Source organism: Caulobacter sp. (assembly GCF_965279145.1).
Taxonomy (GTDB): Bacteria; Pseudomonadota; Alphaproteobacteria; order Caulobacterales; family Caulobacteraceae; genus Caulobacter.
On record NZ_OZ257139.1, the window covers coordinates 2,281,148 to 2,388,026 of the forward strand.

Annotated in this window: 124 protein-coding genes and 2 pseudogenes (2 of these 126 cut by a window edge); 68 read left to right on the forward strand and 58 right to left on the reverse strand. The window is 68.1% G+C overall.

From position 1 onward, the window contains the following. The 4 genes from ACQY9P_RS10680 to ACQY9P_RS10695 form a co-directional block, all read right to left on the reverse strand. Positions 1-697 carry the 5' portion of a UxaA family hydrolase gene (locus ACQY9P_RS10680; protein ID WP_421739282.1) on the reverse strand. It extends 503 nt beyond the left edge of the window, so the window shows 697 of its 1,200 coding nt (coding positions 1-697); the start codon lies at positions 695-697; its stop codon lies beyond the left edge, outside the window. Between the two features lie 3 nt (positions 698-700). Then, positions 701-1,000, reverse strand: a complete 300-nt coding sequence (locus ACQY9P_RS10685; RefSeq protein WP_421739281.1) for a UxaA family hydrolase — start codon at positions 998-1,000, stop codon at positions 701-703. Then, positions 997-2,034 (reverse strand): aldo/keto reductase, encoded by a 1,038-nt coding sequence (locus ACQY9P_RS10690; protein ID WP_421739280.1) that lies wholly within the window; start codon positions 2,032-2,034, stop codon positions 997-999. Before ACQY9P_RS10690 ends, ACQY9P_RS10685 begins: the two co-directional genes overlap by 4 nt. 106 nt (positions 2,035-2,140) lie before the next feature. After that, the gene (locus ACQY9P_RS10695; protein WP_421739279.1) at positions 2,141-3,340 is read right to left on the reverse strand and encodes a winged helix-turn-helix domain-containing protein; all 1,200 of its coding nucleotides are present in this window, start codon (positions 3,338-3,340) and stop codon (positions 2,141-2,143) included. A 106-nt stretch (positions 3,341-3,446) separates the two neighbouring features. Between ACQY9P_RS10695 and ACQY9P_RS10700 the strand changes: the two genes are divergently transcribed. Further along, on the forward strand, positions 3,447-4,295 hold the full coding sequence (locus ACQY9P_RS10700; RefSeq protein WP_421739278.1) for an aldose 1-epimerase: 849 nt from the start codon (positions 3,447-3,449) through the stop codon (positions 4,293-4,295). A 54-nt stretch (positions 4,296-4,349) separates the two neighbouring features. Here the strand turns inward: ACQY9P_RS10700 and ACQY9P_RS10705 are convergent, their stop codons facing one another. From ACQY9P_RS10705 to purE, 5 genes are all read right to left on the reverse strand, one after another. Then, positions 4,350-4,802 (reverse strand): MaoC family dehydratase, encoded by a 453-nt coding sequence (locus ACQY9P_RS10705; RefSeq protein WP_421739277.1) that lies wholly within the window; start codon positions 4,800-4,802, stop codon positions 4,350-4,352. Between the two features lie 79 nt (positions 4,803-4,881). Then, entirely contained in the window at positions 4,882-5,280 is a 399-nt protein-coding gene (locus tag ACQY9P_RS10710) for a hypothetical protein (RefSeq protein WP_421739276.1), read from the reverse strand. 40 nt (positions 5,281-5,320) lie between these two features. Continuing rightward, positions 5,321-6,025: an aspartate/glutamate racemase family protein gene (locus ACQY9P_RS10715; RefSeq protein ID WP_421739275.1), complete on the reverse strand. Its 705-nt coding sequence runs from the start codon at positions 6,023-6,025 to the stop codon at positions 5,321-5,323. Positions 6,026-6,032: 7 nt separating this feature from the next. Beyond that, positions 6,033-7,124, reverse strand: coding sequence for a 5-(carboxyamino)imidazole ribonucleotide synthase (locus tag ACQY9P_RS10720; protein WP_421740117.1), 1,092 nt, complete (start codon positions 7,122-7,124; stop codon positions 6,033-6,035). 20 nt (positions 7,125-7,144) lie between these two features. Beyond that, positions 7,145-7,639 (reverse strand): 5-(carboxyamino)imidazole ribonucleotide mutase, encoded by a 495-nt coding sequence (purE, locus tag ACQY9P_RS10725; RefSeq protein ID WP_421739274.1) that lies wholly within the window; start codon positions 7,637-7,639, stop codon positions 7,145-7,147. Between the two features lie 214 nt (positions 7,640-7,853). On the opposite strand from purE, the gene ACQY9P_RS10730 reads away from it, so the two are divergent. From ACQY9P_RS10730 to ACQY9P_RS10740, 3 genes are all read left to right on the forward strand, one after another. Beyond that, on the forward strand, positions 7,854-8,567 hold the full coding sequence (locus tag ACQY9P_RS10730; protein ID WP_421739273.1) for a GGDEF domain-containing protein: 714 nt from the start codon (positions 7,854-7,856) through the stop codon (positions 8,565-8,567). Between the two features lie 138 nt (positions 8,568-8,705). After that, positions 8,706-9,068 (forward strand): response regulator, encoded by a 363-nt coding sequence (locus tag ACQY9P_RS10735; RefSeq protein WP_421739272.1) that lies wholly within the window; start codon positions 8,706-8,708, stop codon positions 9,066-9,068. A gap of 82 nt (positions 9,069-9,150) precedes the next feature. Beyond that, entirely contained in the window at positions 9,151-9,771 is a 621-nt protein-coding gene (locus tag ACQY9P_RS10740) for a methyltransferase domain-containing protein (protein WP_421739271.1), read from the forward strand. Here the strand turns inward: ACQY9P_RS10740 and ACQY9P_RS10745 are convergent. The 3 genes from ACQY9P_RS10745 to ACQY9P_RS10755 all read right to left on the reverse strand — a co-directional run bounded on the left by ACQY9P_RS10745 (position 9,768) and on the right by ACQY9P_RS10755 (position 11,167). Continuing rightward, positions 9,768-10,007, reverse strand: coding sequence for a YdcH family protein (locus tag ACQY9P_RS10745; protein ID WP_421739270.1), 240 nt, complete (start codon positions 10,005-10,007; stop codon positions 9,768-9,770). The two genes, ACQY9P_RS10740 and ACQY9P_RS10745, sit on opposite strands and share 4 nt — an antisense overlap. 76 nt (positions 10,008-10,083) lie before the next feature. Next, the gene (locus tag ACQY9P_RS10750; RefSeq protein ID WP_421739269.1) at positions 10,084-10,533 is read right to left on the reverse strand and encodes a TIGR02444 family protein; all 450 of its coding nucleotides are present in this window, start codon (positions 10,531-10,533) and stop codon (positions 10,084-10,086) included. Between the two features lie 4 nt (positions 10,534-10,537). Beyond that, the gene (locus tag ACQY9P_RS10755) at positions 10,538-11,167 is read right to left on the reverse strand and encodes a UbiX family flavin prenyltransferase (RefSeq protein WP_421739268.1); all 630 of its coding nucleotides are present in this window, start codon (positions 11,165-11,167) and stop codon (positions 10,538-10,540) included. A gap of 129 nt (positions 11,168-11,296) precedes the next feature. Between ACQY9P_RS10755 and ACQY9P_RS10760 the strand changes: the two genes are divergently transcribed. Beyond that, positions 11,297-11,470, forward strand: coding sequence for a YdcH family protein (locus ACQY9P_RS10760; RefSeq protein ID WP_421739267.1), 174 nt, complete (start codon positions 11,297-11,299; stop codon positions 11,468-11,470). Between the two features lie 71 nt (positions 11,471-11,541). Here ACQY9P_RS10760 and ACQY9P_RS10765 read toward each other — a convergent pair whose 3' ends face one another. The 5 genes from ACQY9P_RS10765 to ACQY9P_RS10785 form a co-directional block, all read right to left on the reverse strand. Further along, on the reverse strand, positions 11,542-12,261 hold the full coding sequence (locus tag ACQY9P_RS10765) for a DUF1013 domain-containing protein (protein ID WP_421739266.1): 720 nt from the start codon (positions 12,259-12,261) through the stop codon (positions 11,542-11,544). 132 nt (positions 12,262-12,393) lie between these two features. Then, positions 12,394-12,798 carry a hypothetical protein gene (locus tag ACQY9P_RS10770; protein ID WP_421739265.1) on the reverse strand — a complete coding sequence of 135 codons (405 nt, stop codon included), beginning with the start codon at positions 12,796-12,798 and terminating at the stop codon, positions 12,394-12,396. 28 nt (positions 12,799-12,826) lie between these two features. Beyond that, a complete protein-coding gene (locus ACQY9P_RS10775; RefSeq protein ID WP_421739264.1) occupies positions 12,827-13,273 on the reverse strand; it encodes a hypothetical protein in 447 nt (148 codons plus the stop codon). 276 nt (positions 13,274-13,549) lie between these two features. Next, entirely contained in the window at positions 13,550-14,323 is a 774-nt protein-coding gene (locus ACQY9P_RS10780; protein ID WP_421739263.1) for a helix-turn-helix domain-containing protein, read from the reverse strand. 53 nt (positions 14,324-14,376) lie between these two features. Next, positions 14,377-15,366, reverse strand: a complete 990-nt coding sequence (locus ACQY9P_RS10785; RefSeq protein WP_421739262.1) for an NAD(P)H-quinone oxidoreductase — start codon at positions 15,364-15,366, stop codon at positions 14,377-14,379. 94 nt (positions 15,367-15,460) lie between these two features. Between ACQY9P_RS10785 and ACQY9P_RS10790 the strand changes: the two genes are divergently transcribed. Further along, entirely contained in the window at positions 15,461-15,667 is a 207-nt protein-coding gene (locus ACQY9P_RS10790) for a DUF1192 domain-containing protein (RefSeq protein ID WP_421739261.1), read from the forward strand. Between the two features lie 190 nt (positions 15,668-15,857). Continuing rightward, positions 15,858-16,367 (forward strand): DUF1465 family protein, encoded by a 510-nt coding sequence (locus ACQY9P_RS10795; RefSeq protein ID WP_421739260.1) that lies wholly within the window; start codon positions 15,858-15,860, stop codon positions 16,365-16,367. A 139-nt stretch (positions 16,368-16,506) separates the two neighbouring features. Here the strand turns inward: ACQY9P_RS10795 and rpmE are convergent, their stop codons facing one another. Then, positions 16,507-16,731 carry a 50S ribosomal protein L31 gene (gene rpmE / locus ACQY9P_RS10800; RefSeq protein WP_421739259.1) on the reverse strand — a complete coding sequence of 75 codons (225 nt, stop codon included), beginning with the start codon at positions 16,729-16,731 and terminating at the stop codon, positions 16,507-16,509. 113 nt (positions 16,732-16,844) lie between these two features. Between rpmE and ACQY9P_RS10805 the strand changes: the two genes are divergently transcribed. Together ACQY9P_RS10805 and ACQY9P_RS10810 are read left to right on the forward strand one after the other, a co-directional pair. Continuing rightward, on the forward strand, positions 16,845-18,698 hold the full coding sequence (locus ACQY9P_RS10805; protein ID WP_421739258.1) for an ABC transporter transmembrane domain-containing protein: 1,854 nt from the start codon (positions 16,845-16,847) through the stop codon (positions 18,696-18,698). Positions 18,699-18,770: 72 nt separating this feature from the next. After that, on the forward strand, positions 18,771-19,331 hold the full coding sequence (locus ACQY9P_RS10810; protein WP_421739257.1) for a hypothetical protein: 561 nt from the start codon (positions 18,771-18,773) through the stop codon (positions 19,329-19,331). Here ACQY9P_RS10810 and ACQY9P_RS10815 read toward each other — a convergent pair. The 3 genes from ACQY9P_RS10815 to ACQY9P_RS10825 all read right to left on the reverse strand — a co-directional run bounded on the left by ACQY9P_RS10815 (position 19,324) and on the right by ACQY9P_RS10825 (position 22,105). After that, a complete protein-coding gene (locus ACQY9P_RS10815; protein ID WP_421739256.1) occupies positions 19,324-20,622 on the reverse strand; it encodes a hypothetical protein in 1,299 nt (432 codons plus the stop codon). The two genes, ACQY9P_RS10810 and ACQY9P_RS10815, sit on opposite strands and share 8 nt — an antisense overlap. A 67-nt stretch (positions 20,623-20,689) precedes the next feature. Continuing rightward, positions 20,690-21,760 carry a glycerophosphodiester phosphodiesterase gene (locus ACQY9P_RS10820; RefSeq protein WP_421739255.1) on the reverse strand — a complete coding sequence of 357 codons (1,071 nt, stop codon included), beginning with the start codon at positions 21,758-21,760 and terminating at the stop codon, positions 20,690-20,692. A 186-nt stretch (positions 21,761-21,946) separates the two neighbouring features. After that, positions 21,947-22,105 carry a hypothetical protein gene (locus ACQY9P_RS10825; protein WP_421739254.1) on the reverse strand — a complete coding sequence of 53 codons (159 nt, stop codon included), beginning with the start codon at positions 22,103-22,105 and terminating at the stop codon, positions 21,947-21,949. 568 nt (positions 22,106-22,673) lie between these two features. Here ACQY9P_RS10825 and ACQY9P_RS10830 point away from each other — a divergent pair. Then, positions 22,674-22,757: pseudogene (locus ACQY9P_RS10830) on the forward strand (hypothetical protein); the annotation flags it as partial. Next, positions 22,757-22,972 carry a helix-turn-helix domain-containing protein gene (locus ACQY9P_RS10835; RefSeq protein ID WP_421739253.1) on the forward strand — a complete coding sequence of 72 codons (216 nt, stop codon included), beginning with the start codon at positions 22,757-22,759 and terminating at the stop codon, positions 22,970-22,972. The pseudogene ACQY9P_RS10830 and the gene ACQY9P_RS10835, both read left to right, overlap by 1 nt. Before the next feature lie 113 nt (positions 22,973-23,085). Here the strand turns inward: ACQY9P_RS10835 and ACQY9P_RS10840 are convergent, their stop codons facing one another. The 3 genes from ACQY9P_RS10840 to thiE all read right to left on the reverse strand — a co-directional run bounded on the left by ACQY9P_RS10840 (position 23,086) and on the right by thiE (position 25,260). Continuing rightward, positions 23,086-23,880 (reverse strand): inositol monophosphatase family protein, encoded by a 795-nt coding sequence (locus ACQY9P_RS10840; protein ID WP_421739252.1) that lies wholly within the window; start codon positions 23,878-23,880, stop codon positions 23,086-23,088. Positions 23,881-24,126: 246 nt separating this feature from the next. After that, positions 24,127-24,489: a hypothetical protein gene (locus ACQY9P_RS10845; protein WP_421739251.1), complete on the reverse strand. Its 363-nt coding sequence runs from the start codon at positions 24,487-24,489 to the stop codon at positions 24,127-24,129. A gap of 123 nt (positions 24,490-24,612) precedes the next feature. After that, positions 24,613-25,260, reverse strand: coding sequence for a thiamine phosphate synthase (gene thiE / locus ACQY9P_RS10850; RefSeq protein ID WP_421739250.1), 648 nt, complete (start codon positions 25,258-25,260; stop codon positions 24,613-24,615). Between the two features lie 138 nt (positions 25,261-25,398). On the opposite strand from thiE, the gene ACQY9P_RS10855 reads away from it, so the two are divergent. Beyond that, entirely contained in the window at positions 25,399-25,584 is a 186-nt protein-coding gene (locus tag ACQY9P_RS10855) for a (2Fe-2S)-binding protein (protein ID WP_421739249.1), read from the forward strand. 107 nt (positions 25,585-25,691) lie between these two features. Continuing rightward, entirely contained in the window at positions 25,692-26,174 is a 483-nt protein-coding gene (bfr, locus tag ACQY9P_RS10860; protein WP_421739248.1) for a bacterioferritin, read from the forward strand. A gap of 4 nt (positions 26,175-26,178) precedes the next feature. Here bfr and ACQY9P_RS10865 read toward each other — a convergent pair whose 3' ends face one another. Then, positions 26,179-27,966, reverse strand: coding sequence for a methyl-accepting chemotaxis protein (locus tag ACQY9P_RS10865; RefSeq protein WP_421739247.1), 1,788 nt, complete (start codon positions 27,964-27,966; stop codon positions 26,179-26,181). A 185-nt stretch (positions 27,967-28,151) separates the two neighbouring features. Between ACQY9P_RS10865 and ACQY9P_RS10870 the strand changes: the two genes are divergently transcribed. Continuing rightward, positions 28,152-28,577 carry a hypothetical protein gene (locus ACQY9P_RS10870; protein WP_421739246.1) on the forward strand — a complete coding sequence of 142 codons (426 nt, stop codon included), beginning with the start codon at positions 28,152-28,154 and terminating at the stop codon, positions 28,575-28,577. 188 nt (positions 28,578-28,765) lie between these two features. Further along, entirely contained in the window at positions 28,766-29,344 is a 579-nt protein-coding gene (locus tag ACQY9P_RS10875) for a tryptophan-rich sensory protein (protein ID WP_421739245.1), read from the forward strand. 15 nt (positions 29,345-29,359) lie between these two features. Here the strand turns inward: ACQY9P_RS10875 and ACQY9P_RS10880 are convergent, their stop codons facing one another. The 7 genes from ACQY9P_RS10880 to ACQY9P_RS10910 all read right to left on the reverse strand — a co-directional run bounded on the left by ACQY9P_RS10880 (position 29,360) and on the right by ACQY9P_RS10910 (position 33,208). Continuing rightward, entirely contained in the window at positions 29,360-29,791 is a 432-nt protein-coding gene (locus ACQY9P_RS10880) for a chemotaxis protein CheE (RefSeq protein ID WP_421739244.1), read from the reverse strand. Next, positions 29,788-30,297, reverse strand: coding sequence for a response regulator (locus ACQY9P_RS10885; RefSeq protein ID WP_421739243.1), 510 nt, complete (start codon positions 30,295-30,297; stop codon positions 29,788-29,790). The genes ACQY9P_RS10880 and ACQY9P_RS10885 overlap by 4 nt, the downstream gene beginning before the upstream one ends. Before the next feature lie 124 nt (positions 30,298-30,421). Then, entirely contained in the window at positions 30,422-30,865 is a 444-nt protein-coding gene (locus tag ACQY9P_RS10890) for a DoxX family protein (RefSeq protein ID WP_421739242.1), read from the reverse strand. After that, complete coding sequence (locus ACQY9P_RS10895) at positions 30,865-31,629, reverse strand: HvfC/BufC family peptide modification chaperone (RefSeq protein WP_421739241.1); 765 nt, start codon at positions 31,627-31,629, stop codon at positions 30,865-30,867. The genes ACQY9P_RS10890 and ACQY9P_RS10895 overlap by 1 nt, the downstream gene beginning before the upstream one ends. After that, the gene (locus ACQY9P_RS10900) at positions 31,622-32,452 is read right to left on the reverse strand and encodes a DUF692 domain-containing protein (protein WP_421740116.1); all 831 of its coding nucleotides are present in this window, start codon (positions 32,450-32,452) and stop codon (positions 31,622-31,624) included. The genes ACQY9P_RS10895 and ACQY9P_RS10900 overlap by 8 nt, the downstream gene beginning before the upstream one ends. 74 nt (positions 32,453-32,526) lie before the next feature. After that, positions 32,527-32,814, reverse strand: a complete 288-nt coding sequence (locus ACQY9P_RS10905; RefSeq protein WP_421739240.1) for a DUF2282 domain-containing protein — start codon at positions 32,812-32,814, stop codon at positions 32,527-32,529. 115 nt (positions 32,815-32,929) lie between these two features. Beyond that, entirely contained in the window at positions 32,930-33,208 is a 279-nt protein-coding gene (locus ACQY9P_RS10910; RefSeq protein ID WP_421739239.1) for a DUF2282 domain-containing protein, read from the reverse strand. A gap of 181 nt (positions 33,209-33,389) precedes the next feature. Between ACQY9P_RS10910 and ACQY9P_RS10915 the strand changes: the two genes are divergently transcribed. The 3 genes from ACQY9P_RS10915 (at position 33,390) to ACQY9P_RS10925 (ending at position 35,405) form a co-directional block, all read left to right on the forward strand. Further along, positions 33,390-33,929, forward strand: coding sequence for a sigma-70 family RNA polymerase sigma factor (locus tag ACQY9P_RS10915; protein ID WP_421739238.1), 540 nt, complete (start codon positions 33,390-33,392; stop codon positions 33,927-33,929). Beyond that, positions 33,916-34,557: an NrsF family protein gene (locus tag ACQY9P_RS10920; RefSeq protein ID WP_421739237.1), complete on the forward strand. Its 642-nt coding sequence runs from the start codon at positions 33,916-33,918 to the stop codon at positions 34,555-34,557. The genes ACQY9P_RS10915 and ACQY9P_RS10920 overlap by 14 nt, the downstream gene beginning before the upstream one ends. Positions 34,558-34,721: 164 nt before the next feature. After that, on the forward strand, positions 34,722-35,405 hold the full coding sequence (locus tag ACQY9P_RS10925) for an NrsF family protein (protein WP_421739236.1): 684 nt from the start codon (positions 34,722-34,724) through the stop codon (positions 35,403-35,405). 54 nt (positions 35,406-35,459) lie between these two features. Here ACQY9P_RS10925 and fba read toward each other — a convergent pair whose 3' ends face one another. The 3 genes from fba to gap form a co-directional block, all read right to left on the reverse strand. Further along, complete coding sequence (gene fba, locus ACQY9P_RS10930; RefSeq protein ID WP_421739235.1) at positions 35,460-36,551, reverse strand: class II fructose-bisphosphate aldolase; 1,092 nt, start codon at positions 36,549-36,551, stop codon at positions 35,460-35,462. Positions 36,552-36,678: 127 nt separating this feature from the next. Further along, positions 36,679-37,869, reverse strand: coding sequence for a phosphoglycerate kinase (locus ACQY9P_RS10935; protein ID WP_421739234.1), 1,191 nt, complete (start codon positions 37,867-37,869; stop codon positions 36,679-36,681). Between the two features lie 179 nt (positions 37,870-38,048). Continuing rightward, positions 38,049-39,056: a type I glyceraldehyde-3-phosphate dehydrogenase gene (gene gap / locus ACQY9P_RS10940; protein WP_421739233.1), complete on the reverse strand. Its 1,008-nt coding sequence runs from the start codon at positions 39,054-39,056 to the stop codon at positions 38,049-38,051. 216 nt (positions 39,057-39,272) lie between these two features. Here gap and ACQY9P_RS10945 point away from each other — a divergent pair, with 216 nt between their 5' ends. Next, positions 39,273-39,629, forward strand: coding sequence for a DUF4164 family protein (locus ACQY9P_RS10945; protein WP_421739232.1), 357 nt, complete (start codon positions 39,273-39,275; stop codon positions 39,627-39,629). A 2-nt stretch (positions 39,630-39,631) separates the two neighbouring features. Beyond that, the gene (locus ACQY9P_RS10950) at positions 39,632-39,970 is read left to right on the forward strand and encodes a cell division protein ZapA (protein WP_421739231.1); all 339 of its coding nucleotides are present in this window, start codon (positions 39,632-39,634) and stop codon (positions 39,968-39,970) included. A gap of 2 nt (positions 39,971-39,972) precedes the next feature. Here ACQY9P_RS10950 and ACQY9P_RS10955 read toward each other — a convergent pair whose 3' ends face one another. Beyond that, positions 39,973-40,275: a type II toxin-antitoxin system RelE/ParE family toxin gene (locus ACQY9P_RS10955; RefSeq protein ID WP_421739230.1), complete on the reverse strand. Its 303-nt coding sequence runs from the start codon at positions 40,273-40,275 to the stop codon at positions 39,973-39,975. Then, positions 40,272-40,556 (reverse strand): type II toxin-antitoxin system ParD family antitoxin, encoded by a 285-nt coding sequence (locus tag ACQY9P_RS10960; protein ID WP_421739229.1) that lies wholly within the window; start codon positions 40,554-40,556, stop codon positions 40,272-40,274. Before ACQY9P_RS10960 ends, ACQY9P_RS10955 begins: the two co-directional genes overlap by 4 nt. Before the next feature lie 312 nt (positions 40,557-40,868). On the opposite strand from ACQY9P_RS10960, the gene ACQY9P_RS10965 reads away from it, so the two are divergent. From ACQY9P_RS10965 to ACQY9P_RS10975, 3 genes are all read left to right on the forward strand, one after another. Then, positions 40,869-41,078 (forward strand): hypothetical protein, encoded by a 210-nt coding sequence (locus tag ACQY9P_RS10965; protein ID WP_421739228.1) that lies wholly within the window; start codon positions 40,869-40,871, stop codon positions 41,076-41,078. Beyond that, a complete protein-coding gene (locus ACQY9P_RS10970; RefSeq protein WP_421739227.1) occupies positions 41,075-41,671 on the forward strand; it encodes a 5-formyltetrahydrofolate cyclo-ligase in 597 nt (198 codons plus the stop codon). The genes ACQY9P_RS10965 and ACQY9P_RS10970 overlap by 4 nt, the downstream gene beginning before the upstream one ends. Positions 41,672-41,792: 121 nt before the next feature. After that, positions 41,793-42,614, forward strand: a complete 822-nt coding sequence (locus ACQY9P_RS10975) for a TIGR00282 family metallophosphoesterase (protein ID WP_421739226.1) — start codon at positions 41,793-41,795, stop codon at positions 42,612-42,614. Positions 42,615-42,695: 81 nt separating this feature from the next. Here ACQY9P_RS10975 and ACQY9P_RS10980 read toward each other — a convergent pair whose 3' ends face one another. Both ACQY9P_RS10980 and ACQY9P_RS10985 read right to left on the reverse strand, forming a co-directional pair. Next, positions 42,696-43,130 carry a BA14K family protein gene (locus tag ACQY9P_RS10980; RefSeq protein ID WP_421739225.1) on the reverse strand — a complete coding sequence of 145 codons (435 nt, stop codon included), beginning with the start codon at positions 43,128-43,130 and terminating at the stop codon, positions 42,696-42,698. Positions 43,131-43,273: 143 nt separating this feature from the next. Next, positions 43,274-43,930, reverse strand: a complete 657-nt coding sequence (locus ACQY9P_RS10985) for a glutathione S-transferase family protein (RefSeq protein ID WP_421739224.1) — start codon at positions 43,928-43,930, stop codon at positions 43,274-43,276. A gap of 156 nt (positions 43,931-44,086) precedes the next feature. On the opposite strand from ACQY9P_RS10985, the gene ACQY9P_RS10990 reads away from it, so the two are divergent. Then, the gene (locus tag ACQY9P_RS10990; RefSeq protein WP_421739223.1) at positions 44,087-44,842 is read left to right on the forward strand and encodes a YebC/PmpR family DNA-binding transcriptional regulator; all 756 of its coding nucleotides are present in this window, start codon (positions 44,087-44,089) and stop codon (positions 44,840-44,842) included. Here ACQY9P_RS10990 and ACQY9P_RS10995 read toward each other — a convergent pair. After that, entirely contained in the window at positions 44,839-45,303 is a 465-nt protein-coding gene (locus ACQY9P_RS10995) for a hypothetical protein (RefSeq protein WP_421739222.1), read from the reverse strand. The genes ACQY9P_RS10990 and ACQY9P_RS10995 overlap by 4 nt on opposite strands. A gap of 101 nt (positions 45,304-45,404) precedes the next feature. Here ACQY9P_RS10995 and ACQY9P_RS11000 point away from each other — a divergent pair, with 101 nt between their 5' ends. Then, on the forward strand, positions 45,405-46,337 hold the full coding sequence (locus ACQY9P_RS11000; RefSeq protein WP_421739221.1) for a nucleoside hydrolase: 933 nt from the start codon (positions 45,405-45,407) through the stop codon (positions 46,335-46,337). A gap of 150 nt (positions 46,338-46,487) precedes the next feature. On the opposite strand, the gene ACQY9P_RS11005 is transcribed toward ACQY9P_RS11000, so the two are convergent. Further along, a complete protein-coding gene (locus ACQY9P_RS11005; RefSeq protein WP_421739220.1) occupies positions 46,488-47,912 on the reverse strand; it encodes a M20/M25/M40 family metallo-hydrolase in 1,425 nt (474 codons plus the stop codon). A 120-nt stretch (positions 47,913-48,032) separates the two neighbouring features. Here ACQY9P_RS11005 and ruvC point away from each other — a divergent pair, with 120 nt between their 5' ends. The 15 genes from ruvC to ACQY9P_RS11080 all read left to right on the forward strand — a co-directional run bounded on the left by ruvC (position 48,033) and on the right by ACQY9P_RS11080 (position 62,653). Further along, positions 48,033-48,554, forward strand: a complete 522-nt coding sequence (gene ruvC / locus ACQY9P_RS11010) for a crossover junction endodeoxyribonuclease RuvC (protein ID WP_421740115.1) — start codon at positions 48,033-48,035, stop codon at positions 48,552-48,554. Next, complete coding sequence (gene ruvA / locus ACQY9P_RS11015) at positions 48,551-49,168, forward strand: Holliday junction branch migration protein RuvA (RefSeq protein ID WP_421739219.1); 618 nt, start codon at positions 48,551-48,553, stop codon at positions 49,166-49,168. The genes ruvC and ruvA overlap by 4 nt, the downstream gene beginning before the upstream one ends. A 148-nt stretch (positions 49,169-49,316) precedes the next feature. Then, positions 49,317-50,357, forward strand: coding sequence for a Holliday junction branch migration DNA helicase RuvB (gene ruvB / locus ACQY9P_RS11020; RefSeq protein WP_421739218.1), 1,041 nt, complete (start codon positions 49,317-49,319; stop codon positions 50,355-50,357). Positions 50,358-50,494: 137 nt separating this feature from the next. Then, positions 50,495-50,953, forward strand: a complete 459-nt coding sequence (locus tag ACQY9P_RS11025) for a YbgC/FadM family acyl-CoA thioesterase (protein WP_421739217.1) — start codon at positions 50,495-50,497, stop codon at positions 50,951-50,953. A 115-nt stretch (positions 50,954-51,068) separates the two neighbouring features. After that, a complete protein-coding gene (tolQ, locus tag ACQY9P_RS11030) occupies positions 51,069-51,770 on the forward strand; it encodes a protein TolQ (RefSeq protein WP_421739216.1) in 702 nt (233 codons plus the stop codon). 4 nt (positions 51,771-51,774) lie between these two features. Continuing rightward, positions 51,775-52,308 carry an ExbD/TolR family protein gene (locus ACQY9P_RS11035; protein ID WP_421739215.1) on the forward strand — a complete coding sequence of 178 codons (534 nt, stop codon included), beginning with the start codon at positions 51,775-51,777 and terminating at the stop codon, positions 52,306-52,308. Between the two features lie 8 nt (positions 52,309-52,316). After that, the gene (locus tag ACQY9P_RS11040; RefSeq protein WP_421739214.1) at positions 52,317-53,123 is read left to right on the forward strand and encodes an energy transducer TonB; all 807 of its coding nucleotides are present in this window, start codon (positions 52,317-52,319) and stop codon (positions 53,121-53,123) included. Positions 53,124-53,143: 20 nt separating this feature from the next. Next, complete coding sequence (tolB, locus tag ACQY9P_RS11045) at positions 53,144-54,442, forward strand: Tol-Pal system beta propeller repeat protein TolB (protein ID WP_421739213.1); 1,299 nt, start codon at positions 53,144-53,146, stop codon at positions 54,440-54,442. Positions 54,443-54,625: 183 nt separating this feature from the next. Next, positions 54,626-55,189, forward strand: a complete 564-nt coding sequence (pal, locus tag ACQY9P_RS11050; protein ID WP_421739212.1) for a peptidoglycan-associated lipoprotein Pal — start codon at positions 54,626-54,628, stop codon at positions 55,187-55,189. Positions 55,190-55,354: 165 nt separating this feature from the next. Next, a complete protein-coding gene (ybgF, locus tag ACQY9P_RS11055; protein ID WP_421739211.1) occupies positions 55,355-56,200 on the forward strand; it encodes a tol-pal system protein YbgF in 846 nt (281 codons plus the stop codon). Beyond that, complete coding sequence (tilS, locus tag ACQY9P_RS11060) at positions 56,191-57,414, forward strand: tRNA lysidine(34) synthetase TilS (protein ID WP_421739210.1); 1,224 nt, start codon at positions 56,191-56,193, stop codon at positions 57,412-57,414. Before ybgF ends, tilS begins: the two co-directional genes overlap by 10 nt. Positions 57,415-57,490: 76 nt before the next feature. Continuing rightward, on the forward strand, positions 57,491-59,362 hold the full coding sequence (ftsH, locus tag ACQY9P_RS11065) for an ATP-dependent zinc metalloprotease FtsH (protein WP_421739209.1): 1,872 nt from the start codon (positions 57,491-57,493) through the stop codon (positions 59,360-59,362). Positions 59,363-59,471: 109 nt separating this feature from the next. Continuing rightward, a complete protein-coding gene (gene folP / locus ACQY9P_RS11070) occupies positions 59,472-60,302 on the forward strand; it encodes a dihydropteroate synthase (RefSeq protein ID WP_421739208.1) in 831 nt (276 codons plus the stop codon). A gap of 57 nt (positions 60,303-60,359) precedes the next feature. Next, complete coding sequence (locus ACQY9P_RS11075) at positions 60,360-61,106, forward strand: ABC transporter ATP-binding protein (RefSeq protein WP_421739207.1); 747 nt, start codon at positions 60,360-60,362, stop codon at positions 61,104-61,106. Then, positions 61,103-62,653 carry a hypothetical protein gene (locus tag ACQY9P_RS11080; RefSeq protein WP_421739206.1) on the forward strand — a complete coding sequence of 517 codons (1,551 nt, stop codon included), beginning with the start codon at positions 61,103-61,105 and terminating at the stop codon, positions 62,651-62,653. The genes ACQY9P_RS11075 and ACQY9P_RS11080 overlap by 4 nt, the downstream gene beginning before the upstream one ends. On the opposite strand, the gene ACQY9P_RS11085 is transcribed toward ACQY9P_RS11080, so the two are convergent. Together ACQY9P_RS11085 and ACQY9P_RS11090 are read right to left on the reverse strand one after the other, a co-directional pair. Further along, complete coding sequence (locus ACQY9P_RS11085; protein ID WP_421739205.1) at positions 62,650-64,920, reverse strand: PAS domain-containing protein; 2,271 nt, start codon at positions 64,918-64,920, stop codon at positions 62,650-62,652. The two genes, ACQY9P_RS11080 and ACQY9P_RS11085, sit on opposite strands and share 4 nt — an antisense overlap. A 222-nt stretch (positions 64,921-65,142) precedes the next feature. Next, positions 65,143-66,573, reverse strand: coding sequence for a DEAD/DEAH box helicase (locus ACQY9P_RS11090; protein ID WP_421739204.1), 1,431 nt, complete (start codon positions 66,571-66,573; stop codon positions 65,143-65,145). A gap of 293 nt (positions 66,574-66,866) precedes the next feature. On the opposite strand from ACQY9P_RS11090, the gene mutT reads away from it, so the two are divergent. After that, complete coding sequence (mutT, locus tag ACQY9P_RS11095; protein WP_421739203.1) at positions 66,867-67,271, forward strand: 8-oxo-dGTP diphosphatase MutT; 405 nt, start codon at positions 66,867-66,869, stop codon at positions 67,269-67,271. Next, positions 67,250-67,435: a Flp family type IVb pilin gene (locus tag ACQY9P_RS11100; RefSeq protein WP_421739202.1), complete on the forward strand. Its 186-nt coding sequence runs from the start codon at positions 67,250-67,252 to the stop codon at positions 67,433-67,435. Before mutT ends, ACQY9P_RS11100 begins: the two co-directional genes overlap by 22 nt. On the opposite strand, the gene ACQY9P_RS11105 is transcribed toward ACQY9P_RS11100, so the two are convergent. After that, entirely contained in the window at positions 67,432-68,358 is a 927-nt protein-coding gene (locus ACQY9P_RS11105; RefSeq protein WP_421739201.1) for a methyltransferase domain-containing protein, read from the reverse strand. The genes ACQY9P_RS11100 and ACQY9P_RS11105 overlap by 4 nt on opposite strands. Between ACQY9P_RS11105 and ACQY9P_RS11110 the strand changes: the two genes are divergently transcribed. From ACQY9P_RS11110 to ACQY9P_RS11125, 4 genes are read left to right on the forward strand one after another with little or no spacing between them, the layout of a single operon-like run. Further along, positions 68,357-69,139 (forward strand): ComF family protein, encoded by a 783-nt coding sequence (locus ACQY9P_RS11110; RefSeq protein WP_421739200.1) that lies wholly within the window; start codon positions 68,357-68,359, stop codon positions 69,137-69,139. The two genes, ACQY9P_RS11105 and ACQY9P_RS11110, sit on opposite strands and share 2 nt — an antisense overlap. 29 nt (positions 69,140-69,168) lie before the next feature. Then, complete coding sequence (gene grxC / locus ACQY9P_RS11115) at positions 69,169-69,423, forward strand: glutaredoxin 3 (protein ID WP_421739199.1); 255 nt, start codon at positions 69,169-69,171, stop codon at positions 69,421-69,423. Positions 69,424-69,435: 12 nt separating this feature from the next. Next, positions 69,436-70,269: a carbon-nitrogen hydrolase family protein gene (locus ACQY9P_RS11120; RefSeq protein WP_421739198.1), complete on the forward strand. Its 834-nt coding sequence runs from the start codon at positions 69,436-69,438 to the stop codon at positions 70,267-70,269. Positions 70,270-70,280: 11 nt separating this feature from the next. After that, the gene (locus ACQY9P_RS11125) at positions 70,281-70,715 is read left to right on the forward strand and encodes a DUF1178 family protein (protein WP_421739197.1); all 435 of its coding nucleotides are present in this window, start codon (positions 70,281-70,283) and stop codon (positions 70,713-70,715) included. A gap of 51 nt (positions 70,716-70,766) precedes the next feature. Here ACQY9P_RS11125 and ACQY9P_RS11130 read toward each other — a convergent pair whose 3' ends face one another. After that, on the reverse strand, positions 70,767-71,657 hold the full coding sequence (locus tag ACQY9P_RS11130) for a LysR family transcriptional regulator (RefSeq protein ID WP_421739196.1): 891 nt from the start codon (positions 71,655-71,657) through the stop codon (positions 70,767-70,769). Between the two features lie 131 nt (positions 71,658-71,788). Here ACQY9P_RS11130 and ACQY9P_RS11135 point away from each other — a divergent pair, with 131 nt between their 5' ends. Continuing rightward, positions 71,789-72,334: a hypothetical protein gene (locus tag ACQY9P_RS11135; RefSeq protein WP_421739195.1), complete on the forward strand. Its 546-nt coding sequence runs from the start codon at positions 71,789-71,791 to the stop codon at positions 72,332-72,334. Continuing rightward, complete coding sequence (locus tag ACQY9P_RS11140; RefSeq protein ID WP_421739194.1) at positions 72,331-73,722, forward strand: MFS transporter; 1,392 nt, start codon at positions 72,331-72,333, stop codon at positions 73,720-73,722. The genes ACQY9P_RS11135 and ACQY9P_RS11140 overlap by 4 nt, the downstream gene beginning before the upstream one ends. A gap of 199 nt (positions 73,723-73,921) precedes the next feature. On the opposite strand, the gene ACQY9P_RS11145 is transcribed toward ACQY9P_RS11140, so the two are convergent. From ACQY9P_RS11145 to ACQY9P_RS11165, 5 genes are all read right to left on the reverse strand, one after another. Further along, on the reverse strand, positions 73,922-74,227 hold the full coding sequence (locus ACQY9P_RS11145) for a glycine zipper 2TM domain-containing protein (protein ID WP_421739193.1): 306 nt from the start codon (positions 74,225-74,227) through the stop codon (positions 73,922-73,924). A 133-nt stretch (positions 74,228-74,360) separates the two neighbouring features. Beyond that, a complete protein-coding gene (locus ACQY9P_RS11150; RefSeq protein WP_421739192.1) occupies positions 74,361-75,395 on the reverse strand; it encodes a glycine zipper 2TM domain-containing protein in 1,035 nt (344 codons plus the stop codon). 116 nt (positions 75,396-75,511) lie between these two features. After that, entirely contained in the window at positions 75,512-76,273 is a 762-nt protein-coding gene (gene ubiG / locus ACQY9P_RS11155; RefSeq protein ID WP_421739191.1) for a bifunctional 2-polyprenyl-6-hydroxyphenol methylase/3-demethylubiquinol 3-O-methyltransferase UbiG, read from the reverse strand. Between the two features lie 50 nt (positions 76,274-76,323). Beyond that, a complete protein-coding gene (locus ACQY9P_RS11160; protein ID WP_421739190.1) occupies positions 76,324-76,653 on the reverse strand; it encodes a hypothetical protein in 330 nt (109 codons plus the stop codon). 10 nt (positions 76,654-76,663) lie between these two features. Further along, positions 76,664-77,584: a hypothetical protein gene (locus ACQY9P_RS11165; protein WP_421739189.1), complete on the reverse strand. Its 921-nt coding sequence runs from the start codon at positions 77,582-77,584 to the stop codon at positions 76,664-76,666. Between the two features lie 290 nt (positions 77,585-77,874). On the opposite strand from ACQY9P_RS11165, the gene ACQY9P_RS11170 reads away from it, so the two are divergent. The 11 genes from ACQY9P_RS11170 (at position 77,875) to ACQY9P_RS11220 (ending at position 89,011) form a co-directional block, all read left to right on the forward strand. After that, positions 77,875-79,122 (forward strand): aspartate kinase, encoded by a 1,248-nt coding sequence (locus ACQY9P_RS11170; protein ID WP_421739188.1) that lies wholly within the window; start codon positions 77,875-77,877, stop codon positions 79,120-79,122. A 176-nt stretch (positions 79,123-79,298) separates the two neighbouring features. Further along, positions 79,299-79,763, forward strand: a complete 465-nt coding sequence (locus tag ACQY9P_RS11175) for a hypothetical protein (RefSeq protein ID WP_421739187.1) — start codon at positions 79,299-79,301, stop codon at positions 79,761-79,763. A 17-nt stretch (positions 79,764-79,780) separates the two neighbouring features. Continuing rightward, on the forward strand, positions 79,781-79,927 hold the full coding sequence (locus tag ACQY9P_RS11180; protein ID WP_421739186.1) for a hypothetical protein: 147 nt from the start codon (positions 79,781-79,783) through the stop codon (positions 79,925-79,927). Positions 79,928-80,019: 92 nt separating this feature from the next. Further along, on the forward strand, positions 80,020-80,682 hold the full coding sequence (locus ACQY9P_RS11185; protein ID WP_421739185.1) for a DUF6624 domain-containing protein: 663 nt from the start codon (positions 80,020-80,022) through the stop codon (positions 80,680-80,682). Between the two features lie 968 nt (positions 80,683-81,650). Further along, the gene (locus ACQY9P_RS11190) at positions 81,651-82,595 is read left to right on the forward strand and encodes a DMT family transporter (protein ID WP_421739184.1); all 945 of its coding nucleotides are present in this window, start codon (positions 81,651-81,653) and stop codon (positions 82,593-82,595) included. Then, entirely contained in the window at positions 82,564-82,725 is a 162-nt protein-coding gene (locus ACQY9P_RS11195) for a hypothetical protein (protein WP_421740114.1), read from the forward strand. Before ACQY9P_RS11190 ends, ACQY9P_RS11195 begins: the two co-directional genes overlap by 32 nt. Positions 82,726-82,844: 119 nt before the next feature. Further along, the gene (locus ACQY9P_RS11200) at positions 82,845-83,276 is read left to right on the forward strand and encodes a hypothetical protein (protein WP_421739183.1); all 432 of its coding nucleotides are present in this window, start codon (positions 82,845-82,847) and stop codon (positions 83,274-83,276) included. Positions 83,277-83,493: 217 nt separating this feature from the next. Continuing rightward, a complete protein-coding gene (gene ptsP, locus ACQY9P_RS11205; RefSeq protein WP_421739182.1) occupies positions 83,494-85,758 on the forward strand; it encodes a phosphoenolpyruvate--protein phosphotransferase in 2,265 nt (754 codons plus the stop codon). A gap of 156 nt (positions 85,759-85,914) precedes the next feature. Continuing rightward, on the forward strand, positions 85,915-86,949 hold the full coding sequence (locus ACQY9P_RS11210) for a helix-turn-helix domain-containing protein (protein WP_421739181.1): 1,035 nt from the start codon (positions 85,915-85,917) through the stop codon (positions 86,947-86,949). Positions 86,950-87,030: 81 nt separating this feature from the next. Further along, complete coding sequence (ispG, locus tag ACQY9P_RS11215) at positions 87,031-88,170, forward strand: flavodoxin-dependent (E)-4-hydroxy-3-methylbut-2-enyl-diphosphate synthase (RefSeq protein ID WP_421739180.1); 1,140 nt, start codon at positions 87,031-87,033, stop codon at positions 88,168-88,170. A gap of 76 nt (positions 88,171-88,246) precedes the next feature. After that, a complete protein-coding gene (locus ACQY9P_RS11220; protein WP_421739179.1) occupies positions 88,247-89,011 on the forward strand; it encodes a hypothetical protein in 765 nt (254 codons plus the stop codon). Here the strand turns inward: ACQY9P_RS11220 and ACQY9P_RS11225 are convergent. Together ACQY9P_RS11225 and ACQY9P_RS11230 are read right to left on the reverse strand one after the other, a co-directional pair. Continuing rightward, positions 89,008-89,400, reverse strand: a complete 393-nt coding sequence (locus ACQY9P_RS11225) for an OsmC family protein (protein WP_421739178.1) — start codon at positions 89,398-89,400, stop codon at positions 89,008-89,010. The two genes, ACQY9P_RS11220 and ACQY9P_RS11225, sit on opposite strands and share 4 nt — an antisense overlap. A gap of 51 nt (positions 89,401-89,451) precedes the next feature. Further along, complete coding sequence (locus ACQY9P_RS11230; protein WP_421739177.1) at positions 89,452-90,831, reverse strand: PLP-dependent aminotransferase family protein; 1,380 nt, start codon at positions 90,829-90,831, stop codon at positions 89,452-89,454. A gap of 91 nt (positions 90,832-90,922) precedes the next feature. On the opposite strand from ACQY9P_RS11230, the gene ACQY9P_RS11235 reads away from it, so the two are divergent. Genes ACQY9P_RS11235 through ACQY9P_RS11250 form a run of 4 tightly spaced genes read left to right on the forward strand, consistent with a single transcriptional unit; the run spans position 90,923 to position 93,699 of the window. Then, positions 90,923-91,597 (forward strand): LysE family translocator, encoded by a 675-nt coding sequence (locus ACQY9P_RS11235; protein ID WP_421739176.1) that lies wholly within the window; start codon positions 90,923-90,925, stop codon positions 91,595-91,597. A 56-nt stretch (positions 91,598-91,653) separates the two neighbouring features. Further along, complete coding sequence (locus ACQY9P_RS11240; protein ID WP_421739175.1) at positions 91,654-92,139, forward strand: molybdopterin-dependent oxidoreductase; 486 nt, start codon at positions 91,654-91,656, stop codon at positions 92,137-92,139. Positions 92,140-92,171: 32 nt separating this feature from the next. Continuing rightward, the gene (locus tag ACQY9P_RS11245; protein ID WP_421739174.1) at positions 92,172-92,795 is read left to right on the forward strand and encodes a class I SAM-dependent methyltransferase; all 624 of its coding nucleotides are present in this window, start codon (positions 92,172-92,174) and stop codon (positions 92,793-92,795) included. A gap of 55 nt (positions 92,796-92,850) precedes the next feature. Further along, positions 92,851-93,699, forward strand: coding sequence for a class I SAM-dependent methyltransferase (locus ACQY9P_RS11250; RefSeq protein WP_421739173.1), 849 nt, complete (start codon positions 92,851-92,853; stop codon positions 93,697-93,699). A gap of 52 nt (positions 93,700-93,751) precedes the next feature. Here ACQY9P_RS11250 and ACQY9P_RS11255 read toward each other — a convergent pair whose 3' ends face one another. Next, positions 93,752-94,258 carry a DUF1993 domain-containing protein gene (locus ACQY9P_RS11255; protein ID WP_421739172.1) on the reverse strand — a complete coding sequence of 169 codons (507 nt, stop codon included), beginning with the start codon at positions 94,256-94,258 and terminating at the stop codon, positions 93,752-93,754. Positions 94,259-94,429: 171 nt separating this feature from the next. Between ACQY9P_RS11255 and ACQY9P_RS11260 the strand changes: the two genes are divergently transcribed. The 3 genes from ACQY9P_RS11260 to ACQY9P_RS11270 all read left to right on the forward strand — a co-directional run bounded on the left by ACQY9P_RS11260 (position 94,430) and on the right by ACQY9P_RS11270 (position 96,782). After that, positions 94,430-94,870: a DUF2141 domain-containing protein gene (locus ACQY9P_RS11260; protein ID WP_421739171.1), complete on the forward strand. Its 441-nt coding sequence runs from the start codon at positions 94,430-94,432 to the stop codon at positions 94,868-94,870. A gap of 80 nt (positions 94,871-94,950) precedes the next feature. Continuing rightward, complete coding sequence (gene prfA, locus ACQY9P_RS11265) at positions 94,951-96,021, forward strand: peptide chain release factor 1 (protein WP_421739170.1); 1,071 nt, start codon at positions 94,951-94,953, stop codon at positions 96,019-96,021. Beyond that, on the forward strand, positions 96,021-96,782 hold the full coding sequence (locus ACQY9P_RS11270) for a pseudouridine synthase (RefSeq protein ID WP_421739169.1): 762 nt from the start codon (positions 96,021-96,023) through the stop codon (positions 96,780-96,782). The genes prfA and ACQY9P_RS11270 overlap by 1 nt, the downstream gene beginning before the upstream one ends. Positions 96,783-96,818: 36 nt before the next feature. Here the strand turns inward: ACQY9P_RS11270 and ACQY9P_RS11275 are convergent, their stop codons facing one another. The 5 genes and pseudogenes from ACQY9P_RS11275 to flgK form a co-directional block, all read right to left on the reverse strand. Further along, positions 96,819-98,105 (reverse strand): serine hydrolase domain-containing protein, encoded by a 1,287-nt coding sequence (locus tag ACQY9P_RS11275; RefSeq protein ID WP_421739168.1) that lies wholly within the window; start codon positions 98,103-98,105, stop codon positions 96,819-96,821. A gap of 204 nt (positions 98,106-98,309) precedes the next feature. After that, positions 98,310-99,563, reverse strand: coding sequence for a S41 family peptidase (locus tag ACQY9P_RS11280; protein WP_421739167.1), 1,254 nt, complete (start codon positions 99,561-99,563; stop codon positions 98,310-98,312). A 137-nt stretch (positions 99,564-99,700) separates the two neighbouring features. Further along, a pseudogene (mnmA, locus tag ACQY9P_RS11285) lies at positions 99,701-100,920 on the reverse strand (tRNA 2-thiouridine(34) synthase MnmA). A 44-nt stretch (positions 100,921-100,964) separates the two neighbouring features. Then, positions 100,965-101,888 (reverse strand): flagellin, encoded by a 924-nt coding sequence (locus ACQY9P_RS11290; protein ID WP_421739166.1) that lies wholly within the window; start codon positions 101,886-101,888, stop codon positions 100,965-100,967. Positions 101,889-101,891: 3 nt separating this feature from the next. Further along, positions 101,892-104,003 carry a flagellar hook-associated protein FlgK gene (flgK, locus tag ACQY9P_RS11295; protein WP_421739165.1) on the reverse strand — a complete coding sequence of 704 codons (2,112 nt, stop codon included), beginning with the start codon at positions 104,001-104,003 and terminating at the stop codon, positions 101,892-101,894. Positions 104,004-104,407: 404 nt separating this feature from the next. Between flgK and ACQY9P_RS11300 the strand changes: the two genes are divergently transcribed. Together ACQY9P_RS11300 and ACQY9P_RS11305 are read left to right on the forward strand one after the other, a co-directional pair. Continuing rightward, positions 104,408-106,117, forward strand: a complete 1,710-nt coding sequence (locus tag ACQY9P_RS11300) for a flagellar hook-length control protein FliK (RefSeq protein WP_421739164.1) — start codon at positions 104,408-104,410, stop codon at positions 106,115-106,117. Positions 106,118-106,128: 11 nt separating this feature from the next. Next, positions 106,129-106,879, forward strand: the 5' portion of a protein-coding gene (locus ACQY9P_RS11305; protein ID WP_421739163.1) for a flagellar hook assembly protein FlgD. It continues 8 nt past the right edge of the window; only the first 751 of its 759 coding nucleotides appear in the window; it begins with the start codon at positions 106,129-106,131; its stop codon lies beyond the right edge, outside the window.

The window sequence follows — 106,879 nt, forward strand, 5'->3', positions numbered from 1 at the left end:
TGGTCAGCCCGCCCTCGGCATTGCCGGGCGCGAAGCTGCCATAGCCCATGACGGTGTAATAGGCCTCGGCCTTGCGGACGCTGGCCTCCAGTTCGCGACCCAGTTCTGGGGTAATGGCGCGGTCCGCCATGATCGTTTCGCAGCCGACCAGTTCACCGGTTTCCTCGAACAGGCAGGCCGCGCCCGCCGCGCCCAGACGGTCGAAGGCCCGGCCGACGGCGGGGTTGGCGGTGATGCCGCTGGTTCCGTCCGACCCGCCGCAGATCGTGCCGATCACCAGCTCCGAGACCTCCATCGGGACGACGGCGGTCTGGTCGGCGATCGCCTTCAGCCGCGCGACGGAGTCCAGACCCTTCTGGATGGTCGAGGCGGTGCCGCCGCTGTCCTGGATCACCAGGGTCTCGACCGGCCGCCCGCTGGCCCGGACGGCGGCGCTCAGGGCCTCGCGATTGAAGCTTTCGCAGCCCAGCGAGATCAGCAGCACGCCGCCGACATTGGGATGGGTCCCGATCGCCTGCATGACTTTCAGCGCATAGGCGTTGGGATAGCAGCCGGGAAAGCCGATCAGCTGGATGTCGGGATCGTCGCTGCGGGTCACGATGGCCCGGGCCACATGGTGGGCGCACTCCACCAGATAGGCCACCGCGATCACGTTGCGGATGCCCTTGCGACCATCGGCCCGAAGATAGCCGCGCATCCCTCAGGCCTCGCCCGCGCCGGTCGCCCGCCGGGTGTGGCTGGCGATGTAGTCGCTCTTCATGTTGTGCAGGTGGACATGCTCGCCCGCTGCGGCGGACGCGGTCATCGAGCCGATGGGGGCGCCGTATTTGAGCACCTTGTCGCCCGTCTTCAGGGCGCGGCGGGCCAGCTTGTGGCCGACCTCGACACTGGCCGGGGCGATCACCTCAACGCCGTCGAGGATCAGCACGTCGCCGGCGCGGATCGGCGCGGCCAGAACCAGCACATTGTCGTCCGGGTGCAGCAGAAGGGGCCCGCTCATGCCGCCGCCCCCGCGATGGGCGTCGGCGCATCGGGATGCAACAGGCCCTCGGCCCGCAGGTCGTCCCAGAGCGCGGAGGGGATGACCACCTTCATCCAGCCGGCGATCTGCGCGACCTGGGTCGGATTGGCCATGCCGGGGATGACACTGGCGACCTGGGGATGGGCCAGCGGGAACTGCAGCGCCGCCGCCGCCAGGGGCGTGGCGTGCGTCGCGCAGACCGCTTCCAGCCGGCGCACCCGCTCAACGATCTCGACCGGTGCAGGATGGTAATTGTAGTGCGGCGGCCGTCCGCTTCCGACGCCTTCGACCAGAATGCCGGAGTTGAACGGGCCGCCGACGATGATCTTCACGCCGCGCCGGACACACAGCGGCAGAAAGCCCTCCAGCGCCGTCTGCTCCAGCAGGGTGTAGCGGCCGGCCAGCAGGAAGAGGTCGAAGTCGCCGTGCGCCAGCGCCTCCTCGCAGATCGCCTGCTCGTTGACGCCCAGGCCGATGGCCCCGACCGCGCCGCTGTCGCGAAGATCGCGCATCGCCCGATAGCCGCCGTCCAGAAACTCGCGCAGGCGGGCGGGATGGTCGTCGCCATGGGTCTGGCGACCCAGGTCATGCGCCAGCAGGATGTCGATGCGGTCGCGGCCCAGCCGCGCGCGGCTGGCCTCCCAGGATCGCATCACGCCGTCATAGGAGTAGTCGAACGCCGGCTCGAACGGCGCGGCGTCGACGAAGCCGTGTCGTTCGCCAGGGCCCGCGTCGGTGGGAACCAGCAACCGGCCGACCTTGCTGGAGATCACGACCTCGGCGCGACCGGCCAGGATCTGGCCCAGCCGGGTCTCGCTCAGGCCAAAGCCATAGTGGGGCGCGGTGTCGAAATAGCGCACGCCGGCGTCGAGGGCCGCCTGAACGGTCTGCCCGGCCGCGGCATCGCTGATCGCGGCATACAGGTTGCCGATCGCGGCGCCGCCGAAGCCCAGGCGGGGCAGGCGCGACAGGGTGTCGATCCCTGGCTCGTTATCCGATGCCGCCGCGCCCAATCTATCCGCCCTGAATTATTATATGTAAAAAACATATTCCTTATAAAATCGCGCGGTGAGCAGGGCAAGCCTGCCCGATGGCGCGGGTAGTCGGCGGAGTCTGAATTCAGAGCGCCCGGGTCAGGGCCCCGGCCAGATCGCCGCTGGGTTTGACCTCGACATCGCCCAGCCCCAGCCACCCCGCCATCAGACGCAGCTCCGCCGCCAGTTCAGCCGGCGTCTCGTCATTGGCCGCCGGCTGGGCGTGCGCCGCTTGAACCAGCAACCGTCCCGCCTTGCGGTCGGCCTTCAGATCCACGCGCGCGGTCAGGGTCTCACCCTGAAGGAAGGGCAGCACGTAGTAGCCATGGGTGCGCAGGTGGGCGGGGGTGTAGATCTCCAGCCGGATGCGGGCGTCGAAGATCCGCTCGGTGCGCTCACGAAACCAGATCAGGTTGTCGAACGGCGAGAGCAGGGCGCGGGCCGCAATTCGCCGGGGGCGGGCCGCGCCGTCGGCGACATAGGCCGCCTGCTGCCAGCCCTCGACCTCGGCCGGGATCAGCACGCCTTCCTCGACCAGTTCGGCGATGCGGGCGCGGCTCTCGGCCGGGCCCATGCGGAAATAGTCGCGAAGGTCGCGTTCGGTGGCCACGCCCATGGCCCGGGCGGCGCGGGCGATCAGGGCGCGGTGGGCGTCTTCCCGGGCGGGCGTCGGCGCGTTGATCAACTCGGACGGCAAGACCTGCTCCGGGGCGCCGTAGACCCGTTCAAAGCCCGCGCGCCGCGTGGCGGTGGTCAGTTCGCCGGTCCAGAACAGGCACTCCAGCGCCCGCTTGGCCTCGCTCCAGCCCCACCAGCCGCCCGGTCCCTTCTTGGCGCCGATCTCAAGCTCGCCCGCCGAGATCGGGCCGCGCCGGCGGATCTCGTCCAGGGCCTGGGCGATGAAGTCCGGATGGGTGTCGAGGAAGCGAGCCACGCCTTTCCAGACGCCCACGCCGGCCCTGGCGTCGGCCATCCGCCAGCGAAACAGCGGATGCATCTCGCGCGGCATCAGCGAGGCCTCGTGGCCCCAGTATTCGACCAGAGCCGGCGTCTTGCCCCACGCGATGTCTTCCAGCAGCGCGCGCGGATAGTCGCCCAGGCGGGAAAACAGCGGCAGATAGTGCGAGCGCGACACCACATTGACCGAGTCGATCTGCAGCAGGCCCAGGGTCTGGATGGTCGACAGCACATGCCGCCGGCCCGGCGCGGCCGGACGCGCCTTGCCAAACCCCTGCGCCGCCAGCGCCATGCGTCGCGCCGTTCTGGCGGAGAGCTTCTCGGTCATGGGCCGGATTGAGCATCCGCCGGCGGATGGGCGCAAGCGGCGCGCCGCCCGAACCTGTCAGCAATCAGGCTTGGCCGCGTTCGGAAATGGCCGTACCGAGGCGGCCATGATCGTTCTGGAAAGCGGCGCGGCGCGCCTTGAACTCGCACCCGAAGTCGGCGGCGCCGTCGTCCGGTTCACCGTTGATGGCCGCGACGTGATGCGACCCGCAAGGCCCGGCGCGACCGACGCGCTGGACACCACCAACTTCCCACTGGTCCCGTTCTGCAACCGCATCCCCGACGGCCGCTTCGTGTTCGAAGGGCGTGAGGTCGTCCTGCCGCCGAACCTGGGCGATCATCCGCACGCCCTGCACGGCCAGGGTTGGCGGCGCGCCTGGACCGTCGAGACGGCGGCGGCGGCCGAGGCCACGCTCGTCTACGACCACGCCCCCTCCGACTGGCCCTGGGCCTATCGGGCCGAGCAGCGCTTCGAGCTGAGCGAGACGGGCCTGCGGATAACCCTGTCGGTAACCAATGCCGGCGATGCGCCCATGCCCGCCGGCCTCGGCTTGCACCCCTATTTCCCGCGTCGTGCGGGCGAGGTGCTGACGGCCCCGGTCGACGGCGTCTGGATGATTGACGAGAGCGTGCTGCCCACCACCCACCATGTCGGCGTCTGGGGGGCGGACTGGGCGGGCGGCGCGGCCGTCGAGGGCTACCCCGGCCTGATCGACCACTGCTACACCGGCTGGAGCCAGCGCGCCGTGCTGACGGCTCCGGGCCAGCCCGATACGACGATCACCGCCTCGCCGGAGTGCCGCTGGCTGCACGTCTATGTGCCGCCGGGTGAGGATTTCTACTGCGTCGAGCCCTGCGCCAGCCGACCCAATCCGTTCGGCGCCGGCGAGACGGGCATGGTGACGCTGGCGCCGGGACAGAGCCGGTCGATCTGGATGAACATCACGGCGGGCTAGGGAGAAGGATAAAAGGCTTCCCTCGCCCTTTGAGAGGCCTGCGCTCGGGCCGTTTCAGCCCTTGGCCGGCCGGCGGCGACGGGGGACGCGGACGGTGGCTTCGCCGTCCATGATCAGGTCCTCGCCGACAAAGCCTTCGCAGCGCAGGGTGACGCGGGCGCTGGTCTCGTCGATCGACGAGACGGTGACGCGGGAGACCACGACGTCGCCGATGCGCACCGGTTTGTGGAAGGCCAGGGTCTGGCCAAGATAGATGGCCCCGGCGCCGGGCAGGATGGTGCCGACCACGGCCGAGCCGAACGAGGCCGACAGCAGGCCGTGGGCGATCCGGCCGCGATAGGCGGTTCGGGACGCGAAGGCTTCGTCCATGTGCACCGGATTGAAGTCGTCGGAGGCGTCGGCGAACTGCCGGATGCGCTCTTCGGTGACGGTGACGCGCTTTTCGGCGACCATCCCGACGACAAGTTCTTCCAGGATATAGCCGCCTGAGAGATGAGGTTCGATCATACGGGGCGGTTAGCGGTGATGCCGCGTCGTGACCAGCGAAAATACGCGGGAAGCCTTCCGCCTCTCTGGCGTCTGGACGCTAGCGGGCGTCCGAAGGGCTGTCTGTTCGCGCGGGCGTCCATCCCAGCGCCAGGTGGGCGGCCGCCGCCAGCAGACCCACGCCCGCGCCCAGGCCGATCAGGGTGGAGACTTCCAGAATGCCGGGCGCCAGTTGTCTGGCGGTCGGGTGGAACGGCAGGCTCTGGATGGTGCGCGCCATGTGGAAGCTGTTCATCGCCCCGACCAGCAGGCCGAGGGCGGGGCCCAGAATGCGAAGGTCGCAGATCAGACGCCCGCAGGGGCCGGTCTGTCCGCCGGCGCGCGAGGCCATGACGGCGGCCGCCACGATGGCCGGAAGGGACATCGTCAGCACGATGAGCACGGCCCTCTGGGGCGCGGCCGCATTCTCGAAAACCGTGCGCAGAACCTGTTCAACCATCGTCCATCTCCCTGGATGGCAATGAGATTACATATGTAGTTTATGAGATCAAGGCCCGCTCGACCGCCGCCAGGGCGTGCAGGGTGGTGGTGTCGAACACCGGCACGGGGCTGTCGTCCTGGCTGACCAGCAGCATGATCTCGGTGCAGCCCAGGATCACCGCCTGGGCGCCGCGCGCGACTAGCCGGGCGATCACGCCGCGATAGACCTCGCGGGAGGCGTCCAGCACCTGGCCGGCCACCAGTTCGCGATAGATGATGTCGTGCACCGCCGCGCGGTCTTCGGCGTCGGGGACCAGAACCTCCAGCCCGTGCTGGTTCTCCAGCCGGCCGCGATAGAAGTCGTGCTCCATCGTGAAGGCGGTGCCCAGCAGACCCACGCGCGTAAAGCCGGCGGCCTGGATCGCCAGGGCGGTGGGATCGGCGATGTGGAGCAGGGGGATGTGGACCGCCGCCTCGATGGCGTCGGCCTCGCGGTGCATGGTGTTGGTGCAGAGCACCAGGAAGTCGGCCCCGCCGGCCTCCAGCGCCCGCGCGGCGTCGGCCAGACGGCGCGACAGCTCGGGCCAGCGGCCGGCGTGCTGCAGGGTTTCGATCTCGGCGAAGTCGAACGACCACATCAGGGTGCGGGCCGAGGCCACGCCGCCCAGCCGCTCGCGCACGGCCTCGTTGATCAGCCGGTAATACTGGGCCGAGCTTTCCCAGCTCAGGCCGCCGATAAGGCCGATGATCGCCTGGTCGGTCACGGCCAACCTAGTCCTTGAGCGGCCGCAAGCGGTTCACATGGCCCATCTTGCGACCGGGGCGGGCCTCGCCCTTGCCGTAGAGGTGGACGCGGGTTTCGGGCTCGCCGGCCAGCTTTTTCCAGGCCTCGACATCGGCGCCCAAAAGGTTGGTCATTTCGACATGGGCCATCGGCTGGGTGGGACCCAGGGGCCAGCCGGCGACGGCGCGGATGTGCTGTTCGAACTGGTCGACCTCGCAGCCGTCCTGGGTCCAGTGGCCGGTATTGTGGACGCGCGGGGCGAACTCGTTGACCAGCAGCTTGCCGCCGGCCAGCTCGAACAGCTCCACGCCGATCACGCCCACATAGTCCAGCGCGGTCAGGATCTTGATGGCGATGGTCTCGGCCTGGTCGCGGGTGGCGGGCGTCACCTTGGCCGGCGCCGAGGTGCGCTTGAGCACGCCGCCCTCGTGGTGGTTTTCCGACAGGGGATAGCAGGCGATCTCGCCGTCGCGGCCGCGCGCGGCGATCACCGACAGCTCGCGCCCGAAATCGGCGGGAGCCTCGAGGATGGCGGCCTGGCGACCGATCTTCTCGAACGAGGCCTCGGCGTCGGTGGCGCGCTGGATCCAGGCCTGGCCCTTGCCGTCATAGCCTTCGCGGCGGGTTTTCAGCAGGGACGGCGCGCCGATCCGGGTGACGGCGGCGGCCAGGCTGTCGCCGTCATGCACGGCGGCGAAGGCCACGGTGGGCACGCCGATCTCGGCCAGGAAGCTCTTTTCGACGACGCGGTCCTGGGCCGCGGCCAGGGCCTTGGCGCCCGGCGCGACCACGGCGCCCAGGGCGGACAGTTCAGCGACGGTGTCGGCGGGGACGTTCTCGAACTCGTAGGTGACGACGTCGCAGGCCTCGGCCAGACGCTTGAGCGCCCAGCGGTCGTCATAGGCCGCCACGATCTGACGGCCGGCGACGCGGCCGGCGGGGCTGTTTTCCTCCGGATCCAGGATCACCACGTCGAAGCCCAGGCGCGCGGCGGCCAGGGCCAGCATGCGACCCAGCTGTCCGCCGCCCAGGATGCCGATGGTCGAGCCGGGGACGAGGGGGAAGGCTCCCTTGCTCATGTCGGGGTCGGTCATGCGGGTCAGTCCTCGACGCTTTCGGCGACGCTGTCGGTCTGGGCCTGGCGGAAGGCGGCCAGGCGCTGGGCCAGGGCGGGGTCCGACAGGGCCAGGATCTGGGCGGCCAGCAGGCCGGCGTTCTTGGCTCCCGCCTCGCCGATGGCGAGGGTGGCCACGGGAACGCCGCCCGGCATCTGGACGATGGACAGCAGGCTATCCAGGCCGCTCAGGGCCTTGGACTGCACCGGCACGCCCAGCACCGGCAGGTTGGTCATCGAGGCGGCCATGCCTGGCAGGTGGGCCGCGCCGCCGGCCCCGGCGATCACCACCTTGAAGCCCGCGTCCTGCGCGCCCTTGGCGAAGTCGAACAGGCGCTCTGGGGTGCGGTGGGCCGAGATCACCTTGGCTTCATAGGCGACGCCAAGGCTGGTCAGCGCGTCGGCGGCGCCCTTCATCGTCGGCCAGTCGGAGCGGCTGCCCATGATGATGGCGACGTGAGGCGTGGTCGGGCTTGGCATCTTGTCGAGGTTCCCTCGGCGGCGGCGGGCCTGAAAGCCGCCCCGTATGCGCGTCAATCCCGCGAGCGCAAGTGCAAAAAGCCCGCCGCGCATCGGAATCGGGCGCCGGTCGCTCCGCGACAACAAACCCCTGCGGCTAAAACGCCCCACGATTGCGCGAAACGGCGTTCCCGTTAAGGATTGGCCAAGCTGTGCAACGAACGATTCCCCAGTCATGAAGATTTCCGGCGCTCGCACCGAACCTTTCGCCGCCATTCGCAAGCGGGCGCTGGTCCGCGCGGGCGCTCAGGTCGCGGCGCGTGAGCTCGCCGCGACGGACAGCGCCGCCTTTCTGGGGCTGACCGAGGCCGACCTGACGCCCCAGGTGCAGGAGGCGCTCAACACCCTGATGACCGAGATCGACGACCTGCGAAACGAGGTCTCGATCCTGAAGCTGCGTCTGAACGAGGCCCAAAACCAGGCCGACCAGGACGTTCTTACCCCGGTGCTGAATCGCCGCGCCTTCCTGCGCGAGATGAAGCGCGTGTCCGCCTTCGCCCAGCGCTACGGCTCGCCGGCCAGCGTGGTGTTCTTCGACCTGGACGGCTTCAAGAGCGTCAATGACCGCTTCGGCCATGCGGCCGGCGACGCGGCGCTGCAGGCCGTGGCCCGACGACTGCTGGCCAATGTCCGCGAAAGCGACGTGGTCGGCCGCATGGGCGGCGACGAGTTCGCCGTGCTGCTGGCCCAGGCCGACAAGGAAACCGCGCTCTCCAAGGCGGCCAGCCTGGCCGCCGCCGTCACCGACACGCCGGTCGAGTTCGGCGAGTGGTCGGCTCCGCTGCACATCTCGTGGGGCGTGCGCGAGATCGCGCCGGGCGCCGACCCCGAGGAGGCCTTGGCCGAGGCCGACGCCGCGATGTTCGTCCGCAAGCGCAGGCAAGCCTAGGGTTTCACATCCGCCGGGTCTCACCCCTGGGTCTTGCGACGTTTCGCGCGGAGACTTTTGGCGCGCCATCGCGCTACGTGTTAACCCTTGATTAAGCTTAAGCGGCTGGACTCCGTCCGGGCGCGTGGGGCGTAAGGCATGCAGCGTATTCTGGTCGCGGAGGACGATCCCCTTCTGGCGACGATCTACGAGATCACGCTTGGCGAGGCGGGCTTCGAGGTTCTGATGTGCCGCGACGGCGTCGAGGCGCTGGCGTGCCTGGACTCGTTTGCCCCCGATCTGGTGATTACGGATTTCTACATGCCGCGCATGACCGGCGGCGAGCTGATCCGCGCCGTGCGCGAGCGGCGGGGCGGCTTGACCGCCACCCTGCTGGCCTCGGCCATCGATCCCGCTCGCCTGGGTGTCGATGAGCACGCCGACGCCCGCCTTGAAAAGCCCATTACGCCCGCCCGCCTGCTGAGGGGCGTCCGCGCCCTGGAGGCCCGCCGGGCGGCTTGATCTTTCAACGGCGGATCGCCGTTGACCAAATCGCCGACGCATGGCGAGACAATAGGCGCTACAGAAAAGGTCGGAGACAGCCGTGACGCACGAATGCGCCAAGTCGATCGTGCGCCGGATGCACGATCCCAAGTTCGCCAGCCACTATTTCGTCGGCCATGGCCTGGATGTGGGGGGCGCGCCCGATCCGCTGTCGGCCTTTCAGCCGTTCTTTCCGCTGATGACCGGATGCGACACCTGGGACCTGCCCCAGGGCGATGGCCAGTTCCTGGCTTCGGTTGCGGACGAAACCTATGACTTCCTGCATTCCAGCCACTGCCTGGAGCATCTTGTCGATCCGGTGGTCAGCCTGGCCAACTGGCTGCGGGTGCTGAAGCCCGGCGGGCACATGGTGGTCACGGTGCCCGACGAGGACATGTACGAGCAGGGTGTTTTTCCCAGCACGTTCAACGACGACCACAAGTGGACCTTCACCGTGTTCAAAGCGAAGTCGTGGAGCGATCGGTCGCTGAACGTCGTCGATCTGGTGCGGAGTCTGGGCTCGGCGGGCGAGGCGCAGAGGATCGAGAGCCTCAACAGCACCTTCTATCACGGCGCCCAGCGGTTTGATCAGACGCTGCTGCCGCTGCCCGAATGCGCGATCGAGTTCGTGATCCGCAAACGGCCCGCCGTCGAGGTCGCGGCCGGAGGGCGGCTGCCTTAGGCGATGATATCCGGCATCAGCTGGTCTTCCAGCCTGCCGATCTGGTCCTTCAGGGCCAGCTTCTTCTTCTTCAGGCGGGCGATCTGCAGCATGTCGGGCTGCGGGCGCTCCTCCAGCGCCTGGACGGCGGCGTCCAGATCCTGGTGCTCCTCGCGCAGGACGGCGAGGCGGCGTTCGAGGGTGACGTCCGACTCATCCGACGGATCGTCATCGTTCATGGACGTGCCATCGCTCATGGACGGTTTCCCCGGTCGGCGTGAGAGCCTTGGACTTGGCTGATAGATAGCAAAGGCTGACAGCCCGTAAAGGGATTCACGCGAGCGCCCGGGCCAGGCGTTCCAGGGCGCTGTCGCGCGGCGGATCGCCAGACGCCAGGGCGGCCGTCTTGAGGGCGTCCAGAACGTCGCGCGGGGCCTCGGCCGGGCCGCACAGCGCCTCCAGGCTCTCCAGCAGCACCCGCTCGCCCTGCAGCTCCACGCTCTTGAGCGCCTCGCGCAGCGCCTCGCGGGCTGTGTCGTCGATATCGGGTTGAACCGGCTTGAGGGCGCGTCGCACGCCCCGCAGCGGCGCGCCGACCTCGGCGTCCCAGCGACGCATCAGCAGGGCGGCCGTCTTGGGATCGGCGGAGACGCCCTCGCCGGCGGCCCAGGCTGCCCACAGCAGATAGGGCACGTTCTGACCGTGGGCGTCCTGCAGGTTCAGGCAGGCGTCCGCGACATCCTGTCGCGCATAGACCTGCAGGGCCCAGTCCCAGAGCTTCATGGCGTTAACCCTCGCGCGTTTCGGAGCCCGCGCCGGCGATGGGCGCGATGTCCTCGCCCCAGCGTTTTACAGGCTTCCAGGCCAAGTCGAACAGGTCCAGCACGCGCCCTACCGACTGGTCGACCATTTCGGCGATCGAAGCGGGCTTGGCGTAGAAGGCCGGCAGGGGCGGAGCGATCACCGCCCCCATTTCGGAAAGCTTGGTCAGGGTGCGCAGGTGGCCCAGGTGCAGGGGCGTTTCGCGCACCATCAGGGCCAGGGTCTTGCGCTCCTTCAGTACCACGTCGGCGGCCCGCGTCAGCAGCGAAGACGTTACGCCGCTGGCGATCTCGCTCATGGTCCGCACCGAGCAGGGGGCGATGATCATGCCCAGGGTGCGAAACGAGCCGGAAGCGATCGCGGCGCCCACATCCGAGGCGCGATGCACAACATCTGCCTTGGCGTTGACCTCGCTGACGGAAAGATCGGTCTCCTGCGACAGGGTCAGGGCGGCCGATTTGGACAGCACCAGATGGCTCTCGACGCCCAGCTCGCGGCAGGCGTCCAGGGCCCTCAGTCCGTAGATGACGCCCGAAGCGCCAGAGATTCCGACGATCAGCCTGGGTCGATCCGCGGTCTTCAAAAGGTCCGGCATGGTGAATTTTCGTCCGTCACGGGAGGAAGCTGCGGCAAGTCAAGCGCCGCCGCGTGCAACGATATGTGATCTGACAGCCGGGCGCACCGGGTGTTCACTCATCGGGTCAACAGCAAGGAGCCGACAGCCATGGCCATCGAATCCCGTATCCGCGAACTTGGGTCCCGTCACGAGAACCTCGATCGCTCGATCCAGGAAGAGACCAAGCGTCCCGCCAGCGATGCGACCCGACTTAGGGAGCTCAAGCGGCGAAAGCTCAGGCTGAAGGAAGAGATAGAGGGGCTTAGGTCCCAGCTGCACTGACGAAGCAGAATTAGAAAAGGCCCATTCCGGTTTCTCGGAATGGGCCTTTTTCATTCGATCGCCCGAAAGGCTCAGTCTTCGTCGTCGTCCTCGTCGTCGGCCACATAGGTCGACTTGCCAAAGACGTCCTCGGCCTTGGGCTCGGCGCGCGAGGCGCGGTATTCCTTTTCCTCGTCTTCCTCGGGCGTCTCGACGACACCGGTCTCGGACGCGGGGCGCAGGGTCGGATCTTCCGGAAGGATGCCCTTCTTCAGATCGTCCTTGGCCTTCTTTTCGGCGGCCTTCTTGACCAGGGCGTCCAGCTCCAGCTGGCCCACCAGGCCCAACGTCACCGGATCGACCGGCTTGATGTTGGCGGCGTTCCAGTGCGTGCGCTGGCGCACCTGGTCGATGGTCGACTTGGTGGTGCCCAGGATCTTCGAGATCTGGGCGTCGGTCACCTCGGGGTGGTGGCGCAGGAACCAGGCGATCGCGTCCGGGCGATCCTGACGGCGCGACACGGGCGTGTAGCGCGGGGCCTTCTTCTGCGGCTTCAGCAGCTCGGCGTGACGGCTGACCTGGGCCTTCATGCGATAGGCGTCGTTGGCTTGCGCCTTGTCGAGTTCTTCGCGGGTCAGCTGGCCATTGCCGATCGGGTCGGCTCCGCGGATGTCGCGCGCCACTTCGCCGTCGGCGATGCCGCGCACTTCCAGCGGGTGCAGATTACAGAAATCGGCGATCTGCTCGAAGCTCAACGACGTATTGTCCACGAGCCAGACGGCCGTCGCCTTGGGCATCAGGATGTCGGACATGCGGTCCTCCAGAAATGACGGCGCCCGGCCTTTCGGCCGGGCGGGATGTTGGTGAACGCTATAATCCGGTTCAGTTGAAAAGGGAACGGGGGATGACGCGGGGCCGCACGCTCAAGGTCGCCGCCGCGATCCTCATGGCCGGACGGCCGCCACACTGGTCCTGCGCAGCCGCGCCGCCAGATAGCCGGCGGCCACAAGGTCGAAGGCCAGGCAGAACATCGGCCACCAGGCCGGCGCGCCGGGGTTGGTGATCAGATGGGGGTGAAAGACGTCCAGAACGCCGTGTCCCAGCAGGGCCGCGACCACCAGCCACAGGCTGGACCGGAAGCCCGCGACGGAGACGGCCAGGAAGCCGCCCAGGATCACCGCCTCCACGACCATGACGTCGCGCGCGCCGCCCATGATCGCGAACAGCATGTAGTAACTGGCGATCACCGCCAGAACGACGGGGTAGAACGCTTTGTCGCGATCGAACCCGACGACCGTGGCGAACACGCCCACGGCCAGGGCCAGCAGGGCCCCCACAAGATATTCCATCAGAGTCTCCTTGGCGGTGAGGCGGCGCTCACCCCAGCAATTTGTCCGCCGAACCCGTCAGCAGCACCAGGAAGCCGCCGATCTCCCCGAGGATCAGGGCGTGGATGAACAGGCTGATGACCCCGCCATGGACCCTGCCGGAGCCAAGGCGATGGGGGCGGCGCAGTTGATTGTCCGTGTCGCGCAGGACCCCGTGCACGGCGTAGGTCGCGACGGCCGCGGCGAAGAAGATCACCGGCAGGGCGACAGCGGCCAGGTTGACGCCCGGCGGCCACGCGCTGAGGCGCGCGAACTCGGCCAGCACGAGGCAGGCGAAGGCGTACATCAGCGACGCGCGATGGCAGATATCGACATAGGCGGGGGCCAGACCCTCCGCGTCGGTGATCATCGCGCGGTACTTCCACACGCCCGTGGCCAGGCCGGCGAGGAAGAAGCCGCCGCACGACAGTTGCGCCAGTTGAACGGCGTCCGTCATGCGGCGGTCCCCCGACAGGGCCGGCGTCTCGCGGGCGGAGCCCGGTGAGCGGCTCTCATCCTGTCTATTCAGCGCAGTTCGAGGTGGGCGTGCACACGCAGGCGTCGCCACACTGGCACTGAGGGCCGCAGCCGCAGGTCGGATTGCCGCAAGCGCTGTTCGCGGGCGGGGCGCTGGTGTCGGTTTGGGTCTGGTCGTTCATCGGACTGTCCTTCGAGAGGGTTGAGGAAGCCTGATGTCTAGGGCGCGCGCTGCGGGGCGGCTTGAACGCAGCAGCTAGACCAGCGCCAGATTGGCGGGGGCGATGCCGAACATCCGTCGAAACGTTCGGCTGAAATGGGCGGAGTCGGAAAATCCGGCGCCGTGCGCCGCGGCGGTCAGCGTGACGCCCTCGGCCATAAGCATCACGGCCCGGGTCAGGCGGATCCAAAGCAGATAGGTCTTCAGGGAGAGCCCGGTCTGTTCGACGAACAGATGGCTCAGACGGCTCGCCGACAGCTTCGCGATCCTGGCCGCCGCGTCGAGGGTGACCCGCTGGTCGGCGTCCTGAGCCACCCAGGCGACCACTGCCTCGATGCGCGGATCGAGGGGAGCGTGAAGCTCGTCGCCCGCGAGCGCCTCGATCATCTGTCCGCCGATCACGGCGAGGTCCGCGATCGGGGGCGCGGGCGCGTGGCCCAGGCGTTCCAACTGGGGCGCCAGATCCCTGAACCGTGACGCCGGCAATTCGCGCAGATCGCCGTCGCGGAACGTCGCCTTGACGATGGCGCGACCCGCCCGACTTTCCGGCTCCACGAACAGGATGGCGTAGGCGCCCTGGGCGTCGAACCTGTGCGGCGCGTCGGGCGCGACGGCGGCATAGGGGCCCTGGGCCTCGGCATCGGCCAGCCAAAGTCGAAACTGGCCGCCGAGGCTCACAACGATCTGGACCGCGTGATGGGCGTGGAAGTCAGTCCGCGGCGCCGGGCCGACGCCTGCCGGCGCCGTGTTCAGAAGCCAAAGACTGCCGCCCTGCCATGAGGCGATACGGGCTCGCGCCAGCTGTTCCATGAGGTCAAGCTTTAGAGCCTTCGCGGGGCCGGCGAAACCTCGGGTCCGCGCCCTCAGACGGTCAGCACCACCTTCCCCACATGCTCGCCCGCCTCCAGGTGCGCGTGAGCGCGGGCGGCCTGTTCCAGCGGGAAGGTCGCGTCGACGATCGGCTTGAGCTTGCCGGCCGCGATCCACGGCCAGACCACCCGCTCGATCTCGCCGGCCAGGCGGGCCTTCTCGTCGGCCGAGCGGGGGCGCAGGGTCGAGCCGGTGATCACCGCGCGCTTCTGCATGATCGCCATCACCGGCACATCCAGCACCGGGCCGGCCAGGGCAGCGATATAGACGATGCGGCCGCCCACGTTCAGGGCGTTGAGGTTCTTGTCGAAATAGGTGGCTCCGACCATGTCTAGCACCACGTCGACGCCGCCGGCCGCCTTGGCGATCTCGGCGAAGTCCTCGGTCTTGGTGTCGACGGCGATGTCGGCGCCCAGTTCCAGGGCCTTGGCCTTCTTGTCGGCCCCCCGGCCGGTGGCGATGACCTTGGCCCCGGCCGCCTTGGCCATGGCGATCGCCGTTGTTCCGATTCCGGACGTTGCGCCGTGGATCAGCAGGGTCTCGCCGGCCTTCAGCGCCCCATGCTCGAACACATTCGCGTACACGGTGAAAACCGTCTCGGGCAGGGCGGCGGCGTGGACCATGTCGAAGCCGTCGGGGACGGGCAGGGCGTGGCGGACGTCGACGACGGCGTATTGCGCATAGCCGCCGCCGCCGAGCAGGGCGCAGACCTTGTCGCCGACCTTCCAGCGGCCCGCCGCCGCCCCCTCTCCCAAGGCGGCGACCTCGCCGGCGACTTCCAGGCCCAGGGTCACCGGCGCGCCGGGCGGAGGCGGATAGAAGCCCATGCGCTGCAGCAGGTCGGGTCGGTTGACCCCGGCGGCGGCCACCTTGATCAGGATCTGGCCGGGCCCCGGAACGGGACGCTCAAGCTGGGCGGGAACCAGGGCGTCGGCCGGGCCCTTGCCGTCCTGGACGGCGATCGCGGTCATCATGTCCGACATGGTGTCTGGTTCCTCAAGCTTGCCTTGGACACTAGGTAGGCGTCAGATGAAGGATCGAAAAGGTCGTTCATCAAGTCCAACGGAGACCCCGCCGATGTTCGAAGAGCCCGTCGAGCCGCGCGCGTTCAATCGCGGCGCGCTGAACGAGACCACTCACGAGGATCTCGAGGTCTATGGGGTGTCCGAGCTGGAAGAGCGGATCGAGGCCCTGCAGGCCGAGATCGCCCGCACCCGGGCCTTTCTCGACAAGAAGCGGGCGGGGCGCGATGCGGCCAATGCGCTGTTTGGTCGCCTCGACTAGGAATTCATTTACCCTAATCACTGTTTAAGGGCGGCGTGCCGCCTTTGTTCCAGCCCGTCTTTTTCGCCGGGCGCGTCGGGTTTCGAAGGGGGCGGGTCGCGAAACGGGACGGCATCGGTTGGCACGAGGGTTGCAGCCTCGACGCTGGGCGAGACGTTCTCGCGGCCTTTCGAAGGGGCATTGAGTACCTATGACCGATTTGAACGCATCCGCGGCGGCGCCTTGGCGCGCGGGGGTCATCCAGGACTTCGCGAAATCGGAGCTGTTCGACCGGACGTTCGAGGAAGGCATGATGCTGGTCGAAGAGACCGCCGGCTATCTCGACGGGGCCGGTCGTCATGACAGCAAGATCCTGTCGCGCAATGCCGCCCTGGCCTACGCCACCGAAAGCATGCGCCTGACCACCCGTCTGATGCAGGTGGCCTCGTGGTTGCTGGTGCAGCGCGCCGTCAAGGAAGGCGAGATGGCCGCCGAGGCCGCCTGCGCCGAAAGCTACCGCCTGGCCGAGGAAACCGCCGTCGTCGGCGCCGCGGTCGAGGAACTGCCCTACGGTCTGGTCAATCTGCTGCAACGCTCCGAGCGCCTGTACGAGCGCGTCCGCCACCTGGACAAGCGCATGTATGTCGAGATCGCGCTCGAGGAGGCGCCCCGCCCTGTTCAGGCTCACTTCGACCGTCTTACGGCGGCGTTTGGGGGGTAAGCCCCGCGGCCAGCGTCAACAAAAAGCCCGCCATCTCAAGCGAGATGGCGGGCTTTTTTGCACCAGAAGCAACCACGAACAGAAAAAGCCGGCCCGCGAACGCGGAGCCGGCTTTTCGTCGCCCTTGCGGCGAGAGTGCCTACTTCTTGGTGAAGCCAGCGAACTTGGCGTTGAAGCGCGAGACGCGGCCGCCGCGGTCCAGCATGTGGGCGTTGCCGCCGGTCCATGCGGGGTGAACGCGCGGGTCGATGTCGAGCGCCAGCACCGCGCCTTCTTTCCCGTAGGTCGAACGGGTCGGATAGCTCGTACCATCGGTCATGGTGACGGTGATGAAGTGATAGTCGGGGTGAATGTCTTGTTTCATCGGGCGATCCAACCGACTTGAGGCGGCGTGAAAGTTTGTGAGCGGACTCCCTTACGGGTGGCCCTCGAAGAGGCGCGGCTATAAAGAACCAGCGCGAATTTGGCAAGGGACAGTTGATGACCGACGTAAACGGCGGGGACAATTCAGTCGACGGGCGCCCCGGCGCCGGCGCTGAATTGGTCCAGGGCATGGCCGAAGCGGCCAACCGCAGGCCCCGCCGCAAGGACATCCGTCCCCTGGCTCATCTGCTGCCGTTCGTGCGCGCCCATGTGGCCGACGCCCTGGCCGCCGGCTTCTTCCTGCTGTTCTCGGTCGGCGCCACCCTGGGCCTGACCGCGGCCGTGCGCGGCGTTGTGGACAAGGGATTCGACAAGGGGCACGAGGCGGCGATCAACAGCGCCTTCATCGGCCTTGGGGCCGTGGCCCTGGTGTTGGCCATCGCCACCGCGCTGCGCTTTTTCTTCGTCACCCGGCTGGGCGAGCGGGTCGTGGCCGACCTGCGCCAGAAGCTTTACGGCCACACCCTGACGCTGGATCCGTCCTATTTCCTGAAAACCCGCACCGGCGAGGTTTTGTCGCGGCTGACCACCGACGTGACCATCATCGAGCAACTGGTCGGCTCGTCGGCCTCGATCGCCCTGCGCAACATTCTGAGCCTGCTGGGCGGCCTGGGCTACATGACGGTGGTCAGTCCGCGCCTGGCCGGCTTCATCGTGCTGATGGTGCCCATCGTCCTGGCTCCGATGTTCATCATCGGCCGTCGGGTGCGCAAGCTGTCGGTCACCGCCCAGGACCGCTTCGCCGACGCCGTCGGCTATGCCGGCGAGAGCCTCGACGCCCTGGACACCGTCCAGGCCTTCGGACGCGAGAAGGCCTCGGCGGCCCGCTTCGACCTGTCGGTCGAGACGGCCTACAAGGCTTCGGTCAAGCGCATCACCGCCCGCGCGGCGATGACGGCGGTGGTCATCGTGCTGGCCTTCGGCGGCATCACCCTGCTGCTGTGGAACGGCGCGCACCTGGTGTTGTCGGGCCAGATGACCGCCGGCACCCTGGTGCAGTTCGCCTTCCTGGCCATCATGGCCGCCGGCTCGATCGGCGCGCTGGGCGAGGTCTGGGGCGACGTCCAGAAGGCCGCCGGGGCCATGGAGCGCATCTCCGAACTGCTGGGCGCCCGGCCCGGCATCGCGGCGCCCGAGAAGCCTTCCGCGCTGCCCAAGCCCGCTACCGGCGCCATCGCCTTCGACAATGTGACCTTCGCCTATCCGGGCCGTCCCGACCTGCCGGCGCTGAACGGCTTTGATTTGACCGTCAGGCCCGGTGAGACCGTCGCCCTGGTCGGACCCTCGGGCGCGGGCAAGAGCACTGTCCTGCGCCTGCTCCTGCGCTTCTACGACCCACAGGAGGGCGTCATCCGCCTCGACGGCGTGGATCTGCGCGACGCCGACCCCGTGGAGGTGCGCGAGCGCATGGCCCTGGTGGCCCAGGATTCGCCGCTGTTCTCGGGTTCCGCCCTCGACAACATCCGCTTTGGCCGCGAGAGCGCCACCGAGCAGGAGATCCGCGACGCCGCCGAGGCGGCCCAGGCCACCGGCTTCCTCGAGGCCCTGCCGCAGGGCTTCGACACCCCGGTTGGCGAGCGCGCCAAGACGCTGTCGGGAGGCCAGCGCCAGCGTTTGGCCATCGCCCGCGCCCTGGTCCGCCAGGCGCCGATCCTGCTGCTCGACGAAGCCACCAGCGCCCTGGACGCCGAGAACGAGCGCCTGGTCCAGCAGGCCCTGCACGCGGCCATGAGCGATCGCACTACCCTGGTCATCGCCCATCGCCTGGCCACCGTGCTGAAGGCCGACCGCATCGTGGTCATGGAAGACGGCCGGGTTGTCGAGCAGGGCACCCACACCGAACTCTCGGCGCGGGGCGGGCTCTATTCGCGCCTGGCCAAGCTGCAGTTCGGGGTGGAGGCGGCTTAGACGATCCAGTCCTCGCCCCTGTCCGGCGGGCTGAAACGAATGGTTTAGGCTCCTATCCTAGGGTTGAGCGCGATGGCGAAAGGCCATTCGCCGCCCGAGGATCCCATGGCCGACGCCCTGCCGGTATTGAACCCCTTCCGACCCATCCTGAGCCAGGAAGAGGCGGAGACCGCGGCCCAGACCGGGGCAGTGGGTTCGTTCCTAGTGGCGGCCTACAGCCTGCTGCACGTCTTCATCGTGATGACCGACGTCGACGGCTTCGTGGCCCGCGCGCGGGCGGCGGTCGACACCCGCCAGATGGATCCTCACACCGCGCAACTGGCCCTGTCGATGATCGGTCCCGGCACGGTGAAGGCTGTCGCGACCTCTGGCGTGATCTATGCGGTGGTGTTCATCGCCCTGGGTCTGTTCCAGTGGGTCAGGAACGGCCGGTTGCTGTCGCTGATCCTGATGGCGCTGGCTGCCTGGAGCCTGTTTGGCAATGTCCGTGCGCTGGGTGAGGCCAGCCCCGCGGCGACGGGGTTGCCCCTGTGGTTCTCGGTGGTCGGGGCCGGCTTCACCGCCATCGCCCTTTGCCTGTACGTCGCCGGCTATCGCGGCGGCGCCTGGCTGGCGAAGAACGAGGCTACTTAATCAGATCCGCCGGCGTCGTCGGCTCGCTGATCACCGCTTCCATCGCCTTCCAGCGGGCGTCCTCGCCCTTGCCGGCGCGGTCCACATGCGCCCGCACCATGTCCTGGCCGAGGTTGTAGTTGATGATGTAGCTCCGGTAGGTGTCGATGAAGCTGAGGCGCTTCTCGGCGCGCGCGACGGAGCTGAGACCGTATTTCGCCAGCGCCGCGACCGCTTGCGGCTTGGTCATCCGGCCCGACAGATAGGCGTCGGCGATGGTGTTTTCGGAACTGGCGAGAGCGGCCTTGGCGGTCATCAGGGCGTCGTAGGCGTCGGCCGTGGCCGGATCCAGGCCCGCGAGCGGATAGAGGTGCTCGCGCTCGAACTTGACCTTCTCGGCGCCCGGGAAGGCCAGGCTGATGCCGAAATTGGCCGAGCCCTCGGCGATCAGCGACTGGGGCGAGAACAGCGGATAGATGCTGTATTCCACCCAGCCCTTGCCCTTGGTCAGCTTGTCTTCCAGCTGGGCGTTCAGCACGTGGTGGCCCGGATAGCCTTCATGGCAGCCCAGATCGAGGGCGCGGCTGATATAGATCGGCAGGTCGGTGTTGATCTCGATCAGGCTGTGGGCGCCGCCCTTGTACCAGTTGTAGCCGCTCCACGGCTTGTGGGTGACGAAGGCCAGGTCGAAGCGCTCGTCCTTCGGCAGGGCGATGTGGGCCTCCGTCTTCGCCTTGCAGGCCGCTATGCCGGCCTTCATCACCGCGTCCAGCCTGTCGGTGGGGATCACGTAGCGGCTCTGGAAGGCGTCGACGCGGGCGGCCAGGTCGCCCTTGCCGGGGACCAGACGGTCGATGCGGGCCAGGATCGGGTCATAGGTCTTCAGCGGCTTGAGCGGGGGGCGCACGCCAAACAGGCCCTGGGCCTCGTCCTGGAAGCTGAACGTGTCGCCGGCCAGCATGGCCAGACGGGTCTGGGCGGCGCGCACCTGGCCCTTCAGGAAGGCCTTGCGGCGGCGCTCGTCGGGGGTCAGGCCCTTGTCGGGATTGGCGGCCAGCAGCCGGGCCAGCCGGTCAGCCTCCTTGCGCAGCACCGACACCGGGCGCGGGGCCAGCTTGGCGGTTTCAGCCCACTCCTGGGGGCCGTAATAGGCGTCCACATAGCCCGGCTCGCGCTCGCCGGCCTCCAGCGTCAGGCGCACGAAGTCGCGGGCGATCATGTCCAGCTGCTGGCTGGACGGCGAAGCGGCGAGGGCGGGCGCGGCGGCGCCCAGCAGCAGAGCGACGGCCAGGCCGGCCAGACGGGTGATCATGGAGCGCCTCGGATCGATTTGAGGCGCGCACTCTTCACATCGAAACGCTCAGCCGCAAGAGGCCAAGTCAGCCGCGGGCGGCAACCGCCAGGCCGGGGAAGTCGCTGAACACGCCGTCGACGCCGGCGGCGTACAGCGCCTTGAGCATCGGCGTCACGTCGCCGTGCTGGGCCAGATAGTCGGCGGCGGTCGCGTCGCCCCGGCGCAGGGACGTCGGCAGGAAATAGTTCTCGGCCCGCACCGTCCACGGGTGCACCTGCAGGCCGGCCGCGTGGGCGTCCCTGACCAGAGACGTGGCCGGGAGAAGCTTGTCGGCGTCCTGCGGGATCACCATGGTCTTTTCCGGGCCCAGGCCATCGGCATAGGCGGCCACGGCCTTGAGCCCCTCGGCGGTGACGAGGTCGGCATATTTCACGCCCGGCAGGTCGGGGGGGCCGCCCTCGCTGGAGACCAGCAGCACCAGCCGGGCGCGGGTCTTCAGGCGCAGGGTCTTCAGCGGCGTGACCTCGAAGCACTGCACGAAGACCGGCGCGGTGGCGCTGTCGAGATCGTTGCGCTTCAGCGCGGCCAGCATCCGCTCTTCGACCGGCAGGCCGATCGAGGCGAAATAGCTTGGGTGCTTCATCTCGGGATAGACGCCGATCGTGCGGCCGGTCCGCTGGGTCCCGGCGCGGGCGATGGCGACCACCTCGTCGAAGGTCAGCACCTGAACCTGGCCGTCGAACGCGGCGCTGATGGGCCGAAGCTGCGGCAGCCGCTCGCGGGCCCGCAGGGTCTTGATCTCGGCGAGGGTGAAGTCCTCGGTGAACCAGCCTGTCAGGCTCTGGCCGTCGATGACCTTGGTGGTCTTGCGGGCGGCGAACTCGGGATGGCTGGCGACATTGGTCGTGCCGCCGATCTCGTTCTCATGGCGCACCACCAGATGGCCGTCCTTGGTGACGACCAGGTCGGGCTCGATGAAGTCGCAGCCCTGCTCGATGGCCCGCTCATAGGCCAGGGCCGTGTGCTCGGGCCGCTCGCCGCTGCAGCCGCGATGGGCGATGACGATGGGTTTCTTGCCCTGGGCGCGGGCGAGCCCGGGCAGGAAGGTGCCAGCAAGAGCGGCGGTGGTCATGGCGCGACGGGTCAGCAGGGTCATGGGCGGGGATTTAGCGCCCGGATGTGACGGTTTGGCGAGAACTCGTTATCTCGATCATCAAGGCCGTCATCCCGCGCTTTATGCGCGGGACCCATTTTTCCGCCGCAAGCGCGGAGCCGAACCCAGTTCGCACGTGGAAGCTGAACCATGGGTCCCGCGCATAAAGCGCGGGATGACGGCTATTTGTCACGCCAGCAGCAGCTTTTCCAGGATCAGAGGGTGCAGGTCCTGGTTGGCGGCGAGGATCGAGGCGCCTTCGGCCGGGTTGAAATCTACGGCAGTTTGACAATAAGAAAATATTGTTTCACGATAATTTTCGACATTGATGGAGGCTGTAATGACCACATTGAATTTCGGACGTTCGATCCTTCGCTCGCGCGGCCTTCAGGGGCTGGGCGGGGCCATGGCCGTGTTCAGCGCCCTTGCCGTTCTGGTTCTGACCTTCGTTGCGGTGGTGGTGCTTGTTTCCACCCTGCGCGACGGCGCCGGCGATGCGGCCTGGCCCAGCCTGTTCAGTGGCTTCAGCAAGAGAACCTGCCCTGATTTCCCGGGCGGATTCTGTCCAGGCTGGATGCGGTCCCTGTCCTATGACGCCAGGCCAACGACGTTGGGATCGTTCGCAGCCTTGGCTCCGATCTGGGCGCTGATCTACGGCCTCTCTTTCGCCTGTCTCTGCTTTTTCGAGATCGCCAAGGGACGCTTTCTCGCCAAGAGAACTGTTGGCTTCCTGAAGCATTTCGCGGTGGGTGGCGTTCTGTTCGTCGTGGCCACGCCGTTCTCCGGGGTGATCGGGCGGTCTGTGGCGAGCTTCACGCATTGGATGCTGCATGGTTCGGCGACCGCGACGTCCTACACGGCGTTCAGCGGCTTCGACGTCCGGTTTTCCGGCGGCTTCAATAGCGTCCTGGTCGGAATCTTCGCGGTGACGCTGACGATCATCGCAGGGATCATGGTCAAGGCCTCGACCATCGCTGACGATCACGCCCAGATCATCTGATGCCGATCCTGGTCAAGCTGAGCGTGATGATGGCCGAGCGTGGCGCGAAGTCTAAGGACCTCGCGGCCTACATCGGCATCACCGAGGCCAATCTCTCCCTGCTCAAGCAGGGCAAGGTAAAGGGCGTGCGGTTCGAGACGCTGGAGAAGATCTGCGAATATCTGGACTGTGAGCCGGGGGATATCCTGCGGATCGAGCGTCGGGCGGACGTCTAGGACCTCGGGACCAAATTCAAAGAAGGTCCCTACTCTTGTCATCCCGGAAGCCTCGCAGAGGCTGTCCGGGATGACAAATATTTTGAGCCGTTGCGACTCTTGAGGGGCGGCCCTTAAGCCAGCAGCAGCTTTTCCAGGATCAGAGGGTGCAGGTCCTGGTTGGCGGCCAGGATCGAGGCGCCTTCGACCGGGTTGCCGTGGTCCTCGATGGTCGAGACCTTGCCGCCGGCCTCGGTGACCATCAGCACCCCGGCCGAGACGTCCCAGGCGCCCAGGTTGCGCTCCCAGTAGCCGTCGAAGCGGCCGGCCGCGACCCAGGCCAGGTCCAGCGAGGCGGCGCCGAAGCGGCGGACGCCGGCGACCTTCTGGCTGATCTGGTGCAGTTCCTTCAGGAACTGGCCGTGGCCGGGCTTGCCCATGAACGGAATGCCGGTGGCCAGTACGCTCTCATCGAGCGTGCGGCGGGCGGCGACGCGCAGACGCTTCTCGGCGCCCAGGAAGGCGCCCTTGCCCTTTTCGACCCAGAACAGGTCGTTGGTGATGGGGTTGTAGGTGACGCCGGCCACCACTTCGCCCTCGCGCTGGAGGGCGATATTGACCGCGAAGTGCGGGATGGCGTGCATGAAGTTGGTGGTGCCGTCCAGCGGGTCGACAATCCAGGTGTGGGTCTTGTCGGTGCCCTCGATCAGGCCGCGCTCTTCACCCAGGAAGCCGTAGCCGGGGCGGGCCTTTTCCAGGATCTCGAAGATCGTCTGCTCGGCCTTGAGGTCGGCGTTGGTGACGAAATCGGCAGCGCCCTTTTTGGAAACCTGCAGTTCGGTGACTTCGCCGAAGTCGCGAGCCAAGCCACGCGCCGCTTTACGAGCAGCGTCGATCATCACGTTCAGGAGGGCGGAAGGCGTGGCCAAAGCGGGTTTTCCTCATAGGTCTCCCTGCGCAGCGTCTGGAGTAGACGGCGGGAGATATGCGAGCGGCGGTCAGAAAGATCGGGCGCGGAACCTAGTCTTGGAGGGCCCTGAAAGCAAGATCAGGCGGCGCGACAAGATGTTCCCCCCCTCCGGGGGCGCTATCGCCGAGCGAAAGGGAGGGGCAGGCGGCCTGTGCGCCGCCGCCCCCTCCGTCCCTCCGGGCCACCTACCCGGAGGGGAGGATCGTCAGGGCAGATCGACCTTGGGCAGGCTGTCCTTGGTCTCGCAGGCCAGCTTGCCGGCGCCGCCGACGGCGCCGCTGATATCCTCAATCTTTTCTTCGCTGCGCCAGCCCTTGCCGATGGTCTTGTCGCCCGTGAAGTCCATGCCCAGGTCGATCCACTTGTTGGCCGGGCAGTCCAGCGCGAACAGCATGATCGGACCCTTGCTGGCGGGCCACGTCTTGTAGGGCCCGCTGGGCTTGCCGTCGGCGATGCGAACCAGAACCATGCCGGACTTGCTGTCCACCCGCATGAAGTCTTCGTCGTAATAGGTCTTGGTCTCGCCGGGCGAAGGCTTCCAGTTCTCGGCCTGGGCCAAGGTCGCCACGGACGCGGCCGCTACGCTAAGCAAACACAGTACGAGCCGACTATTCATCGCGTCTCTCCCCCGTAACTTATCGTTACGGAGAGGCTATGCCTGTCGGATCGGTGTCGCAATACCGGCGTTATCTTAAGGGCGGGCGGCCAGGCCCTGGGCGATCGCGGCGTTGAGCGCGGCGACCGCGGCGGCCGGACCTTGCGGATAGGCCCACACCCCGGCCGAGACGGCCAGGAAATCGGCGCCCGCCGTGGCCAGGCCGGCGGCGTTGTCGGCGGTGATGCCGCCGATGGCGACCGAGGGGGTCTCCATGACCTCCTGCCAGATGGACAGGATCTCGGGATCGGCGGTGGTCGGGGCGTCTTTCGTCGTGGTCGGGAAGAAGGCCCCGAAGGCCACATAGTCGGCCCCGGCCTCGGCGGCCTCCATGGCCAGGTGGCGGCTGTCATGACAGGTGACCCCGACCATCCGGTCCTTGCCCATCAGCTTGCGCGCGGCCGAGTAGGGGGTGTCGCCCTGGCCCACATGCACGCCGTCGCAGTCGAGGCTGGCGGCGAGGTCCGGGCGGTCATTGAGGATCACGGCCACGTCGCGGGCCCGGGCGATCGGCGCGAGCGCCGCCACGGCCTCGGCGATGGCGGCGTCCGAGACATCCTTCAGGCGGATCTGCAGCGCGGCGACGTCGCCGCCCTCCAGGGCCTTGGTCAGCTCTAGGCCAAAGGCGGTCAGGTCGGTCAGGGCCGGCGGGGTGATCAGATAGAGGCGGCAATCGAGAGTCATGATGGGGGAATTACGCCAATTCGCGCCCGCGCCCAAGCCGCGACCTCAGGCCGTCGCCAACCATAGTGAGAGTCAGTTGCAAAAGGCCTCGGCCTTCGCTACATGAGAATGACACTCATTCGATAGGGCGTTGCTTCCGTGTACGTCTGCAACTGTAACGGCATCCGCGAGCGCCAAGTCCGCGCCGCCATCGAGGCGGGCGCCAGCCGTCCGGCCGAGATCTTTCGCCACCAGGGCTGCCAGGCCCAGTGCGCCAAGTGTGTGTGCGAGATGCGCCAGATGATCGACGAGAGCCGCCTGGCCCTGGCCTACGCGGCGGAATAGGGACCGACGCGTTTTCGTGAAGGCGGGAGACGCTCGCGGACATTGCGGTTGAAGCCCGTCGCCGCTTGCCGCACGGTCACGCCGACTCAAATCAAGGGAGGCGCGCCATGAAGGGCGATCCTGGCATCATCCGCCTGCTGAACGCGGTGCTCACCAACGAGCTGACCGCCGTGAACCAGTATTTCCTGCACGCGCGGATGTACGACAACTGGGGCTTCAAGCGCCTGGGCAAGATCACCTATGACGAGTCGATCGGCGAGATGAAGCACGCCGACAAGCTGATCAACCGGATCCTGTTCCTGGAAGGCCTGCCCAACCTGCAGGACCTGCACAAGCTGAAGATCGGCGAGACCGTGCCCGAGTGCCTGGGCAGCGACCTGGCCGTCGAGGTCGGCGGCCGCGAGACCTTGATCCCCGGCATCATCCAGTGTGAGCAGGCCCGCGACTTCGTCAGCCGCGAGCTGCTGCGCGAGATCCTCAGCGACACCGAGGAGCACATCGACTTCCTCGAAATGCAGATCGGTCTGGTCAAGTCGCTGGGCGAACAGAACTACCTGCAGAGCGCCATGGGCGAGCTGCCGGCCGGCTGAAGTCTCAGGCGGCCACGGCGGGTCTCGCGCCCTGGGTCAGGTTGAACTGACCGACCAACTGGGCCAGCCGCGCCGACTCGTTTCGCAGGGAATGCGCCGCCGCCGTGGTCTGCTCGACCATGGCGGCGTTTTGCTGGGTCATCTGGTCCATCTGGTTGATGGCGGTATTGACCTCGTTCAGGCCCGTCGACTGTTCCTGGGAAGACGCCGAGATCTCCGACACCAGGGCGGCGATCTGGCCGACGCGCTCCAGGATCGTGCCCAGGGCCGTGCCGGTCTGGCCCACCAGGCCCACGCCTTCGCTGACCTTGGTCGAGGCCGTGCTGATCAGAACCTTGATCTCCTTGGCCGCTTCGGCCGAGCGCTGGGCCAGGGCCCGCACTTCCTGGGCGACGACCGCGAAGCCGCGACCGGCCTCGCCCGCGCGGGCGGCCTCTACGCCCGCGTTGAGCGCCAGAAGATTGGTCTGGAAGGCGATCTCGTCGATCACGCCGATGATCTGGCCGATCTGGCTGGACGAGGTCTCGATCTCGCCCACGGCGCGCACGGCGGCGCCGACGGCGGTCTCGGTGGCCTGGGCCTGGCGGCGGGTGTCGGCGACGATCTCGTTGGCCTTGCGGGCGCCGTCGGCGGTCAGCCGCACGGTCGAGGTGATCTGGTCCAGGGCCGCGGCGGTTTCTTCCAGGCTGGCGGCCTGCTGTTCAGTGCGGTGCGACAGGTCGTCGGCCGCCTGGGCGATCTCGGCCGCGCCGGAGCCCACGCCGCCCGAGGACTGGCTGATCTGGCTCAGGGTCTGGGTCAGCTTCTCGGCGGCCGCGTTGAAGTCGCCGCGCAGGCGCTCGTATTCCGGGGCGAAGGCCGTTTCGAGCCGGTAGGCGACGTCGCCGGCCGACAGATGATCCAGGCCCTTGGCCAGGCTTCGCATTGCGCTGTCGCGCCTCTGCTCGGCGGTCAGCCGCGCCTCTTCGCTCGACTGGCGCTCTGACTCGGCGCGAAGGCGGTCGTCATCCTGTTCCTGACGCAGCGCCCGGCGCTCCAGAACGCCCTCGCGGAACACCGCCACGGACTTGGCCATGTCGCCAAGCTCGTCGTGACGACCGGCGAAGGGCACCGTGCGTTCATAGTCGCCTTCCGCCAGCTCGCCCATGTAGCGGGTGATGGCTTCCACAGGGCGGACCACGCCCCGGCGCATCGCCCAGACGCCGCCGCCGATGATCGCGCCCATCAAAAGGCAGAGCGCGCCCATCAGGCCCAATTGCTGGACCTGCTTGGCGTTGGATTCGGCCTCGACCCTGGCGTTATCGGCGGCGATCAGGGGAACGATCTGCTCGACGAAGTCGCGATGGGCCTCGAAGGCCTGGGTCAGCCGAGCCTCTTCGGCGGTCGCGGTCGCCATGTCGCCGCTGGCCATCGCCTTGACCATGGCGTCGGCCGAGGACCAGACGATCTGGGCCTGGTCATTGGACTGGCCCATCAGCACGGACTTGACCGCCGGGTCAAAATCGATCGCACGCCAGTACGACAGGCGCGCATCATATTCCGCGCGGTGCTTGGCCAGCGACTGAGCCGCATGGCGCAGATCCGCGGACGCGCCCGCGGCGTAGGCCAGCTTGGCGTCGAGATAGCCTTCAACAACATAAAGCGGTGGGGGCAGGATGTCGGCGGTCAAATCCTTGCCCGCCACGATCTTCTCGTAAAGCGGGCCGCCCACCCGCACGGTCTCGATCGCCAGCCAGGAAACGGCCGCCAGCACCACCAGGCCGCCGGCCAACGCGGCGCCAAACAAATTCATGGCTCCAGCCAAGCGCAGTCGCATTTTTACTCCATCCCGTGTTCTGTAAGGAGCGAAATGCGGCCCGCCCCGTGAACAAGGGTTTAAAAATGCGTTCAACCTGCTCATAGTGAGAAGGTTTGGTGTGAGTAATGCTAATGAAAACAAGCGCTTGATTGATAATGAAACGCAGTAAGACGCCTTTCGTGACCCGGCGCCATCTCAGCCTGGGCGCCGACTACGCCCTGAGGTTGATTCGAATTTTCACCGATCTGTTTGGCGATATGGATCTGGCGCTGGTTTTTATCGCCGCCGCCCAGGCCGGCACCGAGCACCTGCGCGAGCATGACGACTATATCGACATGCTCTCCGGCGAGTTCTTTCCCGACGAACTGCGCCGCCCCGTCACGGTTTCCGCCCTGGCCCGTTCCCTGGGAATCCCGGTGGAGACCACGCGCCGCCACGTGGTGAAGCTGGCTAGCACGGGCTATGCGCTGCGCACCGAGTCGGGCGGCGTGATCGTGACCTCCGAGATTCTGCGGCGCGACGAGATTCGGCAGGCGGGACTTCTCAACCTTGAGGCCATGGAGCGGCTGATCGACGGCGTGCGGCGAACGCCGCGCAATCGCTGATCAAACCGGCCCGCGCATCAAGGCCGGCGGCCCTCCGTGTCGCTTCTCCGCCTGTGCGCCTGGTTGAATTTCGGCAGGCGGCGCTGGCGCTTCGGCGTGATCGAACCCATCATGTGCAGGTCGGCGCCGCGCGAGGAACCAAGCCTGTCGCGAACGGTTAGACAGCCACGTTAGCGAGGAGTCCGGTCATGAATATCCTGAATGGCAAACAGCACCGGACCCAGGCCCGCGCTGGACGCGAGGCTTTCGAGGTCGAGACTCATTCCGAAACCCATCCCGCCGCCCAGATCGCGTTGGGAGCGCTGCTGGCGGGCGGGGCGATTCTGGCGGCCATGGCCATGGGCCGGCGTCACGAAGCGGTGCTGGATGACGCGATGTACGCCGTCGAGTTCGCCGAGATGCACGAGCCCGTCGCCCATCAGCCCAAGCCGCTGACCAGCCTGATCCTGCCGCCCCTGTTCATCGCCATGACGCTCTCGGGTCTTCGCACCTGGAACGCGCCGGCCAGCCCGGCCCGCACCCGGGCCCTGACCCTGTGGAGCCTGACCCAGGGATTCAACGCCTTGTGGCTGGGCCTGGGCGCCAAGCGGCTTGGCGGTCAGGCGACGGCGGCGACCGCCTCGCTGGCCGCCTCCACGGCCTATGCGATCGAGGCGCGCAAGGTCGGCGGCGGCACGGCGCCCGATCTGGGCTGGTTGGGTGTGGCCAACGCCCTGACGGCCCAGCTGTGGCGGCGGGGCGGCGCGTCGCGACCCACGGTGCACTGAAGGCCGCTCGCCGATTCAGACCTTTTCCCGCGCGGCGTGCGCGGCCAACTGGTCCAGGCCTCGCAGGATCTTGCTGGCGACGGCCGCGTCGGTCTGGTTGCGCAGCACGCGCAGGGCCGCGACATGGACGGCCACCGTCTGCTGGTCCCAGGTCTGGCGATCCGCCAGCGCCCGGATCGTGTCGCTCAGCCGCTTGGCGGCATGGCTCAGGGCCGGCAGATCGAACATCCCCGCCAGGCTGGCGACGCTGTCGGCCAGCCGGGTCACGGCCTCGGTCGAGGCCTGACCCTTGTCGCTCTCTGACAGGTCGCCAATCGCCCTGTCGATCAGGCCCATAGCGGCGTCGCGGTGGCTGTTCAGGTTCTCATCCGCCGCCGCCAGGGCCTGGCCGGCGTCTATCCCGCCGGGCAGATCCATGAACCGGCTCAGGCGGCTTGGGGCGCTCATTGCAGCAGAGCCCTGCTGGCCTGGAGGATGGGGTCAATCCCGGGACGCGGCGCCTTGACGTCGTCATCGTCGCGCAGGCGATCGGCGGGCGAGGCGGCGCTCCACAGGATGCGGTCCAGCAGGGTCGAGGGCGAAAAGGGCTTTGCCACCACATAGTCGGCGCCGACCTTGCGCGCCTTTTCGATCAGGTCGCGGGGTGTATGGCCCGTCATGACGATCACCACCAGCGGGGGCGCTTCGGCCGGCTGTCGGGCCCGCAAGCCCTTGATGAAGGTCATGCCCTCCTCGGGACGGGGGAAGGGATCGACCAGGATCAGGTCAGGCTCCACGTCCTGGCTGACGGTCAGGCTATCCCCCAGGCTCTGGCAGCGATGGAATTTGCGGAACCCAAACCCCGAGAGGATCTGGGTCATCACGTCCATGAAACCGACGTTTTCGTCGACGATCATGACGTTGGCTTCGCCGAAGTTGAACGAGAGATCAGAACGAAGCGCCGTATCCGCCATGTCGCCCTCGGTTCGCTGAACATTGATAGCCAAGGATCGGCGTCGAGATATAAGACAAGCTTAACGAGAAATTATTCTAGGCCCTATCGCCTGAGGCGCATTGTCGCACGGTATCCAGGGCGGCTTATCGAAGGCCGATCGCTCGATCCAGGCTGAAGCGGCCGCCGCCCTTGGCGATGATCAGCAGCAACAGGGCCGCCCACGACAGATGGGTGCTCCAGGCGTCCGGATAGACAAAGATCTCGATCACCGCCGTCATGCCCAGGAACGCCAGGGCCGACAGCCGCGTGAACAGGCCCAGGACCAGCAGGATCGAGAACAGGTGCTCGCTGTAGGTCGCTAGGTGGGCGGCGATGTCCGACGGGATCAGCGGCAGGGCGTATTCATCCGCGAACAGCGCGTAGGTGCTGTCGGTGATGTGCAGGATCCCGTCCACCTTGGTGCGCCCTGACAGGAAGAATACGCCGGCCACGCCCAGGCGGGCCACCAGGGTCAGGATGTCGTCGGGCAGAACCTTGCCGGTGATCTCGGCGAAGCGGTTGAAGGGTTTGAGAAGCGCGGTGGTCATCAGGGGCTTCCGGGATTGAGGGCGCCGAACACGCCGTCGGCGATCAGGGCGGCGAACAGGGTCTGAACGTCGGCCTCCGGCTGGACCTCGGCCGCGCGGCCGACGGCCTGGGCGAGTGAGAGGCCGGCGCGGCAGGCGGCGAGAAAGGCGATGTCGGCGGGGCTGACCACGCGCCGGGTCACGGCGGCCCCCGGTCGGGCCAGCAGCAGACCCTCGGGCGTGTCGCCAAGCTCCAGGTCTTCAGCGCCCGCGCGCGCGGCGACCCACAGGCTGGGCAGGCCAGCGTCAAAGGCGGCGAAGCGCACCGACGGATGCAGCGAGACCCTGGCTTGGGCCAGGACGTCCGGCGCCAGGGCGGCGAAGGCGTCACCCGGCAGGGGCGGGGCCTCCGCGGCGAACAGCGCCTCGGTCCACAGTCGGTCCAGATGGGCGATCCCGGCCAGGTAGGGCAGGTCGCCGGCCGGCGGGAAGCGCTCCAGCCAGGATGGAAAGTCCTGACCATAGTCCAGCAGGGCCGCATGGGTCGGCGGCGCCTCGCGGGCGAACAGGGCGGCGGCGGCGCGGAACCAGTCCTCGCCGACCATCGACAGCACGGTCGGGAAATTGGCGGCCAGGGCGTCGACGCACCCCTTGGCGACGGTGTTGCGATAGACCGACAGTCCGGCCTCCCCCGCCTCGGGCGACGCCAGCCATGCCGACAGGGCCAGAGGCGATCCGCCGAGGGCGGAGACGAAGGCGTCCTGGAAATCCAGCAGCTCAGACATGGGCCGGCTCCCGCGCCTGCAACACGGCCTGGGCCCGCTCGCGCTCGGCCATCAGCACGGCGAAGGCGGGGATGTCGTCATCGCGCTCGATCAGGGTCGGTCGCGGGCCGATGCGGGCGATCAGGCGGCGATAGAGGCCCCAGACCGCCTCGGCCACCGGCGCGCCGTGGGTGTCGATCAGCAGACCCGAGCCGCCCTCGTCCGGCCCATGGCCGGCCAGATGGATCTCGCCGATCCCGGCGGCCGGCAGAGCGTCCAGATAGGCTTCGGCCGAGTAGCCAAGGTTGTGGGCGCTGACAAAGACGTTGTTGACGTCAACCAGCAAGCCGCAGCCCGTCCTGTCGACCAAGGCGAACAGGAAGTCTGTTTCATCCAGGTCATGGCCGGTCAGCGGCAGATAGAGCGAGGGGTTCTCGACCAGAACGCGGCGTCCCAGCGCGTCCTGCATGCGCCCGATATTGCCGGCGATGCGATCAAGCGCCGCGCGGGTTCGGGGGAAGGGCAGCAGGTCCGGCTGATGAAAGCCGCGATGGGTCGACCAGGCCAGGTGCTCGGAGACCACGAAGGGCTCGAAGCGATCGACCAGGCTCCGCAGGGCTTTCAGGTGTTCGGGGTCTGGATCGGCGTCGGCGGCCAGGGAGAGGCCCACGCCGTGCAGCGAAAGCGGATGGCGCTCGCGGATGGCCGCCAGGGCCGACAGGCGCGGTCCGCCGGCCGACATGTAGTTCTCGGGATGAACCTCGAACCACAGGCCTGGCGCCGTCGCGGCCTGGGCCTCGTCATAGTGCTGGGATTTCAGGCCAAGGCCTGCGGCGGGGAGCATTTGCGTCATCCAAAAATCGTTGTCATCCCGGCCAAGCGCGAAGCGCGCCGAGCCGGGATGACCGTGAAAATGGGCTACATCGTCTTGGGGGTGAGCGAGCCCATGCCCTTGGGGGTCTTGATGGTGACGCAGGTTCCGCGCGGCACCTTCCTGTAGATGTCCCCCTGGTAGTCGGCCTTGGCGGTGCCGGCGCAGGACGTGCCCGCGCCGGCCTTGCAGTCGTTCTGGCCAGCCTTGGCGATGCCGTAGCATTTCTCGCCGAAGACCTTGGTCAGGGTGCTGGTGGGGCGGTCGGCGGCCATGGCGGCGCCGGCGGACAGGGCAAGAAGCGCGGCGATGGCGGCGCTGGCGGTGCGGGTCATGATGCTTCCTGGCTTTGGGGAGCGACCATCGACGATCGCTCGCGTCTTGCTTGCGGGTGGGGGAGCGCGCCGCCTCGACGTCGCGAGGCGCGAGGCGGCGCGATCGGAGGCCGACCTACATCGTCTTCGGCGTCAGCGAGCCCATGCCCTTGGGGGTCTTGGTGGTGACGCACGCGCCCTTGGCGGTGTGCTTCCAGGCGTCGCCCTGATAGTCGACCTTGGAGGTGCCCGCGCACGAGGTGCCGGCGCCGGCCTTGCAGTCGTTTTCGCCAGCCTTGGCGATGCCGTAGCACTTTTCCATTTCGACCTTCTTGGCGGTCATGTCGGCGGCCATGGCGGCGCCGGCCGAGAGGGCGAAGATGGCGGCGAAGGCGGCGGAAGCGGTGCGGTTCATGGGGTGGCTCCTTGATGCGTTGCGACCGGTCGTTGTGGCCGGTTCGAGGGGGATTACGGAAAGCGACCGGCAAAGGTTACAGCGGTCGTCGAACAAAATATTCGACGGGACTCCGAGATCGGTTCCGACGCGCGCGCGAGCCGTGTAACCATCCGGCCCTGACGCGCGAATAGGGGGATGCGTGACGGATACCGAAACCCGACTGAAGGCGCTGATGCTGCGCGGGCTGGAGGGCGACGCCCCGGCCTATCGCGAGTGTCTGGCCCTGCTCGGCGTTCGGCTCCGCGCCTATTTCGCGCGCCGGATGGCCGGTGCGCCCGGTGATGTGGAGGACATGGTGCAGGAGACGCTGCTGGCGGTGCATATCAAGCGGGCGACCTGGGACAGCGCCCAGTCGTTCACCGCCTGGGCGCACGCCGTGGCGCGCTACAAGCTGATCGACCACTGGCGGCGTCGCAAGATCCGCCAGACCCTGCCGATCGAGGATCACGCCGAGTTCCTGGCCGCCGAGGAACATGATCCCGGCGTCGGCCTGGAACTCGACCGCGCCCTGGCCAGCTTGCCCGACCGGCAACGCATCCTGGTCAGCGACGTCAAGCTGGCCGGACTGAGTCTGGCCGAGGCCGGCGCCCGGGCCGGCATTTCCGAAGGGGCGGCCAAGGTCGCCCTGCATCGAGCCCTGAAGTCCCTGGCCGAAAGGATGCGCCTTGCGGACCGATGACCTGATCGACGCCCTGGCCGCCAGTTCCGGCCCCGCGCCGGGCGGCGCTCCCGCCCGGCGGCTGGGCCTGACCACCCTGGCGGGGGCGCTGGTCGCCCTGATCCTGGTGCTGGCCTGGCTGCACACCCGCGCCGACCTTGCCCAGGCCATGACCACCCGCTTCTTCTGGATGAAGGCGGCCTATACCGCCGTGCTGGGCGTGGCGGGTTTCTGGGCGTGCGAGCGACTGGCTCGGCCGGGCGCCTCGGGGCGCAAGGCCTTCTGGCTGGCCGCCGCCGTGCTGGTTCTCTATGTCGGCGTCGCGTCGGCCAAGCTGATGGCCGCCGCGCCCGACGCGCGCATGCCGATGATCCTGGGCAACTCGATCATGCACTGCCTGCGCAACATCGTCATCCTGGGCGTTCCGATGCTGGCCGTGGCCCTCGTGGCGATGCGCGGCCTGGCGCCGACCCGGCCCACGCTGGCGGGTTTCGCGGCGGGGATCTTCTCGGGGGCCGTCTGCGCCACCGTTTACGGCCTGCACTGCGGCGAGAGCACCATGATCTTCGTGGGCGCCTGGTACACGCTGGGCGTCCTGCTGGTGGGCCTTCTGGGCGCCATAGTCGGCCGCTGGGCGCTGCGTTGGTAAGCGTCGCCTGACCTTTCTGGAGGCGCCGACCCCGCCGCGCGTGACCGGTCACATAACGTTGGTTGACAAGTCCGGCCCGGGGTCATCAAGTGCGGGCGCATTTCTGCGACTGATACGCGGAAGCGGCGCTTCAACGGACAAGACGCTTGTGGGGAGGGTCGCCCGTGACAGTCGACGACGCGCTCCCGCAAGCCGGCGAGCCGCCTCTGGTCATCCCGGCCTGGTCAACGGCGACTTTGCGCGCGCGCCTCACGGAGGTGGCCGTGGCCGGCGCCCTCGCGGCCGTTCTGCTGGTGCTTGTCTGGCTGCGGCTGCGGCCCGACATCGCCACCGCGACAACAACGCCTTTCTTCTGGCTCAAGGGCCTCTACACCGCCGCGCTCGCCGTGGTGATGCTGGGAGGCGCCAGCGCCATGGCGCGGCCAGGGGGCTCGATCCGGCCGGCCTTGATCGCCGCCGGGACTCTTGTCGCTGTCATGCTGATCGCCGCCGCCGTGGAGGCGCCGCGCCTGAGCCCGTCGCTGGTCGCCCACGTGCTCGATCCGGGCGGACTGCTGAGCGGCGTCACCAACATCTTCAGCCTGGCGGCGCCGATGCTGCTGATCGCCGGTGTGGGGCTGCGGCGCGTCGAGCTGGATCGGCCGGGCCTGATGGGCCTGCTGGTCGGGCTGTTCTGCGGCGGCGTGGCGGCGACGGTCTATGGCCTGCACTGCCGGGACTCCACCTTCACCTTCGTGGGGCTCTGGTACACCAGCGCGATCCTGCTCTGCGGCGCGGTGGGCGGAGTGGGGCTCTGGCTCCTGCACCAGGGACCGGATCCTCTGGGCGATCCGGTCGCCGCCGAATAGAAAAGGCCTCCCGGATCGCTCCGGGAGGCCCCTGTCGTCTCGATGCGGGACGTTCTACTCCGCTGCGGCCTTATTGGCCGAGGCGCCGAACTTGGCGTGCAGTTCGCCCGAGTGGTAGCGCTTGGCCATGGTGGCCGTGGACAGCGCCTTGATCTTGCTGGCGTGGCCGGCCGAGCCGAACTCGGTGAAGCGCGCTTCGCAGACCTTGCGCATGGCTTCCTTGGCCGGCTTCAGATAGGCGCGGGGATCGAACTCGCCCGGCTTTTCCATCAGGATCTTGCGGATCGCGCCGGTGATGGCCATGCGGTTGTCGGTGTCGACATTGATCTTGCGCACGCCATGCTTGATGCCGCGCTGGATCTCTTCCACCGGCACGCCCCAGGTCTGGGGCATCTCGCCGCCGTACTGGTTGATGATGTCCTGCAGGTCCTGCGGCACCGACGAGGAGCCGTGCATCACCAGGTGGGTGTTGGGCAGGCGGCGGTGGATTTCCTCGATCACGTTCATGGCCAGGACGTCGCCGTCCGGCTTGCGCGTGAACTTGTAGGCGCCGTGGCTGGTGCCCATGGCGATGGCCAGGGCGTCGACGCCGGTCTGACCAACGAAATCGACAGCCTGGTCGGGATCGGTCAGCAGCTCATCGTGAGAGAGCACGCCCTCGAAGCCGTGGCCGTCCTCGGCTTCGCCCATGCCGCTTTCCAGCGAGCCCAGCACGCCCAGTTCGCCTTCGACCGACACGCCGCAGCTGTGGGCCATCTGGACCACCTTGCGGGTGACCTCGACATTGTACTCGTAGGAGGCCGGGGTCTTGGCGTCCTCCATCAGCGAGCCGTCCATCATCACCGAGGTGAAGCCGTACTGGATCGCCGTGGCGCAGGTCGCCGGGCCGTTGCCGTGGTCCTGGTGCATGCACACCGGAATGTGGGGATAGAGCTCGACCAGACCGTCGATCAGACGGGTCAGGATGATGTCATTGGCGTAGGAGCGCGCGCCGCGCGACGCCTGGATGATGACCGGCGAGTTGACGGCGTCGGCCGCCTCCATGATCGCCAGGCCCTGTTCCATGTTGTTGATATTGAAGGCCGGCAGCCCGTACTCATGCTCGGCCGCATGGTCCAGCAACTGCCTAAGCGTGATCCTCGCCACGTGATGTCTCTCCTGCAAGCTTGAAAGGTTTGGGTCGTTTCTTGTTTTTGGGGCGTGACGCTTTTGCGTTCTCTGCCCGGTCCTCGAATTACCGACGCGGCCCCTCCCGGAACCGCGCCAGAAGCCGCTAGGTGTTCAAGGCTGACACACCCGGCAGTTCCTTGCCCTCCATCCACTCAAGAAACGCGCCGCCGGCGGTCGAGACGAAGGTCATGTCGCCGACCACGCCCGCGTGGTTCAGCGCCGACACCGTATCACCGCCGCCAGCCACCGCCACGATCTTACCCGATTTTGCCAGCTGAGCGGCATGTTTCGCCGCCAAAACGGTCGCTTCGTCGAACGGAGGGACTTCAAAAACGCCCAAAGGGCCATTCCAGATCAGGGTCTTGCTGGCGTCCATGGCCGCCAGCAGGGTCTTCACCGTCTCGGGACCGGCGTCCAGGATCAGGTCGTCGGGCCGGACCTCATAGACATTGCGGGTCTCGGCGTGGACGCCCGGCTTGACGGTCTTGGCCACCACCACATCGGTCGGCAACAGCAGCTTGCAGCCGGCCGCGCCCGCCAGGTCGATGATCTCGAGCGCGGTGTCGGCCAGGTCGGGCTCGCACAGCGAGGCCCCGACATCGATCTTGGCCGCGTGCAGGAAGGTGTTGGCCATGCCGCCGCCGATCGCCAGATAGTCCAGCTTGGTGACCAGGTTGCGCAGCAGGTCCAGCTTGGTCGAGACCTTGGAGCCGCCGACGATGCCGATCACCGGCTTCTTCGGGTTGCCCAGGGCGGCGTCCAGGGCCTCCAGTTCGCGCTGCATGGCCAGGCCCGGATAGGCCGGCAGCAGGCGGGCCAGGGCCTCGGTCGAGGCGTGGGCGCGGTGGGCGGCGCTGAAGGCGTCATTGACATAGACGTCGCCCAGCTTGGCCAGCTGCGCGGCGAAGGCCGGGTCGTTCTTTTCCTCGCCGGCGTGGAAGCGGACGTTTTCCAGCAGCGCGACGCCGCCGGCCGGCAGGGCCGCGACGACCTTGGCGGCTTCATCGCCGACGCAGTCGCTGGCGAAGGCGACCGGCGCGCCCAGCAGCGCGGCCAGCGGCTCGGCGACGAAGCCCAGGCTCATCTCGGGAACCACCTTGCCCTTGGGCCGGTCGAAATGGGCCAGCAGGACCACCTTGGCGCCTTTCGATGACAGGAACTGGATGGTCGGCAGGGCCGAGCGCAGCCGGGTGTCATCCGTGATCTTGCCGGCCTCGACGGGCACGTTGAAGTCCACGCGGACCAGGGCGGTCTTGCCGGCGAGATCGGCGGTGTCGAGGGTGCGGAAGGTCATGGGAGGCGTCCTGACGTCGGTGCGTGGGTCCTCGTCCTTCGACAGGCTCAGGATGAGGATCCGGGAGCAGGCGTTTGATCAGCCCTCATCCTGAGCCTGTCGAAGGACGAGGGCGGGCCCGCCGGAGCGAACCAAGGAAAACCCCCACCCTTCGAGGAAGGATGGGGGCTTGGCAGGTCTTAGAGGAACTTGGCCATCACGAGCGCGGTGTCGCTCATGCGGGTCGCGAAGCCCCATTCGTTGTCGTACCAGCTGAGCACGCGGCCAAGCTTGCCTTCGATGACCTGGGTCTGGGCCAGGGCCGCCGTCGAGCTGGCGGGGATGTGGTTGAAGTCGGTCGAGACCAGCGGCTCGTCCGTCACGCCCAGCACGCCCTTCAGCGGGCCTTCGGCGGCGGCGACCAGGGCGGCGTTCAGCTCGGCGACGGTGGTGTCGCGCGAGGGCACGAACTTCAGGTCAACCACCGAGACGTTCGGGGTCGGGACGCGGATCGACGAGCCGTCCAGCTTGCCTTTCAGGGCCGGCAGCACCAGGCCCAGGGCCTTGGCGGCGCCGGTCGAGGTGGGGATCATCGACAGGGCGGCGGCCCGGCCGCGATACAGATCCTTGTGCATCGTATCCAGCGTCGGCTGGTCGCCGGTGTAGCTGTGGATCGTGGTCATGTAGCCGCGCTCGATGCCGACCAGGTCGTGGATGACCTTGGCGATGGGGGCCAGGCAGTTGGTGGTGCACGAACCGTTGGAGACCACCAGGTCGGCGGCGCTCAGCACGCTGTCATTGACCTTGTAGACGATGGTCTGGTCGGCGCCGTCGCACGGCGCGCTGACCAGCACGCGCTTGGCGCCGGCGGTCAGGTGGGCGCTGGCCTTTTCCTTGGTGGTGAACAGGCCGGTGCACTCGAACGCGATGTCGACGTTCAGCTCGGCGTGCGGCAGCTCGGCGGGGTTGCGGATCGCCGTGACCTTGATCTTGCCCGTGCCGACATCGATCCAGTCTTCGCCCGACGTCACGACGCCGGGGAAGCGGCCGTGCACGCTGTCATAGCGCAGCAGGTGGGCGTTGGTCTCGACCGGGCCCAGATCGTTGATCGCCACCACCTCGATGTCGGTGCGGCCGTGCTCGACGATGGAGCGCAGGACGAGGCGGCCGATACGACCAAAGCCGTTGATGGCGACGCGAAGAGCCATGAGGTCTTTCTCCTAACGATCGGACGCGGCCATGAAGGACCAACGTTCCCTGATTTTGCAGCGCGTTTTGCGGGCGGGGGCCGGGAAGTCAACCCCAGGGCCGGTAACAACGCATGACGGAATACTGCCAAAGGCGTTTCACGCCCAAATCTCACCACGCCGGGTGGCGAAGTTGGCACTGATCTATATGTTGCACCGCATGATTGGAACCCGCCGATGACCCTGGGCGAAACGAGCGCCCTCGACCTTGCCGTGCGCCGACTGGACCGCGCCGTGGCTCAGCTGGAGCTGCGCCTGGCCGCCCGTGCGTCGCAGGGCGTGGCTCAGACAGCCGCGGCGGCCGGCGATCTGTTCGACGGCGAGGCCGCGCGCCTCAAGGCCGAGCTTGACGCCGCCCGCGAACGCGAGCGCGCCCTGGAAGAAGCCGGCGCCCAGGCTTCTGTCGCCCTGGGCCGCGCCATCGCCGAGATCCGCGCCGCCCTCGGTGACGACGGTCCGGTCAATGACGACCATCCCGCCGGGGCGCGTCCTGGCCAGCCTGACGAGCTGTTCGACGAGCCCGAGGAGGCCTGACCATGGCCCAGCTGACCATCCAGGTGAACGGCCGCCCCTATATCGTCGGCTGCGAGGACGGCCAGGAGGCCCACCTGCTGGAGATCGCCCGCCTGTTCGACCGCCAGGTTCGCCAGGTCAGCCAGGATGTGGGCCAACTGGGCGAGACCCGCCTGTTCCTGATGGGCGCCCTGCTGCTGGCCGACGAGATGAGCGACCTGAAGCTGCGCCTGGCCCACGCCCAGGGCGAGCTGTCGCGGCTGCAGAACGAACAGAACCGCGAAGCCAACCGCATCGAGATCGCCGCCATCCGCGCCATCGACGCGGCGGCCGAGCGCATCGAGAAACTGGCGGCGGAGTAGGGCTAGTCGTCGAAGGCTGCGGCTACGTCCTGACCGCCGTGCAAGATCCGGTCGATCACCACTGAGATCGGCGTGACGTGGAAGGCGATCTCGGTTCGCCGTTCAAAGCCCAGCAGCCTTAGTCCCGATCTTACATTATCCCGCGCCGTTCCCTGTTCAGGATAGGCGGCAAGCGACTGGCAGCGCGTTTCCAGTCTGGCGATGTAGTCCATCGCCGCGGTCGGCGCGCCGCGTCTGGCGATATAGTCGTAGAGTTCGAACAGGTCGTCCCGCGCTTCGGGCGAGAAGACGACCGCGCGGATCACGGTTTGGCTTTTTTGAGTTGATCGGCGTGACGCGCTCGGATCGAGGCGAAGACCTCTTCGGCGGCGACGCCGCGACCGGGATCATCGAGCATGGCGTCATAGACGGGCGCGACATCTTCCCTAAGCCAGCGCTCTACGGCCGCGTCGCGCTCCTGCAAGGCGCGAACGCCGGCGCGAACGACCTCGCTGGCTGAAGCGTAACTGCCGGACGCCACCATTTCGTCGATATAGCGCGACTGCTCGGCGGGTAGACTGACGGTGCGTTTGCTGACGACGGACATGGGGTGGCCTCCGTCGAAACACTATCAAACGGTAAGAAGCTTGCATACCGCCGGGGCGGATGCGGCGAATACGCGAGGCCCTATCGCTGGCCGGCGTGACGCCCTATATTCCTCAACGGCGGGTCTGCTGTGGCCCTCGTCGAAGATTTCTATTCCCAGGGACCTTAATCTCTCTATCGGGACCTGTTCCCTCCCGTGGCCGTGGCTGCGGGAACACGGGGCCCACCTGTAACTAACAGGTTCGAGTGGATTGAAACGTCTTCACGGTTCTTCATGGCGCCGCCACCTTCTTCCCCGTTCGCCGAGGCGGTCATGAAATCTGGCTGGTTTGGACCCAAGGCCTTCGGGGCCGGCGCGCAGCCGACGGGATGGCAGGGCTGGTTGGTCACCCTCGTCTTCGCTCTGGCGATGATCGCCACGACGCTGGTCACCAATGACCTGCGCCTGTGGGTGCAGGGCGGTCTCCTGGTCTTGCTGCTCGCCGTGATCCGGGTGACCTACCGGGCCTCCGACCTGCCTTGAGCTTCGCCGATCCCGCCTCCGCCAAGACCGCTCTGCGGATGTTTGTCCGCACACAGCGCAAGCTTCTGGCCATTGAACAGCCCGACGCCGACCGGAGGGTCGCCGAGGTGGGCCGCGCGCCGCTGGCCGCGCGCTTTCCCGACCCCGCCGGCAAGGTCGCCGCCGTCTATCAGGGCTGGGGATCGGAAATTTCGCCACTGATCCTGGCCGATGCGCTGGTCGGGCAGGGCTGGACCCTGGCCCTGCCGTCGGTCGAGGGCGAAGCCGGGGCCATGGTCTTTCGCCGCTGGGACCGCGCCGCGCCGCTGGATCGCGACGACATCGGCATGCGCGCCCCCGCCCGGGACGCCGAGATCCTCCAGCCCGACCTTGTCGTCGTGCCGCTGCTGGCGTTCGACCGCCAGGGCCGGCGCCTCGGGCAGGGCGGCGGCTATTACGACCGGGCGCTGGAAGGTCTCAAGGGCCGGGGCGAGACCTTCGTGCTGGGCCTGGCCTATGCCGGTCAGGAGACCGCGAATTTGCCACACGAGCCGCATGATCAAGCGCTGGACGCCATTCTCACCGAAAAAGAGTATATCGCGGTGACTGACTAGGGGCTCTCGCACCCTGCTCAGGGTGTGACAGCCGAAAGTGGACGCCGGTTTCGGCGCCCGTCACGCCCTCACTTTCAAGCAAACGCCGTTCTTCCGTGAAGAACGGCTTTGGGGAAATTCGATGCGTTTTGCTTTCTTCGGGGATGTCGTCGGCAAGTCTGGCCGCGACGGCCTGGCCGATCACCTTCCCGCCCTGCGCCGTGACCTCGACCTCGAGTTCGTGATCATCAACGCCGAGAACGCGGCCGCCGGCTTCGGCATCACCGAGAACACGGCGCGTGAGCTGTTCGAGGCGGGCGCCGACTGCCTGACGCTGGGCAATCACAGCTGGGACCAGCGCGAGGCCCTGACCTACATCGTCCGCGAACCCCGGCTGATCCGTCCGGCCAACTATCCGATCCTGTCGGACGCTCCGGGCCGGGGCAGCCACCTGTTCCAGACCGAACGGGGCCGCACCATCATGGTCATCAACCTGCTGGGCCGCGTCCACATGGACGCCATGGACGACCCCTTCGCCGCCGCCGACCGCGAGCTGGACAAGGCCCCGCTGGGTCAGGTGGCCGACGCGGTGGTGGTCGACATGCACTGCGAGGCCACGTCCGAGAAGATGGCCATGGGCCACTATTGCGACGGCCGCGCCTCGCTGGTGGTGGGCACCCACACCCATGTGCCGACCGCCGACGCCCAGATCCTGCCGGGCGGCACCGCCTATCAGACCGACGCCGGCGCCTGCGCCGACTATGACAGCGTCATCGGCAACCAGAAGGAAGAGCCGCTGCGGCGCTTCACCACCAAGATCAGCGGCGGCCGCTACACCCCCGCTTCGGGGCCGGCGACGGTCTGCGGCGTGTTTGTCGAGACCGACGACCGCACGGGCCTGGCCCTGCGGGTCGAGCCGATCCGGGTGGGCGGCAGGCTGAAGCCGACGGTTCCCGCCGTCTAGATCCTGTCCCTCCCGAGAAGGGCTGATTGACGGCCCCGGCGAGGATCACCCCGCCGGGGCCGTTTGTCGTTTGAGCGAAGGTTACAGTCGGCAGGTCCGATAGACTCCGCGACGGACCTGATAGGTGTCGGTGCGGGGATTGTAGCTGCGATAGCGCGCCGAACAGGCGCGCACGTGCTGATACCAGCTTCCACGCCTGGCATAGTGCTTGGGCGGTGCCGGGGGGCGATGGCCCCAGGTGTTCTCCCAGCGACCGTAACGATCGTCGTGCATGCCCGGGCCACCCATATCCCCTCTGCCCATTTCCCCTCGGCCCATGTCCGGGTGGTCCATGCCGGGATGAGTCTGATCGGGATGGGCCTGGCCGGGATGGGCCGGACCCGAAGCGGGCGTATGGTCGCCGGGGCGTCCCATCTGGGCGCCCTGGCCCTGGGCGCCCTGGCCTTGGGCGGACGCCGCGAGCGGCGTGGCGGCGAGAAGGGTCGCGCCGATGGCGATGGTCAGGAATCTTCGCATGAGATGGCTCCTTGAGCCCTGGGGACCAAACGCGACACCGGAGAGGGTCGCTGAGGGCCCGACTGGGACGTTAACCATTCCGGGGTCCGGCGGTTCCGGTAATGCGCCAGATCAAGCCGGGGGGCGAAACCCACGGAAAGGCCTCACCCCGCTGGAAAGAACCTGAAATAGGGCTCGGCTTCCTCGAGCACACGGGCGGCCGACGGGCGCGCCTTCAGGCGGGCCAGGTAGGCGCTGATCCGGGGCCAGGTCTCGCCCAGCGGCTGGACCTTGTCGGCATAGAACAGCGCCGGAAACGCCGCGCAGTCGGCCAGGCCAAAGGTGTCGCCGGCCGACATCCAGGCGCGGTCGGCGAGCTCGGCTTCCAGCACGGCGTAGGACGCGGCGATCTGCCCGCGCGCCTGCGCGACGCCGAACGGATCGCGGTCGGCGTCGGACGGCCGGATGCGGTCGCCGACGATCTTCTGCATCGGGATGTGAATGTAGAGGTCGAAGAACCGGTCCCATAGCCGCGTGCGCCAGGCCGCGTCGGGATCGGCCGACGTGAAGCGCACGGACCCCGGGTGGTGGGCGTCCAGATAGTCGAGGATGACGCTGGTCTCCGGCACGGTCTCGCGGCGGGCGTCGTCGCGCAGCACCGGGAACTTGCCGACAGGCCAGACGGCCAGGAAGGCGGCGCGGGAAGTCTCGTCGCCGAGGTCCACGACCCGCGGCGTGAAGGGCGTGTCGTTCTCGTAGAGTCCGATCAGCGCCTTCCAGCAGAACGACGACAGGGGGTGGAAATACAGGGTCAGGGACATGGCGAGCCTTGGCCTAAAGCTGAAGCAATCGCTAAACTATAGGCGCCCCACGCGGCCTGACAAGCCGCCGCCGGATCAAGCCGGGTGACAAAACCCCGCCGTAAAGGCTAGAAGCGCGCCCAAACTCCATCATCAGACCAGAGATAGAGCCCCCGAATGGCCGGCCACTCGAAATTCAAGAACATCATGCACCGCAAGGGCCGCGCCGACGCCGCGCGCTCCAAGCTGTTCTCCAAGCTGTCGCGGGAAATCACCGTGGCGGCCAAGGCCGGCGTTGCCGACCCGAACATGAACCCGCGTCTGCGCCTGGCGGTGAACAACGCCAAGGCCGAAAGCCTGCCCAAGGACGTCATCGATCGCGCGATCAAGAAGTCGCAGATGGGTGATGCGGCCGACTATACCGAGATCCGCTATGAAGGCGTCGCCGCCGGCGGGGTCGGCATCATCGTCGAGGTCCTGACCGACAACAGGAACCGCGCCGCGGCCAATGTTCGCTCCTACTTCACCAAGCTGGGCGGCAATATGGGCGCGACCGGCTCGGTCACCTTCAACTTCGACCATGTCGGCCAGATCGGCTATCCGGCCAAGGCCGCGTCGGAAGACGACATGATGGAAGCCGCCATCGAGGCCGGCGCCGACGATGTCGAGTCGGACATGGACGAAGAGGGCGAAGGCCACACGGTCTATACCGCCTTCGAAAGCCTCAACGAGGTCGCCGCCGCCCTGGAAGCCAAGTTCGGCCCGGCCTCCAACACCAAGATCGCCTGGCGTCCCAAGATGCAGGTGCCGGTGACCGGCGACAGCGTCGCCACCCTGATGAAGCTGCTGGACATGCTCAACGACGATGACGACGTGCAGAACGTCTATTCGAACGAAGAGATCAGCGACGAAGACCTGGCCAAGCTGGGCTAGCCTATATCGGGCCCCGGCCGGCGCGGACGCTGCCTGGCCGAGACCGACTTGATCAGAAGCCGCCCCTGGCCATCGGCCGGGAGCGGCTTTTTCGCTTTTTCCAGGGCCTGGCCGATCAGGGCCGAGATCTCGGGACGGTCCAGGTCCTCGGGTCTGGTCAGCACGATATGGCGCATGACCGATCCGCCGCCCTTGAGCACGCCGGCCGGGTCGTCCAGTTCGGCCCCTCGGCCAAAGAACAGGCTGACCCATCGCGGATAGAAGGCGATCGAGAAGATCGCGTTCGAGGCCTTGTCGTCGGCCGCGAAGGCGACGGCCAGGGCGTTGTAGTTGTCATAGACGAGGCGGTCGGCCTGCGGAATCCGCCGGGTCAGTCTGTCGACAGCCTGAGTTCCCAGCGCCGCGACCTCGGGCGTGAACCGGGCGATGAACGCCGCGAGTTGGGTTTCGGGACCGCTCATGGGGTGAAGCTAAGGCGCCGCCGGGCTTTATCGTCAACCGCCGGGCCGCCGGACGACACAACGTCTTCTCGCCGTCACATCCCTTCCGCTACACTCCCCCCATGACCCTCCGCGTTCACATCGACACCGACTGCGGCGTGGACGACGCCATGGCCCTGGCCATGCTGGCGCGGGCCCGCGACGCGGTGGAGGTGGGCTCGGTCTCGGCGGTGTTCGGCAACACCTATGTCGATCAGGCCGCCGCCAACGCCCGGGGCGTGCTGCGCCTGGCCGGCTGCGGGGCCGAGGTCTATATCGGCGCGGGGTCCGGCCTGGCCAAGCGGCGCGTCGAGCGCATGCGGCCGGCCCATGGCGTCGATGGTCTCAATGGGGCGGGCTTCTCGCAACGCTGGAAGCTGCCGGAGCTGGATCGCGGCCACGGGACCAGCCTGCTGGCCTTCGTCGCCCGCCGCCAGATCACCGGCCTGTTCCTGGGGCCGCTGACCAATCTGGCCCAAGGCCTGCTGGAGGACCCCGCCGCCTTCCGGGGCTGGCGTCCGACGATCATGGCCGGTGCCTTCGCTGTCGAGGGCAAGGCGGCCGGCGGGTCTGATTTCAACAGCTGGAGTGATCCAGAAGCCCTGCAGCGCGTGCTCGAGGCCGGGGTCATGCCGCGCCTGATGCCGATGGACGCCACCAGCCAGGTCACCCTGACCCGGGCCGCGCTGGACGCGGGCGCCGCCTGCTGCGGCTCACCCCTGTCGGCCCGTCTGAGCCGGGCGGCGGCGACCTATATGGATTTCCATGGCCAGGTCTGGGGCCTGACCGACGCCTGCCACCCGCACGACGCCGTGGCCGCCGCCAGCCTGATCGCGCCGGAGGCCTTCATATTCGAGCCGGCCCGCCTGAGGGTCACGGTCGACGGCATTCGTCAGGGGCGGATCGATCGCATCGACGGCGAGCCCAATGCCGAGGTCTGCGTGGGGGTCGAGGCCGGGGTGGTCGAGGAGCTGATCCTGACGACGCTGTTCGGGGCCAAGGCCGTGGCGGCTTAAAATCCTTCTCCCCTTGCGGGAGAAGGTGGCGCGCAGCGCCGGATGAGGGGTTGAAAGCCCTCTCGAAAAGGCCCGCGCGACCCCTCACCCGACCCCGGCGTTCGCCGGGGTCACCCTCTCCCGCAAGGGGAGAGGGACGGTGTCCGGGAGTTACTTCCCGCCCGCGTAATCCTTGATCAGCCCGAACAGGAAGTCCCGCCCGTCATACAGCGACTTCACGCGGATGCGCTCGTTCAGGCCGTGGATGCCGTCGCCGTCCGAGCCGCCGAACAGGCCCGAAACGCCATAGGTCGGGATGCCGGCGGCGTTGGTGTGAACACCGTCGGTGGCGCCGGTCAGCAGGATCGGCACGATCGGCACGCCAGGCCACAGCTTGGCGGCTTCCTTGTTGATCGGGCCCATGATGGCCGGGGTCAGGGGCGGGGGCGGCGAGGCGGGCTTGGACTCGTGGGCCAGGGTCACCGCCACGGCCGGATCGCCGGCCAGTTCCGTCAGCCTGGCCTTGACCTCCTCGACCGGCGTGCCGGGCAGGATGCGGCAATTGACGTTGGCCGTGGCGCGCTGGGGCAGGGCGTTGGGCGCGTGTCCGGCGCTGACCATGGTGGCCACGCAGGTGGTGCGCAGCATCGAGTTCCACATCGGGTCGGCGGTTACGACCTTCAGCGCCGCCGGATCCTCGACATTGGCGACGAGGGCCTTCATCGCCGCCGCCGTCTCGGCCGGCACGCGGCCCTGCATCACGGTGAAATAGCCACGCGTGGCGTCGTTGAAGCGGGTGGGGAACCTGTAGGCGCCAATGCGGTCCAGGGCCGCCGACAGCTGGTAGATGGCGTTGTCGGGTCCCGGACGGCTGGAGTGGCCACCCGGATTGGTCACCGTCAGGGTGAAGTCCTGATAGACCTTCTCGCCGGCCTGGACTTCCAGCACCACGGGCTTGTCGTTCTCGTCGAGCAGGCCGTCGGCGCCTTCGTTGAGGGCGAATTCGGCGTCGACCAGGGCGCGGTGGTTCTTCACCAGGTCCTCGATGCCGTTATAGCCTTCGCTCTCCTCGCCGCAGGTCAGGGCCATCTTGATGTCGCGCCGGGGCTTGAAGCCCTCCTGCTTGAGGCGAACCATGCTGTCGGCCCAGATGGCGGCCTGGGCCTTGTCGTCCGACGTGCCGCGACCGAAGAAATAGCCGTTCTCCTCGATCAGCTTGAACGGGTCGCGGGTCCAGTCGGCGCGGTTGGCTTCGACCACGTCGATATGAGCCAGCAGCAGCATCGGCTTGGCCTTGGGATCGCTGCCGTGGAGGATCGCCACCAGCGAGCCTTCGCGCGGGTGCTTGGGCTCGACCACGATCTGGATGTCGGCGTCGGGATAGCCGGCGGCCTTCAGGCGCGCGCCCATGGCCTCCGCGGCGGTCGTGCAACTGCCCACCGACAGGGTGGTGTTGATCTCGACCAGCTCCTTGTAGAGGTCGCGGAACTTCAGCTGGTCGGGGCGGACATTGGCCGGCGGGGTCGCCGTTTGGGCGCTAGCCATCACCGGCAAGGCGAGCAGAGCCGCCGTCGTCATCCATCCGACCATACGCATCAAAGCATCTCCCTAATACCTTTGCCGAAGGAGAGCCCGCAAAGCCGCCGCGCGCAAGGGCCGCTGTTTACGAGTCGTTAGCGATACAGGGGCTTTTCCTCGGGCGCGGAACAGGCGATGTTGCGAGAACACATGATGAACATGAATCGCATCCCGATCCGGATCCTGGGCCTCGACCCCGGCCTGCGCCGCACCGGCTGGGGCGTGGTCACCGTCGAGGGCTCGCGCATGAGCCACGTCGCCCATGGGGTGATCGTTCCCGACGAGAAGGCCGAGTTCGCCCAACGCCTCCTGCACCTGTTTGAAGGCATCTGCGCGGTGATCGAGCAGCACAAGCCTGATGAGGCGGCGGTCGAGGAGGTGTTCCTCAACACCAACGCCCAGTCGACCCTGAAACTGGGCCACGCCCGCGCCGCCGCCCTGATCGCCCCGGCCCGCGCCGGCCTGCTGGTGGCCGAATACTCCACCCGCCTGGTCAAGAAGGCGGTGGTCGGCACCGGGGCGGCCGACAAGGCCCAGATCGGCTTCATGATCGCCCGCCTGTTGCCCACGGCGGGCAAGACCACGGCCGACTGCGCCGACGCCCTGGCCGTCGCCATCACCCACGCCAATCTGCGCGTCGCCAACCGGAGGGTCGCATGATCGGCAGGCTCAGAGGCGCCGTCGCCGAGGTCGGCGAGGAAGAGGCCCTGATCGACGTCATGGGCGTGGGCTATGTGGTTCGCTGCGGCTCGCGCACCCTGTCGCGCCTGCCGGCCCTGGGCGAGGAGGCCCTGCTGCACATCGAGAGCCAGTGGAGCGAAAGCGCCGGCCTGCGGCTCTACGGCTTTGGGACGCGCGAGGACCGCAAGGCTTTCGTGCTGCTGCAGGCCATCCAGGGCGTGGGCCCCAAGGCGGCGATGGCGGTGCTGGACATTCTGTCGCCGGCCGAGCTGGCCAGCGCCGTCGCCCGCGAGGACAAGGCCGCCGTCGGCCGCGCCTCGGGCGTAGGGCCCAAGCTGGCCCTGCGGATCGTCACCGAGTTGAAGGACAAGCCGATCACCGACGGTCCGGTGCTGATGACCGCGCCTTCGTCGGGCGCGGCGCCCGTGAAGGTCAAGCCCGCGCCAACAGGCGACGCGGTGGCGGCGCTGATGGGTCTGGGCGTGGCGGAAGTGAACGCCCGCCGCGTGGTCCAGGCGGCGGCGGCGAAGCTGGGCGACGAAGCGACGGTGCAGGCGCTGATCAAGGCCGGCTTGCAGGAGCTGGGGCGGTGATCGGCTTTAAAAGCCCTTCCCCCTTGATGGGGGAAGGGTTGGGATGGGGGTGTCTCGGCGCTGGCCGCTGGCGCGAACCTGACCGCCCTAGTCACCCCCATCCCCAACCCTTCCCCCATCCGCCGACGGGAAGGGAGAGAGTTTCGCCATGACCCGCATCATCTCCGGCGAAGCCCAGCCCCACGAGGCCGCGCCCACCACGGCCGACAAGGCCCTGCGTCCACAGACCCTGGCCGAGTTCGTCGGCCAGGAGCAGGCCAAGGGCAATCTTCGCGTCTTCATCGAGGCCGCCAAGGGCCGGGGCGAGGCCCTGGACCATGTGCTGCTGTTTGGCCCGCCCGGCCTGGGCAAGACCACCCTGGCCCAGATCGTCGCCCGCGAGCTGGGGGTCAATTTCCGCGCCACCTCGGGCCCGGTGCTGAACAAGCCCGGCGACCTGGCGGCGATCCTGACCAATCTGGAAGCCAACGACGTCCTGTTCATCGACGAGATCCACCGCCTGTCGTCGAACGTCGAGGAGATCCTTTATCCGGCCATGGAGGACCATGTGCTGGATCTGGTGATCGGCGAGGGGCCCTCGGCCCGCTCGATCCGCATCGACCTGGCCCCCTTCACCCTGGTGGCGGCGACCACGCGGGCGGGGATGCTGGCCACGCCGCTGCGCGACCGCTTCGGCATCCCGATCCGGCTGGAGTTCTACACCCACGCCGAGCTGAAACACGTGCTGCTGGGCGCGGCCCGCAAGATGGGCGCGCCGCTGTCGGAAGACGGCGCCGCCGAGATCGCCGCCCGGGCGCGCGGCACGCCCCGCGTCGCCGGCCGCCTGCTGCGCCGCGTGCGCGACTTCGCCGAGGCCGACGGCGCGACGGTTATCGACCGCAAGGCGGCTGGCATGGCCCTGGCGAGACTTGAAGTCGATGAAGTCGGGCTGGATTCCCTCGACCGGCGCTATCTGCGCGCCCTGATCGAGCACTATGGCGGCGGCCCGGCCGGGGTCGAGACCATCGCCTACGCCATCGCCGAGGCTCGCGACGCCGTGGAAGACGTCATCGAGCCCTATCTGATGCAGCAGGGCTTCATCCAGCGCACCCCGCGCGGACGGGTGGCCTGCGGCAAGGCCTATCTGCACCTGGGGCTAAAGGCGCCGGCGGCTCCGCAGGGGCAGGCGGGGTTGTTTGGGGAGGAGTAGTCTGGTCACTTGCCCCCTCCGCGCTTCGCGCTCCTCCCCCGGAGGGGGAAGATGAAGCGCGCCGACTCCATCTTCCCCCTCCGGGGGAAGACGATCGCGAAGCGATCCGTAGGGGGCAAGTCGAAGGAGCCATCGAGATGACCACCCCAGACCCCACCGCCGGCGTCTTCCATGGCCGCGAGCACCAGCTACCCGTCCGGATCTATTACGAAGACACCGACTTTTCCGGCATCGTCTATCACGCCAACTATCTGCGCTATTTCGAGCGCGGGCGGAGCGACTTCTTCCGGCTGATCGGCATTTCACATACCGAGCTGGCCCAGGCCGACACCGCGTTTGCGATCATCCGCATGGAACTGGACTTCAAGCGCTCGGCGCGGATCGACGACGCCCTGCTCGTCCGCACCACCTATGACAGTATCAAGGGCCCCCGGCTGTTCGTCAGTCAAAGGATCACCCGCGGCGAGGAGCTGATCTGTCAGGCGGCGGGCGTGGCGGTGTGCATCAGCCTGGATGGTCGCCCACGCAAGCCGACAGCCCAGATGGTGGCCCAGATGACCCCCTGGTTGGAGCCCCCTGCCGGGAGCGAAGTCTGAAACCGGGGGATTTTCAACCTCACCCGGTGATTGTCATAGTTTCACCAAAGCGCCGCTTCATGCCAGTAAGGCGCTAGATCACAGACTGACGCCCCAACGGAGCAGGATCCCCCGCATGGACGCCGCCGCAGCCGCCCCCGCCAACTTCTCGTTCCTGGCCCTGTTCATGCAGGCCGACTGGGTTGTGAAAGGGGTGATGGTCGGTCTGATCCTCGCCTCGCTCGGCTCGTGGGCGGTGATTCTGGACAAGCTGTTCCGCTTCGCCTCGCTCAACAGCGCCGCCGCCCGGTTCGAGGCCCAGGTCGGCCAGGGCCGGTCGCTGGAGGACGTGGCCGGCGAGGCCGGGGCCAGTCCCCGCCATCCGCTGCCGCGCATGTTGCAGGCCGCCCTCAAGGAATGGCGCGAGGCCAAATCGCGCGGCGCGATCACCGAGAATCAGGCCGCCTTCCTGATCCAGCGCATCGATCGGATCATGGACACGATGATCGCCCGTGAGACCGCCAAGGTCGAAGAGGGCCTGGGCAGTCTGGCCATCGTCGCCACCGCCAGCCCGTTCATCGGCCTGTTCGGCACGGTGTGGGGCATCATGCACGCGTTCCAGGCCATCGCCCTGTCGAAGAACACCTCCCTGGCCGTGGTCGCCCCGTCGATCGCCGAGGCCCTGTTCGCCACCGCCATCGGCCTGGTGGCCGCCATTCCCGCCTATATCGCCTACAACAAGTTCTCGACCGACGCGGGCAAGTACGCCGGCCGCCTGGAAGGCTTCGCCGACGACCTCTCCACCGCGATCCAGCGTCGCCTGGCCGAGCGGGTCTGATCCGATGACCATGTCCGCCAACGACGCCTTCGCCACCGGCGGCCGTCGGGGTCGCCGCCGCGGTCGCCGCTCGCGCGGGGCCCTGTCCGAGATCAATGTCACGCCCCTGGTCGACGTGATGATGGTGCTGCTGATCATCTTCATGATCAGCGCCCCGCTGCTGACCGCCGGCGTGCCGCTGGAACTGCCCAAGACCGAGGCCGCCGCCCTGCAGAGCCAGCAGGAGCCGATCACGGTGTCGATCCGCGAGGACGGCCACATCTTCGTGACCGAGCCCAAGGGGGGCGAGACCGAGATCCCGTTCGAAAACCTGGCCCCGCGCATCACCGCCATCGCCGGCGACGGCTATGACAAGCCGCTGTTCGTGCGCGCCGACGGCAGGGCCACCTACGCCATCGTCGCCCAGACCATGGCCGCCCTGTCGAACGCCGGCTTCTCCAAGATCAATCTGATCACCGAGACGGGCGGCCCTTCCTCGGGCGCCGTCCCGCGCGACGCCTTGCCCGAGGGCTCGGGCGACCTGCGGCCCGCGCAATAGGGTCGCGGATGAGCCGCTCACGCGAAACCGGCTTCTCGCCCGCCCTGATCGGGTCGGTCGCGCTCCACGGGCTGGTGGCGGCCGTGATCCTGATCGGACTGCCGTGGAAGAAGCCCACGCCCATCACCCTGGGCGAGAGCGTGCCGGTGACCATCGTCACCAACGGGCCGACCAATGTGCGTCCGGCCGAGGAAGCCCTGGAAGACCAGACGGCGCAGACCGAGGCGCCGGTTCCCGAGGCGACGCCGGAGCCGCCGGCCCCGACGCCCGCGCCCACCCCGACACCCGCGCCGACGCCGCCGTCCAAGGCCGCGCCCAAGCCGGTTCCCACCCCGACGCCCGCCAAGAAGCCGGCGCCCGCCAAGGCCAATGACGATTTCCTCGCCTCGCTGGAGGCGTCGCTGTCGAAGACCAAGAAGTCGACCGGCAAGCCGGCGGCTGCGGCCCCCAAGGGCCCGACCCGCGCGGAGACCTCCGTCTCGGCCCGTCCGGCCCTGGGCGCCGCCACCGGCCTGTCGGCCGCCGCGCTGGGTCGCCTGCAGGGTGAGGTGCAGGACCGCTGGAACCCCAACTGCGAGGTCGAGGGCGGCGCCAATGTCAGCGTGCGGGTGGTCTTCGTGATCGGCGCGGGCGGCCGTGTGGTGGGGCAGCCCGAGACGCCGGGGGCCACCTCATCCGATCTGGTGGTCAAGGCCGCGTCCGACCGGGCGGTTCGCGCGTTGTTGCAGGCCTCGCCGTTCGCCTATCTGCCTTCCGACCTCTACGGTCAGAAAATCGCCCTGAACTTCAACGCAAAACAGGCCTGCTCCCGATGACCGCTCCGAAGGGAAACGTGATGCGCTTGAAAGCTCTGCTCCTGATGGTCGCCGCCCTGCTGGGCGGGGCGATGCTGGCCGGGCCCGCCTCGGCCCAGATCGAGGTCGACATCAACGCCGGCGCGGTCAAGCCGCTGCCGATCGCCGTGCCGGCCTTTTCGGGATCGCCGCGCGGCGCCGATATCGCCCAGGTCATCACCGGCAATCTCGAGCGGTCAGGCCTGTTCCAGCCGCTGAACGTCACCGGCGTTCCCGACCGGCTGCAGGACGTCAACGTCCAGCCGCGCTTTCCTGACTGGCAGGCCACCGGGGCTCAGGCCCTGATCAATGGCCAGGTCACGGTTGGCCCCGACGGCGGCCTGCGCGTCGACTTCCGCCTGTGGGACGTCTTCAGCCAGCAGCAGCTGCTGGGCCTGCAATTCTCGTCCACCCCCGACAACTGGCGCCGGGTGGCCCACAAGATCAGCGACGCCGTCTATGAGCGCCTGACCGGCGAAAAGGGCTATTTCGACACCCGCGTGGCTTTCGTGGCCGAGAGCGGCCCCAAGATGGCCCGCGTCAAGCGGCTGGCGATCATGGACCAGGACGGCGCCAATCCGCAGTTCCTGACCGACGGCTCCTATATCGTCATGACCCCGCGCTTCTCGGCCACCAGCCAGGAGCTGACCTATATGGCCCTGCGGCCGACCGGCTCGTCGATCTACCTGCTGAACCTGGAGACGGGCCGCCAGGAAACGGTCGGCAAGTTCCCCGGCATGGTGTTCGCCCCGCGCTTCTCGCCCGACGGCAGCAAGGTGGCGTTCTCGGTGGAGAAGGGCGGCAACAGCGATGTCTATGTTCTGGACCTGCGCAGCCGCCAGTCGACCCGCATCACCACCGATCCGGCCATCGACACCTCGCCGTCGTTCTCGCCGGACGGCAGCAAGATCGCCTTCAATTCCGACCGCGGCGGCCAGGCCCAGCTCTATGTGATGAACGCCGACGGCTCGGGCGTGCGGCGCATCTCGTACGGTGGCGGCCGCTACACCACCCCGGTGTGGAGCCCGCGCGGCGACTTCATCGCCTTCACCAAGCAGACGGGCGGCCAGTTCCACATCGGCGTCATGCGCACGGATGGATCGGACGAGCGCCTGCTGACCACCAGCTATCTGGACGAGGGCCCCACCTGGGCTCCGAACGGCCGCGTGCTGATGTATTTCCGCGAGAGCTCGGGCGGCAATCCCCGCCTGTGGACCGTGGACATCACCGGCCGCATCCTGCGCCCGGCGGCCTATCAGGGCTCGGCCTCCGACCCCGCCTGGTCGCCGCTGCTGGACTGATCGCCGCAGCAATCGAACCCCCGAAGGCAACCTCGGCCGTTTGGGAGCGTTGCGCCTGTTGTTCGCCTTGCAAGTGAATCAAGGTCCCGGCAGGGTCATCTGACGCCATTGTGAGGTTTGGTCTGGCATTTTTTTGACCCGTCGAGAGGCTTGGCGGGTATCCATCAGGTCCGAACCGAAGTTTTGAGGAGAAACTGGATGAACTTCGACACCAAGCGCGTCACTAGACTGGCGCTGATCGGTTTGGCGGCTGCTTCCCTCGCCGCCTGCGCTTCGCGTCCGAAGCCCGCTGGTCCCGCTCCCGTTGCTCCCACGCCCGCTCCGCCGAGCGCGCCCTACACCCCGCCGCCGGCTCCGGCGCCGCAGCCGGGCATCCTGCCGGGCTCGATGCAGGACTTCGTCATCAATATCGGCGAGCGCATCTATTTCGACACGGACGAATATGTGGTCCGCGCCGACGCCCAGCCGGTGCTGTCGGCCCAGGCCCAGTGGCTCAACCGCTATCCGGCCGTCCGCATCCGCATCGAAGGCAACGCCGACGAACGCGGCACCCGCGAATATAACCTGGCCCTGGGTGCTCGCCGCGCCAACGCCGTCCGCGACTTCCTGGTCAGCCAGGGCGTGTCGGGCGCGCGGATCGAGACCCTGTCCTACGGCAAGGAGCGTCCGATCGACGCCGGCTCGTCGGAAGACGCCTGGGCCAAGAACCGTAACGCCCGCACCGCCATCACCGACGGCGCGCGATAAGAAAATGCTCCCTTCCCCCTCGATGGGGGAAGGGCCGGGGATGGGGGTGATGCGGCTTTCCAGCTGAACCGCCGCGTCACCCCCACCCAACCCTCCCCCATCAAGGGGGAGGGCTTTCTATTTCACCGCCCCACTTTTGTCCGCAATCAGGGCATAATCGCCGACATGAAGCTGAAATCCGTTCTGCTCGCCGCCCTGCTGGCCACCACCGCCTTGCCGGCCCTGGCCCAGACGCCGCTGCCCGAGGATCCGCTGGACGACCGTTCGGCCAAGCGCATCGAGCGCATGGAAAAGGTCGTTCGCGAGCTGCGGTCGATCGTCTTCCAGGGCCGCGACACGGGCAAGCCCGTCGTCGTGCAGCCGGCCGAGACCGACGCCCAGATCGCCAGCCTCGGCGAGCGGCTGGGCGACCTTGAACAGACCCTGCAAAAGCTGAACGGCCAGAACGAGGCCCTGACCCACGACCTGGATCAGGCCCGCCGGGCTTCTGGCGACCAGAAGGCCCGCGCCGACGCGCTCGAAGCGCGCCTGGCCGCCTTGGAAAAGAAGCTGGCCGACATGGACGCCGCGGCCCAGGCCCAGGCCCAGCAGGTCGCCGCCGCCCCGGCCGCGCCCGCCCCGGCCGCCGATCCCGCCGCCGCCTTCAAGTCGGCGCGCCAGCTGTTGCTGGATGGCGACTACGCCAACGCCGAGACCGCCTTCTCGGCCTATGTGACCGCCTATCCCGACAACGCCAGGACGCCGGAAGCCCGCTACTGGCTGGGCGAGACGCTGTTCGTGCGTGAGGCCTATGCCGACGCGGCAGGGGCCTATATCGGCGCCATTCGCGGCTGGCCGCAGACCAGCTGGGCGCCGGACGCGACGCTGAAGCTGTCTCGCGCGCTGGTGGCGCTGAAGAAGCCGACCGACGCCTGCAAGACGCTGGACGAACTGGGCCGTCGCTATCCCAAGGCCCCGGCGGCCATCGTGTCGCGGGCGGCCTCGACCCGCGTCGCGGCCAAGTGCGCCTAGACACGGTCCTGGCCGCCCTCGACCGGCGGCTGGATCCCGAAAGCGCGGCGCCCCTCGCGGTCGGCTTTTCCGGCGGCGGCGACTCCCTGGCCCTGCTTCTGGCGACCCTCGACTGGGCCAGGACGCACGGCCGCTCTGTTCTCAGCCTGACCGTCGATCATCAGCTGCGGCCGGCCAGCGCCGCCTGGACCCGTGACGCAATCGCCCGGGCCGAGGCTCTGGGCGCGACCGCTCTTGGGCTCCGCTGGACCGGCGACAAGCCCGCCACGGGCCTGTCGGCCGCCGCGCGCCGGGCCCGCCACGCCCTGCTGGCCGAGGCCGCCCGCGCCGCCGGCGCCAGGGTTCTGCTGCTGGGCCACACCGCCGACGACCTTGCCGAGGCCGCCGCCATGCGCGCGCAGGGCTCGACGGTCTCCGATCCTCGCGACTGGTCGCCGTCGCCGGCCTGGCCCGAGGGGCGGGGCGTCTTTCTGCTGCGGCCGTTGCTGACCGAGCGCCGGGCGGACATCCGGGCCTGGCTGATCGAGCGAGGCCAGACCTGGCTGGACGACCCGGCCAATGATGATCCGCGCTCCCTGCGGGCCAGGATGCGCCGCGCCGGGCCGACCGACATCGCCTGGAAGGCCCCCCCGCCGCCGCCGCCCAGCTTCGCGGGCGACGCCTTCGGCATCCTCACCCTGCCGCGCGACGCGGCCGCCGCCCATGTGGCGGCTGCCTGCCTGTGCGCGGCGGGAACCGTGCGTCCGCCGCGCGGCGAGCGGCTGGAGCGGCTGGTCGCGCGGCTGCGATCGGGCGAGATCTTCACCGCCACCCTGGCGGGCGCGCGAATCGATGCCGGTCCCGACGCGGTGAGGATTGGCCGCGACGCGGGCGAGACAGCGCGCGGTGGGCTGGCCAGACTGGACCTGGCGGCGGGCGAGACGGGCGTCTGGGACGGTCGATACGAAATTTTCGCGGGCGGCGCGGCGATCAGCATTCTGCCCCTCAAGGGCCTGGCCGCCAGCCTGCCGCCGGCCCAGCGCGCGGCGCTCAAGGCCGTGCCCGCTTCGGCCCGTCCGGCCTTGCCCGCCTTGCTGGACAAGGCGGGGGGCGTTAGCTGCCCCGTGCTTGGCGGCCCGTCTCTTGCTATGAGCCAGGGCGAGCGCGTGGGGGCTCTCTTTCTGGATCGGTTCAGGGCCGCGACCGGCCTAATCGACCAAGAATGCGTGACCTGACGACGCGCGCGTGGCGCAAGCGCTCACGACCTCCTATCTTGGGAAGTCGAAGGCTATCGTTGGGAAGACGACGCGTATGAATTTCAGGAATGCGGCCATCTGGCTGGTGATCATCGCGGTGCTGGTCGGCGTGTTCGTCGTCAACCAGACCTCACACACCCAAAGCGGCGGTGAGATCAGCTATTCGCAGCTGCTCAAGAAGGTCGACGCCGGCGAGATCAAGTCCGCCGACATCGCGGGCGCGGTGGTTTCGGCCAAGGACGGGACCGGCAAGGTGCTGACCGTCAATGCGCCGAACAATTCCGACGAACTGGTCAATCGCCTCGTGGCGAAGGGCGCGGACGTCAAGTTCAAGGGCGGCGGCATCAGCCTGCTGGCCATCCTGCTGAACCTCGCGCCCATCCTGCTGGTCATCGGCGTGTGGGTGTTCTTCATGCGGCAGATGCAGGGCGGGGCCAAGGGCGCCATGGGCTTTGGCAAGTCCAAGGCCCGCCTGCTGACCGAGAACAAGAACCGCGTCGTGTTCGACGACGTCGCCGGCGTGGACGAGGCCAAGGAAGAGCTGACGGAGATCGTCGATTTCCTGAAGGACCCTGCCAAGTTCCAGCGCCTGGGCGGCAAGATCCCCAAGGGCGCCCTGCTGATCGGCCCTCCCGGCACCGGCAAGACCCTGATCGCCCGCGCCGTCGCGGGTGAGGCGGGCGTGCCGTTCTTCACGATCTCGGGCTCCGACTTCGTGGAAATGTTCGTCGGCGTCGGCGCCAGCCGCGTGCGCGACATGTTCGAGCAGGCCAAGAAGAACGCCCCCTGCATCATCTTCATCGACGAAATCGACGCCGTCGGTCGCCATCGCGGCGCCGGCCTGGGCGGCGGCAATGACGAACGCGAGCAGACCCTCAACCAGCTGCTGGTCGAGATGGACGGCTTCGAGGCCAATGAAGGCATCATCCTGATCGCCGCCACCAACCGTCCGGACGTGCTGGACCCGGCCCTGCTGCGTCCCGGCCGCTTCGACCGTCAGGTCGTGGTGCCCAACCCTGATGTCGCCGGTCGCGAGAAGATCATCCGCGTCCACATGAAGAACATCCCGCTGGCGGCCGATGTCGACGTGCGCACCCTGGCGCGCGGCACCCCCGGCTTCTCGGGCGCGGATCTGGCCAACCTCGTCAACGAGGCCGCCCTGACCGCCGCGCGCAAGAACCGTCGCATGGTCACCATGCACGACTTCGAATACGCCAAGGACAAGGTGATGATGGGCGCCGAGCGTCGCTCGATGGCCATGAGCGAGGACGAGAAGAAGCTGACGGCCTATCACGAGGGCGGCCACGCCCTGGTGGCCCTGCGCGTTCCCGTCGCCGACCCGGTCCACAAGGCCACCATCGTGCCGCGCGGCCGGGCCCTGGGCATGGTCATGCAGCTTCCCGAGGGCGATCGCTACTCGATGAGCTACGACATGATGACCTCGCGCCTGGCCATCATGATGGCCGGCCGGGTGGCCGAGGAGCTGATCTTCGGCAAGGAAAAGATCACCTCGGGCGCCTCCAGCGACATCAGCGCCGCCACCAGCCTGGCCCGCAACATGGTCACGCGCTGGGGCTTCTCCGACGAGCTGGGCACGGTGGCCTATGGCGACAACCAGGACGAGGTGTTCCTGGGCCATTCGGTCGCCCGCACCCAGAACGTCTCGCCCGAGACGATGATCAAGATCGACTCCGAGGTGCGTCGCCTGGTCAAGGGCGGCGAGGACGAAGCGCGCCGGATCCTGACCGAGGACCTCGACAACCTGCATTCGGTGGCCAAGGCCCTGCTGGAGTTCGAGACCCTGAGCGGCGACGAGATCATCGGCGTCATGAAGGGCGTCCAGCCCACGCGGGTGGAAGACGACGACAAGAAGCCGGCCGGCCCCGTGGCCTCGGTGCCGATCTCGCCCACGGGCGTGACGGTCTAGGCTTTCGGGTCCTGTGAAGATGATGAAGCCGGGTCAGTTCGCTGACCCGGCTTTTTTCTTGCGTGGCGGGCGACGTGACGCAGGGAGCGCTCGGGCCTAGAAGGCTGTCATGACCGCCAGCCAGACCCGCCCCCGCGTCATGGGGATCGTCAATGTCACGCCCGACAGCTTCTCCGACGGCGGTCGCTTTCTGGACCCCGCGTCGGGCCTGGGCCATGCGCGGCGGCTGATCGCCGACGGGGCCGACATCCTCGACATCGGCGGGGAATCCACCCGGCCGGGGGCGACGCCGGTGGCCGAGGAAGACGAGATCGCCCGCGTCGTCCCGCTGATCCAGGCCCTGCGCGCCCAGAGCGACATCCCGATCTCGATCGACACCATGAAGCCCGCCGTCGCCCGCGCGGCCGTCGCGGCGGGGGCGACGATCTGGAACGACGTGGCGGCCCTGCGGTTCGCGCCCGACGCGGCCGAGGTCGCCGCCGAGCTGGGCTGCCAGGTGGTGCTGATGCACATGCTGGGCCAGCCCGGGACCATGCAGGACGCGCCGGCCTATGACGACGTCGTGGCCGAGGTCGAGGCTTTCCTGCTGGCCCGGGCGGAGAGCGCCGTCGCCGCCGGGGTGGCGCGCGACCGGATCTGGCTGGATCCCGGCGTCGGCTTTGGCAAGACGCCAGAGCACAACCTGGCCCTGATCGCCGCCCTGCCGCGCCTGGTCGCCCTGGGCTATCCGGTCCTGCTGGGCGCCAGCCGCAAGCGCTTCATCGCGGCGCTGGATCCTCTGGGCGCCGAGCCCGGTCAGCGGCTGGGCGGCTCGCTGGCGGCGCATCTGGCCGGGGCGACGGCGGGCGTGGCGGCGGTGCGGGCGCATGATGTGCGCGAGACCGCCCAGGCGCTTGCGGTGTGGGACGCCGTCTTTCCGCGCCGGGCCGCCCACACTTGAAACCGGCGACGCAATAACGTTCACATGCCGACCTGAAGTCGTGAACCGGGGACCGCGTTGACCGAAGCCTTGATCGTGCGGGGGCTGAACAAGACCTTCGCCAAGCCCGCCGTCTCCAATCTCGACCTGACGGTCCATGCGGGCGAGCTCTATGCCCTGCTCGGGCCCAATGGCGCCGGCAAGACCACGACCCTGCGCATGGTGGCCGGCCTGACCCAGCCCGACAGCGGCGAGATCAGCGTGTTCGGCATCGACGCCCGCAAGGATCCGTCGGCCGCCAAGGCCGTGACCGCCTGGGCGCCCGACGAGGCGATGATCTATGACCGCCTGACGCCGCTGGAGTATCTGGAGTTCGTGGCCGGGCTCTGGAACGTCGATCCCGCCGTCGCCAAGACCCGCGCCGAGCAACTGCTGGCCCAACTGGGCCTGGCCGAGGAGGCGCAGCGCCGTTGCGAGGGTTTTTCGCGCGGCATGAAGCAGAAGGTCGCCCTGGCCGGCGCGCTGATCCACGACCCCAAGCTCCTGATCCTGGATGAACCGCTGACGGGGTTGGACGCCGGCGCCGCGCGGCTGGTCAAGGACATGCTGCAGGCCCGGGTCGACGCCGGCGGCACGGTGATCCTGACCACCCATATTCTCGAGGTCGCCGAACGCATGGCCGATCGCATCGGCATCATCGCCGGCGGCCGGCTGCTGGCCGAGGGGCGGATGGATGAACTGCGCGCCCAGACGGGCGGGGCCACGGGCGACTCGACGCTGGAGGACCTGTTCCTGCAACTGACCGCCGAGAGCCAGCCCGCGTGAGCCTGCTTCCGCCCTCCAGCGTCGGCTGGCTTCTGGCCCACGAGATGCGCCTGGCCTGGCGCGGCTATCGCGCCGGACGCGCCGGCAAGGGGCCCGGCGCCCTGATCGGCCTGGCGATCCTGTTCGGCTTCGCCTGCATCGGCGGGGTGTTCCTGGCGCTGGGGGTGCACGGTCACGAGGTCCCGATCATCCCGCTGGCGGTGGTCATCGCCGATCTGGCCTGCGCCGTGATCCTGACCCTGATGCTGTCCCAGACCCTGAGCGCGTCGGCCGAGGCCCTGTACGAGCGCGGCGACCTGGATCTGCTGTTCTCCTCGCCGATCGCGCCGTCCAGGGTGCTGCTGGTCCGGGCGTTGGGCGTGGCGACCGGGGTGGCGACGATCTTCATGGTCTTCGCCGCGCCGATCCTGCTGCCCTCGATCGTCTATGGCCATCCCGGCTGGCTGGGCGTGTTCGGCGTGCTGATCGCCCTGGCGCTGATCGCCACGGCTCTGGGCCTGTTCCTGGCGATGGCGCTGTTCGCCCTGATCGGCCCCCGCCGCACCCGCACGGTGGCCCAGGTCCTGGCGGCTCTGGTCGGCGCTATCTTCTTCCTGGCCAGCCAGCTGCGCAATCTGATGGGCAAGGCGGCCAGCGAGAGCCTGTACGCCAGCATCGCCCGTGAAGCCTCCGACGGCCGCCTGAGGCCGCCGCCTGCCGCCAGCCTGCCCCTGCGCGCCATGCTGGGCGAGCCCCTGCCGCTGCTGTTCCTGCTGGCCATCGGCCTGATCCTGTTCCTGCTGGCGGCCAACATGCTGGGCCGCCGGTTCTCCGACGCCGCCGCCGCCGCCCAGGGGGCCTCCTCGCGCAAGGCCAAGGGGCCGGCCAGGCCGGTCCGCGCCTTCGCGGGCGGAGCCTTCCGCGCCACCGTGCGCAAGGAGCTGAAGCTGATCCGCCGCGACGCCACCCTGCTGTCGCAGGTGCTGTTGCGCGTCCTCTATCTGATCCCCGTCTCGCTGATGCTGGTCCGTTCGGCCTCGCGCGTGGAGTCGACGGCCCTGGCCGGCGGGGCGGGGATCGTGGTCTTCCTGGCCGGGCAGGTGGCCGGTAGCCTGGCCTGGATCACCCTCTCGGCCGAGGACACGCCCGACCTGCTGGCGGTGTCTCCGGCCGCGACGGCGACCCTGCGCCAGGCCAAGCTGACCGCCGCCCTGATCCCCGTGGCCCTGATGCTGGCCCTGCCCATCGCCGGCCTGATCTGGTTCCAGCCCCTGACCGGTCTGCTGACCGCCGTCGGCGCCGGCCTGTCGGCCTGGTGCAGCGGGCTGATCAATGTCTGGCATCAGAAGCCGAGCAAGCGGGCCGACTTTCGTCGCCGTCGCGGGGCGTCCTGGTTCGCGACCCTGGCCGAGGTGCTGATCGCGGCCCTGATCGCCGGCGCCACCAGCCTGACGGTCGCGGGCCTGGCCGGATGGGGCGCGCCCATGCTGGTCGTCGCCGGCGCGTTGATGATGGCCCTGCGCCGCACCGACGAGCAGATCGGCAAGGCGCTCAGCGCGGCAAGCTAGGCGTCCAGCAGGGCGCGGATCCGGCAAACGACGCCGGCGGGCTCGAACTGGATCGAGGCCTCGCCGGAAAGCTCCGCCGCCAGCCCGCGCTCGATCAGTCGCGAGCCGAAGCCCCGCCGCGCGGGCGGCTTGACCGGCGGTCCGTCGCGCTCGGTCCAGGTCAGGTCCAGCCGTTCGGCCCCCTGCGCGGGCGCCAGCCCCCAGTGGATGGTGATCTTGCCCTCGGGGCTCGACAGCGCGCCGTACTTGACGGCGTTGGTCGCCAGCTCATGCAGGGCCATCGACAGCGACAGCGCCGTGCGGGGCGAAAGGCGGATCGAAGGGCCGATCAGCTCGAACCGCGCCGGTCCGCCATGCAGCACCGCCAGTCGCGAGGCGATGTCGTGCAGTTCGGCGCCCTCCCAGTTCTCGCGGGTCAGCAGGTCGTGCGCCTCGGCCAGGGCGACGATGCGGCTGGTGAAGGCGTCCTGGGCCTGGGGCAGGGGGCTGGAGCCGTTGAAGCTCTGGGCGGCGATGGCCTGGATGGTGGCCAGGGAATTCTTGACCCTGTGGTTCAGCTCATTGACCAGCAGGCGCAGGTGCAGTTCGGCCCGCTTGCGGTCGGTGATATTGACGGTGGCCCCCAGCAGCCGCAGCGGCTGACCCTCGGGGGAAAAGAACGCCTTGCCCTTGGTGGCCAGCCAGCGCTCGACGCCATCGTCTCGGCCGATGGCGCGGGACTCGATCGTGAAATCGTCGCGGATCAGGGGGTCGAGGACGCGGTCAATGTGGGCGGCGACCCGCTCAAGGTCGTCAGGATGCACCCGAGCCAAGTAGGTTTCGCGGGTCAACGGTTCGCCGGGCGGCACGCCATACATCGCGTAGTTGCGATCCGACCAGGTCAGGACGTCGTTACCGACATCCAGTTCCCAGACCCCGACATCGGCGGCGTCGACCGCTAGGCGCAGGGTCTCTTGCTGGCGCAGCAGATGGGCTTCGGCTTCCTTGCGCTCGGTGACGTCGGAAACGACGCCGACGAAGCGCGTGCAGCGACCTTGCTCGAAATAGGCCCGGCCGAAGGTCTCGATCCAGCGCAGCGCCCCGTCCCTGGCCCGATGGATCCGGTATTCCTGATTGATCTTGCCGTCGCCGTCGGGGTTCAGGGCGGCGCCGACCGCGGTGCGTACGACGGCCAGATCGGCGGGATGGATCAGCCGCTCGAAGGTCTTGAAGGTGTTTTCGACATCGTCCGCGACGCCGAAGATCTCGCAGGCGCGCTTGTCCCAGAACCGCGCGCCGGTGGCCGGATTATGATCCCAGCGACCCATGCGGGCGGCGGTGACCGCCAGGTCCAGGTCGGCGCGCGCCGCCAGCAGGTCGGCCTCCGCGGCCTTGCGCTCGGTGATGTCCAGGACCACGCCGGTATTGCGCGAAGGCGTCCCATCGGCGTCCAGATAGGCGCTGCCGCGGGCATAGACCCAGCGGATCGACCCGTCGGGCATGACCAGGCGGTATTCATCGGAAAAGTCGCCGCCCCTCTCGATCGCCGCCAGGCTGAGATTCCTGATGCGCTCCCGATCCTCGGGATGCACGGCGGGGGTGAAGCTCTCGACCGGCAGGCCGGCCTCGACCAGTTCCGGGGTCAGCGAATGCAGCGCGGCGTAGCCGGCGTCGGCATAGACCTTGTTGGCCTTTACGTCCCAATCCCAGGCGCCGATGCCGCCGGCCGCCTCGATGGCCAGTCGGTATCGCTTCTCGGTTTCGCGCAGGGTCTTTTCGGTCTCGACCACCTCGGTCATCTCGACGGCCGTGATCAGCACGCCGCCGACACCGGTCTCGGCGGTGCTGTCGGGCACCGGGCTGTAACTGATGGTGAAGTGGCCGATGCTGGATCCGCCTCCGCCGTCGCGCCTGACGCTGAGGGGCAGCTTCTCCAGGGCGTAGCCGCCGCTCTTTCCGTTCAGGATGTTGTCGTGCATCCCGCGCAGGCTGGCCTGGAAATCCGCCGAATGCTCCGTGAACAGCATGCCCAGCGCCCCGGGGTGGCGGTCGTGCAGGGCCGGCGCGTAGGCGTCGTTATAGATCAGGCAAAGCTCGGGACCCCAGCGCAGGGCCATGGGGAAGTTGGTGGCCAGGATCATGTCGACCGCCAGGCGCAGGCTGGGCGACCAGGTCTCCATCGCGCCGATCGGCGTCGCGGACCAGTCGAAGGCGCGCACCCGTCCCGCCATCTCGCCGCCGGCGATCCTGGTCAGCGTCGGTACGATGCGCGGCTCTGCCTCCGCCATCGCGGATGTCCCCTCCAACCGGTCGAAACCAGCCCCCGGAACAAGGTGAACCCTATAGCGCAGGTTGATTCAAGGCCTCTGTGCGGAGTCGTGCTCAAGCGCCGCAGGGTGGACCCAACCCTGAGATGAAAAAACGGCCATTTCCACGTGTTGGCGTGAAAATGGCCGTCAAATCAGTCACATGCCTCAGAGACTATCCGAGGGGGAAACCCGTTTTGGGGATCAGTCGATCGGCGTCCAGCGCGTTTCGACGGCCGTGACGGCGCCGCCGCCACCGCCCCGCTTGGGACCGCGGAAGTCGCCGCCGCCGGGCTTGGCCTGGCCGCCCTGACCGCCGCCACTACGGCCTCGGTTCTGGCCATTGCCGCCGCCGCCGCCGTTGCCGCCGCCGCTCTTGGCGGGACGGTTACGCTGGCGACGCAGTTCGGACGGGACGTTGTTGCGCGGGTCGGCGCGACGCGGATCGACGTACTTTTCCGGCGGCGCCAGCTTGTCGGCCACGGCCGCCGCGGCCGCCAGACTCTTGTCGTTGCGGCGATCGAAGGTGGGGATCGTCTGGCGCGTGGCCTTCTGGATGTCGCGCAGCAGGGTGCGTTCGTCATCGGCGCAGAAGCTGACGGCGATGCCGTCCTTGCCCTTGCGGGCGGTCCGGCCGATGCGGTGGACGTAGGATTCCGGCACGTTGGGCAGCTCGAAGTTGAACACGTGGCTGACGTCGTTGACGTCGATGCCGCGCGCGGCGATGTCGGTGGCGATCAGCGCCTTGACCTGGCCGGCCTTGAAGGCGGCGAGGGCGCGTTCACGCTGGCCTTGCGTCTTGTCGCCGTGGATGGCGGCCGCTTCGATGCCGCTGGCGACCAGATACTTGGCCACCCGGTCGGCGCCGCGCTTGGTGCGGGTGAAGACGATCGAGCGTTCGACGGCCTTGTCCGACAGCAGTTCGGCCAGCAGCGGACGCTTGCGCTGGGCTTCGATGAAGATCAGCGACTGGTTGATGCGCTCGACCGTCGTGGCCGACGGGGTGATCGACACCTGGGCCGGGTTCTTCAGCAGTTCGCCGGCCAGCTTGCCGATCTCGGTGGGCATGGTGGCCGAGAAGAACAGGTTCTGGCGTTCCTTGGGCAGCTGGCTGGCGATCTTGCGGATCGGCACCACGAAGCCCAGGTCCAGCATCTGGTCGGCTTCGTCGAGCACGAAGATCTCGACGCCCGACAGGATGGCGCTCTTTTCGCCCAGGTGGTCCATCAGACGGCCGGGCGTGGCCACGACGACGTCGACGCCGGCCGCCAGGGCCTTCATCTGCGGGCCATACTTCACGCCGCCGAAGATGGTGGCGACGGTCAGGCCCATGTGCTTGCCGTAGTCACGGAAGCTTTCGGCGATCTGGGTGGCCAGTTCGCGGGTCGGCGACAGCACCAGGCAGCGGAAGCCGCGACGCGGGGCGGGCTTCTTGTCTTCAGCCAGGCGGTGCAGGATCGGCAGGGCGAAGGCGGCGGTCTTGCCGGTGCCTGTCTGGGCGATGCCCAGCAGGTCGCGGCCGGTCATGACGGTGGGGATGGCTTGCGCCTGGATCGGGGTCGGGGTGGTGTAACCCTTGTCGGCAAGGGCCTTGAGCAGCGGCTTGGCCAGGCCAAGGTCGGTAAATTGAGTCAAGTGGAGTGTCTTTCAGACAATGCCGCATGACGGCGCGCGCGGTCCTCGCGCGGCTCGTCCATGGGACGGGTCGGTTGGGGAGCGCCCCGCGTGGCCCGGGCGGTCTTATGGACGTTTCAGGGCGCTCGACAGGCTGATCCGAGAGGGATCTTCACGCGGCTGGAGCACCGATAGCGCCTAAGGGCGCGAGCCTCATATCGTTTATTGCAGGTGCGAAGTCAAGGGTGCGGCGCCCGCAAGCCTTTATGCCGCATGGCTTGCCTTCGCAGAGCGCCCGCGCGAAACCGGGTTTCATGACCAAGCCCACCGTCCTTGTCGCCGCCGCCGCCCTGATCGATGTCGATGGCCGCGTGCTGATCTGCCAGCGGCCCCAGGGCAAGTCGCTGGCCGGCCTGTGGGAGTTTCCGGGCGGCAAGGTCGAGCCCGGCGAGACGCCCGAACAGTGCCTGATCCGCGAACTCGACGAGGAGCTGGGCATCAAGGTCGCGCAAGCCTGCCTTGCTCCGTTTGTTTTTGCATCCCACGGTTACGAGTCCTTTCACCTCCTGATGCCACTGTATCTGCTGCGCCGCTGGGAAGGCCTGGTCACGCGCAAGGAACACGAGGCGATGGCATGGGTGAAGCCAGACAAGCTCGCGGACTATCCAATGCCGCCCGCGGACATTCCGCTGGTGGCGTGGTTGCGCGATCTGCTCTGACCCGTTTCTGGCGCGACGAGCGCGGCGCCACCGCCATCGAGGTCGGCGTTCTGGTCGCCCTGATCTGCGTCGCCATCATCAGCGCCATCTCGACCCTGAGCGGCGCGATCAAGGTCAGCTTCGGCAAGGCCTCGACCGCCATGGCCTCGACGACGGGGACCTAAACCGGCTTCTCGCCCGCCGACTGTTCCTGAACGCCCAACGCATCCGCCAGCCGCATCTTGGCCGAGCCTGGCCGCAGCGGCTTCTGCTGGCTCTCGTGCGGCGCCCAGCCGGTCACCGCCACGATCTCGAAGGTCGCCGGCACGCGGCCGTCGGCCTCGGCGAACCGCTCGACATAGATCTCCATCGCCCGCAGCAGCACCCGCCGCGCCAGCGGCTTGCGCGAGCGATCCAGCAGGACGCTGGTCTCGCCCATGCGCCGCAGGTCGCGCAGCAGTTCCAGCGGGTGGCCATAGCGCACCTTGACCCGATCCACGTCCGCCACCGGCAGGGCGAAGCCCGCCCGTTGCAGCAGCCCCGCAGCGTCGATGGCGTCGGCAAACGGCGAGACGCGGAACGACGCGCCGCCGCTGACCTCGTCCTCGGCCTGCAGCAGGGCCTGGCGCAGCTCTGTCAGGGTGGCGCCCCCGAAGATCGCGCCGATGAACAGCCCATCAGGCCGCAGGGCGCGGCGGATCTGGATCAGCGCCCCGACCAGATCATTGGTCCAGTGCAGCGACAGGGTCGAGACCGCCAGGTCCAGCGTCGCGTCGCCGAACGGCAGGCGCTCCTCGTCCGCCACGGCCTTGCGGCCATTGCCCCTCGTTTCGAGAATTTGGCCCAGCATCCGCGCCGACAGGTCGGCCTCGAACAGAACGTCGATCTTTTCGGTCGCGTCGCTGGTCGCCAGGGCCCGCGAGAAAGCGCCGTTTCGCGCTCCGAGATCGACGGCGACCGGAAAGCGTCGCAGGATCGTCTCCAGCCGCATCACCACGTCTTCGGCGGCGCGGCGCTTGAGGAAGTCGGCGCTGGCATAGTCCGGCGCGGCGCGGTCGAGCCGGGTCCGGAGAAGGTCGCGGTCGAAGAGGAGGGGCGAAGTGGTCATGCGGGCGGAACATGGCGATTCCGAACGGTTATGGAAAGCCGCCCCGCGCCTGATCGGCCTGGGACGGGGTCTGCTGGACCTGGTCTTGCCGCCGCGCGCCTTCGACGGCGGCCCCGCCCTGAGCGGCGGACTGTCGGCCGCCGCCTGGAGCCGCATCAGCTTTCTGGACGATCCGGTCTGTGACGGCTGTGGCCTGGCCCTGCCGTTCGACAGCGGCGCGGTGGAGCATTGCCCGGCCTGCCAGGCCCGGCCCAAGGCGTTTGGAAGGGCCCGCGCGGCCTGTGTCTATGACGAACATTCCCGCGACCTGATCCTGAAGCTCAAGCATGCTGATCGCACCGACCTGTCGGGCCTGTTCGCCCGCTGGCTGTCGCGCGCCGCCGCGCCGCTGCTGGAAGAGGCTGACGCCATCGCGCCCGTGCCCATGCATCCCGGCCGCCTGCTGCGCCGCCGCTACAACCAGGCCGCCGAGATCGCCCGGCCGCTGGCGGCGATCAGCGGCGTGGCCTATCTGCCCGACGCCCTGATCCGCCGACGCGACACGGTCAGCCAGGGCGGCAAGTCGGCCGTGGGGCGCCGCCGCAACGTGGCCGCCGCCTTTGTCGTGCCGGAGGGGCGAAGACATCGGGTGATCGGCCGCAGGATCGTTCTGGTCGATGACGTGCTGACCACCGGCGCCACGGCCGAGGGCTGCGCGCGGGCCTTGCGGGCGGCCGGCGCGGCCGAAGTGACCCTGGCGGTGGTGGCGCGCGTTACAGAAATGCAAGCGCGTCCTATATGAGGATGCAGAAGGAGAGACTCGTTACCCCCATGGCTCACGTCACCATCTACACCCGCCCGTTCTGCGGCTATTGCGCCCGCGCCCTGAAGGTCCTTGGCGAGAAGGGCGCCGACTTCACCGAGATCGAAGCCGGCATGGATCCCAAGCTGCGTCAGGAAATGATGAGCCGCTCGGGCCGCACCACGTTCCCGCAGATCTTCGTCGGCGAGCAGCACATCGGCGGCTGCGACGACATGATGGCCCTTGAGCGCGACGGCAAGCTGGACGCTCTTCTCACTGCATAGGGGGCGCACCGCATGAACCCGTCCGCGCCCCTTCGCGTCGGCCTGATCCAGACGCGTACGCCCGCCACCCACGCGGCGGCGCTGGCCCATGTGGCGCCGCTGGTGCGTCAGGCCGCCGCCCAGGGCGCGGGGTTCATCCTGACGCCCGAGGGGACCAATGTCCTGCAGAAGGACCGCGCCCGGCTGTTGCCGGCCCTCCAGAGCCTGGAGGACGACATCGTCGTGCGCGGTCTTTGCGACCTGGCCGTCGAGCTGGGCGTCTGGATCGACATCGGCTCGGCGCTGGTGCTGCGGGAGGACGGCAAGGCGGCGAATCGTCAGGCGGTGATCGACCCGACGGGCGCGATCGTGGCCACCTACGACAAGCTGCACATGTTCGACGTCGACCTCCCGACCGGAGAAACCGCGCGAGAGTCCGCCACCTATGAGCCTGGCGAGCGCGCCGTCGTTGTCGACACGCCGCTGGGCGTCTTCGGCCTGACCATCTGCTACGACATGCGCTTCCCGGCCCTGCACCGGGCCCTGGCCCTGAAGGGCGCGACGATCCTGACCGTGCCCGCCGCCTTCACCCGGCCCACCGGCCAGGCGCACTGGGAAATCCTGCTGCGGGCCCGCGCCATCGAGACCGGCTCGTTCGTGATCGCCGCCGCGCAGGGCGGTTTCCACGAGGACGGCCGAGGCACCTGGGGGCGCTCGATCGCCATCGGTCCGTGGGGCGAGGTCCTGGGCGTGCTTGACCATGACGAGCCCGGCGTGCTGGTGGTGGATCTCGACCTGGACGCCGCGCCCAAGGCGCGCGCGGCCATCCCCGCCCTCAAGAACGCCCGCGCCTTCGTCGGCCCCTAAGCCCTCACCTCATGATCAAGTACGCGCTCCAGTGTGATGCGGCCCATGCGTTCGAGGGCTGGTTCGGCTCGTCGTCCGACTATGACGACCAGAGCGCGCGGGGTTTGGTCGAGTGCCCGGTCTGCGGCTCGCGCGGGGTCTCCAAGCAGATCATGTCGCCCGCCGTCGCGGGGACCAAGGCGCAGAACGCCGGCCCGGACGTCGACCCGAAGATGCGCGAGATGATGATGACCGCGATGGGCGAGGTGCGGCGGCACGTCGAGGAGAACTTCGACAATGTCGGCGACGCCTTCGCGCGCGAGGCCCGCGACATCCACGAGGGCAAGTCCGAGGAGCGCGGCATCTATGGCGAGGCCACGCCCGCCGAGGCCAAGGCCCTGATCGAAGACGGTATCAAGGTCGCCCCTCTGCCGCCGCCCGCGCCGAAGAAGACCGACCTGAACTGACAGGGCGGGGGGCGCTTTGTCGGGGACCGAGCCGACAACGCGCCGCGCAGTCTAGTCCGAGCACGCCTCCCGAACACACCCTCGCAGCCAACGGTGCGCGGGATCAGCCTCCATGCGGGGATGCCAGAGCAAGGACACCGCGAACTCGGGGACCTGCATTGGAAGGCCGAAACTGACCAGTCCCTCGCGCAGGCCTCGGGTATGGCGCTCGGGCACTGTGGCGACCAGATCGGACGACCTGGCCAGTGAGATCGCACTGGCGAACCCGCCGACGACCGTTGCGATGTGACGGGTTAGCCCGTCTTGCGCCAGCGCCTCATCAATCACGCCTTTGGCGACGCCATCGCGCGACACGGCCACATGCCGTGCGGCGGCGTATCGCACCGGCGTCATCGCGCCTTCGGCGAGCCCATGGTCCTGGCGCACGACGCCGACATAGCGGTCACGGAACAGGACCTGGGTGCGCAGTTCGGGCCCGGTGTCGCCCTCCACGACTCCTGTTTCCAGATCGATCGCGCCGTCGCGCAGCGGCTTGCTGTCCTTGTCCGGCTTCTGCACGAAACGAAGCAGGACGCCCGGGGCCGCCGCCGCGACCCGGGCGATCAACACCGGACCGAAGGTTTCGACGAAACCCTCGGCCGTGCGCAGGGTGAAGACCCGCCGCAGCCGTCCAGGATCAAGCGCTTCAACAGGCCTCAACACCGCCTGGGCGTCCTGCACCAGCAAGCCCACGCGCTCTCGCAGCTCGATCGCGCGGGGCGTGGGAACCAGGTCGCGGCCCGCCCGGACCAGTAGCGGATCCCCCGTTACCTCCCGCAGACGCGCCAGGGCGCGGCTCATCGCGGATGGACTGAGCCGCAGGCGTTTGGCGGCGCGGGTGACGCTGCCTTCGGCGAGCAGCACATCGAGCGTCACCAGCAAGTTCAGATCGGGCGTCTGCATGAGACAAGCGTAACAAGCGCTCATTGATGGCGTCAAACGCAATGACTTAATGAAAACGTTGCGCGTTCCGCCATGTCCGCCCGGCGACTAGCTTTCGGTTCAACGCTCCTCCGCGCGTGAAAGGAAAGCCGATGTCCCAGACCGCCCTCGACTGCTTCGTCGCCAATGTCAGATCCACGTGGGGTCCTCTCTCCACCGAGATGGTCGCTGGATGCCGCTCGCATCTGGAAGGCCTTCTCCAGGCTTCGCCCACGGAGCCCTGGCTGGCCGCGCTTCTGGCCGAGCAGCCCGCGAGCCGCGAACTCTATCGTGATCCCGATCATGGATTCGTGCTGCTGGCCCATGTCGAACCGAGCGGCCTCTACCGACGCCCTCACGACCATGGTCGCAGTTGGGTGCTCTACGGCGTCCAGAGCGGCGATGTGGAGATGGGCGGTTACGCCAGGACCGAGGGCCGGGACGGCCGGGTGCGTCTGGTCAAAAGGGACGCCACCCTCGTCCGCGCGGGCTCGGCCATGACCTATCTGCCCGGCGATATCCATGACACGCGCTGTGTGTCGGGGCCCGCTTTGCTCTTCCGTTTCACCGAGCGTGATCTTGCCCGGGAGGACAAGGAGGAGGGACGCATTACGCGCTTCGTCGAGCAGGACGGCGTCTGGACGATCGGCGCGCCATGAGCCGGCCGCTTAGCGCGCCGGCCGCGGGCGCGGCTCAACCTCTCTCCGCCACCAAGGGCCAATCGCGCCTCGCGATCGCTTCGATCCTGATGGCTCTGGCGCTGGTCGTGCTCGACGCTTCCATCGTCAATGTGGCGCTGCCGACCCTGTCGCGGTCGCTGCAGGTCACGGCGGCCGCCTCCGTGCTCGTCGTCACCGCCTATCAGACAGCCCTGGTCATGGCTCTCCTGCCTTGCGCGGCGTTGGGCGAGACCCTGGGCTATCGCCGCGTCTTCCTCGGCGGGGTCGCCCTTTTCACCCTGGCGTCCGGACTCTGCGCGGCGGCGCCGACGCTGTCCTGGCTTGTCGCGGCGCGCTTCATTCAGGGCCTTGGCGCGGCGGCGGTCATGGCGCTCGGCGTGGCCCTGCTGCGAACGGTCGTGCCGTCCCACAAGCTGGGCGCCGCCATCGGCTGGAACGCCCTGGTGGTCGCCCTCACCTCCGCCGCGGGCCCGACGATCGGCGCGCTTGTTCTATCGCTCGCCAGTTGGCCCTGGCTGTTCGCTGTGAACCTGCCGTTGGGCCTGTTCGTCCTGGCGGCGGCGCAGGCCATCCCCAATGAGCGCGGCTCCGCACGCGCCCTGGATTGGTGGAGCATGGCGCTGAACATGATGGCCTTCGGACTGTTGGTCGTCGGCGCGGAAAGTTTGTCCAGGTTCCCAGATCTGGCCGGCCTGCTCCTGGTCGGCGGCGTCCTCACCCTTATCGTCATGGTGCGCCGCGAAGCCCCCAAGGCCAGGCCCCTTGTTCCCTTCGATCTCCTCGTCGACAAGTCTTTCCGGCTCTCGGTAATCGCTTCGGTCTGCTGTTTCACAGGTCAGGCCGCCGGCTTGATCGCGCTACCCTTCTATCTTCAGCATTCATTGGGTCTGAGCCCCCTTGAGGCCGGCCTCTACCTCACACCCTGGCCGTTGATGGCGGCTGTCGCCGCCTGGCTGGCAGGGCGGTTTGCCAGCCCGAGCGCCACGGCATCGCTCTGCGCGACCGGTTGCGCGTGCCTGTCGGCGGGGCTCTGCGCCGCCGGCGCTTGGCCCCTGGCGGTAACACCCATCGGAATTGCGCCAATCGTCATGCTGTGTGGCCTGGGCTTTGGCCTCTTCCAAGTCACCAACAACCGCAACATGTTCCTGTCCGCGCCCTTCGAACGCAGCGGTGCGGCCGGCGGCCTCCAGAGCATCGCCCGCCTGACGGGGCAGACGGCCGGCGTCGTGTTCGCGACACTGCTTTTCAGCGCCGCGCCGGTCCACACAGCGCCTCGGATGTGTCTGGCGATGGGCGCGATCCTGACCCTGATGGCCGGCCTCATCAGCATGCTGCATCCCAAGGCGCCCCAACCCACGGCGACCTGAAAGTGTGGCGTAACACGAGCCGCCGCGGAGAGCGGCGGCGCGAGAAAGATCATGAACAAAGCGGATTTGGCCAATCAATGAGACCAGCCCCAAGGTCTGTCTGGGCGCGAAACCTGACGCCTAGCTCAGCCCGGCCCGCCCCCAACGCAAAACGCCCCGGCTTTCACCGGGGCGCTCTGGTCGTGCTTTGGGCTAAGGCCTAGCGGCGATAGCGGTACTCGTAGTGGCACTTCTTCTTCTTGGCGATCTGGTTGCCGGCGACAGCGCCGACGACGCCGCCGAGGATGGCGCCTTCGGTCTTGTTGCCGCCGCCCGCGACGGCCGCGCCGAGCGTGCCGCCCGTGAGGCCGCCGATGACGGTGCCTTTACCGCCCTTGGTCTTCTTGCAGACCGTGACGCGATAGCGCTCGCCGCGATGCTGGGCCTCGGCGGCCGTGACGGCGACGGTGGACGCGGTGAAGCCAAGCGAGATGGCGACGATGATGGCCTTGGTGTGGGCGCGCATGGCGGGCTCCCTCTGATCTTGTGGTGTCCCTGACGGTCAGAACGCGCGGGTCGCGCTTCGGTTCGCCTAGGGTCGGGATGTCGACAAAGACGCGGAGCGGGAGGCTTTTTGAAGGCCTCCCGCCCTCGCGATCCTAGCCTTCGACGCGGAAGCGGCCTTCGGCGTCGGGGCAGACGCGGATGTAACGCGTCTCGGTGCGGCCGTTATATTCGGTCGGCGCGGGGGCCAGGCGGCAGCGATCCTGCGTGGCGCCGTAGCCCGAGCCGTTATAGCCGACCTCGCGGTAGGGGACGGTCTCGTCATAGGTCCAGTACGCGCCGCGGGTGTCGCACTTGGACTTGGCCGAGGCGTTGCCGATGGCGGCGCCGACACCGGCCCCGACCAGGGCGCCCAGCACGGTGCCTTCCGGCTTGGCGTTGCGGGCGGCGGCGTTGGAGCCGACCACGCCGCCGGCCAGGGCGCCGATCACGCCGCCGATGAGGGCGTTCTTCTTGGGATCCTGACGGCACGGCTCGTTGGCGACGACATTGGCGCCGGAATTGTAGTTGCCGGCATAGGGGGCGCTGTAGCGCGTCGCGGATTGCGGATTGCTGCGGTCATAGGCTCCACCGCCATAGCGGCGGTCATAGTCGGCGCGAGCCCGTTCGTACTCGGCCCGGTCGCGGTCGTACTGCTCGCGCTGGGCGTCATAGGCGCCGTTGTTGGCGTAGCCGCGACCGTCGGTGTTGAAGCGGGCGGCCAGGGTGGGATGGCGGCGGTCATAGGCGCCGGCGCCGCGACGACGGTCATAGACGCGGCGGTCGCGCTCATAGGCGGCGCGGTCGCGTTCGAACGCCACCTGCTCGGCGCGATAGGCGGCGCTGTCGCGATAGGTCGGCGCCGAGAAGCGGGTCGCATACTGCGGATAGCGGCGGTCATAGGCGCCCATGCCGTAGCGGCGGTCATAGTCGCGGCGGGCCTGTTCGTACTTGGCGCGATCGTTCTCGTAGGCGCGCTGCTGGGCGCCATAGTCGGCGACCTGGTCGTTATAGGTGGCGCGCTGGTCGCGATAGGTGTCCAGGCGCTGCTCATAGGCGGCCTGGGCCCCGGAAGTTTGGGCCATGGCGGGCGCGACGGCGCCGAAAGCGACTGTGCCGGCCATCAGAATGGCGAATGTCTTGGCGATCATGGGGTGTCTCCGTTCAGTGGAACGGACCGACGTCCTTGCCCCCGATGGGCCGCCAATCCTTCACAAGGTCCCTGTGTGGAGCGTAAGCCCCGGCGCCGGTGAAGGTTCCGTCCCCCTCAGTCGCGGGTGACCGTCATCATGTAGTTGATGTCGCTGTCGCTCGATCGGCTCCAGCGGCCCGACAGCGGATTGTAGGTCACGCCGAACGGACCCTGCATCTGGACGGGCTCTCCAGCCAGGAAGGCGCGCAGTTCCTCGGGCTTGAGGAACTGCTTCCAGTCGTGGGTGCCGGGCGGCACCCAGCGCAGGACGTATTCGGCGCCGATCTTGGCCAGGGCCAGGGCCTTGAGCGTGCGATTGAGGGTGGCGACGATCATCAGGCCGCCCGGCTTGAGCAGCCGCGAGCAGGTGCGCAGGAACTCGCCGGGGTCGGCCACGTGCTCGATGACCTCCATGGTCAGCACCACGTCGAACGGCCCCGCGCCCTCGGCCAGCAGCTGTTCGGCGGTGGCCGGGCGATAGGTGATCGACAGGCCCTGCTCGTCGGCGTGGGTGGCGGCGGTCTTGATGTTCCTTTCCGAGGCGTCGATGGCGGTGACGTCAAAGCCCAGCCGGCTCATCGGCTCGCTCAGCAGCCCGCCGCCGCAGCCGATGTCCAGCAGGCTCAGGCCCTCGAACGGCGCGCGGACGGCGCCGTCGCGCCCGAACCGCTCCAGCGCCTGCTCGCGGATGAAGGCCAGCCGGCAGGGGTTGAAGACGTGCAGGGGGGCGAACTTGCCCTTGGGGTCCCACCACTCGGCGGCGATGGCCGAGAACCGCGCCACGTCTGCGGGGTCGATGCTCCAGGAGGGGGCGGCGGTGTCGGCGGTCTGGGTCATGATCAGCGTATCAGCACGACTTCGCCCGGCAGGTCCAGATGGGCCTGGCCTCATCGTGACCGCGAGGGACCCAGCAGCGCGGCGATCCGGCCGCGCATGGACGCGAACTCGGGCGGCATGTGGTCGAGCAGGAAGTGCTCGAGGCTGAACGACGGGTCGTCGAGCGCCCCGCCCGGGGTGCTGACATGGCCCATATAGACCCTGCGCGTTCCCGACGCGTCGCTGCAGACGAACCCCCGATAGCCCAGCTGCGGCGGGTCTGGCGCGGCGGGCGCGGCCGACAGCTGGTCCTGCAGTTTCAGCAAGTGTCGATGGTGGCGCTCGTCGAGCCGCCAGCGGGGGTTGGGCAGGCCGCTGAACACGTCGAGCTCGACGAGCATGGGGAGCCGTTCAGTTGATGACCACCGATTTTCCCGCGTAGAAATAGTCGCAGAAATCCGTGTAGCCGCCTCGGTTGCAGGTCTCCGGATCGGTGATCAGCACGTTGCTGCTGTCAACGTTTCGGGCCGCCGTCGAGCCGGGCTTGTGGCCCCAGAACCCGCCGCGCTGATGGCGATACCAGTGGTAGTCCCAGCCCGGGTCGATCACCAGCGCCATCAGGCGACGCGGCCATTCGCTCTGGGGCAGGCAGTTGCAGCGCTTCTTCAGGCCGTCGGCCATCGCGGCGACCGTCACGGTGTTGCAGGCCATCGTGCCGGTCTGGGCGCCGTGGGCGCGGCCGGGCTGGGCGAAGGTGTTGGTCCGCCAGTTGCGGGCGTAGTTGTAGCAGTTGTTATAGGGCTGGGTCGCCGGGTTGTTCCAGAAGCCGGGATTGTACTGGCTGACCTCGTACTGGCACTGGTCGCACTTGGGGTCGCTGATCGTGGTCCGAAGCGGGTTCGCGGGCGGCGGCGGGGGCGGCGGACCGGGTTGGGGCGGGTCCTTGAAGAAGCGGTCCAGCCTTTCCAGGGCCATGTCGCGCAGCTTCCTGTCCAGCGGCGTGATCTGGTGTTCCAGCAGCTTGATCTCCGACCGCAGCGGCATGCTCTCGATGAACAGCCGCGCCAGGGCGTGGCTGGCCTCCGGGTCGCCGGCCGCCGTCGATCCCAGCGAGAATTTCTTGGGCACGCGCCGGCGGGACGGTTCGTCGTCGGAGATCAGCTCGACCTTCACTTCGCGAAAGCCCAGTCCGTCGAAGCCCGCGCCCGACTTGGCCGCGGCCTTGGGGCGTTCGGCCACCTGGGCCAGCAGCTTGTTGATCTCTTCGGTGTCGGTGATGAGCCAGACCGGGTTGGGCCGGCCGGAAAACAGGTCGATTTCAAGGCGTAGCATCGTCTGTGCTCCTCTTTGGTGGTGACCCACAAGCAGGCAAGCGACAAGAACTGACGCGACTAATTAAAGTCTATGCGTGTATATCTTAAAAATACACGTCGTGCAATCGAGGCGGCCGGCGCTCGCTGGACGCTCCCGTCGGCCGCGGCGCGTGACGCCGCAACGAAAAAGACACATCCGCGACATTGCCGTTGCGCCATTGCGCCGCTAGAAGGCCGGGGCTTGCGCGGCGGGAAGCCATCCGCCGCGCGCGCGCAAGAAAAAACCGCTGTCGTTGAGGGTTTGAAGACGTGTCTCGTCTGGTGATGAAGTTCGGCGGCACCTCCGTGGCCGACCTGGAGCGCATCGCGCGGGTGGGCCGACTGGTCGCCGCCGAAGTGGCGACGGGCAAGCAGGTCGCGGTGGTGGTCTCGGCCATGTCGGGCAAGACCAATGAGCTGGTCGCCTGGACCGACGGCGCCGGCCGCGCCGCGCCGGGCCTGCCGGAGTCGGACGACGAATACGACGCCATCGTCGCCTCGGGCGAACAGGTCACCGCCGGCCTGCTGGCCATGACCCTGCGCCATATGGGCCTGAACGCCCGCTCGTTCCTGGGCTGGCAGGTGCCGATCCTGACCGACACCGCCCACGGCCGCGCCCGCATCGAAGATATTCCGCCGGCCAATCTGGAGGCCTGTTTCGCGGCCGGCCAGATCGCCGTGATCGCCGGCTTCCAGGGCGTCACTCCCGACGGCCGCATCACCACCCTGGGCCGGGGCGGCTCCGACACCAGCGCCGTGGCCATCGCCGCCGCGGTCAAGGGTGCCTGCGACATCTACACCGACGTCGACGGCGTCTATACGACCGATCCCCGCATCGAGAAGAAGGCCCGCAAGCTGGCCAAGATCTCGTACGAGGAAATGCTGGAAATGGCCTCGCTGGGGGCCAAGGTGCTGCAGACCCGCTCGGTCGAGATGGCCATGGCCCATCGCGTCCCGGTGCGGGTGCTGTCGAGTTTCGTCGAACCGGGAGAAGCTCCCGGCCAAGGTACGATCGTCTGCGACGAGGAAGAAATCATGGAAAAGCGCATCGTCTCGGGCGTCGCCTATAGCCGCGACGAAGCCAAGATCACCCTGCTGGGCCTGCCCGACCATCCGGGCGTCTCCTCGCAGATCTTCGGCCGCCTCGCCGACGCCAATGTGAACGTCGACATGATCGTGCAGTCGCGCGCCCGCAGCGCCGACACCGCCAACATGGAGTTCACGGTCGGCAAGCGCGACGCCCAACGCGCCGTCGAGATCGTCACCGCCGCCCAGAAAGAGATCGGCTTCGAGGCCGTCGCGGTCGACGAGGACGTCTCCAAGGTGTCGGTGATCGGGGTCGGCATGCGCAGCCACGCCGGCGTCGCCCAGTCGATGTTCCAGGCCCTGGCCGAGAAGAACATCAACATCCAGGTCATCTCGACCTCGGAAATCAAGATCAGCGTCCTGATCGACGCCGCCTATACCGAGCTGGCCGTTCGCGCCCTGCACGCGGTGTACGGGCTGGATCAGCTGTAGCCTCTTTGCGTCCTTCGAGGCCCGCTGTGCGGGCGCCTCAGGATGAGGGCTTCAGAACAAGCTGTCCTCATCCTGAGGCGCGAACCGCAGGTGAGCCTCGAAGGACGCACCGCTTCGCCGTTGCCTAAACGTCGTGTTCTGACGTTATGAAGGCGGCAAGCCTTCACGAGTCCCCCATGTCCGACGTCTTCAAGTTCGACCCCGCCGCCAAGACCGTCACCTTCCACGGCGATGCGGGCCTTGAGCTGCTGTATGACCTGCTGCTGCGCGCCAAGTTCGGCGACGGCTATGAAAAGCCGCTGCTGATCAGCCCCTGGCTGGCGGCCCTGCTCAAGCAACTCGACAAGGCCCTGCCGGACGACGGCCAGTGGTTCCCCGAAAAGCCGGGCCAGCCGATCTTCGACACCGATGACCTGCTGGCCATGGGCGATGCGGTGATCGAGGAGGGCCACACCGTCGGCTGGTGGACGATGACCGAGCCCGAAAAGCGGGCCTATCTGCGTGAAACCATCTCCGCGCCGCATCCGCTGACCGACCTGGAAGTCGCCTTCATCGAGGACGACATCGACGCGGCCCTCGAGCAGGCCCGCCGGCTGGTCCGGGACGCCGCCGAGCCCCTGGCCATGCCCGGTCACGGCTAGCACCCTATAGTCGGCCCATGGGTCACGACCTGACCGCCCCCGCGCAGCTGTCGTTCCGCCGCTACGGTCAGGACGCGCCGCCGCACGTTCACGCCTTCGACCAGATCGTCCTGCCGCGTCGCGGGGTGCTGGAGATGGAGATCGACGGCCGGGATGGGTGGTGAGCCGCCGTTCGCCTGATCCGTTTCCACCATTGTGAAAAGCTGTGCCACCGAACAAATTGGTGCGGTGTAGTCTTCACGGAGCGGCGAGTTTCATGAGGGGCAAGTTAGTCGTTGGAGCAGTTCTGTGCCTGACCATACATGGCCTGGCCTCAGCCTCCCAAGAGCCTGTCGATGCGGCCTCGAAAGCGATTGAGGCTCTTCGGCGCAACGCACCAATCATCCGTGAACTTGCAGGCATGGGCGCTTTGGATCAGGAGATGCGAACCCGCTTCCTCGCGCTACGCCAGAATGCAAGTGATGAAGATCGGCGCGCTCTTGACGGCGTCTGGGCGCGTGAATTCGAGCCCATTGATCAGCAGCACGTTATGCGCCTGAAGGCGCTGCTGAACGGGCGGGGTTGGTTCACAGCTGAACAGGTGGGCGACCGGGCTTCTGCGGCGGCTTTTGCAATCGTGATCCACTCGAATGACGTGGAATTTCAGCGAGAGGCGCTTGCGAAAATGGAAGCGCTCTCGGCTGATCAGCGGCCATCTGGATACGCCATTCTGTTCGACCGCATGGCGGTAGAAGACGGACGACCGCAACGGTATGGCACTCAGCGTCCAGAGTGCCTTGACGGTAAGCACGCCCGACCAAAGTCAATTGAGGACCCAAGCCATCTCGATGCCCGCCGCCGTTCCGCAGGGTTGCAGCCTTTCGACGAGTATTTGGCGCTGCTCGACAAAATGTATGGCAGATGCAGTCCACCAGCTTGATGCTCAAAGAGCCAACGGGTGAAAAAGGTCCGCTAAGGGGCGAAAGCTGCGCTTCCCGTCAGTCCCCAAAGTGGACGCCCCGCTCATCCTTAAATCTCCTGGACAGACCGGCGATCGTTTCGCCGTGAGATTTAAGGATGGCTCCCGTAGGCGCGAAGGGCGGGCGGGACGCGCGCCACCAAGTCCTCCCCCTGAAGGGGGAGGCGGCCGTAGGCCGGTGGGGGAAGACCGCAAGGAGTCGGCGGTTACTTCCCCCTCCGTCGGCCCGAAGGGCCGACACCTCCCCCGCTAGGGGGAGGACTTGAGGGGATAGACCGCCCTCAATCCCCGCTCTTTCCAGACCAAACCTCAACCCGATCAACGCCCTGTAAAATAGTTGATCGCGCCAATCCTCCGCGCTGAAACCGCCCGCATAATGATCTCACCTGACAGCACGGGAAGGGCGCACGTACGGCGACCGTTGCGGCTGTCAGGGGTGATCGAGCGGGAAGCTCAATCGATGGCGGGAGGAGCGTCTTGCGCTCCGGGCCGTCAACCTCGTTGTTCTCTGGCGGCGGTCGGCCGTGGAAAACAAAAACGACGTGACCTCGAGGGTCGAACGAGCAGCAGGCTGGTCCGGGAGGATCGGCAGTCCGGGCGGGGAACGCTATCCCGTCCGCCCGTCGGAGGCTTCAAGGCGGCGAGGCCCCAACAGGGCTCGAGCGCCGCGCGCTTTCGCCAGAACGGTCACGCGGAGCGGACGGCTTCGTCGAAACGGTACTTGAAAACACAATCATCCGGACGTCGTCCGGACGCTCCGCGACCCTTCCCACCACCATCGCAGCGAAAGCGCGAGGTCGAGACGCCATGCCCAAGCCTTGTGCCTCAAGGGGCGCAATCCGACCTGGCTGGCGCCCAAAGGAGCCCGCGCTCAAACTCCGGGAGCTTTCGCCAAGCCAGCCACCCCCGCCGCCTGCTAGTTCGAGCTGATGACCGACCCTCGCAAACTTCTCCTGGGCCTGCTGTGCGGCCTGATCGCCGGCGGGTTCTGGGGCGGGGTGTTCCTGGCGCCGATGCTGCTCCACGCCTTCACGCCGCTGCAGATGACCGCCGGGCGCTACCTGGCCTATGGCCTGGCGTCGCTGGCGCTGCTGGCCCCCAGCGCCAGGGCGGTGTTCGGGCGGATGACAGGCCGGGACTGGCGCGACCTGGCTTTGCTGAGCCTGCTGGGCAACCTGATCTATTATGTCGGCCTGGCCGTGGCGGTGCAGAACGCCGGGGTGGCGGCCGCCTCGCTGATCATCGGCTTGTTGCCCGTCACGGTGACCCTGGTGGGGGCGAGACCCGGGGAGGGCGTGCCGATCCGGCGTCTGGCCGCGCCCCTGGCCCTGCTGGCGGCCGGGGTGGTCTGCATCAATGTCGACGTGTTTCGCAGCGGGGAGGGCGCGCCCGCGCCGCGCCTGATCCTGGGGGTGCTGGGCGCCGTGCTGGCCCTGGCCTGCTGGACGGTCTACGCGGTCTGGAACGCGCGCCGCCTGGCCGTGACGCCCCGCTTCAACAGCCACGAATGGTCGCTGCTGACCGGGGTGGTGACCGGGGGCCTGTCGCTGGTGCTGGTTATCCCGGCCTTCGCGCTAACGGGGACGGCGCATGCGCTGGACGCCTGGGCGCTGTTCTGGGGCGTCAGCCTAGCCGTGGCCCTGGGCGCCTCGGTGATCGGCAACGGCCTGTGGAACGCCGCCAGCCGCCTGCTGCCGCTCAGCCTGTCGGGCCAGCTGATCGTGTTCGAGACCCTGTTCGCCCTGCTGTACGGCTTCCTGCACGAGGCGCGCTGGCCCCGTCCCCTGGAGGGCGCGGCGATCGGGCTGATGCTGGCCGGGGTGCTGTGGTCGGTGTCGCTGCATCGGCCGGGCGCGGTGGCTTCCGCCGCCTAAGGCCCCTGCGTCCTTCGAGGCTCGCCTTCGGCTCGCACCTCAGGATGAGGAATTCAGCAGCAACAACGCTCCTCATCCTGAGGCGCCCGCGCGGCGGGCCTCGAAGGACGCACGGCCAACCCCAACATGACCGCCACCTGAACACCGCCGTTCAGATCGGGTTCAAGCGCGGTTTGCGACAAAGGTCCCAACAGCGCCGCACCGGGCCTTTTTCCGGATCTGGCGACGCTTCTCGAAAGGAGAACCGCCATGAAGACCGTTTCCAAGACCCTGATCGCCGGCGCCATCACCGCCGCCCTGGTCCTGCCCGCCTCGGGCGCCTTCGCCGGTGAAAAGACCCAGAAGGCCGTCATCGGCGCCGTGATCGGCGGCCTGGCCGGCGCCGCCCTGGGCGACGGCAATAAGAGCGCGATCGCTGTCGGCGCCGTCGCCGGCGCGGCCATCGGCGCCTCGACCGCCAAGAGCAAGAACGACCGCTATGGCTATGACGACGACCGTTACGGTCGCTCGTACAAGACTGGCTACGGCTATCAGACCCGCCCGGCCTACAACAACGGCTACGGCTACAACACCGGCTACAACAGCGGCTACCAGGCCCGTGACACCTATCGCCACGATCGAGGCCACCACTATGGCCAGAGCCGCTACGACGCCCGCTATGACCAAGGCTATCGCCGCTAGGTCCTGATCCCGGATCCTTCCCGGCGAAAACTGGCGTCGTCCTTCCCCCGGGAAGGGCGGCGCCTTTTTTCGCGTCGCGAGCGAGACAAACTTCGGGCGACCGCTGTGCGTTGCGCGAAATCTGCTATAGCGCCCTGAAGGCCGAAGCGGCTTCTTAACCCATGGCTGCTCCAGTCGGGTTAGACCGCAGTCGGCAGATGGAGAGCGCAAAGGCGTCATGGCGGCATCCGGCATCGCCGTTCGAGGACCACGCAGCCTGCTTCGGCAGATTCGCGAGGCCATGGCCGGGGGCGGTCCCGCCCAGGCCAAGCTCGACATGGTGGTGCGCACCATCGCCATCTCGATGGTCGCCGAGGTCTGCTCGATCTATCTGCGCCGCGCCTCCAACGATCTTGAGCTGTTCGCCACCGAGGGCCTGGACAAGAGCGCCGTCCACGTCACGCGGATGAAGCCCGGCGAGGGCCTGGTCGGCGAGACCATGCGCATCGGCCGGCCGCTGAACCTGTCCGACGCCGCCAGCCACCCCTCGTTCTCGTACCGTCCTGAAACCGGCGAAGATCCCTATCACGCCTTCCTGGCTGTGCCGCTGCTGCGCGGCGGCCGTTCGATCGGCGTGCTGGTCGTCCAGAACCGCACCGAGCGCGTCTATGGCGAGGAAGAGGTCGAGGACCTCCAGATCATCGCCATGGTGCTGGCCGAGATGGTCAGCTCCAGCGAACTGCTGGGCGCTGACGAGCTCAAGGACGTCGAGCTGGCGCCCCACAAGCCCGAGCGGCTGAAGGGCGCGCGCTTCGCCGAGGGGCTGGCCTATGGCGTGGCCGTGCTGCACGAGCAGCCGGTCGCCCCCGAACAGCTGCTGTCGGACGACGCCGTGGCCGAGGAGGTGCGCCTCAAGGCGGCCGTCACCGCCCTGCAGAGCCAGATCGACGAGATGCTGGAAGGCCAGGGCGGCCTGGTCGGCGCTTCCTACGAGGTGCTCGACACCTATCGCCTGTTCGCCCACGACCGGGGCTGGAACCGGGGTCTGGAAGAGGCCGTCCGTTCGGGCCTGACCGCCGAGGCTGCCGTCGAGCGCGTCCGCTCCGAGCACCGCGCCCGGCTGGGCCAGGCCCGCGACCCCTATCTGCGCGAGCGTCTCCACGACCTCGAAGACCTCAACGACCGGCTGCTGCGCCACCTGTCGGGCGATGTCCACGCCGTGCGTCAGCTGCCCGACGACGCCATCCTGATCGCCCGCAACCTGGGTCCCGCCGACCTGCTGGAATATGACCGCACCAAGCTGAAGGGCATCCTGCTCGAGGAAGGCTCGGCCGCCAGCCACGCCGGCATCGTGGCCCGGGCGCTGGACATCCCGTGCGTGGGCCGCCTGGCCGGCCTGCGCGACCGGGTCAGCGAGGGCGACCCCGTGGTGGTCGACGCCGAGACCGCCGAGGCCTGGCTCCGGCCGCGTCCTGACGTGGTCAAGTCGCTGCGCGCCCGGATGGAGGTCCGCGCCCAGCGCAAGGCCGAGTTCGCCCGTCTGCGCGACACGCCGGCCTTCACCAAGGACGGCGCAAAGATCACCCTGCTGATGAACGCCGGCCTGGCCGTCGATCTGGATATCCTGGGCGAGACGGGGGCGGAGGGCATCGGCCTGTTCCGCACCGAGTTCCAGTTCATGGTCGCCGAGGAAATGCCCCGGCTGGAGGCTCAGACGGCGCTCTATGAAAAGGTGCTGGAAGCCGCCAACGGCATGCCCGTGACGTTCCGCACCCTGGATCTGGGCGGCGACAAGCTGCTGCCCTACATGGAGATGGAGCGCGAGGACAATCCGGCCCTGGGCTGGCGCGCCGTGCGGATGGGCCTGGACCGTCCGGCCCTGCTGCGGATGCAGATCCGCGCCCTGATCAAGGCCTCGCAGGGCCGCGAGCTGCGGATCATGTTCCCGTTGGTGGCCAATGTGGACGAGTTCCGCGCCGCCCGCGCCTTCGTCGACCAGGAAGTGGCCTGGGCGCTGAAGCGTGGCCGCCCCGCGCCGGCCCGCCTGGACGTCGGAGCCATGATCGAGGCGCCGTCGCTGCTGTGGCACCTTGACGCACTTCTGCCCATGACCGACTTCGTTTCGGTCGGCACCAACGACCTGATGCAGTACCTGTTCGCCGCCGACCGGGGCAATCCCAGGGTGTCGGACCGCTACGATCCGCTGTCGCCGGCCGCCCTGCGGGCGCTGAAAACCATCCAGCAGGCCTGCCAGGATACCGGCACGCCCGTGTCGGTGTGTGGTGAGATGGCGGGGCGGCCGCTTGAGGCTTTCGCCTTGGTTGCCTTGGGCTTTGACCGTTTGTCGATGCCGCCGGCCGGCATCGGACCGGTCAAGCAGATGGTGCTGTCCTGCGATCGCGAGGCGGCCCGGCGCAATGTCGAGGCCCTGCTGAAGACCTCCGCGGGATCGCTCCGTGGCGAGATCGAAACCCTGGCGCGCAAGCTTTACGTCGCCGTGTGATTTGGCCCGGCGCTTAACCAAGCTTTGCCGTTAGTGTATTGAATCCCGTAACTTACTTTGATATTCACATTTGAGTGTTAAGGACTTCGTGCGACACGAAGTCGGGTGGGGCCTGGCGTTCGCGCGCTACGCGATTTTTGGGGTGATATAGCCGTAATGCCGCTGGACACGGGCGTTGTCAGGCAATTGCATATGGTCTCCGACGCTGAGCCTGAAGAAGGCTTTGTCGGCGTTGGCCAGCCGTCGGTCGACGAGGGTGTTGATATCGGCGCCGCCCTGCGCGCCGCCCGCACCTTCCGCGGCCTTACCCCCCAGGACGTGGCCGACTCCACGCGCATTCGCCAGAGCTATATCGAGGCGCTTGAGGACCTGCGGCTTGAAGAGCTGCCCTCGCGTCCGTTCACCATCGGCTATGTCCGCGCCTACGCCAACCTGCTGGGTCTGGACGGCGAAGCGGCGGTGCTGCGGTTCAAGAACGACGTTCCCGACGATGGCGGCGAACTGCGCGCGCCCGTCGGCGTGCGTCGCGAGCGTGATCCGCGCTTCGCCCTGATCCTGGTCGGCGGCCTGCTGGTGGTGGGCGCCATCCTGCTGTGGAACGTGGCGCAGCGCGCCATGTCCAAGGACGCTCCCTCCAGTCAGGTGGCGGCCAATACCGCCGCGCCGCACGCGGCGACCACGCCGAACGGTTCGGCCGTGTCGCTGGGCGCGCCCCTGCCGGCGCCGGTGGAATCCACCACGCCCGAGCCCTACAAGACCCCCGGTCTCGACGACGCCGCCGCCAATGGCGGTTCGGCCGACGCCGCCACCGCCGCCTCCAAGGCGCGCGCCTCGGCTCTGGCCGCCAGCGGTCCGGTCGCGCCCGACGCGGCCCAGATCGCGGCGATCGGCTCTGCGTTCAAGCCCAGGGGCGTGGTCCACGGCGCGACCGCCGCCGACGCCTCGGGTGTGATCATCCAGGCCCGCAAGCCCGCCACCCTGGTGGTGCGCGGCGCCGATGGCTCGGTGTTCTTCGCCCGTCAACTCAACGCCGGCGAGGCCTATCGCGCCCCGCGCACCGCCGGCCTGATCGCCGACGTCTCCGACCCCACGCTGTTCGACGTCTATTCGAACGGCGCCCTGACCGGTCGCCTGATCTCGTCGCAGACCGCCCTGAGCAAGCTGCTCAAGCCGGCTCCGCCCGCCGGCTGATCAATGCGCGCCGGCCGGAAGACGGCGCGAACCTTCGATGACGGCCTTGGGTTCCGGCCGCAAAGGCCCTAGATTGCTCTCATGGCCGCAGATCACACTCACCTTCGTCCCTGGCGCATGATCGAGCGCCGCAAGTCGCGCAAGATCCGCGTCGGCAATGTCGAGGTCGGGGGCGATGCGCCCATCACCGTCCAGTCGATGACCAACACCCTGACCAGTGACGCCGCCGCGACGCTGGAGCAGATCCGTCAGCTGGAAGAGGCCGGGGCCGACATCGTTCGCGTCAGCTGTCCTGACACCGACAGCACGGCCGCCTTCAAGACCATCGCCCGCGAGTCCCGCGTGCCGCTGGTGGCCGACATCCACTTTCACTACAAGCGCGGCATCGAGGCGGCTCAGGCTGGCGCCGCCTGTCTGCGGATCAATCCGGGCAACATCGGCAGCCCCGATCGCGTGCGCGACGTCATCCAGGCCGCCCGTGACCATGGCTGCTCGATGCGGATCGGCGTCAATGCCGGCTCGCTGGAGCGCGAACTGCTGGAAAAGTACGGCGAGCCGTGCCCCGACGCGATGGTCGAGAGCGCCCTCAACCACGCCCGCATTCTTCAGGATCACGACTTCCACGAGTTCAAGATCTCGGTGAAGGCGTCAGACCCGTTCATGACGGTGGCGGCCTATCACCAGCTGTCCGAGCGGATCGACTGTCCGCTGCACCTGGGCGTCACCGAGGCCGGCGCCCTGCGCACCGGCACGGTGAAGTCGTCGATCGGCATTGGCTCGATGCTGTGGGCCGGCATCGGCGACACCATCCGCGTGTCCCTGGCCGCCGACCCCGTCGAGGAGATCAAGGTCGGCTTCGATATCCTCAAGTCCTTGGGCCTGCGCCATCGCGGCGTCAACATCATCGCCTGCCCATCCTGCGCGCGTCAGGGCTTCAACGTCATCAAGACGGTGGAAGCGCTTGAGCAGCGCCTGGCCCACATCAGCCAACCCATGTCGCTGTCGATCATCGGCTGCGTGGTCAACGGCCCGGGCGAGGCCCTGATGACCGACCTGGGCTTCACCGGCGGCGGGGCCGGCTCGGGCATGATCTACATGGCCGGCAAACCCGACCATAAGCAGTCCAATGACGGCATGATCGAGCACATCGTCGAGCTGGTCGAACAGCGTGCCGCCGAACTGAAGGCCGCCGCCGACGCCGAGGCGATCGCGGCGGAGTAGGTCGGGATTACGGCATCGTAACTGGAGCCGGCGTCTCTGGCGGTGTCTGTTGTGGCGTCCTGTTTCCGGAGTCGCCATGAAACCCCTCGCCGTCGCGTCCGCGCTCGCCCTGCTTGTCACCCTGGGTGCGCCCTCGGCCCATGCCGCCGTCACGCCGGTGCCGGTCGGCGAACCCCTGGCCCGGTTCGACAGGATCAAGCCCGGCGTGCACCGCTATCTGCGCTACAAGCAGACGGGCGAAACCCTGACGCCCGTGGACATCTGGACCCGCGAGATCCGCTTTGAGTCCAAGGATGGGCGCGACCGGCTGCACATCGTCCAGCACTGGGACAGCGGGACCACGCCGGCCGCCAAGACCCTGGATTCCTGGTTCGAACTGGGCACCTTCGCCCCGATCAGCCATGTCCGCCGTTCCACGAAGGACGGCCAGACCAAGGTCGAGGGCTTCGCGTTCACGGCCGACCGGGTCATCGGCCTGGCGGACCTGCCCGACAACGCCGCCAAGGCCTATGACGTCGCCGCGCCACAGCGGACCTTCAACTTCGAGACCGACATGGAGCTTCTGCAGGCCCTGCCGCTGAAGGCGGGCTTCGAGGCCAGCATCAACTTCCTGCATCCGGGTGGCGGTGACCCGGCGCCCTATCTGTTCAAGGTGACGGGCTCCGAAGTGCTGAGCACGCCGGCCGGTGGCAGGATCGACTGCTGGGTGATGACCACCGACTATAACCGCCCCGAATTCCCCGCGACGCGCTTCTGGCTGGCCAAGGACAGCCAGGTGATGGTCAAGGTCGTCTCGCCGCTGCCCGACGGTTCGGCGGTCGTGAAGGTGCTGCTCTACTAGGCCTCAGCCAGGGTGGTGCTGATCGGGACGCCGCCCTTGATGGCCAGGGTCACCGGCGTGCGTTCGGCCACATCGGCCAGCCGGGTCCGCTGCTCGTCGCTGAGGGGGCCACGCGGAACCAGCTCGCGTTCGATGCGCGGCGGGGTTTCGCCGCCGTGATAGTGCAGGCGAACGTCCAGCGCCTCCAGCGGCCAGGCCTTGTGCTCGGCGTACATCTTCAGGGTGATCGCGGTGCAGGCCCCCAGGGCAGTCAGCAGCAGGTCGAACGGCGCGGGGCCGGCGTCGGCGCCGTTCAGCTTTTCCGGCTCGTCGGCCGTCAGGGTGTGGCTGCCGGTGGTGATCGTCGTGGCGTAGCGGGTTTCGCCGATACGGGCGGTGGCGGTCGCCATGGCGGCTCCTGGGCTTGGGTCTGGGTCCGCAGTCTGACGCGAGTCGGCCGGCTAGATCACCGCCCGCGCCCGTTCGTCCACATCGGCCACCGCCGCCGCCACGATCCGCAGACCGCGTTCCAGCTCGTGGCGATCCCGCGCCGCGCCCAGGCATAGTCGCACGCCCGTGGTCAGGCCCGGCTCGACCACCGGGGCCGAGGGTGGGGTCAGCTCGACGCCGCCACGCAGGGCGCGGCCCGCCAGCCGCTCGGCGTCCAGCTCCGACATCGGCAGCCAGACGTGCGGGGCGCTGGGTGACATGGGCGCCTCTATGACGCCGCCCAGGATCTCGCGCGCCAGGGTCAGGCGCTCGGTCATCTCGGACACCACCTCGGCGACGATGGCGTCCGCCGCGCCGTCCTCTATCCACTGGGTGGCGATCAGGCCCCCAAAGGCCGGCGGCGCGTAGGCCAGTGCGCGGACGGCGCGCAGAACGCGGTCGATGTGTTCGCCGGGCGGGGCGATCAGGAAGCCGTGGCGCAGGCCCGGGGCCAACGATTTTGACACCGCGGAGACGTGGAAGGTGCGCTCCGGGGCCAGCACCGCAAAGGGCGGCGGAGCGTCCGGGGCATAGACCGCGTAGATGTCGTCCTCGATCAGCAGTAGATCGTGCTTGCGGGCTACCGCGACGATCTGGGCGCGGCGGCCGGCGCTCATGATCCGGCCCGTCGGATTCTGCAGGGTGGGCTGGATGGCCACGGCGCGGTAGGCGCCGGTGGCGGCGGCCTCGTCCAGAGCGTCGGGGCGAAGACCCTGGGCGTCCATCGCCAGGCCCTTCAGCCGATAGCCCGCGTGCTCCGCCAACGCCTTGACGCCATAGAAGGTCGAGGCTTCGCACAGCACCGTATCACCCGGACGGGCCACGGCGCCGAAGGCCAGGGTCAGGGCCTGCTGGGCGCCGGCGGTGCAGACCAGCCGCGTCCAGTCGGCCCCTGTCAGGCCGCCGCGTTCCAGCCAGGCTGCGCCGGCCCGGCGCTGGACCTCCATCCCGGCGGAGGGCGAATAGCCCAGATGCTCGAACAGGTCGGGGCGCTTTCGCAGACGGTTCAGGGTGTCGGCGAGGCGTGCTTCCGCCGGGCTGCTTGGCGCGATGTTGTGGAACAGGTTGATCAGCCCGCTGTCGGGAGCCCGGGCTGGCTTGGTCGCCGCCCCGCCGCGCACGAAGCTGCCGCGCCCGACATGAGCGTCGACCAGGCCCGCCTTCTCGGCCTCGACATAGGCGCGGGTGACCGTGCCCAGGCCCAGACCCAGGCGGTGCGCCAGATCACGCTGCGGCGGCAGGCGCGCCCCGGCGGCCAGGGCGCCCGAGGCGATGTCGGCGCGCAGGGCGTCGACCAGGCGCTCATAGATCGGCGCGGCGCCCTCAAGGAGCGTGGGGGTCCAGACCGACATGGCGGCTCCGTGATTGTCATGGTGACAATACTTCTTTTGACTCATGGATCAATCGAGAACATCACGATGACATTCCTGAAAGGAGTTCGTGGTGACCCCCGATCTGCTACTCGCCTTCGTTCTGTTCGCCTTCGCCACAGCCGGCACGCCCGGTCCAAACAACATGATGCTGCTGGCGTCGGGCGCGAACTTCGGGTTTCGCCGCACCATCCTTCACATCCTGGGGATCAGCGCGGGCCTGGGCGTCATGGTGGTGGCGATGGGCTGGGGGCTGTCGGGCGTGTTCCGGACCCTCCCCGTGCTGCACGAGGTCCTCAAGTGGGTCGGCGCCGCCTATATGCTTTGGTTGGCTTGGAAGATCGCCACGACGACCGGGATCAATGAAAAGGCGGCTGGCGGCCGGCCCATGACCTTCCTGCAGGCTGCGGGATTTCAGTGGCTCAACCCCAAGGCCTGGGCCATGGCGGTGGGCGCGGCGACCACCTACACGCCCGAAGGCAGTGGTTCGGAGACCGTGCTGCTGTTGGCGGGAACCTTCATGCTGGTGGGCGCGCCATGCAGCGCCGCCTGGGCGGGCTTTGGCCAGGTCATGCGGCGGTATCTGGATCGCCCCGCCGTCCTGCGGGCCTTCAATGTGACCATGGCGGCGCTTCTGGTCGCCTCGCTCTATCCGCTGTTTGTCGACCACCGCGCCGGTTCCGTCCCGGCCTCGCGGGAGATGGCGACGGACCTTCCGTTATTGCCTCTGGTGCGCTCGCACGGTTGATGCTTGCGCGGTAAGGGCGGCGCGGGGCACCTTCGGATCTCAAGCCGGAGCCGCAGATGCGCCTGATCCTCGTCCTCGCCGCCGCCCTGCTGATGGGCCCTATCGCCGCCACCGGCGCGGTCGCTCAGGACCTCCAGGTCACGGTGGCCGGTCGGGACTCGGTGGTGCTGAGCCCCGCCGAGGTCGCGTCCCTGCCACGCGCCAAGGCGACCATCACCGCCAAGGGCGCCAGCGTCGTCTATGAAGGGGCCTTGCTGCACGAGGTGCTGCTCAAGGCCGGCGTCGTCTCCGGCGAGCGACTGATGGGGCGATATCTCAATCAGGTGGTGGTGATCCGCGCGTCCGACGGCTTCACCAGCATGCTGTCGATCGCCGAGACCGACCCGGTCTACCGCGCCAATCCCGTGGTCCTCGCCGACACCGTCAATGGCAAGCCGTTGGACGCGCGCGAGGGACCCTATCGGGTGGTGGTTGATGGCGACCTGCGGCCTTCGCGCTCGTCGCGGGCCGTGGTGGCGATCGAGGTCAAGGCTGGGTTCTGAGGCTTGGCGGCGGACGGGAGGACATCGGAACCATGAGCTCATTCTATGACCGCCATATCCTGCCCCGGCTCATCCGCTGCGCCTGTGGCGCCGGCGCGATCGCCAGGCAGCGCGCCAAGGTGGCGCCTCGGGCGGAAGGGCGAGTTCTGGAGCTCGGGATCGGCGGCGGGCTGAACCTGGCCTTCTACGATCCGGCCAAGGTGGTCAGCGTCACCGGCGTCGATCCGTCACCGGGCTTGCGGGACCTGGCTCTTGCCGCGCCTCGCGCCGAGGGCCTGAGGGTTGAGGTCCTGGCCGGCGAGGCCGAGAATTTGCCTTTCGACGACCATAGCTTCGATACGGTGGTCTGCACCTTCACCCTCTGCTCGGTCCACACGCCGGCCGCCGTGCTGGCGGAGACGCGACGGGTGCTGAAGCCCTCGGGCCGCTTTCTCTTTTGCGAGCACGGCCTGGCGCCGGATGCCAAGGTGGCGCGCTGGCAGGGACGGATCGAGCCGTTCTGGACACCGCTCGCCGGCGGATGCCATCTGACCCGCCCCGTCGGCGCGGCGATCGAAGACGCGGGTTTCGTGATTGATGAAATCCAGACCTTCTACATGCCCAAGGCGCCTCGGCCGCTGGGCTGGTGCGAGCTGGGCGTCGCCCACGTCGCCTGAGGGCGTCGTCCTTTGCTCTTCCTCGATCCGCGGCGTCAGCCGCCCAGGAGCTTCCGTGTCAGAGACTGTTATCCAAGCCGCAAACGCCGCCCAGGTCGACTATTGGAACGCGTCTGTCGGTCACACCTGGGCCCGGTTCCAGGCGCAACTGGATCGGCAGATCGCGCCGCTGGGCCAGGAGACCCTGCGGGTGCTGGCGCCACGGGTCGGCGAGCGAATTCTGGATGTCGGTTGCGGCTGCGGGCAAACCACGCTGGATCTCGCGGCGCGGGTCGGCGGCGCCGGTCATGTCACGGGCGTCGACATCTCCGAGCCAATGCTGGAGGTGGCGAGGGCGCGGGCGCGTCCCGCGGGCGCGGGCCCGGCTGACTTTCTTCGGAGCGACGCCCAGACCGCCGACTTGGGCGAGGGCGCTTTCGACGGCGTGTTCTCACGCTTCGGCGTGATGTTCTTCAGTGACCCGGCCGCCGCCTTCGCCAATCTTCGCAAGGCGCTGAAGCGCGAAGGACGCTTGGCCTTCGTGTGCTGGCGCCCCTACGCGGAGAACCTCTGGATGAGGGCGCCGATGGAAGCGGCTCAGCCCTTCCTGCCGCCGATCCAGCCCGCCGATCCGACAGCGCCCGGACCCTTCGCCTTCGCCGATCCGCAAAGGGTTCAAGCGATCCTGCGGACCGCCGGCTTCGACCAGATCAGCATAACGCCCTTCGACGCCATGATCGGCGGCGGCGCCCTTGAGGAGACCATTGACCTGACCTTCCGCGTCGGTCCTCTGGGTTCCGCCCTCAGGGAGGCTCCGGACCTGGCGCCGACCGTCCGCGAGGCGGTTCGGGCCTGTCTTTCTCAATACGACACGCCGGAGGGTGTTCTGATGCCCGCGGCGGTCTGGATCGTCCACGCGGCCTAGCAACCCGTCGGTCGGTCGCCCCCTCCCCGTCAGACGAGGAGGGGGGACTGGATCAGGCGAAGGGGCCCAGATAGTCCAGCTTGCCGACCGCAACACCTTGGTGGCGCAGGATCCCGTAGGCGGTGGTGAGGTGGAAGTAGAAGTTGGGCAGAACGAAGCCCAGCAGGCAGTCCTCGCCGGACATCTTCGCTTCGAAGGGGCCAGCCTTCAGTGTGACTTCCCGGGTGTCGGCGCCGTCGAAGGCGGCTGGATCGACGCTCTCAAGGAAAGATATCGTCGCGGCTATGCGGGCCTTGAGGTCGGCGAAGGTCGCTTCATCATCGGCCATGGCGGGCGGGGTCACCTCGGTCAGGCGGCCGATCGCGCCCTTGGCGGTGTCGGAGATCCGCTGGATCTGGCCCACGAGGGGCAGCATGTCGGGCGCCAGGCGCGCGCCGGTCAATCCGGCCGGGTCCTGGCCCAAGGCCTCGGCATGGGCCTCGCCCTTTTCCAGCAGGGTGTTGAGAATCTTCAGGCCGCGGACCAGCACGGGAACCGTGGCGCGATACATCGAAGGCATGGGCAACTCCGGAGACGCGAGCGGCCAGCTTGGCCGTCGGGAAGTTCGTACATGGGGTCGCGGGCTGCGTTTGCATCACGGCCCGTCGCATGACTCCTTTTTAATTTGCCACGCCACGTACTTTGAAAATAAAAGTGCTTCATCAGCAATCACACTGAGGGAGCAGACACCATGAACCGCCTCGCCACGGCCGCCGCCGCCATCCTCGCCCTGACCGCCGCCGCCGGCGCCGCCCCAACCGCCGCTTGGGCCGGAACCATCGACCTGACCCTGGATGGCGTTCAGGCCAAGGGTGGCAAGATCCTCGTCACGGTGCAAAGCCGCGACCAATACATGCAGCGCGCCCAGACTAGCGGCGCCATCCTCGACGGCGCGGTCAACGGCCAGGTCAAGGTGGCCCTCCCCAACGTCCCGGCGGGCGACTACGCCATCTCGGTGCTGCATGACGCCGACAGCAACTGGACCATGACCTCCGGTCCCGACGGCCGGCCCGCCGAGGGCTGGTCGACAGTCAATGCCGCCTCGCTGCGGGCCAAGCCGACCTTCGATCAGGTCAAGGTTTCGGTGAACGGCGACGCCGCCATCACCGAGACGATGATCTATCCGAAGTAGTCGCGCCCACGCCGGGGTGACGTCGCGCGCTTCGAGGGGTACAGAGACCGCCCGATCCCCCTCAAGCGTGACGTCACCCCTTGCGACTGCCCCAGGCCCGACTCGACCAGGTTCTCGACCGTTTCCGCGAAGTGGAGGCCCGCATGGGCGCCGCCACCGACGGCGCCGAGATCGTCAAGCTCTCCAAGGAGCACGCCGAACTGCGCCCGGTGGCCGAGGCCGTGCAGACCCTGGCCAAGCTGGCCGCCGACCGCGCCGGCCTGGAAGAGATGGCCAGCGATCCGGACATGGCCGAGATGGTCCGCGACGAGATGCAGGCGCTTGACGAAAAGCTGCCGGTCCTGGAGCACGAACTGGGCCTGATGCTGGCCCCCAAGGACAAGGACGAGAACGCCTCGGCCATTCTCGAAGTCCGGGCCGGCACCGGCGGCGACGAAGCGGCCCTGTTCGCCGGCGACCTGTTCCGCATGTACCAGCGCTATGCCCAGAGCCAGGGCTGGAAGGTCGAGGTCGACAGCATCTCCGAGGGCGAGATGGGCGGCTACAAGGAAATCATCGCCTCGATCACCGGCGACGGCGTGTTCGGCCGGCTGAAGTTCGAGAGCGGCGTGCACCGCGTGCAGCGCGTGCCGGAAACCGAAGCTCAAGGCCGCATCCATACCTCGGCCGCCACCGTCGCGGTGCTGCCCGAGGTGGAAGACGTCGAGATCGAGATCAACGAGGCCGATATCCGCATCGACACCTACCGCTCATCGGGCGCCGGCGGTCAGCACGTCAACAAGACCGACTCCGCCGTGCGGATCACCCACTTGCCCACGGGCGTGGTGGTGACCAGCTCGGAAAAGTCGCAGCACCAGAACCGCGCCCGGGCGATGAAGAACCTGAAGGCCCGCCTCTACGACATGCAGCGTGAGGCCCTCGACACCGCCCGCTCCGACGCCCGCAAGAGCCAGGTCGGCAGCGGCGACCGCTCCGAACGCATTCGCACCTATAACTTCCCGCAAGGCCGGGTCACCGATCACCGCATCAACCTGACGCTCTACAATCTGGGCAAGGTGATGGAGGGCGAGGCCCTGGACGACGTGATCAAGCCGCTGATCGCCGAGGACCAGGCCGCGCGTCTGGCCACTCTTGAAGACGGCTACAACTGATGGCCTTCACCCGGACCTACGACGAGGACGAGCCTCAGCGGGTCAATAAGTGGCTGGCCCAAGCCGGGGTCTGCTCGCGTCGCGAGGCCGAAGCCCTGATCGCCGACGGCCTGGTGTCGATCGACGGCGAAGTGGTCGAGGATGTCGGCCGTAAAATTCTGACCGGCCAGACCCTGGTGCTGGCCGACCGCGCCACCAACAAGCTGGAATCCAGCCTGACGGTGATGATTCACAAGCCGGTGGGTATCGTCTCGTCCCAGCCCGATCCTGGCCAGATCCCGGCCGTGCGGCTGCTGAAGCGCGAGAGCCTGTGGGCCCACGAGGCGGTGATCCCCAATTTCAGCAATCGACTGGCCCCCGTGGGGCGGCTGGACATGGACTCGCGCGGCCTGCTGCTGATGTCCGAGGACGGCGTCGTGGCCAAGGCCGTGATCGGCCCGCAGTCGGAGCTGGAAAAGGAATACCGCGTCGCCATCATGGGCGAGATCACCGAGGAGAAGCTGGAGCTGATGCGCTTTGGCCTCGAACTGGACGGCCGCGAACTGCGCCCGGCCCATGTTGAGGTGATCTCCGACCAGCGCTTGCAGGTCATCCTGCAGGAAGGCCGCAACCGCCAGATCCGCCGGATGTGCGAGCTGCTGGAGTGGAAGGTCGTCGACCTGTTCCGGGTCCGCGTCGGCTCGCTCACCCTGGGCGACATGCCCGAGGGGACTTGGCGTCCGATCACCGCAGAGGAACGCGCGGCGCTGATCGCGGGGTGATCCGGGCAAGGCCCAAGCTCAACGCCCTGAGGAATCTCAGTCCGCGAGCACCGCCCTCGTTTCGCCCGGGGCGTTCTTCAGGTCCAGCCAGTCGGTGAAGGGCAGGCCGTAGGCGCTGTCGAAGAACTCCGCCTGGAAGCGGAAGGGCAGGTTGGCGTCGCTGTTCCACAACATCACGATGCCGGTCTTGGTCGCCGGGTCGAACATCATCGTCGAGCGATAGCCCGACACCCCGCCGCTGTGGCCGATCAGCCTGTGACCCTTGTAGGTGAAGCTGCGAATGCCCAGGCCATAGCCGGCGTGGGTCAGCGCCCGCGCGATCGGCAACCGGCCATAGGGGCTGGCCGTGGCCACGCGGGCGTGCTGGGCGGCGTCTAGCACGGGGGCGGGCAGAACATCTGGCCGCAAGCCCATCTGCGCCTGCATCCACAGGGCCAGGTCGGCGATGGTGGAGTTCACGCCCGCCGCCGAGGGCAGTCGGTAATAGGCCTCGGACAGGGTCAGGGTCTTGCCGTTGCGGTGCGGCTTGGCCCAGGCCGGGGCGCCGATCAGGCCCGCCGCGCCGATAGAGGCGGTGGTCATGCCCAGGGGCTCAAACAGGCGTTTCTGTACCGTTTGGTCATAGGCCTCGCCGGTGCGGGCCCGGATCACCTCGGTGATCGTGTCATAGGCGATGTTCTGGTAGCTGTGGCAGGTGCCCGGCGCGCAGGCCTCCGGCACGGCGGCCAGGGCGGCGCGGATCACGGACGGGTCCTGACCATCCTCGAGCCGGTCGTCATAGGCGTTCTTAGGCAGGCCGGTGCGTTGCGACAGAAGCTGCTCGACCGTCAGGCTGCGCTGGGCGTCGCCGGGCAGGCGCAGGCTGGTGTGGAACGCCTCGACCGGATCGGACAACGAGAACACGCCATCGGCCGCCAGCCGGGCGCTCAGGGTTCCCGACACCGTCTTTGACAGCGAGGCCCAGCGAAAAACCGTCCCGGCGTTGACCGGCTGGCCATGCTGGGCCGCGGTGCGGCCATAGCCGCGCACGAAGGACAGCCGGCCGTTCTCGACGACGGCCACCGCCAGGCCCTCCATCGACCGGTCGGTCATCATGGCGTCCAGGCGACGGTCCAGCGCTCGATAGTCGATCGCGCCGCGCCAGTCGGAGGGTTGGGTGGGCAGGTGAAGCGGGCCTCGGGGCGTCAGCGAAGCACTGGCCCTGGAGGCGGAGGCCTTGGCGTGCGGACCCATGATGTGGGTCAGGACCATCGCGCCCAGCAGCAGCACCAGGGGCGCCATGCCGACGGCCAGCCAGGTCAGGCGGCGCCGTCCGGCTTTCAAACCTTGTTCGCCCGCATCCGGCACTGGTGATCAACTCTCGAGGCAGGCGCGCAAATCACGGGATCAAACCCTTCGCCACCCACCCTTATTGGCCTCTCGACCCACGCAGGTAAACGGCAAATCCGGGGCTGCGACGAGGCGTCCGGGCGGAGGAGAGCCTGCGGGGCGCCGCGCGGCTGATCGTCGAGACGCGGCCGCCAAGGCTTAGGGGCGCCACTCGCCCGCCAGGATAGCCCGCTCGGCGACTTCCAGCGGCAGGTCGCGACCTGCGCGGATGGCCTCCAGCGTCTGGGCGACCGGGCGGTCGGGCCTGACCCCTGCGCCCTCCAGTCGTCGCCCGTCCGGCGTGTGATAGTCGGCGACCGCCACGATCACGTGACCCCCATCCGGCAGGCGATAGCTGCGCGAGGTCAGGACCGCTCCGGCCGTCTCCGACCCCACCAGCAGCGCGCGGCGATGATGGCGCATCACGGCTGCGGTGATCTCGGCGGCGCTGGCGCTGGCCGGGCCGATCAGGACCACCAGTGGTCCATCATAGCGCACCTTTGAGGCTTTCGACCGCCACGCCCTCGCCTTGCCGTGCGCCACCTGGGTTCCCATCGCCGAGTCGGGGCGAAGGAAGTCGCTGACGATTCTGGTCTCGACCCAGATCTCGCCGCCGCCGTTGTGGCGCAGGTCCAGCACCAACCCCTTGGCCGGCGCGGCGGCCAGGGCGTCGTCCAGCCACCGCAGGCTCTCGCGGTTGAAGCCGTCGAAGCGCAGGATTCGCACCCCGCTAGGCAGGTCCACGCGCTGCACGGGCGGCCGTTCCGGTCGATCCTCGATGTCGTAGGCGACCTGGCGAGGCGCGTTCCCCGGGGTGCTCAGGGTCATGCGCGCATGGGGGCATCCGTTCTTGCGGCTGGCGATCGTGAAGCTGTGGATAATGTCGCCGGGTGCGATCCCGGCCCGCTCGGCGGCGCTGCCCCGGCTGACATCGGCCACCCGCATCCGCTGGTCGGCGCCGCGCCGGACGGTGGCAAGTTCGACGCCTGGGGTCAGCTTGAGGTAGAGTCCGCCGCAGCCGAACAGCTTCCTTGAGGTTGGCGCGGGGCTGGTCTTGGCCGCGCTCGTCGCCGGCCGCGGCGGAGGCGGGGGCAGGGATGGCGGCGGCATGCTCACCCCCAGATGAGAGGCCCCGATCGCATTGAGCATGTTGGTCAGGACGTTGATATAGAGTTCGGCCTCGTTTCCCGCGGCCCTGGCCCGTGGCCGAAAGACATCGCGCAATCGTCGCCAGCGTTCGTGATCGAAGTCCGCCGCGTAGTATTTGCGATCCACGGTGTTCCAGACCGCGTCGAAGACCTTTTCGTTGTGTGCGATCCGCGCCGCCACGGGGTCTCGCCGCGCGCGCTCGGCCTCCCAGGCCGTGAGGCCGATCAGGCCCGCGCCGCCAAGGGCCAGGGCCCCCAGGACCACAACCGCTATCCACCAACGCTTGCGCACCTGAAACCACCCCCGGTTGAGCGTTCAGGCTAGCCAAACCTCTGCGCAGGCGCAAGGCGAGGCCGCTTGGCAGGTCGTCGGGCGGGATCGCCAGCCGGTAAGGCTAAGGCCTAAAGCGTCAGCTCGATACGAACGGTGCTGGCGATGAATCCGCCGCCCAGCACGCGGTCGGGATCGGCGGGATCGTAAAGCACGCAGGCCTGGCCGGGGGCGACACCTTCTTCATGGGTGTCGAAGACCACGCGAAACTCGCCGTCCACCATCGCCAGCCGGCCCGGAACGGGTTCACGGGTCGAGCGCACGCGGGCCAGCACGGGTTGGCCCGCCTCGGCGGCGGCTTCCAGGCTGTCCTGGCCGCCCAGCCAGTTGCCTTCCTTCAGCACCAGCGAGGCGGTCAGCAGCGCTTCGCGAGGGCCAACGATCACCTGGCGTTTTTCGGCGTCGATGCGAACCACGAACAGGGGATCGCCGACGGCGACATTGAGGCCCCGGCGCTGGCCGATGGTGTAGCGGGTCACGCCCTCGTGGCTGCCCAGCACGCGGCCGTCCATGTGGACGATCTCGCCGGGCAGGGCGCCCTGCGGCCGGATCCGGTCGATCACGGTCGTATATTTGCCCTCGGGCACGAAGCAGATGTCCTGGCTGTCCGGCTTGTCGGCGATGGCCAGGCCCAGCTCGGCCGCGACGCGACGCACCTCGCTCTTGGGCATGTCGCCCAGCGGAAAGCGCAGGAAGTCCAGTTGGTCGCGCGTGGTCGCGAACAGGAAATAGCTCTGGTCCTTGGACGGATCGCCCGCCCGGCGCAGTTGTGGCCGGTTGCCGGACATGCCGCGCTGAACGTAGTGGCCCGTCGCCATGGCCTCGGCGCCAAGGTCACGGGCCACGTCCAGCAGGTCGCGGAACTTGACCGTCTGGTTGCAGCGCACGCACGGAATGGGCGTCTCGCCGCGCAGATAGGCGTCGGCGAATTCCTCGATCACCTGCTCCTTGAAGCGGCTTTCGTAGTCGAGGACATAGTGCGGGATGCCGATCCGTTCGGCGGCCATGCGGGCGTCCAGGATATCCTGGCCCGCGCAGCAGGCGCCCTTCTTGCGATGGCCGCGCCGTGGTCGTAGAGCTGCAGGGTGACGCCGACGACGTCATAGCCGGCGCGAGCCAGCAGGGCGGCGGTCACCGTGGAATCCACGCCGCCCGACATCGCCACCACCACGCGCGCGCCGGCCGGCAGGCCCACGGCCTCGCGCGCCATCGCCACCGCGCGGTCGGCCAGGACCTCGGCGAGAGCCTCGTCCGGCGGGGAGGAGGCGGAAAGGGTCGTGTGGGCGTCCATCGCGGCCATATAGCGCCTTGGGGCCGGCTTTGCGAGGTTTGGCCCTACTTCAGTACGTTCAGCAGCGAAGAGGCCTGCAGGCTGGAGAACACCTGGGCCGAGGCCTGCACGGCCAGTTGAGCCGCCTCCAGCCGGGTGACCGCCTGGGCCATGTCGACGTCGGTGATGCCGCCGACCATGGTGGTCAGGGTGTCGGCCTGGTCCTGCAGGTCGACCTTGGCGTTGTCGAAACGGTTCTGGATCAGGCCGTTCTTGCCCTGGGCGGTGACCGTGCCGGTGTAGGCGGTCTGGAAGGTGCTTAGCATGCCTTTCAGAAACTGGTTCTGCGTGTCGGTCAGGTTGCCGGTGAACGGACCATTGGCGTCGACATAGGCCTGGACCTGCTTGAACGCGTCGAACACGCCGGTGCCCAACTGGTCGGCGAGCATTCCCGTCTGCACCGAGGTCTGCTCGTCGATGCGGCTGGTCTGGATATAATCGTCGTTGTGGAACAGCGAGGCGGTGGTCGGAGCGGCCGTAAGGTCGGCAAGCGATGTCGCCGAGGTGGGCGCCGTGTCGGTCTGGCCGCCGGCGAACACGTACCGACCGTTCGACTTGGTATTGAGACCCTGCACGGCGTCGCCAAACGCCGCCTGAAGCTGCTGCATCAGGGTTTGGGCGTTGCCGGCCGCCATCGCGTTGGCGATCGCCTTGCGGGCGTTGTCGGCCGAGTTCGCCAGCTGATTGATGCCCGTTTCCTGCATGTCCAGCCGGTTGGAGACCAGCTTGGTCTGGTCGAGCAGGCCGTCGATCTTGGCTTGGGCGCTGCGCATGGCGGTCAACACCTCGGCGTTCTTGGCGTAGCCTTTCAGGTCCTTGGCGACCTTCTGGCTGGAGACCTGTTCGCCGAGGGTGTTCTGGCGGATCTGGGCCAGCATCAGGTTGCTGGTCATCACGCTGTAGTTGGAGACGGTGGAGACGCGGGTCATCGCTTATCTCGTCATGTTTGTGAGGACATCGAACATGTCCTTGGTCGCCTGGATCAGGCGGGCGGAAGCGTTGAACGCCTGCTGATAGGTGGTGAGGTTGATCAGTTCCTCGTCCAGATTGACCCCCTCCTGCGACTTGCGCTGGGTGTCGACCTCGACATTCACGGCGTCGGCGGCGTCCTTGCGGCTGGTCGCCGCGGCAGCCTTGCGCGCGATCGAACCCCCGAAGTCCGCGCCGTAGCGCAGCAGGCTGGTCGAGGCCGCGCCGGTTCCGCCGGCCGCCGAGAAATTGGTCGTGTTGTCGCCGGCCTTGGCCAGGGCCAGGGCCCCGCGACCGTCGCCAACGGCCAGGGCAATCGCGCCGACGGCGGCCGACAGGTTCAGCTTGGCGAAGGGCAGGCGGGTGGGGTCTTGATCCATCAGCGTGTTGACGCTGAAGCGCTCGCCCCGCGTGGCGCGCTCGGTAGGGCCCACGCCGAACAGTTCGGTGATCGACGGACCGCCGGTGCCGCGCTCGGTGTCGTCGGACACCACCGACAGCGTGACGGGCGCGCCGGTATAGCTCGTGAAGTTCATCTGCCCTTTTGAATCGAGCGCGAAGTTCCCATAGAGGCCGACACCGCTGTTGCGGTTGTTCAGGGCGTCCATCAGGTCCTGCATCGTGGCGCCGGCGGGCACCGAGATGTTGACGTCGCGGATTCGGCCGCCCTCGACATCGGTCAGACGCAGACTGATGACGTCGCCGGGCGTGAAGCCGTGCGGGTCGGTGGCCGTCAGGCCGGTCTCGTAGGGCGAGTAGCCGTTGGAGTGAACGATATCGTTGAGGCCGAAGAAGTGGCTGAAGCCCTTGCCGGCCTTGCTCGTCGGGTTGGTGGCGTCATCAGCCACGACCACGCCCTTGCCGCCACTGGCGTTGAGGCTGAGCACGCCGCCATTGAACGAGGCCGTGCCCTGACCGCCCAGGGCGGTGTTCAGTTGGGCGATGAAGTTGGCGCTGGTGAAGGCGGGGCCCGCCGCGCCGTTGACGGTCATCGTGCCGGCGCTGAAGTCGACGTTGACCCGGCGCTGGATGACGCCACTGGAGTCGGTCAGGGCGATCGTCATCTTGCCCGTGAAGCCGCTCAGCGCGGTGGCTTCGTCCAGGCCCGTGTTGCGGCCGGTCAGGGTGTCGGGCGCCGGGACCGAGGTCGAGGCGTTGGAGGCGCGGTTCAGTTCCTCGGCCGAGCGTGAGACGAACTCGCCCAGTTGGTCGGTCAGGTTGGGCAGTTCGGTATTGCGCAGGTCCATCAGACCCTTGAGTTCGCCGCTCGAGATATTGAGCGCGACCGGGTAGTTGGCGCCATTGGCCTGGACCACCTGCAGGAAGCCGGTGGCCGTGCTCGACTTCTCGTACGAGACGACAGCGGCGCCGTCGCCGGCCAGGCTCAGGCCCTCGGTGGAGCGAACGATAACCCCGCCGCTGGAGCGCTGGCTGACCTGGATGTTCATCATGGTCGACAGTTCGTCGATCAGGCCGCTCTGGACGTTCTCGGCGCCCGTGGCGTCGGCGCCGGCCACTTGGGCGCGCGTGATGTCGGTGTTGAGCGTGTTGATCTGCTTGAGCAGGTCATTGACCCGATCAACATTGGTGGCGATGCGGTTGTCGGCGTCCTTGCCCATGGCGGACAAGGACGAGGTGATCCGGGCGGATTCGCTGAGGAAGTCATCGACGCGCGTCAGGGCCTGAGTGCGCAGCAGGGTGGACGAGGGATCGTCGGCTGCGGCCGAGAAGGCCGAAAAGATCTCGTCGAGGCGTCCGAAATAGTTGTTGTCGCCGCTGGGGTCGCCAAACAGCTTCTGGGCGCTGTCCATCGCCGTGGCCAGGGCGCCTGCGCGGCCGGAGTCGGACGCTGAATTCAGGCTTGCCGATTGCAGGAAGCGGTCAGTGGCGCGCTTGATGGCGTCGATATTGACGCCCACGCCCATGCCGTTCGAAATCAGGTTCGACTGGCTGACCGTCTTGCGGACGTAGCCCGCTGTGTTGACGTTGGCGATGTTGTCGGAGACGACGCGCAGGCCCGTCTGGGCCGCCATCATCCCCGAGCTCGCCGTGCTCATGATGGTATTCAATGACATGCGGCAATTCCCACGCGCCCGGCAATCGAGGAACCGCACAGGGCGCCCTTGCCCGGCGAAAACTGCCGGGCGGGGGAGGGGCTAGAACCCTCGATATGTGCTAAGCCACTGAAAATCATGGCATTTGGTTCCAAGCGTCGACAATTCGACAGGATCGTATGCGCAAGGAGGGCGCCAAGTGGGGGCGTGACCGGGCGACGCGGCAAGCCAGGTCCCCGCGACGTCATTCGACTCGGCAAAAAGCGCCGCCGACGGCTCATTTTTAACCCGTAAACAAGGAATTAATATCAATATTTACAATAGCTTATGTCTGAAATGCCGAGTTGGCCCGACGGTTGCTGAAGGAGGTCCGGACAAAGGCGTGTTCGTCATGAACCGTCGCACCCAACGAGCTCGGACCACGAATGACCGTGATCGCCGCCCCCGCCGCCCCTTCCCCCGTCAGCCCGACCCCGGCTGCTGGCGGCCAGGGCGTGAACGATGGCTTCGACGCGCTGCTCGCCATCGCGACCGCCGACGATGACGCGCCGCCCGCTCCCGCCCCGTCAAAGAGTTCCAGCGCGTCCAGGCCCGACAAGGCCGCCAAGGCCGACACCACCGCCAAGACGGACGCGACCGCCAAGGCGGCCGACAGACAGGACGCTGTCGACGCGTCGGTGAACAAGAAGGACGCCGCCCAAGCCGACGCCGCGGACGCGGCTGAAGCTGACGCCGCGGAGAAGGCCGATGACGCCGACGCCAAGGCCGCCGGCCAGGCCGAAGCCGCCGCGCTGGCCGCCGCCACCCTGGTCGCGGCGATGATCCCGCAGGTCGAGCAGACCGTCGCCAGCGTCGCCGCCGAGCCGACGGCTCAGGTCGTGGTCGCGCCCACCGATCCTGCCGCATCGGCCCAGGCCATGGCCGACCTGATCGCCGCCGCCCAGGACGACGCGACGCCCGCGCCGGTCGAACTGAGCGTGACGCCGGAGATTCCGACCCTGGCGGCCGACGCCGACGCCCTCCAGGCCCCTGTCGTCGCCGCCCCGACGGTCGCCACGCCGCCTGTCGCCGAGACCAAGGTCGCCGCCCCGGCGCCCGCGCTTGTCGCCGAAGCCCTTCCGGCCCCCGAGGCGGCTCCGATCGCCGTCGCCGCCGAGCTCGCCGCCACGCCGGCCGTCACCGTCGAAGCCGCGCCAGCCGCCGCGCCCAAGGCCGCCGCTCCGGCGGTCGCCACGCAACCTGCGGAGCCTGTCGTCGCGCCGGTCCCGGCCGAGCAGCCGGCCGCCGTGGCGGCCGCGGGCGAGACCGCGCCGCTCGTCGCCGTTACGGACGCCGCCGCCGTGGTTGAAGCCGCCGTCGCGCCCGCCGCCGCCCAGGCCACCCAGGCTTCGGTCAAGGTCGCCGTGTCGGCCGCGCCGGTCGCCGCCGAGGTCGCCGCCCCGACGGACGCCGTGCCCGTCAGCACCGCCGCGGTCCAGGCCGCGGCCCTGTCCGACCAGGCCAGCGCCGACAAGGGCGGAACAGGTCAGGGCGATCAGGGACAGTCGAGCGCCGACCTTCTGACCGCCGCCGTGACCGACGCCGCCGCGACGCCCGACGCCCCCGTCATCTCTCAGACGGCCTCGCCCGTGGTCGCCAACGCCCAGGCCGCCCTGCCGATGAAGGCGGAGGTGCGCGGGTCGCCGGAGACGGTGGCCCAGCTGTCGGCCGATATCATCAAGAAGCTTGACGCCCAGACGACCCGCTTCGATGTCGCCCTGACGCCTGAGGGATTGGGCAAGGTCGACGTGCGCATCGAGATCGCCCGCAACGGCGCCCTCAGCGCCCACATGCACTTCGACACCGCCCAGGCGGCCGCCGAGCTGCGGAGCAAGTCCGCCGAGCTTCGCCAGGCCCTGTCCCAGGCGGGCTTCACGGTCGCCGACAATGCCCTGAGCTTCGACGTGTCGAGCCAGAACGGCGGTCAGAACCAGAACGCCTTCTTCGGTTTCAACGGCGGTGAAGACGGCCGCCGGGCGTGGTCGGGCAAGGCCTTCCAGTCGGCCCTGAACGACGAACCGATCACCCTTTCCCCTTCAGATCTGCTGCCGGGCCTGCGCATGGCCCCCGACAGCGGTCTCGATATTCGCATCTAGAGGCGCCCGGTATGACCTCCACCTCTTCGACCTACGCTCAGATCAACGCCGCAAATGTTTCGACGGCGACCACCAGCACCTCCGCTGTCGACAAGATCAAGAACTCGCGCACATCGCTGGCGACGAACGAGCAGACCTTCCTGAAGCTGCTGACCACGCAGCTGAAGAACCAGGACCCCCTGTCGCCGACCGACACGACACAGATGACCAGCCAGATCACCCAGATGACCGGCGTCGAGCAGCAGCTTGTCACCAATGATCTGCTGACGGCTCTCATCGGAATGAACACCGGCTCGGGTCTCTCCGAAGCCGTGGGCATGATGGACAAGCTGGTCACGGCCGAGACCGCGACCTCGACGCTGAAGGATAAGGAAGCGACGTTCGTCTACAGCCAGGCCGGCGGCGCGACCCAGGTGAAGGTCGAGATCACCAATGCGGCGGGCAAGGTTGTCCGCACCATTAGCCCCGACGACCTGAAGAGCGGCTCTCACACTCTGAAGTGGGATGGCAAGGACCAGGACGGCAAGCAACTCGACGATGGCGACGCCTACTCGATCAAGGTCACGGCCTCGGGCGCCGACGGCAAGGCGATCACGACCAAAGTCGCCGGCCGTATCCAAGGCGTCGTCACCGCCGTCGACAACTCCACCGGGCAGACCATGCTGACCATCAACGGCAAGCAGGTCGCGCTGGACGCGGTAATCGGCGTCACCAACCCGCCGGCCACGGCCGCCACCACAACAGATACGGACACAAAAGCCG

Excerpts from the sequence above, each read along its gene's own strand:
- ACQY9P_RS10685 (WP_421739281.1), bottom strand. The coding sequence starts at position 1,000 with ATGAGCGGGCCCCTTCTGCTGCACCCGGACGACAATGTGCTGGTTCTG.
- ACQY9P_RS10695 (WP_421739279.1), bottom strand. The coding sequence starts at position 3,340 with ATGACCGAGAAGCTCTCCGCCAGAACGGCGCGACGCATGGCGCTGGCG.
- ACQY9P_RS10700 (WP_421739278.1), top strand. The coding sequence starts at position 3,447 with ATGATCGTTCTGGAAAGCGGCGCGGCGCGCCTTGAACTCGCACCCGAA.
- ACQY9P_RS10705 (WP_421739277.1), bottom strand. The coding sequence starts at position 4,802 with ATGATCGAACCTCATCTCTCAGGCGGCTATATCCTGGAAGAACTTGTC.
- ACQY9P_RS10710 (WP_421739276.1), bottom strand. The coding sequence starts at position 5,280 with ATGGTTGAACAGGTTCTGCGCACGGTTTTCGAGAATGCGGCCGCGCCC.
- ACQY9P_RS10720 (WP_421740117.1), bottom strand. The coding sequence starts at position 7,124 with ATGAGCAAGGGAGCCTTCCCCCTCGTCCCCGGCTCGACCATCGGCATC.
- purE (WP_421739274.1), bottom strand. The coding sequence starts at position 7,639 with ATGCCAAGCCCGACCACGCCTCACGTCGCCATCATCATGGGCAGCCGC.
- ACQY9P_RS10730 (WP_421739273.1), top strand. The coding sequence starts at position 7,854 with ATGAAGATTTCCGGCGCTCGCACCGAACCTTTCGCCGCCATTCGCAAG.
- ACQY9P_RS10735 (WP_421739272.1), top strand. The coding sequence starts at position 8,706 with ATGCAGCGTATTCTGGTCGCGGAGGACGATCCCCTTCTGGCGACGATC.
- ACQY9P_RS10745 (WP_421739270.1), bottom strand. The coding sequence starts at position 10,007 with ATGAGCGATGGCACGTCCATGAACGATGACGATCCGTCGGATGAGTCG.
- ACQY9P_RS10750 (WP_421739269.1), bottom strand. The coding sequence starts at position 10,533 with ATGAAGCTCTGGGACTGGGCCCTGCAGGTCTATGCGCGACAGGATGTC.
- ACQY9P_RS10755 (WP_421739268.1), bottom strand. The coding sequence starts at position 11,167 with ATGCCGGACCTTTTGAAGACCGCGGATCGACCCAGGCTGATCGTCGGA.
- ACQY9P_RS10760 (WP_421739267.1), top strand. The coding sequence starts at position 11,297 with ATGGCCATCGAATCCCGTATCCGCGAACTTGGGTCCCGTCACGAGAAC.
- ACQY9P_RS10765 (WP_421739266.1), bottom strand. The coding sequence starts at position 12,261 with ATGTCCGACATCCTGATGCCCAAGGCGACGGCCGTCTGGCTCGTGGAC.
- ACQY9P_RS10770 (WP_421739265.1), bottom strand. The coding sequence starts at position 12,798 with ATGGAATATCTTGTGGGGGCCCTGCTGGCCCTGGCCGTGGGCGTGTTC.
- ACQY9P_RS10775 (WP_421739264.1), bottom strand. The coding sequence starts at position 13,273 with ATGACGGACGCCGTTCAACTGGCGCAACTGTCGTGCGGCGGCTTCTTC.
- ACQY9P_RS10780 (WP_421739263.1), bottom strand. The coding sequence starts at position 14,323 with ATGGAACAGCTGGCGCGAGCCCGTATCGCCTCATGGCAGGGCGGCAGT.
- ACQY9P_RS10785 (WP_421739262.1), bottom strand. The coding sequence starts at position 15,366 with ATGTCGGACATGATGACCGCGATCGCCGTCCAGGACGGCAAGGGCCCG.
- ACQY9P_RS10790 (WP_421739261.1), top strand. The coding sequence starts at position 15,461 with ATGTTCGAAGAGCCCGTCGAGCCGCGCGCGTTCAATCGCGGCGCGCTG.
- ACQY9P_RS10795 (WP_421739260.1), top strand. The coding sequence starts at position 15,858 with ATGACCGATTTGAACGCATCCGCGGCGGCGCCTTGGCGCGCGGGGGTC.
- rpmE (WP_421739259.1), bottom strand. The coding sequence starts at position 16,731 with ATGAAACAAGACATTCACCCCGACTATCACTTCATCACCGTCACCATG.
- ACQY9P_RS10810 (WP_421739257.1), top strand. The coding sequence starts at position 18,771 with ATGGCGAAAGGCCATTCGCCGCCCGAGGATCCCATGGCCGACGCCCTG.
- ACQY9P_RS10815 (WP_421739256.1), bottom strand. The coding sequence starts at position 20,622 with ATGATCACCCGTCTGGCCGGCCTGGCCGTCGCTCTGCTGCTGGGCGCC.
- ACQY9P_RS10820 (WP_421739255.1), bottom strand. The coding sequence starts at position 21,760 with ATGACCCTGCTGACCCGTCGCGCCATGACCACCGCCGCTCTTGCTGGC.
- ACQY9P_RS10835 (WP_421739253.1), top strand. The coding sequence starts at position 22,757 with ATGCCGATCCTGGTCAAGCTGAGCGTGATGATGGCCGAGCGTGGCGCG.
- thiE (WP_421739250.1), bottom strand. The coding sequence starts at position 25,260 with ATGACTCTCGATTGCCGCCTCTATCTGATCACCCCGCCGGCCCTGACC.
- bfr (WP_421739248.1), top strand. The coding sequence starts at position 25,692 with ATGAAGGGCGATCCTGGCATCATCCGCCTGCTGAACGCGGTGCTCACC.
- ACQY9P_RS10865 (WP_421739247.1), bottom strand. The coding sequence starts at position 27,966 with ATGAATTTGTTTGGCGCCGCGTTGGCCGGCGGCCTGGTGGTGCTGGCG.
- ACQY9P_RS10875 (WP_421739245.1), top strand. The coding sequence starts at position 28,766 with ATGAATATCCTGAATGGCAAACAGCACCGGACCCAGGCCCGCGCTGGA.
- ACQY9P_RS10880 (WP_421739244.1), bottom strand. The coding sequence starts at position 29,791 with ATGAGCGCCCCAAGCCGCCTGAGCCGGTTCATGGATCTGCCCGGCGGG.
- ACQY9P_RS10885 (WP_421739243.1), bottom strand. The coding sequence starts at position 30,297 with ATGGCGGATACGGCGCTTCGTTCTGATCTCTCGTTCAACTTCGGCGAA.
- ACQY9P_RS10890 (WP_421739242.1), bottom strand. The coding sequence starts at position 30,865 with ATGACCACCGCGCTTCTCAAACCCTTCAACCGCTTCGCCGAGATCACC.
- ACQY9P_RS10895 (WP_421739241.1), bottom strand. The coding sequence starts at position 31,629 with ATGTCTGAGCTGCTGGATTTCCAGGACGCCTTCGTCTCCGCCCTCGGC.
- ACQY9P_RS10900 (WP_421740116.1), bottom strand. The coding sequence starts at position 32,452 with ATGCTCCCCGCCGCAGGCCTTGGCCTGAAATCCCAGCACTATGACGAG.
- ACQY9P_RS10905 (WP_421739240.1), bottom strand. The coding sequence starts at position 32,814 with ATGACCCGCACCGCCAGCGCCGCCATCGCCGCGCTTCTTGCCCTGTCC.
- ACQY9P_RS10910 (WP_421739239.1), bottom strand. The coding sequence starts at position 33,208 with ATGAACCGCACCGCTTCCGCCGCCTTCGCCGCCATCTTCGCCCTCTCG.
- ACQY9P_RS10935 (WP_421739234.1), bottom strand. The coding sequence starts at position 37,869 with ATGACCTTCCGCACCCTCGACACCGCCGATCTCGCCGGCAAGACCGCC.
- gap (WP_421739233.1), bottom strand. The coding sequence starts at position 39,056 with ATGGCTCTTCGCGTCGCCATCAACGGCTTTGGTCGTATCGGCCGCCTC.
- ACQY9P_RS10945 (WP_421739232.1), top strand. The coding sequence starts at position 39,273 with ATGACCCTGGGCGAAACGAGCGCCCTCGACCTTGCCGTGCGCCGACTG.
- ACQY9P_RS10950 (WP_421739231.1), top strand. The coding sequence starts at position 39,632 with ATGGCCCAGCTGACCATCCAGGTGAACGGCCGCCCCTATATCGTCGGC.
- ACQY9P_RS10960 (WP_421739229.1), bottom strand. The coding sequence starts at position 40,556 with ATGTCCGTCGTCAGCAAACGCACCGTCAGTCTACCCGCCGAGCAGTCG.
- ACQY9P_RS10965 (WP_421739228.1), top strand. The coding sequence starts at position 40,869 with ATGAAATCTGGCTGGTTTGGACCCAAGGCCTTCGGGGCCGGCGCGCAG.
- ACQY9P_RS10975 (WP_421739226.1), top strand. The coding sequence starts at position 41,793 with ATGCGTTTTGCTTTCTTCGGGGATGTCGTCGGCAAGTCTGGCCGCGAC.
- ACQY9P_RS10980 (WP_421739225.1), bottom strand. The coding sequence starts at position 43,130 with ATGCGAAGATTCCTGACCATCGCCATCGGCGCGACCCTTCTCGCCGCC.
- ACQY9P_RS10985 (WP_421739224.1), bottom strand. The coding sequence starts at position 43,930 with ATGTCCCTGACCCTGTATTTCCACCCCCTGTCGTCGTTCTGCTGGAAG.
- ACQY9P_RS10990 (WP_421739223.1), top strand. The coding sequence starts at position 44,087 with ATGGCCGGCCACTCGAAATTCAAGAACATCATGCACCGCAAGGGCCGC.
- ACQY9P_RS10995 (WP_421739222.1), bottom strand. The coding sequence starts at position 45,303 with ATGAGCGGTCCCGAAACCCAACTCGCGGCGTTCATCGCCCGGTTCACG.
- ACQY9P_RS11000 (WP_421739221.1), top strand. The coding sequence starts at position 45,405 with ATGACCCTCCGCGTTCACATCGACACCGACTGCGGCGTGGACGACGCC.
- ACQY9P_RS11005 (WP_421739220.1), bottom strand. The coding sequence starts at position 47,912 with ATGCGTATGGTCGGATGGATGACGACGGCGGCTCTGCTCGCCTTGCCG.
- ruvA (WP_421739219.1), top strand. The coding sequence starts at position 48,551 with ATGATCGGCAGGCTCAGAGGCGCCGTCGCCGAGGTCGGCGAGGAAGAG.
- ruvB (WP_421739218.1), top strand. The coding sequence starts at position 49,317 with ATGACCCGCATCATCTCCGGCGAAGCCCAGCCCCACGAGGCCGCGCCC.
- ACQY9P_RS11025 (WP_421739217.1), top strand. The coding sequence starts at position 50,495 with ATGACCACCCCAGACCCCACCGCCGGCGTCTTCCATGGCCGCGAGCAC.
- tolQ (WP_421739216.1), top strand. The coding sequence starts at position 51,069 with ATGGACGCCGCCGCAGCCGCCCCCGCCAACTTCTCGTTCCTGGCCCTG.
- ACQY9P_RS11035 (WP_421739215.1), top strand. The coding sequence starts at position 51,775 with ATGACCATGTCCGCCAACGACGCCTTCGCCACCGGCGGCCGTCGGGGT.
- ACQY9P_RS11040 (WP_421739214.1), top strand. The coding sequence starts at position 52,317 with ATGAGCCGCTCACGCGAAACCGGCTTCTCGCCCGCCCTGATCGGGTCG.
- tolB (WP_421739213.1), top strand. The coding sequence starts at position 53,144 with ATGCGCTTGAAAGCTCTGCTCCTGATGGTCGCCGCCCTGCTGGGCGGG.
- ybgF (WP_421739211.1), top strand. The coding sequence starts at position 55,355 with ATGAAGCTGAAATCCGTTCTGCTCGCCGCCCTGCTGGCCACCACCGCC.
- ftsH (WP_421739209.1), top strand. The coding sequence starts at position 57,491 with ATGAATTTCAGGAATGCGGCCATCTGGCTGGTGATCATCGCGGTGCTG.
- folP (WP_421739208.1), top strand. The coding sequence starts at position 59,472 with ATGACCGCCAGCCAGACCCGCCCCCGCGTCATGGGGATCGTCAATGTC.
- ACQY9P_RS11085 (WP_421739205.1), bottom strand. The coding sequence starts at position 64,920 with ATGGCGGAGGCAGAGCCGCGCATCGTACCGACGCTGACCAGGATCGCC.
- mutT (WP_421739203.1), top strand. The coding sequence starts at position 66,867 with ATGACCAAGCCCACCGTCCTTGTCGCCGCCGCCGCCCTGATCGATGTC.
- ACQY9P_RS11110 (WP_421739200.1), top strand. The coding sequence starts at position 68,357 with ATGCGGGCGGAACATGGCGATTCCGAACGGTTATGGAAAGCCGCCCCG.
- ACQY9P_RS11105 (WP_421739201.1), bottom strand. The coding sequence starts at position 68,358 with ATGACCACTTCGCCCCTCCTCTTCGACCGCGACCTTCTCCGGACCCGG.
- grxC (WP_421739199.1), top strand. The coding sequence starts at position 69,169 with ATGGCTCACGTCACCATCTACACCCGCCCGTTCTGCGGCTATTGCGCC.
- ACQY9P_RS11120 (WP_421739198.1), top strand. The coding sequence starts at position 69,436 with ATGAACCCGTCCGCGCCCCTTCGCGTCGGCCTGATCCAGACGCGTACG.
- ACQY9P_RS11125 (WP_421739197.1), top strand. The coding sequence starts at position 70,281 with ATGATCAAGTACGCGCTCCAGTGTGATGCGGCCCATGCGTTCGAGGGC.
- ACQY9P_RS11130 (WP_421739196.1), bottom strand. The coding sequence starts at position 71,657 with ATGCAGACGCCCGATCTGAACTTGCTGGTGACGCTCGATGTGCTGCTC.
- ACQY9P_RS11135 (WP_421739195.1), top strand. The coding sequence starts at position 71,789 with ATGTCCCAGACCGCCCTCGACTGCTTCGTCGCCAATGTCAGATCCACG.
- ACQY9P_RS11140 (WP_421739194.1), top strand. The coding sequence starts at position 72,331 with ATGAGCCGGCCGCTTAGCGCGCCGGCCGCGGGCGCGGCTCAACCTCTC.
- ACQY9P_RS11145 (WP_421739193.1), bottom strand. The coding sequence starts at position 74,227 with ATGCGCGCCCACACCAAGGCCATCATCGTCGCCATCTCGCTTGGCTTC.
- ACQY9P_RS11150 (WP_421739192.1), bottom strand. The coding sequence starts at position 75,395 with ATGATCGCCAAGACATTCGCCATTCTGATGGCCGGCACAGTCGCTTTC.
- ubiG (WP_421739191.1), bottom strand. The coding sequence starts at position 76,273 with ATGACCCAGACCGCCGACACCGCCGCCCCCTCCTGGAGCATCGACCCC.
- ACQY9P_RS11160 (WP_421739190.1), bottom strand. The coding sequence starts at position 76,653 with ATGCTCGTCGAGCTCGACGTGTTCAGCGGCCTGCCCAACCCCCGCTGG.
- ACQY9P_RS11165 (WP_421739189.1), bottom strand. The coding sequence starts at position 77,584 with ATGCTACGCCTTGAAATCGACCTGTTTTCCGGCCGGCCCAACCCGGTC.
- ACQY9P_RS11175 (WP_421739187.1), top strand. The coding sequence starts at position 79,299 with ATGTCCGACGTCTTCAAGTTCGACCCCGCCGCCAAGACCGTCACCTTC.
- ACQY9P_RS11180 (WP_421739186.1), top strand. The coding sequence starts at position 79,781 with ATGGGTCACGACCTGACCGCCCCCGCGCAGCTGTCGTTCCGCCGCTAC.
- ACQY9P_RS11185 (WP_421739185.1), top strand. The coding sequence starts at position 80,020 with ATGAGGGGCAAGTTAGTCGTTGGAGCAGTTCTGTGCCTGACCATACAT.
- ACQY9P_RS11190 (WP_421739184.1), top strand. The coding sequence starts at position 81,651 with ATGACCGACCCTCGCAAACTTCTCCTGGGCCTGCTGTGCGGCCTGATC.
- ACQY9P_RS11200 (WP_421739183.1), top strand. The coding sequence starts at position 82,845 with ATGAAGACCGTTTCCAAGACCCTGATCGCCGGCGCCATCACCGCCGCC.
- ptsP (WP_421739182.1), top strand. The coding sequence starts at position 83,494 with ATGGCGGCATCCGGCATCGCCGTTCGAGGACCACGCAGCCTGCTTCGG.
- ACQY9P_RS11210 (WP_421739181.1), top strand. The coding sequence starts at position 85,915 with ATGCCGCTGGACACGGGCGTTGTCAGGCAATTGCATATGGTCTCCGAC.
- ispG (WP_421739180.1), top strand. The coding sequence starts at position 87,031 with ATGGCCGCAGATCACACTCACCTTCGTCCCTGGCGCATGATCGAGCGC.
- ACQY9P_RS11220 (WP_421739179.1), top strand. The coding sequence starts at position 88,247 with ATGAAACCCCTCGCCGTCGCGTCCGCGCTCGCCCTGCTTGTCACCCTG.
- ACQY9P_RS11225 (WP_421739178.1), bottom strand. The coding sequence starts at position 89,400 with ATGGCGACCGCCACCGCCCGTATCGGCGAAACCCGCTACGCCACGACG.
- ACQY9P_RS11230 (WP_421739177.1), bottom strand. The coding sequence starts at position 90,831 with ATGTCGGTCTGGACCCCCACGCTCCTTGAGGGCGCCGCGCCGATCTAT.
- ACQY9P_RS11240 (WP_421739175.1), top strand. The coding sequence starts at position 91,654 with ATGCGCCTGATCCTCGTCCTCGCCGCCGCCCTGCTGATGGGCCCTATC.
- ACQY9P_RS11245 (WP_421739174.1), top strand. The coding sequence starts at position 92,172 with ATGAGCTCATTCTATGACCGCCATATCCTGCCCCGGCTCATCCGCTGC.
- ACQY9P_RS11255 (WP_421739172.1), bottom strand. The coding sequence starts at position 94,258 with ATGCCTTCGATGTATCGCGCCACGGTTCCCGTGCTGGTCCGCGGCCTG.
- ACQY9P_RS11260 (WP_421739171.1), top strand. The coding sequence starts at position 94,430 with ATGAACCGCCTCGCCACGGCCGCCGCCGCCATCCTCGCCCTGACCGCC.
- ACQY9P_RS11270 (WP_421739169.1), top strand. The coding sequence starts at position 96,021 with ATGGCCTTCACCCGGACCTACGACGAGGACGAGCCTCAGCGGGTCAAT.
- ACQY9P_RS11290 (WP_421739166.1), bottom strand. The coding sequence starts at position 101,888 with ATGACCCGCGTCTCCACCGTCTCCAACTACAGCGTGATGACCAGCAAC.
- flgK (WP_421739165.1), bottom strand. The coding sequence starts at position 104,003 with ATGTCATTGAATACCATCATGAGCACGGCGAGCTCGGGGATGATGGCG.
- ACQY9P_RS11300 (WP_421739164.1), top strand. The coding sequence starts at position 104,408 with ATGACCGTGATCGCCGCCCCCGCCGCCCCTTCCCCCGTCAGCCCGACC.